The following is a 109,930-nucleotide window of genomic DNA, read 5'->3' on the forward strand; positions in this document are numbered from 1 at the left end:
TCCAGATAGGCCTGCTTGTCGAACGGATGGCTGGCGCCCTGCACCAGTTCCAGTTCGTCGCGCAGGTGGGCGAGCATCTCTTCGCCGATCTTCTCGGCCAGGCCGGGGGCGTCCAGCGACGGGAAGATCGTCGAGTCCTGGCGGGTGAAGTTGCGGCCCGGCTCGTACAGGTGCACCTCGCCGGTGACCAGGTGGACCACGCCCTTCAGGCGCTGGCCCATGCCGATCGGCCAGGTCACCGGGGCGCACTGGATGCCGAGCACGCTTTCCACTTCGTCCAACAGCTCGATCGGGTCCTTGCCCTCGCGGTCGAGCTTGTTGATGAAGGTCATGATCGGCGTGTCGCGCAGGCGGCACACCTCCATCAGCTTGATGGTGCGCTCCTCCACGCCCTTGGCCACGTCGATGACCATCAGCGCCGAGTCCACCGCGGTGAGCACGCGGTAGGTGTCCTCGCCGAAGTCGGCGTGGCCGGGGGTGTCGAGCAGGTTGACGATCTTGCCTTCGTACGGGAACTGCATCACCGACGAGGTGACCGAGATGCCGCGCTCCTTTTCCAGCGCCATCCAGTCGGAAGTGGCGTGGCGCGCGGCCTTGCGCCCCTTGACCGAGCCGGCCATCTGGATCGCGCCTCCGAACAGCAGCAGCTTCTCGGTCAGCGTGGTCTTGCCGGCGTCGGGGTGGGAAATGATGGCGAAGGTGCGGCGGCGCGCGGCTTCGGTGGCGACTTCGGACATGGAAACGCGCCCGGCCGGGCGCTGGAGCGGAAAGGGAAGCCCGGGATTATAGCGGGCTTCCTGGCGCGGCCGGCGCGGGCGCGGAGACGGCAGGCCGCGCGAAGCGCAGCTCGCCCAAGGGGCCGGCCATCCGGAAGGGCACCGACACCAGCCGCATTCCGCGGTTGAGTTGTACGGCAAAATGCAGGTGCGGGCCGGTGCTCAGGCCGGTGTTGCCGGACAGCCCGAGCCGGTCGCCGGCGCGCACGCGCTGGCCGGGCCGGACCCCGGTACCGCCGGGGGCGAGATGCGCGTAGAGGGCCATGCTGCCGTCGGCATGCAGGACGCGGACGAGGTTGGCCTGCGTTCCGAACCGTGCCGGGTCGCGCCCGCCCTCGCGGAAGTCGCCGCGTATCTCCATCACGACACCCTCGCGGGCCGCGAGTACCGGCGTGCCTTCCGGCAGGGCGAAGTCCAGCGCGTGGAAGTTGGCGGGGTCGCGATGGCTGAACGCGCCGCCGAATCCCTGGCCGACATGGACCGGGACGCCGGAGAACGGCAGGCGGTAGACGACGTCGTCCGCGCGGCCTCGCGGCGAGCCGGGAACGGCGTCGATGTCCAGCCGCAGGGGCGGCATCTTGCCGGGAGCCGACGGATAGAGCCGCGCGGCGAGCCGGCGCTCTCCCGCCTCCAGTTCCAACGTCACCGGCAAGGCCGGTACGGCCCTGGGCCCGCCGCCGGCATCGCCCACCAGGCGGACCTGGACGGGCCCGGCCAATGGGTTGCCGATCCAAGCCCGCTGGATGCCGCCTTCGTCCTCGATCTGCAGCCAGCGCGGCGGCGCGGCGGCCGGGGCGGATGCAGCGGGGGCGGGCGTTTCTCGGTGGCGCCAATCCAGCAGGCGCTGGGCCATCGCCAGCGCGGGGATGCACGCGAGCAGGGCGGCGCAGCAGAGGCGGAGGGAGCGCTGGGGCACGGGCGCGGATGGCTGAATGGGGGGCGGATTATCGCGGGCGATCGTAACCGTTGAAATCGTATCGCTTCATCCGAATAAAGCGATTGACATGCTCGGGGGGCGGTGGCATCGTAGCCGCACCATCGAGACCGGCGGAGGGACAGGCCCTTTGATGCCGGGGCAACCAGCGCGGCGCAAGCCGCGTGTTCGGTGCCAAATCCTGCGGGGACCCCGCGTCCGCCGAAAGATGGTTCGAACCTTGCCTTCCGCAGGTCGAACGCGAGCTCCGCGAAGCTCGATGGCCGTTTTCCCCCGGAATCCCGCCATGAGCCTCGCCCAAGCCGTTTCCCGCAACGCCTATGCCTACACGCCCGTCGCCGACGACGAGGGGCGCATCGCCGTGCGCGGCGAGGTGGTGGTGGCGTTGCCGATGCGCCATGCCGGCCTGCGCAATGTCGTGCTGCGCTACGAGCTGGTCGGCGCGGCCGACGCGCCGGTGGTGTTCGTGGCCGGCGGCATCTCGGCGCATCGCCATGTCGCATCGAATGCGCTGTTCCCGGAGAAGGGCTGGGCGGAAGGATTGCTGGACGCCGGGCGTACGCTGGCGCCGGCGCGGTGCCGGGTCCTGGCCTTCGATTTCCTCGGTGCCGACGGGACGCTCGATGCGCCGATCGACACCGCCGACCAGGCCGATGCGATCGCCGCGCTGCTCGACGCGCTCGGTATCGAGCGCTTGCAGGGCTATGTCGGCTATTCCTATGGCGCGCTGGTCGGCCTGCAGTTCGCGATCCGGCATGCGCCGCGGGTTCGGAAGCTGGTCGCGGTCAGCGGCGCGCATCGCGCGCACCCGTACGCGGCGGCCTGGCGCGCGCTGCAGCGCCGCGCGGTCGCGCTGGGCCAGCTGCAATGCGCCGAGAGCCATGGGCTGTCGCTGGCGCGCCAGTTCGCGATGCTCAGCTATCGCACCCCCGAGGAGTTCGGCGAGCGCTTCGACGCGGCGCCGGAAGTGATCAACGGCCGCGTACGCGTGGCCGCCGAGGACTACCTCGACGCGGCCGGCGCGCAGTACGTCGCCCGCACCCAGGTCAACGCCTACCTGCGCCTGTCCGAATCCATCGACCTGCACCGCATCGATCCCGCCGCGGTCGCCGTGCCGACCATCGCGGTCGCGGTCGAGGGCGACCGGCTGGTGCCGCTGTCGGACATGGTCGCCCTGGTCGAAGGCCTGGGCCCGCGCGGCAGCCTGCGCGTGCTGCGTTCGCCCTACGGCCACGACGCCTTCCTGAAGGAAACCGATCGCATCGACGCGATCCTCGCCACCGCCTTTCGCGCTACCGGAGAAACCGCATGAGCTTCCACGACACCGACCTTCCCTGTAGCCCGGCCACCGGCGCGGTGCGCGCCGGCATCGATCGCGATGCCGCCTACGGCGCGGTGACCCCGCCGATCGTGCTGTCGTCGAACTTCTCGTTCGACGGCTTCGGCAACAAGCGCGAGTACGACTACACGCGCAGCGGCAACCCGACCCGCGACCTGCTCGGCGAGGCGCTGGCGCAGCTGGAGGGCGGCGCCGGCGGCGTGGTCACCTCCACCGGCATGGGCGCGATCAACCTGGTGCTCAACGCGCTGCTGCAGCCGGGCGACAAGCTGGTGGTGCCGCACGACGCGTACGGCGGCAGCTGGCGCCTGTTCAACGCGCTGGCCAAGAAGGGCCATTTCGAGCTGATCACCGCCGACCTGACCAACCCGGTGTCGCTGGGCGAGGCGCTGGCGCAGGCGCCGAAGCTGGTGCTGATCGAGACCCCGTCCAACCCGCTGCTGCGCATCACCGACCTGCGCTTCGTCATCGATGCCGCGCACAAGGCCGGCGCGCTCGCGGTGGTGGACAACACCTTCCTGTCGCCGGCGCTGCAGCGGCCGATCGAGTTCGGCGCCGACCTGGTGGTCCACTCCACCACCAAGTACGTCAACGGCCACAGCGACGTGGTCGGCGGCGCGGTGGTCGCGCGCGATGCCGAGCTGCACCAGCAGCTGGTCTGGTGGGCGAACGCGCTGGGCCTGACCGGCTCGCCGTTCGATGCGTTCCTCACCTTGCGCGGCCTGCGCACGCTGGACGCGCGCCTGCGCGTGCACCAGGAGAACGCGCAGGCGGTGGTGGCGCTGCTCGACGGCCACGACGCGGTGTCGAAGGTGTACTACCCCGGCCTGGCCTCGCACCCGGGGCACGCGCTGGCGGCGCGCCAGCAGAAGGGCTTCGGCGCGATGATCTCCTTCGAGCTGGACGGCGGCGAAGCGGCGGTGCGCGCGTTCGTCGATGGCCTGCGCTACTTCACGCTGGCCGAGTCGCTGGGCGGCGTGGAGAGCCTGGTCGCGCACCCGGCCTCGATGACGCATGCGGCGATGACGCCGGAAGCGCGCGCCAAGGCGGGCATTTCCGACGGCTTGCTGCGCCTGTCGGTGGGCATCGAGGCGGCCGAGGACCTGGTGGCCGACCTGCAGGCCGGCTTGGCGCGCGCCGCGGCAGTGCTGGCGGAGTCCAAACGCAAGCTCGCCGACGCATGAGCTCGGTCGTGTGCTTGGCCTCGGCGACGGCGCCGAGGCCCCGATTGGGCTTGCTCGGCACCGGCGTGGTCGGCACGGCCTTCGTGGCCCGCTACGAACGCCTACGCACGCGCGGGCTGGCGCTGCCGCCGCTGCTGTGGCTGGCCAATTCGCGCGCCTTGCAGCATTGCGCGGAGGGCGCCGAGCGCGCGCTGCTGCAGGCCCGCAATGCGCCCGCGCGCAGCGATGCCGGTGGCTTGCCGCCCTGGGCCGAAGGCGAGGCGCTGCGGGCCGGCGACATCGTGGTGGACGCCACCGCCAGCGACGCGGTCGCCGGCTGGCACGTGGACTGGCTCGCGCGCGGCGTGCACGTGGTCACCGCCAACAAGCTCGGCAACGGCGCGGCGCTGGGGCGGGCGCAGGCGATCGCACGGGCACGTGCCGAGTCCGGCGCGCATTACGGCGATGCCGCCACCGTCGGCGCCGGCCTGCCGCTGCTGCGCAGCCTGCGCGCGCTGGTGGCCGGCGGCGACCGCATCCATCGCGTGGAAGGCGTGCTGTCCGGCTCGCTGGCGTGGCTGTTCAACCACTACGACGGCATGCGGCCATTCTCGGGGTTCGTGCGCCAGGCGCGCGAAGCCGGCTATACGGAACCCGACCCGCGCATCGACCTGTCCGGCGAGGACGTGCGCCGCAAACTGCTGATCCTGGCACGCGCGGCGGGCATGCCCTTGCAGTCCGACGATGTGCAGGTGGCCTCGTTGGTGCCGGCGTCGCTGCAGCGGTTGCCGTTGGCCGAGCTGGATGCGGCGCTTGGCCAGTTGGACGAGCCGTTGTCCGGGCGCTTCCGCGAGGCGCATCGCAGTGGCGCGCGGCTGCGTTTCCTCGGCCGGTTCGAGCAAGGACAGGCGAGCGTCGGCCTGCAGGAGTTGCCGGTGGAGCATCCGCTGTGCGGCGGTGGCGGGACCGACAACCGGGTGGCGATCTACAGCGACCGCTACGACGTGCAGCCGTTGGTGGTGCAGGGGCCGGGCGCGGGCGCGGAAGTGACGGCCGCGGCGTTGCTGGACGACGTGCTGCGCATCGCGGTGTGATCGCGGAAAACGCATGCAGTGCGGGGAGGGCGGGCCGTAGCCCGCCCTCCAACCTTCCATCGCGGGCTTACTTCAGTCCTTCGCCCAGGGTGCGCAGCAGCTCGCCCTGGTAGTCGCCGCTGAACTCCCAGAAGAAGGCGCCGCCCAGGCCCTGCACCTTCACGTAGTTCATCTTCTCGGTGACCATCGCCGGGTTGTCGTAGCTCCAGAACGTGTTGCCGTCGTACTTCCAGTGCGCACGCGCCTGCGCATCGATGTAGCTGGTGCCGGCACGACCGCGCAGGACCTTGTAGTCCTCGTTGCCGGCCTCGTAGGTGCCCGGCGCCGCGCTGCCGTTCTGGTACAGGCCGTTGTTGGCGCTGGATACGCCCGTCCAGCCGCGGCCGTAGAAGCCGATGCCGAGGTTGAGCTTGGACGCCGGCACGCCGCGGTCGAGGAACGCCTGGATGGCGTCGTTGCTGTTGTAGTAGCGCTGGTCGCCGGTGGACGGATCGCTGGGCGAGCTGAACAGCGCCGAGTGGTGGTTGGTCTTGGCATCCCAGGTGCCATGGAAGTCATAGGTCATGACGTTGATGTAGTCCACGGACGCGGCATACAGGTTGGGATCGGTCACGCGCACCTTGTCCACGCCGGCGCCGACGGCCACCGTGAGCAGCAGGCCCGGACGCACCTCATCGAGCTGGCGGCGGAACTCGGCCAGCAGTGCGGTGTAGTTCTGGCGCTCTTCTGCGGTGCCGCAGGCCAGGCCGCAGGCAGCGGGGTATTCCCAGTCGATGTCGATGCCGTCGAACACGCCCGCCGCCGCTCCCGTGCCGCCCGCACCGTCGGTCACCGGCAGGTTGCCGCGAATGTAGGCGTCGATGCACGAGGCCACGAACGCCTGGCGGTTCTCCGGGCGCGCCGCGCTGGCGAAGCCGCGCGACCAGGTCCAGCCGCCGAGCGAGATCAGCACCTTCAGCCCGGGGTGCTTGGCCTTGAGCTTCTTGAGCTGGTTCCAGTTGCCGCGCAGCGGCTGGTCCCAGGTGTCGCCCACGCCATCCACGCTCTGTCCGGCCGCGAACGACTTGGTGTAGTCGGCGAACGCATCGCCGCCTTCGCCGGTGGATTCGTTCGAGGGAATCGTCTTGCCGACCTCGCACACGTTGTTGCGCACGTTGCCGAAGGCGTAGTTGATGTGGGTCAGGTAGCCTGCCGCGCCGCTGCTCTCGATGTCCTTCACCTGGTAGTTGCGGCCGTAGATGCCCCATTGGGTGAAGTAGCCGATGACGCGCTTGTTGCCGCCGTTGCCAGTGCCCGCCTGCGTGCGCACGCTGATCTGCGCGCTGTTGGCCGAGACGTTGCCGGCGTTGTCGCGCGCGCGCACGGTGTAGGTGTACGCGGTGTCGGGCTGCAGCGCGGAGTCGGTGTAGGACGGGGTGGTGGGCGAGCCGACCAGCGTGCCGTTGCGGTACACGTCGTAGCCTGCCAGGCCGCTGCCGCCGGCATCGGTGGAGGCGCTCCAGGCCAGAGTGATGCTCGCGCTGGTCTGCGAGGTGGAGGCCAGGCCCGTCGGCACGCTCGGGGCGGTGGTGTCGGTGCTGGTGGCGTTGACGGTGATGGGGACCGCGCCGGACGTGGTGGTGGCGCCGGCGTTGTCGGTGGCCTTGGCGGTGAGCGAATAGCTGCCCGCCGTCGCGCCGCTCCAGGTCACGCTGTAGGGCGCGCTGGTATCGCTGCCGAGCGAAGTGGTGCCGCGGAAGAACTCGACCTTGCTGATCGTGCCGTCGCTGTCGCTCGCGGCGGCGGAGAGCGTGATGGTGGCGCCCGCGCTGTAAGTGGTGCCTGCGGTGGGCGCGGTGAGCGCGACGGTGGGCGGCGTGTTGCCGCCGGTGGTGCCGCAGGTGCCGAGCTCCTGGTACCAGCCGCAACTGGTGCAGTAGGTGGGGGCGACGTTCCAGATCTGCGTCGTGGTCTGGTAGAGCTTGCCCTGGTAGGTCAGCTTCGCGCCGGCCTGGTAGATCGTGGCGGCGTTCCATTCGGATACGCCACTACAGGAAACGGACTGAGCCTGGGCCTGGAAAGCCAGGGCCAGGCCGGTGCAACCGCACAACAGCCAAGCTAAGGCGTGTTTCACGTTCACGATAGATCTCCTGTCCGGTAGATGGATGTCCCTTCCCCGGCGTTGCGCCGGGTTTTCCCCCTGTGGCAACGAACTGCGGTGATCGCGAAGCGGGCCAGGCCATCGCGGCCGGCGGACAGACCTTCTCTTGGTGATGATAACGTTGTCAACAAAGCGTCATCAGCGAGCCGCCAGACTGTGACGGTCTTCCGGTGACAACGTTTACAGCGAGGGCCGGGTGCTGCGCCGCCGCATGGCGGCGACGCAGCGGCACGTGGCGGTCAGTCGGCCAGGGCCTTGAGCAGCGCGGCGTTGAAACGGGCCGGATCCTGCACCTGCGGCGAGTGGCCCAGTTCGGGGAACTCCACCAGCTTCGCGCCGGGGATCGCGGCGGCGGCGCGCTTGCCGAGCGCAGGATAGTCGCCCAGCTTCGCCCTGGCCTCGGGCGGTGCCAGGGCCTTGCCGATGGCCGTGTTGTCCTTCTGGCCGATGAAGAGCGTGGTCGGCACGCGCAGCAACGGCAGTTCGTGGACCACCGGCTGGTTGAGCACCATGTCGGAAGTCAACGCCTGGTTCCAGGCCACGGCCTGCTTGCCGGGGCCCGCGTACATGCCCGCCTGCATGCGCGCCCAGTGCTCGAACTCCGGCTTCCATTCGCCGGCGTAGTAGGTGGCGAGCTGGTACCGCCTGATGCTCTCGTAGTCGGTCTTGAGTTCGCCGGCGTACCAGGCGTCCACGTCCTGCCAGGGCACGCCCGCGGCCTTCCAGTCCTCCAGGCCGATCGGGTTGACCAGCACCAGGTGTTCGGTCGCCTGCGGATACGTCAGCGCGTACCGGATCGCGAGCATGCCGCCCATCGAGTGGCCGGCGATCACGGCGCGGTCGATACCGAGCTTTTCCAGCAGCGCATGGGTGTTGCCGGCGAGCTGGGCGAACGAGAACTGGTAGGCGGCGGGCTTGCTGGATTTGCAGAAGCCGACCTGGTCCGGCGCGATCACGCGGTAGCCGGCCCGGCTGAGCGCGTCGATGGCGTGCTGCCAGGTGGCGGCGCAAAAGTTCTTGCCGTGCAGCAGCACGACGGTGCGGCCGTTCGGCGTGCTCGAAGCGGCGACATCGAGGTAGGCCATCTCCAGTGCCTGCCCCTGCGAGCGGAACGCGTAGGTGTGCACGGGGTACGGGTAGTCGAAGCCTTCCAGCCGGGGGCCGTAGGTTTCGCTGGCGTGGCCGGAAAAGGCCACGGCGAGGGCAAGCGCCGGGATCAGGGATTTCATGGCGGTCGTCGCGACAGGGGATCGCCCGAATGTAAACGATCCGGGCGAACCTGCCGCGACGCCCGTCACTCCCCGGGCGTCGCGCTCAGCATTCGATGACGTTCACCGCCAGCCCGCCGCGGCTGGTTTCCTTGTACTTGTCCTGCATGTCGCGGCCGGTGTCGCGCATGGTCTTGATGACCTTGTCGAGCGAGACCTTGTGCTTGCCGTCGCCGCGCATGGCCATGCGCGCGGCGTTGATCGCCTTGACCGCACCCATCGCGTTGCGCTCGATGCAGGGGATCTGCACCAGCCCGCCGATCGGATCGCAGGTCAGGCCGAGGTTGTGTTCCATGCCGATCTCGGCGGCGTTCTCGACCTGCCCGGGGTTGCCGCCGAGCGCGGCCGCGAGCCCGGCGGCGGCCATCGAGCAGGCCACGCCGACCTCGCCCTGGCAGCCGACCTCGGCGCCGGAGATCGAGGCGTTCTCCTTGTAGAGGATGCCGATCGCCGCGGCGGTGAGCAGGAAGTCGAACACGCGCTGCTCGCTGCTGCCCGGGCAGAACCGGTCGAAGTAGTGCAGCACCGCCGGGATGATGCCCGCCGCGCCGTTGGTCGGGGCGGTGACCACGCGTCCGCCGGCGGCGTTTTCCTCGTTGACGGCGAGGGCGTACAGGTTGACCCAGTCGAGCGTGGTCAGCGGGTCGCGCATCGCCGCCTCCGGCTTGGAGGACAGTTCGCGGTACAGCGCCGGCGCGCGGCGCGCCACGTGCAGCCCGCCCGGCAGCGTGCCTTCCTCGCGGATGCCGCGTGCCACGCAGCTCTGCATCGCTTCCCAGATCTCGCGCAGGCCGGCGCGGATCTCGTCCTCGCCGCGCCAGCTCTTTTCGTTCTCGAACATCAGCTCGGCAATGCTCAGGCCGCTGCGCGCGCACTGCGCCAGCAGTTCGTCGCCGCTGTTGAAAGGGTAGGGCAGCGGCGTGGCGTCGGGCACGATGCGGTCGTCCGCGGCATCGTCGGCGTTGACCACGAAGCCGCCGCCGACCGAGTAGTAGTCGCGCGTGGCGATCACTTCGTCGCCGGCGCCGTAGGCGGTGAAGCGCATGCCGTTGGTGTGGTACGGCAGCTTCTGGCGCTTGTTCATCAGCAGATCGCGCTTCTCTTCGAAGGCGATCTCGTGCTGGCCCATCAGCTTGATGCGCTTTTCGGCGCGGATGCGCTGCAGCGTGGCCGGGATGATGTCCGGGTCGATCAGGTTGGGGCGGTGGCCTTCCAGCCCGAGCAGGATCGCCTTGTCGGTGCCGTGGCCGCGCCCGGTCAGCGCCAGCGAGCCGAACACCTCGGCGCGCACGCGCACCACGTCCCCGAGCCGGCCCGGATCGAGCAGCCAGCGATGGATGAAGCGTTCGGCCGCGCGCATCGGGCCCACGGTATGGGAGGAACTCGGGCCGATGCCGATCTTGAACAGGTCGAAGGTGCTGACTGCCATGCTTGCGGAGGAAAGACGAGAAATCCGGATATTCTACGGGCCCGCCGCCATTGCCATGGCCTGCACCGCAGCATCCGCGCCCTCCCGTCCATGCCGTTGATCCTCTACCAGCGCGACGACTGCCATCTGTGCGACGCCGCCGTCGCCGTGCTGGCGCAGGCACGCGCCGGCGATTTCGCCAGCGTATTCATCGACGACGACGAGGCCCTGGAGGCGCGCTACGGCACGCGCGTGCCAGTGCTCGCGGACGTGAACGGACGCGAACTGGACTGGCCGTTCGACGTCGCGCGGTTGCGCGGTTGGCTCGACGGGAGCGGATGAGGCCGCCCGGCCCGTCGATCAGCGCCCTTCGCCCGGTCGGTCGAGCAACGGCAGGATGTTCGCCTTGGCGAAACGGATGAAGGCCTCGGTCCGTTCGGGATCGGGGGGCACGTCGCCCACGACCAGGCCTCGATAGGCGTCGCGGGCCTCGCGCAGGATCGGCCGGTGCTCGCCGGGCAGGCGTTCCAGCAGCCAATCCGCGGCGCTGTCCTTGGGGGCGATCCGCCCCGTCGAGGCGCTGTACCAGATGCGGGCGAGCGCGAGCATGATGTGCCGTTCCTCGCCTTGCCAGTCCTCGGCGGAATTCCATTGCGCCACGGTATCGGCCAGGGCGCCGGCGAAGTCGCGTGCGGGGACCGGGTCGAACAGCGCCTGCGCCGGCGGGCCGAACAGCGCGAGGCTGTGCTGCCTCGCCTTCGTCAGCAATATCGCCAGGTCGTGGTCGAGCATGGGCGGTTCGAACGTGCCGTCCAGCAGGTCCTGCCGGAGCCATTCGCCGAACTGCAGTTCGCGCCGGGCAGGGTAGCGCCAGGGCACCACCTCGCCATGGGCGACGACGGTCACTTCCAGCGGGCGCCACGACGGATCGCCGGGCGGCGCCGAGACGGCCAGAAGATCGAGCAGGAGCGCCCGGCGGACGGATTCGCCGGGCGCGACGCGGGCGGTGACCAGCAGGTCGATGTCGCTTTGCGGCTTGAGGCCGCCGTCCATCGCCGAGCCGAACAGGTGGATGGCCTGCAGCGTGGTGCCGAGGTGATGTTCGATCGTGGCGCAGGCGCGCGCGGTCTGTTGCGCGATTTCTTCAGGCAGGTGCCGGGGCATTCCGATGCGTGTCTGGAAAGGAATGCCCGATTGTGGCGCATGCGGCGCAAAAAAACGGCGGACCCGACGAGTAGTCCGCCGCGCAACGGCATGTGGAGCCGCATGCCGGTATGGCGATCACTTCGCCTTGAGGATCACCTTGGTGCTGATCGCGGTCTCGTTCGGGATGGTCTTGGTGTCGGCCCAGTCGCCGCCGCCCACACCGAAGTCGAGGCGGTTCACCGTGGCCTTGCCCGAGAGCACCGGCTGCGCGCCGGGCGTCCAGGTGAAGGTCAGCGTCACCGGCTTGGCCACGCCGCGCAGCTCCAGGGTGCCGTCGGCGGCGTACTGGTTGCCGCCTAGCGCGCGGAACTTGTCGGCGCGGTAGTGGGCGGTGGCGAACTTGGCGACGTCGAAGAAGTCCGGGCCCTGCAGGGTCGAGTCGCGGTCGCTGTTGCCGCTCTTGGCGCCGGCGAGCGGGATGGTGACGTCGAGCTTGCTGGCCGCGAGATTGGCCGGGTCGAAGCTCAGCTGGGTGTCGAAGCCGGGAAAGGTGCCGGTGAACACCTCGCCGTCGTACTTGGTGGCGAAGACCAGGATCGACCCCGGTGCCTGCACGTAGTCGGCGGCGATGGCGGGCGCGGTGGCGAGCATCGCGGCCAGCGAGGCGGCCACGGCGGCAGGAGCGGGGAAGCGGAACGACATGGCGGGAGTCCTCATTGCTTGGGGGGGAGCCAACCCTGCGGCAGCATGCGCGCCAAGGTGGCGTCGCGCTGGAACAGGTGGTGGTAGAACGCGGCGCCGGCATGGGCGAGCACCACGGCGATCAGCAGCCAGAAGCCCCATTCGTGCGCGGAGTGCGACAGCGCGCGCAATTGCTCGTCGGGCGGGCTGAGCTTGGGCATCTCGAACAGGCCGAACCAATGGAACGGGCGCAGTCCGCTGGCCGAGTCGTACAGCCAGCCAGACAGCGGGATGGCGAAGATCAGCACGTACAGCAGCACGTGCGTGGCCGCGGCGATGCGTTCCTGCCAGCCGGGCGTGCCGGGCTCGGGCCTGGGCGCGCCGGCGTACAGGCGCCATGCCAGGCGCACGACGGCCAGCGCCAGCACGGTGATGCCCAGCGACTTGTGCGCGGTGTAGACCCAGAAGTACTTCGGCGTCTTGGGCAGGTCGCCCATGGTCAGCCCGACGATGCCCAGCAGCAGGATCAGCAGGGCGATCAGCCAATGCAGGAGCTGGCTCACGCCGCCCCAGCGGTCGGCGGTGTTCTTCAAGGTCATGGCGTGGTTTCCGGCGTTGGCGTGGGGGCGTCGGGGGCTGGGGATCCGTCGTCGGCCTTGCCCTCGCGCACGGCCTCGGCCTCGATGCGCAGTTCCACCGTGTCGCCGATCATCGACTTCCATGCGTCGATGCCGAAGTCGCTGCGTTGCAGCGTGGCGTTCGCGGAAAAGCCGGCGGTGCGGCGGAACGGCGGCAGCGGGTGGCGCTTGAGCGCGTTGAGGGTGACCTCCAGGGTCGCCTCGCGGGTGACCCCGCGCAGGGTCAGCTGGCCGACCACCTTGGCCCGGCCGGGGCCCTGCGGTTCGACCCGGGTGGAGACGAAGTGCGCCTCGGGAAAGCGCTCGCCGTCGAGCAGGCTGCGCGCCAGTACGGACTGGGTCCACTTGGGATCGCCCAGGTCGACCCGGGCGATCGGGACGCGCACGTCCAGGCGCGCGCCGGCCCAGTCGTCCGGGTCGAACACCAGCGTGCCGGTGCTGCCGGAGACCGTGCCCAGCGCCTTGGAGAAGCCGGCATGGTCGATGGCGAACAGGACCCGGGTGTGTACCGGGTCCAGTTCGTAGCGGGCCGGGGCCGCCGCGGCCGCGAAGGCGGCTAGGGCAAGGGCCGGGGCGAGCAGCAGGCGGAGGCGGGAGCGGGTCATGGGCCGGGATTCTAGGCATATCCCGGCCGGGCACGCTCGGCTTGCGCCCGCAACGATCCGTTGCGAGCATCTCGGGTTCGACGGTGAAGGAACGCCCATGCGTGCGCTGAAAATCCTGCTGGCGGTGGCGCTGCTGCTGCACCTGCCCGCGCTGGCGGCGGTGCCGCAGATGCCGCGCTTCCGCCTGATCGACGCGACCTCGGGCCTGCCGTCCAGCTCGATCACCGCGATGGCGCAGGACCGGGCGGGCTACCTGTGGCTGGCGACCGGCGACGGCCTGGCGCGCTACGACGGTACCGGCTTCCAGGTCTGGCGCCACGACCCGGCCGACCCGCGTTCGCTGGCCGGCAATTCGGTGCAGACGCTGTACATCGACGCGCAGGACCGGATCTGGGTGAGCTCGGAGAGCGCGGGCATCAGCGTGCTCGATGCCGCCCGCACCGGTTTCCGCCGGTTCAACCACGCCAACCAACCGCGGATGAGCAACGACGACGTGTTCGTGCTCACCGGCCGGGGCAGCGAGATCTGGTTCGGGAACTACGGCGGCGACGTGCATCGCATCGATGCGGAGGGGCACGTCACCCGCTTCGACCTGGACCGGATGGAGGACCCATTGCCGCGCAGCCACGTGATGGCATTGGCGGTGGATGGCGACGGCCGGCTCTGGGTGGGGACGCCGGAAGGGCTGGCCTGGTTCGACGGGAAGCGCATGCACCGCGAGTACCTGCCGGATCCCGGGGCCGGCGTGTATTCGCTGGCGTGGACCGGCGGCATGCTGTGGGCAGGCAGCTCCAAGGGCATCTACCGGCGCGGCGCGGACGGGCATTGGCGGGCGCCGGCGTGGGCGCCGATGTTCGCCGGCGGCAACCTGCTGTGGTCGGTGGTGGATGCCGGCGACGGCGAGTTCTGGCTGGGCACGGAGAAGGGCTTGTGGCGCACGCGCGGCGAGCAGGCGCCGATACCGGTGTTCGACGGCGAGGCGCCGCTGGTGAGCGGCCGCAACGTGCAGGCGCTGCTGCGCGGCGGCGATGGCGGGCTGTGGGTGCCGATCCACGGCCGCGGCCTGGCCTACCTGCGCGAGGACTGGAAGCGCACCGCGGTCTTCCACCCGCCGCACGACCTGGGCGATGGCATCTATTGCAGCCTGATGCCGGCGGCGCACTCGGGCGGGTTGTGGCAGATCGATCCGCAGGGGCGGCTGCAGCGCTTCGACATCCAGACCGGCGAGGCGACGCTGACCGGCTGGCAGCACGACAAGCTGCGCTCGATGCAGGTGACCGCCGCGCACGAGGACCGGCGCGGCCGCCTGTGGCTGGGCAATCTCGACAGCGGCCTGGCGCGGCTGGACTTGCGCACCGGCGCGTTCCGGGAGTGGCCGCCGAGCGGCCCCGATCCCAGCCCCCAGTACGGCGCGCCGGACTGGGTGGTGGAGGCCGAGGACGGCAGCATCTGGGTGTCCACGCTCGGCGTACTGCAGCACCGCGACGGCGAGACCGGCAAGCTGCTCGACGAGATCCCCGGCGGGCATGGGCCGACCGAGAGCAACGTCGAGCAGCTCGGGCTGGGGCCCGACGGCGGGATCTGGGTGGCCGGCGGCGGTGGCGTGGCGGCATGGCAGCCGCGGACGCGGCGCTTCGAGCCGGTGCCGGGCCTGGAAGGCGCGCGCGTCTACGGCTTCGCCTTCAACGATCCACGGCATGTCTGGCTGCATCGCATGGCCGGATTGGAGCGCTGGCGCCGCGACGGCGCGCGCTGGGTGCGCGAGACCGCGATCGGCCCGGCCCAGGGACTGCCGGCCCTGGAGTCGATGGGCATGCAGCTGGATGCGGCGGGACGGATCTGGCTGGCGACCCAGCGCGGGCTGTGGCGGGTGGATGCCACGCAGGACCGGCCGCACCTGCGCGGCTTCGGCTTGCGCGACGGGCTCACCAGCCAGGAGTTCATCGATGGCTGCCTGCTGATGGCGCAGGACGGCGTGCTGGTTGGCGGCACCGCCGACGGCTACGTGGTGCTGCTGGACACGACGATGCCGGACCCGGCGCCGTTCACGCCGGAAATGATGCTGGAGGGAGCCAGCGTGCTGCGCGAGGGCCGGCGCGTGGACCTGGCCGGCGACGGTTTCGTCCTGCATGCCGACGACCGGCAACTGCAGGTCGGCATGCGCCTGCTCTCGTTCGGCGACCCCACCGCCAACCGCTATCGTTCCTGGCTGCATGGCCTGGACACCGGTTGGGTGGAACAGGGCACGACCGGCATGCGCGAGTTCTCCGCGCTGCCGGCCGGCGACTACACGCTGGACTTGCAGGGCGTGGACGCGGCGGGCAATGCCTCGAAGGTGCGCACCCTGCGCTTCTCGGTGGCGCCGCCATGGTGGCGCAGCGGGTGGGGCATGGCGGCGCTGGCGGCGGTGGTGGCCGTGTCCGCCGTGTTGCTGGCGGCGCTATACCGGCGGCGGGTGCGGGTGCGCAGCGAGCGCCAGCTGGAACAGCACAAGCGCGAGCTGGCCGAGCATGCTTCCGAGGCCAAGAGCCGGTTCCTGGCGACGCTCGGCCACGAGGTGCGCACGCCGATGACCGGGGTGCTCGGCATGGCGGAACTGCTGCTGGCCACGCCGCTGGATGCGCGCCAGCACGGCTACGCGGCTTCGATCCAGTCGGCCGGCAAGCACCTGCTGCGCTTGGTCAACGATGCGCTGGACCTGGCGCGCATCGAGGCCGGCAAGCTGCCGCTGGACGCGCGCAACTTCGACCTGCGGGAAATGCTCGACCAGGTCTGCGCGCTGGTGCGGCCGATGGCCGAGGCCAAGGGCCTGCGCTTCGAGTTCCGCAGCGAGCCGAACCTGCCGCGCGCGCTGCACGGCGACAGCAACCGCGTGCAGCAGATCCTGCTCAACCTGCTGGTCAACGCGATCAAGTTCACCGAGCGCGGCCATGTCTCGCTGCATGCGGCACGGCCGCCGGGCGGCGGCGTCGGCAGCGGCATCTGGTTCGAGATCCGCGATACCGGCCCCGGCATCGGCGTCGAGCAGCGCGAGCGGTTGTTCCGCCGCTTCGAACAGGCCGACGGCGCGCGCACCGCGGCGCGCTACGGGGGCAGCGGCCTGGGCCTGGCGATCTGCCGCGAACTGGCGATCGCGATGGGAGGCCGCATCGATGTCGACAGCGCGCTCGGGCAGGGCACGCGCTTCGAGGTGGAATTGCCGCTGCGCTGGTCGGCGGGCGCGGCCCCGGCCGCGGCAGGGATGGCGCCCCGTTCGCCGGCGCGTTCGTTGCGGCTGTTGCTGGTGGAGGACGACCCGACCGTCGCCGAGGTGATCGGCGGGCTGCTGCGCGCGCGCGGACACGAGGTGATACACGCCGTGCACGGGCTGGCGGCGCTGGCGGAGGTGGCGTCGGGCGCGTTCGACGCCGGTTTCTGCGATCTCGATCTGCCGGGGCTCGATGGCCTGGCGCTGGTTCGGCAGTTGCGCGCGATGGGTCATGCGTTCCCGCTGGTGGCGATCACCGCCCGTTCCGATGCCGATGCCGAGCCCGATGCGTTGGACGCCGGTTTCGACGGTTTCCTGCGCAAGCCGTTGACCGGCGACCTGCTGGAGGAGGCGTTGGCCGGCATACTGGACGGGGCGGGCTCGCCGATGGTGGATCGCTACCGCCATGAGTGAACGGATGCGGCGGCCCGCGAACAGGGACACCAGGAAAACGATCATGCGTGGATGGTTCGACACCACCAGGGGGACGCGCGGCCGATGAAGACCGCCATCGCATGTTGGCTGGCCATGCTGCTTGCGTGGGCGGCCGTCGACGCATCCGCGGCCGGCGTGGAGACCCCGCGCATGCGCCGGCTCGGCGTGGCCGAGGGCTTGCCCTCGCGGATGGTGCTGGCGTTGGCGCAGGATCGCCAGGGCTACATCTGGGTGGCCACCGACGACGGTCTCGCGCGCTACGACGGCCTGCAGTTCCGGACCTGGCGGCACGTGCCGGACGATCCGGCCTCGCTGCCGGCCAACAGCGTGGAGACGCTGCTGGTCGATCCGCTCGATCGCGTCTGGGTCGGCACCAACGGCGGCGGCCTGGGCATGCTGGACGCCGGGCGGGATGCGGTACGGCAGTTTCCGGACGTGGACGCGGCCTGCCGTTCGCAGCCGTGGGCGCTGGCCTATGCCGAACAGGCGCTGTGGGTCGGCACCAGCGAGGCGGGGATATGCCGGCGCGACGAACGGGGCCAGGTCACCGTCTATCGCGCCGACCCCGGCAACCCCGAGGCGCTGCCCAGCGACACCGTCTACAGCATGGCGACCGACGGGCGCGGCCGGCTCTGGATCGGCACCGGCGCCGGATTGGTGCGGATGGAGCGCGGCCGCTTCACCCGCATCGCGGTGCCGCAGTTGGGCGAACGTTCGATCATGAAGGTCAGCGTCGAGGCCGACGGGACGGTGTGGGCCGGCAGCGGCAGCGGCCTGTTCCGGATCTCGGCCGACGACCGGGCGGTGCCGGCGCCGTGGCCCAAGAGTGGCGAGCTGCGTGCCGGTGCGGTCGTGCACGATCGCAACGGCGGTTACTGGATCGGCTCCGCCGACGGCCTGTTCCGCGACGGCGATGGCCAGTTGCGGCTGATGGCGGGCGATCGCGGCAGCGGTTTCCTCACGGGCAACAGCGGAGTGCTGGACATCCTGCAGGACCACGAGGGCGGGGTCTGGTTCGGGTTGATCAACCAGGGACTGGCCTACCTGCCTCCGGGATGGCAGCGCTTCTCCACCTTCCTGGAAGCGGAAGGGCAGTCGCTGGAAAGCCTGTTCATGGTCAACGCGGCGGCGCAGGGCCGCGATTTCCTCGTCGCGACCTCGCAGGGCGTGTATCGCCTGCAGGCCGATGGCGGCATCCGCCGGGTCGTCGGCCTCGACGCGATCGGCAAGGGCACGGTGCGCTCGGTGCTGCCGATGCCGGATGGCCGGTTGTGGCTGGGCCGCCCGGGGCGGCTGACGATCTACGACCCTGCCAGCGGGCGCAGCCAGGACCTGCTCACAGGCTTCGGCGAGGAAGGCTTCAAGCTGGTCGACCTGTTGCGCGCCGCGCCCGACGGCAGCGTGTGGATGTCGGTGTCCGGCGGTGGCGTGCAGCACCGCGCCGCGGATGGCCGGGTACTGGACAGCATCGCCTTCGAGGATGGGCGCGGGCTGCCGGAAGGCCAGGTCGAGCAATTGCGCCACGGGCCGGACGGCCGGCTATGGGTGGCGAGCGCCGAAGCCTTGCGCGCCTGGACGGGCGAGCGCTTCGAGCCGGTGCCGGGCTTGGCCGCGGGCCTGGTCTACGACTTCGTCTTCGTCGCGCCGGATACGCTGTGGGTGGCGCGCGCCGGCGCCATCGAGCGCTACCGATGGGATGGCCGCGCGCTGGAGCGCCAGCAGCGCATCGATGCCGCGCAGGGCATGCCCGCCACCGAGATCGGGGGAATCGTGGCCGGCGCGGACGGCTCGGTATGGGCGACTACGCCGCGCGGCATGGTGCAGTACCTGCCGGGCCAGCCGCGGGTGCGCGTGTTCACCGCCGACGACGGCCTGCCGGATGCCGAGTTCTCGATCCGGCCGCCCGCGGCCAACGCCTACGGGCAAGTGCTGGCATGGACGGCGAGCGGGCTGGTGGAGTTCGAGCCCGCGCGCCGGTTCCCGCCGCTGCCGCCATCGCCGCTGGTGATCGAGTCGATGGACGTGCGCCGCGGCGATGCCGAACATGCCGCGCCGCTGTCCCCGGCCGCGCTGCCGGTGCTGAAGGCCGAGGACCGCGACCTGCGCATCGCCGCGCGATTGCTGTCGTACGTCAATCCCCGGCGCACCCGCTACCGCTACCGGGTGGAAGGCTACGACCAGAACTGGGTGGAACAGGACCACCAGGGCGTGCGCGTGCTGTCGCGATTGCCGGCCGGGCATTACCGGATCGAAGTACAGGCGCGCGGCGTGGAGAACGATTGGACGCCGGCGCAGGCGCTGGACGTGAAGGTGCTGCCGCCGTGGTGGCGCAGCTGGCCGGCGCTGGCCGCCCTGGCCCTGCTGCTGGCCTTGCTGGGCTGGTGGGCGGTGCGCGCGTCGCGGCGGCGCCAGCGTTCGCGCCAGGAGATGGCCTTGTCGAAGCAGCGCCAGGAACTGGCGGAGAAGGCCTCGCTGGCCAAGACCCGCTTCCTGGCCACGCTCGGCCACGAGGTGCGCACACCGATGACCGGCGTGCTCGGCATGAGCGAGCTGTTGCTCGATACCCCGCTGCAACCGCGCCAGCGCGCGCACGTCGAATCGATCCGCCTGGCCGGCCTGCACCTGCTGCGGCTGGTCAACGACGCGCTCGACCTGGCGCGCATCGAGGCCGGCAAGCTGGAGCTGGAGCACAAGCCGTTCGCGTTGCGCCAGGTGCTGGAGGAACTGGCCGATTTCATGGAGCCGATCGCGCAGTCGCGCGGCCTGGCGTTCGAGCGCGCGCTCGACGTACCGGCGGACCTCGTCGTCGAAGGCGACGCCACCCGGCTGCGCCAGGTGCTGATGAACCTGCTCGGCAACGCGATCAAGTTCACCGAGCGCGGCAGCGTCGGGCTGGCAGCGGCGCAGGACGATGCCCGCGGCACGCTGCGCTTCGCGGTCAGCGATACCGGCCCCGGCATCAACGCCGAGCAGCAGGCGCGGATCTTCCAGCGCTTCGAGCAGGGCGAGGGCGCGCGCACCGCGTCGCGCTACGGCGGCAGCGGCCTGGGCCTGGCGATCTGCCAGGAACTGGCCGTGGCGATGCAGGGCAGCATCCACATCGACAGCCAGCTCGGCCGCGGCACCCGCTTCACCGTCGAACTGCCGCTGCCGTGGCGCCTCGATGCGGCGATGCCGGAGTCCGCGCCCGCCGGCGCGGCCGCGTCGGGCGCGCCGCTGCGCGTGCTGCTGGTGGAGGACGACGCCACCGTCGCCGAGGTCATCGTCGGCCTGCTCGCCTCGCGCGGCCATGCCGTGGTGCATGCCGCGCATGGATTGGCGGCGCTGGCCGAAACCGCGCAGGGGAGTTTCGACGTCGGCCTGCTCGACCTCGACCTGCCCGGGCTGGATGGCTTCGCCCTGGCCGCGCAGTTGCGCGCGCTGGGCCATGAGTTCCCGCTGGTCGCCGTCACCGCGCGTTCCGATGCCGACGCCGAGCAGCAGGCGCAGGCGGCGGGATTCGAGGCGTTCGTGCGCAAGCCGGTGACCGCGGAAATGCTGTTGGCCGCGATCGCCGACGCGCACGCGCAGCAGGCGCGGCAGCGTACCCTGGCGGAACTCGACGGGGCGTTGCAGGCGCAGCAACTGGTGGCGGGGAGCTGACCATGGCGTCGATGGAGCAAGCGGGGCCTGCGCGCCGCCCATGCCGGGCGGCACGCGGATGGCTCGGCGCCTGGCTGGCGTGCGTGCTGCTCCTGTCCGTGCCGGGCTGGGCCAGGACGGTGTTGCCCGCCACGCCGCAGCCGCGCCAGCTCACCGTCGCCGACGGACTGCCGTCCAACTCGATCAACGATTTCGCCGAGGACGCGTACGGCTACCTGTGGCTGGCCACGGACGACGGCCTGGCCCGCTACGACGGGCGCAGCTACCGGATCTGGCGCATCGAGGACGGTCTGCGCGACAACCGCATCTGGGCCGTGCACGTCGACGAGCGCAACCGGGTCTGGATCGGCACCGAGAACGCTGGGATGGTGATGCTGGACGCCGCGCGCCAGCGCTTCCATTTCTACGACCATCGCGGCTATCCGCAGATGCTCGGCGGCGCGGTCTGGTGCATCACCTCCACGCCCGACGGCAGCATCTGGTTCGGCACGTCCGCGTCCGGGCTGTACCGATTGCCGCCGGACGGGAAGATGCAGCGCTTCCAGCCGGAGCCGGGCAATCCGCGCAGCCTGCCGGACATGGCGGTCAACTTCCTCGCCAACACCCCGGACGGCACTTTGTGGATCTCCACGTCGAATGCCGTGGCGCGCTGGACCGGGCGCGATTTCGAACGCCTGGCCTTGCCGCCCGGCCGGATCAACAACGGGATCACCACCGAGGCCGACGGCAGCCTGTGGCTGGCCGATTCCTTCGGGCGGATGCTGGTGCGGCGGCCGGACGGCACGCTGGAGGAGCAGCCCTGGGCGCATGCCGGTTCCGGCACCACGGTGCTGAAGATGCTGCTGCGCGATCGCAGCGGCGCCTATTGGCTGGACACGCTCGACGGCCTCGGCCGCGCCGCCGAGGGCCAGTTGCGCAACGTGCCGCTGTACAGCGTCTCCGCGCATGGCCTGGTCAAGCCCAACTGGACCAGCGCCTACCAGGACCGCGAAGGCGGCCTGTGGTTCGCCAGCCCCAATACCGGACTGTGGCACCTGCCTCCGAACTGGCAGCAGTTCGCGGTGCTGGCCAACCGCCGCGAGGATCCGTCCACGCCCGCCAATCCTTACGCGCTGGCGGCGGCGAATTCCGCCGACGGCCGGTTCTGGCTGGTCGGTACCCGCGGCGCGCTGGACCGGCTGGATCCTTCCACCGGCGCGGTGGAGCACCACATCGCGCCGATCGACGGCCTGAAGTGGCCCAGCACCGTCACCGAGGACGGCAACGGCCGGGTATGGATCGGCCTGCGCGGCTCGCTGGTGCGCTACGACCCTCGCGATGGCGCGGTGCGGCGCTGGCACGACGACGACCCCGTCGACCCCGCGCCCATCGAAGCGCCGGACCTGATGCGCCAGGTAGGCGACCGCTTGTGGCTGTACTCGGCCAACGGCGGTTTCCAGGTGCGCGACCTGGAGGGGCGCGTACGGCGCCTGTTGCCGCTGGGCAGCCACGGGTTGTCCCAGGGCATGATCGTCAACGACATGCGCACGGGGCCGGACGGCACGCTGTGGCTGGGGAGTTCGCGCGGGTTGCTGGCGTGGAACGAGGCGCGGGACCGCTTCCTGGCCGTGCCCGGTACGCCCGGCACGCCGGTGTATGCGTTCCGCGTCACCGACAGCGGCATCGCCTGGCTGGCCGGGTTGGGGCGATTGCAGCAATACCTGTGGCAGGACGGCCGGCTGCAGCTGCTGGACAGCATCGGGGCGGCGCAGGAGTTCCCGGTCCTGGTGCCGGGCAGCCTGGTGGTGGACCCCGATGGCGTGGCCTGGCTGTCGAGCGCGCGCGGCCTGATCCGGGTCGATCCCGCCAGCCGGGCGATCCGCGTCTACGGCGTGCACGACGGCCTGCCCAACCAGCAGTTCCGGCCGCATACCCTGTTGCAGTCGGTCAAGGGGCAGATCATGGGAGCCACCCCGGACGGGCTCGTGCTGTTCGATCCCTCGCGGGTCCGGCCTTCCACGCGGCAACCGCCGCTGATGATCGAGCGGGTCGGCCTGCGCCGCGGCGAGAGCGGCCTGGACGTGACCCACATGCGGCCCCTGGTGGTCCAGGACGGCGACCGCGACCTGCACATCGTCGCGCGCATGCTGTCCTTCGCCGATTCCGACTCCATCAGCTACCGCTTCCGCCTCAGCGGCTACGACCCGGACTGGGTCGATGTCGGCTCCGGCGGCGAACGCCTGTTCTCGCGCCTGCCGGCCGGCCACTACACGCTGGAAGTGCAGGCGCGCACCGCCGACAGCGTCTGGTCCAAGGTGCAGACGCTGCGTTTCCAGGTGCTGCCGCCGTGGTGGCGCAGCCCCTGGGGCCTGCTGGCCCTGGCGTTGCTCGCGGCGGCGGGCATCGCGCTGGCGATCATGCTGTACCGGCGCCGCCTGCAACGCCTGCACGCCTTGCAACTGGCGATCCACAAGCAGGAACTGGCCGAACAGGCCTCGCTGGCCAAGACCCGCTTCCTGGCCACGCTCGGCCACGAGGTGCGCACCCCGATGACCGGCGTGCTCGGCATGAGCGAGCTGCTGCTCAATACCGACCTGGACGAGCGGCAGCGCAGCTACATCGACGCGATCCGGCGGGCCGGGGCGCACCTGCTGAGGCTGGTCAACGATGCCCTGGACCTGGCCAGGATCGAATCCGGGCGCCTGGAACTGGACCTGCAGCCCTTCCTGGTGCGGCAACTGGTCGACGAAGTGCAGGGGCTGATGGAACCGCTGGCGCGCGACCGCGGACTGGGCTTCAACGTCGAGGTCGGCCTGAGCGGCGACATCGTCGCCAACGGCGATGCCACCCGCGTAAGGCAGATCCTGCTGAACCTGCTGGGCAATGCGATCAAGTTCACCGAGCGCGGGCTGGTGGTGCTCAAGCTCACCACGCTCGGCTCCCACAAGGGCCTGCGCTTCGAGGTCGCCGACACGGGGCCTGGCATCAATGCCGAGCAACGCGAGCGGTTGTTCCAGCGCTTCGAGCAGGGCGAGAGCGCGCGCGCGAACTCGCGCTACGGCGGCAGCGGCCTGGGGCTGGCGATCTGCCAGGAGCTCGCCGTGGCGATGGGCGGGCACATCGAAGTGGTCAGCCGCCTCGGGGCAGGCACCCGCTTCATCGTCGACCTGCCGCTGCGCTGGGTACCCGCGCCGGTCGCGCGGGACGAAGCGGTGGCGCGCCCGATCGCGCCCATCGCGCCGTTGCGGATCCTGCTGGTGGAGGACGACGACACCGTCGCCGAGGTCATCGCCGGCCTGCTGCGCGCCCAGGGACACGCCATCGTGCACGCGCCGCATGGGCTCGCCGCGTTGACCGAGACCACCGAGCACCACTTCGACGTGGCGTTGCTCGATCTCGACCTGCCGGGCCTGGACGGCTTCGCGCTGGCGCGCCAGCTGCGCCTGTTCGGCCATGCGATGCCGCTGGTCGCGGTGACCGCCCGTTCCGACGAGCGGGCCGAGCCGGCCGCGCGGGAGGCCGGCTTCGATGCCTTCCTGCGCAAGCCGGTCACGGGCGAGATGCTGGCCGAGGCGTTGGCCGGGGTGATGCGCGCGGCGGGGTGAGGCGCGGCGGAGCTTACTCCGCCACTTCTTCCACCGTGTGCGGATGCGGCCGGGTATCGGCCAGCTGCCAGAAGATGAGTGTCGAGGTCAGCGTGATCGCGCCGACGCAGACGAACGTGGCGTGCAGCGCGGCGGTGGCGTCGGCATGCGTGCCCAGGTGGTGGCTGAAGGCCGCCAGCAGGCTGCCTGCCGCGGCGGCGCCGAAGCCCGTCGCCAGCATCATCACCATCGACAGCAGGCTGTTGCCGGGGCTGGCCAGCTGGCGGTCGAGGTCGCGCAACGTGACGGTGTTCATCACGGTGAACTGCAGCGAGTTGACCGCGCCGAACAGCGCCAGTTGCAGCAGGCGCCAGGCGAGGTGCTGGCCCGGCACCACCAGCACGAAGCTGGCCATCATCACGCCGACGAGCACCGTGTTGACCATCAGCACGCGGCGGTAGCCGAACCGGCTGACCAGCCTGACCGCCGCACGCTTGGAGGCCATGCCGGCCAAGGCCACCGGCACCATCATCAGGCCGGCGTTCATCGGGCTCATGCCGAGGCCGACCTGCAGCAGCAACGGGATCAGGAACGGCATCGAGCCGCTGCCGACCCGCGAGAACAGGTTGCCGAGGATGCCGATGCGGTAGCTGGTGACCTTGAACAGCGCCAGCGGGAACAGCGGCGCGGACGAGGTGGCGGCGTGCAGCCAATAGCCGGCCAACGCCGCGAGCCCGCCGATCGCCAGCAGCATCACGAAGGCATGGCGCAGGCCCAGTTCGGAGATGCCGTCCAGCGCCAGCGAGAGCGCGACCATGCCGAACGCCAGCATCAGGTAGCCGGGCAGGTCGAAGCGCTGGCGCTGCTCGCCGTAGTGGTCCGGCATCACCTTCAGCGCGGCGGCGAAACCGATCGCGCCGATCGGCAGGTTGATCAGGAACACCCAGTGCCAGGAGGCGATCTCCACCAGCCATCCGCCCAGCGTGGGGCCGACCAGCGGGCCGATCAGGGCCGGGATCGCGATGAAGCTCATCGCGCGCAGGAAGTCCTCGCGCGGGACCGAGCGCAGCACCGCCAGGCGGCCGACCGGCAGCAGCATCGCGCCGCCGATGCCCTGCAGCACGCGCGAGGCGACCAGTTGCGCCAGCGACTGCGAGAGCGCGCAGAACAGCGAGCCGAGCGTGAACACGATGATGGCGGCGAGGAACGTGCGGCGGGTGCCGAAGCGGTCCGCGATCCAGCCCGAGGCGGGGATGAACATCGCCACCGCCAGCGCGTAGGAGAACACCACCGACTGCATCTGCAGCGGGCTTTCGTGCAGGCTGCGCGCCATCGCCGGGAGGGCGGTGTTGACGATGGTGCCGTCCAGCATCTGCATGAAGATCGCCAGCGATACCAGCCACAACAACGGTTTGATCGCGTTGTAGTCGGGCTGGAGCGGGACTGGCTGGCTCATGGGGCGGATCGCGGCCTGGGAAGAGGCGGATTATCCGGCAGGGGATGTGCAGGCGATGCGTGCGCAGGGGCACGGCAGGCGCGAGCCCGGCGACATCCATCGCTGTTGTGGGAGGGACTTCCGTCCCGACGAGCTTTGCCGGCGTTGCCTGATGGCACGGAGGTTCCTTCTCCCGTTACCGGAGAAGGTGCCCGAAGGGCGGACGAGGGTGCTTTTTGGCCTGGAAGCGAAAACTTTCGTCCTCCCGGACGGGCCACTTCGATCCATCATGCGGCAGCTGCGAAGCGCATCTTCGCTCGGGCACGCGCACCGCAGGAGCGACGCCGCACGGCGTCCGCGTGGAGTTCCCGCGAGCCTTCCTCCCGCCGCCCCCGCGAAGACGGGGACCCAGCGGCTTTCAGGCCGCCCGCGACGGACCGTACCGGACCAGGCCAACCGCGATCAAAGATCCGCAACGAGCGGCCATCGCCCTTCGTGCTCGTGCCGGTTCCGGCCAATCGAAGTATCAGCGCCTGCTCAGTTCGTGCACCGCTTCGACCAGCGCCGCGGCGTGCTCCGGGTCCATGTCCGGCGACATGCCGTGGCCGAGGTTGAACACGTGGCCCTCGCGCGAGCCGCCGTTGCCGGCCGCGTAGCTGTCCAGCACCCGGCCGGCCTCGCGGCGGATCGCCTCGGGCGCGCCGTACAGCACGGCGGGATCGAGGTTGCCCTGCAGCGCGACCTTGCCGCCGGTGCGGCGGGCGGCCTCGCCGATGTCGATCGTCCAGTCCACGCCGATCGCATCGGCGCCGGTGGCGGCCAGCTCCTCGACGTAGCCGCCGGTGCCCTTGCCGAACAGGATCAGCGGCGTGCGCGCCTCGCCTTCGCCGCGCTCGAGCCCGCGCGCGATGCGGGCCAGGTAGGGCAGCGAGAACTCGCGGTACATCGCCGGGCTCAGCACGCCGCCCCAGGTGTCGAACACCTGCAGGACCTGCGCGCCGGCCGCGCGCTGCGCGCCCAGGTAGGCGATCACGGCGTCGGTGACCACGCCCAGCAGCCCGTGGAGCAGCTCCGGCGCGTCGAGCGCCATCGCCTTGATCCTCGCGTAGTCCTTGCTGCCGCCGCCTTCGACCATGTAGCACGCCAGCGTCCACGGGCTCCCGGCGAAGCCGATCAACGGCACGCTGCCGTCCAGCTCGCGGCGGATCAGCCGCACCGCGTCCATCACGTAGCGCAGTTCGGTCTCCATGTCCGGCACCGCCAGCCGGGCGACGGCCTCGGCATCGCGGACCGGGTGGCGGAAGCGCGGGCCTTCGCCTTCGACGAAATACAGTTCCAGCCCCATCGCGTCGGGCACGGTGAGGATGTCGGAGAACAGGATCGCCGCGTCCAGCGGGAAGCGCCGCAGCGGTTGCAGCGTGATCTCGCAGGCGACCTCGGGATTCTTGGCCATGCCGAGGAAGCTGCCGGCCTTGGCCCGGGTGGCGCGGTACTCGGGCAGGTAGCGTCCCGCCTGGCGCATCAGCCAGACCGGGGTGCAGTCCACGGGTTGCCTGCGCAGGGCGCGCAGCAGGCGGTCGTTCTTCAGCATGGAAGGTCCTCAGCGCGGCGCATCGGCGCCACGGGTGAACATGACTTGGAAACCGCGCTTGAGCTGCGCGTCGCGTGCCTTCTCGAAGGCGCGGTGGGCCTCGTCCTGCAGCAGGAACTGCTCGCGCCGCAATTGCGCGCGGCCGCCGATCTGGCCGCTCTCGCGCAGCAGCTCCCAGCCGCCGAACAGGTCCGGTTGCAGGGTCAGCTGGACGTAGCGGGGCGAGTCCTCGCCGACCGGGAGTTGTTGCAGGAATACGCGCATGGCGCGAATTGTAGCCGCTGCGGGTGACGTCCAGCTGACCCCGCGGGCGGCGGCGGGCCTCAGCCGGCGCGCAGCACGTCCAGCACCGCCGCTTCGTCCACGTCCGGCACCACCTCGGCCTTGCCGATGCCGCGCCAGAGCACCAGCCGCAGCCGGCCGGCGAGGTTCTTCTTGTCCAGCCGCATCCGGGCGAGCAGGCGATCCGGCTCCAGCCCGGCCGGGATCGCGGTGGGCAGGCCGTAGCGTTCCAGCAGCGTGCGCAGCGCTTCGGTATCGGCCTCCGGCGCCATGCCCAGCGCCGCCGACAGGCGCGCGGCGAGCACCATGCCGACCGCGACCGCCTCGCCGTGCACCAGGTTGTCGCTGCCGGGGCTGGCGTAGCCTTGCTCGGTCTCGATCGCATGGCCGAAGGTGTGGCCGAGGTTGAGCAGGGCGCGTTCGCCCTTCTCCAGCGGATCGCGCTCGACGATCTCGGCCTTGTGTTCGCAGCTGCGCGCGATCGCCTGCGCCAGCGCGGCGTGGTCGCCGGCCAGCAGCGCCTCGCGTTCGGCATGCAGCCACTGGAAGAACAGCGGGTCGCGGATGCCGCCGTACTTGATCACCTCGGCCAGCCCCGCGCGCAGTTCGCGGGCGGGCAGGGTGTGCAGCGTCGCGGTGTCGGCGATCACCGCGCGCGGCGGATGGAACGCGCCGACCAGGTTCTTGCCCTGCGGGATGTCCACCGCGGTCTTGCCGCCGACCGAGGAGTCGACCATCGCCAGCAGCGTGGTCGGCAGTTGCACGCAGTCGATGCCGCGCATCCAGCAGGCCGCGGCGAAGCCGGCCAGGTCGCCGACCACGCCGCCGCCGAGCGCGAACACGCAGGCGTCGCGGGTCGCGCCCAGCTCGGCCAGCGCGGCGATCGCCGAGCCGAAGGTGGCGAGCGTCTTGGAGGCCTCGCCGGCCGCGATCACCAGTTCGCCGACCAGCAGGTCCGGGCGGGCCTGCAGCAAGGCCTCGCGCACGCGCCAGGCGTACAGCGGCGCGACCGAGGAATCGCTCAGCACCAGCACGTGGCGGCCGCGTACGTGCGCGGCCAGGCGGGCGCCGTCGTCCAGCAGGCCCGGGCCGATGGCAATGGTGTAGGGAGGCGCGCCGCCGACGTCGACGGTGCGTGGGGAGGGGGCGTCGATCATGCAGCGGTACTCGAAATCTGCCATTGCGCGGCCAGCCGCAGCACCAGCTGCGCGGTGGCCTCGCCGGCGGAAAGCCGGTCGGTGTCCAGGACGAGGTCGGCGACCTCGCGGTAGAGCGGTGCGCGCACCTGCGCCAGGTCGCGCAGCACCTGTTCGCGGTCGTCGCGTTGCAGCAGCGGCCGGCTGCGGTCCCGCGCCAGCCGTTCCAGCTGCGTCTCCACGCCGACGCTGAGGTAGACCACGAAGCCGCGCTCGCGGATCCGCCGGCGGTTGTCGGCGTCCAGCACCGCGCCGCCGCCGGTGGACACCAGCTGGCCGTCGCCGGCCAGGATCCGTGCCAGCACGGTGCGCTCGTGTTCGCGGAAACCCGCCTCGCCGGAGTGATCGAAGATCGCCGGGATGCTGGCGCCGGCGTGCTCGACGATGGCCTGGTCGACGTCGACGAACTGCAGGCCGAAGCGCTCGGCCAGCCGTCGGCCGATGCAGCTCTTGCCTGCACCCATCGGGCCGACCATCACGAGATTCGGAGCGGGATTCATCGCGGCATGCTAGCACCCGCGGGCGCCGGCTTCGCCTTTGCTGACGGATGAAACCGTCGCCGGCCGCGCGCGGCGGCGCACGGTTCGCGCAGTGCCTGCCGGCGTCCCGATCCCCGTCGTGTGCGTGCCCGGGGCCTTGCGGCCACAATAGGCGGAAACCGCAAGCCCGCCGTGACCATGACCGATCTACTTGCCGAAGCCGTCTCCACCTTCGCCCAGCTCTACGAGGAAGCCCAGCGCGCCGGCGAACTCGAACCCAACGCGATGACCGTCGCCACGGCCAGCCTCGAGGGGCGGCCGAGCGCGCGCACGGTGCTGCTCAAGGGGTTCGACGAACGCGGCTTCGTGTTCTACACGCACCTGGACAGCCCCAAGGGCCGCGAGATCCAGCTCAACCCGCAGGTCGCGCTGCTGTTCCTGTGGCGCGGCCTGCGCGAGGCCGGCGTGCAGGTGCGGATCGAGGGCGAGGCGCAGCTGGTGTCCGCGGCCGAGGCCGACGCCTACTTCGCCTCGCGTCCGCGCATGAGCCAGATCGGCGCGTGGGCCTCGATGCAGTCGCAGACGCTGGCCTCGCGCGAGGAGTTCGAGGAGCGCCTGGCCAAGGTGGAGGCCAGCTTCGAAGGGCGCGAGGTGCCGCGCCCGGAGGGATGGAGCGGCTTCCGGATCGTGCCCGGCCGCTTCGAGTTCTGGTACGGCGCCCGGTTCCGGCTGCACGAGCGCTGGCGCTACGACCGCGATGCCGGCGGGCGCTGGTCCAAGCGCATGCTGTACCCCTGATACGGGCCAGTCAGCGCGCCCGCGTGCGGCCTGCCAGCGCGCCGGCCAGCAGCGCCAGCGCGAGGGCCAACCCGAAGGCCAGCAGGTAACCGAGCCGGGGGCGCTGGTCCAGCATCATCGCGAACAGCGAGCCGCCCACCGCCAGCATGGTCGCGACCGCGACTGCTTCGCACAGTTGCAATGCGGAGCTGTTGCGGCCTTCCGTGCCCGGCGGCGACAGTTGCAGCACCAGGACCGACAGGCTCGGGTAGACCAGGCCCATGCCCGCGCCCGCCAAGCCCCAGCCGGCCACGGCGACCGCGACGGGCACCGCCGGATGGATCGCCAGCGCGGTCAGGCCGATGCCGGCCGCCAGCGTGGCGGCGCCCAGCGCGATCAAGCGCTGGCGCGGACGGCTGCCGGCGTAATGGCCCTGGTACCAGGAACCGCAGAACCAGCTGAAGGCGCCGACGCTCAGGGCGATGCCCGCCAGCGCCGGCGAGAGGCCGCGCTCGCGCGACAGCAGCAGCGGCACGAACGCCTCGCAGCCGAAGAACGCCGCCGGTGCCAGCCCGCGCAGCAGGACCACGCTGGGCAGGCCGCGCGCCGCGCGCAACGTGCCGGCCGGCAACAGCCGGTACACGCAGGCGAGCAGTACCAGCGCGGCGATCGCCATCGCCGCCAGCGCGCCGCCGCCGCGCGACTGCCCGCCGACGTACATCGCCAACACGCCGACCGCGGCGCCCGTCGCCCAGGGCCACAGCGGCGGCGTCCCGGCGTCCCGGTGCGGCGCCGGCGGCAACTTCGCCAACGGGCGATACAGCAACGCCGCGGCCGGGATCGCGATCGCGGGCACGCCCAGGAAGATCCAGCGCCAGCCCGCATGCTGCACGATCAGCCCGGCCAGCGCGGGGCCGACCAGCGAGGGCAGCACCCAGCCGGCGGAGAACGCGGAGAACACCCGCGGCTGCAGTTCCGGCGGATACAGGCGCCCGACCAGCACGTACAGCGCGACCGACATCGCGCCGGCCCCCAGCCCCTGCAATACCCGGCCCGCGATCAGCCATGGCATCGAAGGCGCCAGGCCGGCCAGCAGCAAGCCGCACAGGAACGTGGCCAGGCCGCTCCACAACGGCCGCGCCGGGCCATGGCGGTCGCCGCTGCGGCCGGCCAGGGTCATGCCGACCACGCTGGCCGCGAGCATGCCGCCGAACGCCATCGCATACAGGCGCAGTCCGTCCAGTTCGCGCGCCACGGTCGGCATCGCGGTCGCCACCGCCAGCGCTTCGAAGGCGCCGAGCGAAACCAGCGCGACCATGCCCGACGTCGCGGCCCGGTACGGCGCGGCCATGACCGAATCCGCAGCCGGGCCGGGGCATGCCTGGGGGAGGGGAGTGGAACTCATGCGGCAACGTCTCCTGAACGCTTGCACCCGGGGGACGGGGCGCGCAGCATCCAACCTCAACCAAGGTCGAGGTCAAGCGATGGCGGAGATGAGCGTGGGCGAAGTGGCGCACCGCAGCGGCGTGGCGGTGTCCGCGCTGCACTTTTACGAACGCAAGGGGTTGATCCACAGCCTGCGCACCAGCGGCAACCAGCGCCGCTACGCCCGCGACGTGCTGCGCCGGCTGGCGGTGATACGCGTCGCGCAGCGCGTCGGCATCCCGCTGGAAGCGGTCGCCAAGGCCTTCGCGGTGCTGCCGCGGCAGCGTCCGCCGACCCGCGCGGACTGGGCGCGGATGTCGGCGCTGTGGCGCAACGAACTGGACGAGCGCATCGCCAGGCTGCAGCAGTTGCGCGACCAGCTGACCGACTGCATCGGCTGCGGTTGCCTGTCGCTGCAGCGTTGCCGGCTGGCCAACCCGGGCGATGCGCTGGGCGAGCAGGGCGACGGGCCGCGGCGTTGGGGCGGCGGCTGAAGCGCGGGGCCGCGTGGATCGGCGCTCGCGGCTGCGGGAGGAATTTTCTTTGTGGGAGGGACTTCAGTCCCGACGGGGCTTTTGTGCAGGTCCCTCTGGCACCCGCACCTCCATGTGCGTGGATTCAACACGGGCCTCCGTCGGGACTGAAGTCCCTCCCACAAGGAGCCAAGCGGGATGGTGGGAGGTCCGGGAAGTCGGAGGCCGTGGGGAATCAGCGGTTCAGTCGTTCGCCGCCGACAACTCGCGGCCGCGCGTCGTGGCCGCGGCGATGGCCTTGGCGGTCAGCGCTTCGAAGCCGCCCGCCTGGAAGGTCTCGATCGCCGCCTGGGTGGTGCCGTTGGGCGAGGTGACGCGCCGGCGCAGTTCCGCCGGCGCCTCGCCGGCCTCGGTCAGCATGCGCGCGGCGCCGAGCACGGTCTGCAGCACCAGGGTGCGCGCGGCCTCGGCGGGCAGGCCTTGCTGGAGCGCCGCCGCTTCCATCGCCTCGGCGAGCAGGAACACATAGGCCGGGCCGCTGCCGGACACGGCGGTGACGGCGTCCATGCGGGCCTCGTCCTCGATCCACACCGTCGCCCCCGCACTGGCCAGCAGGCGCTCGGCCTGTTCGCGCTGCGCCGCGCTGACGCGGGCATTGGCGTGGAGCCCGGTGACGCCGGCACCGAGCAGCGCGGGCGTGTTGGGCATCGCCCGGACCACCGCCTGGCCGCCTCCGAGCCAGCGGTCGAGCTGGGTGCCGGTGATGCCGGCGGCGATCGATACCACCAGCGGTTGGTTCCGCGCCGCGTCCGCCAGGCCGGCGCATACGCTGCGCATCACCTGCGGCTTGACCGCCATGACCCAGGTGTCCGCGCCGGTGATCGCCGCGTCCGCCGAGGCGAACGTACGCACGCCGAACTCGCGCGCCAAGGCGTCGCGCAGCGCTTCCATGGGCTCGGCGACCTGGATGCGCCCGCCCGGCACGCCTTGCCGTACCAGGCCGGCGATCAGGCTGCGCGCCATGTTGCCGCCGCCGATGAAGGCGATGGCGGGGCCGGGACTCGGGACGGGGGGCTGGGGACTGGAATGGGTCATGGCGATCTGCGCTGGCGAAGAGGGACGAAAGTGGCAGGGCGGGTCAGGCGGGGCTTGCCGGGACGCGGCTTCCGAACAGCGCCGTGCCGACCCGCACCATCGTCGCACCTTCGGCGATGGCCTCGGCGAAATCGCCGCTCATGCCCATCGACAAGGTGTCGGCCTGCGGGTGCCGGGCCGCGGTCGCATCGAACAGGGCACGCATGCGACGGAAGGCGTCGCGGCGGCGCTCGACCTGCGGATACGGCGCCGGGATCGCCATCAGCCCGCGCAGCGCCAGGCGCGGCTCGGCGGCGATCGCCGCGGCCAGCGCGGGCACCTGCTCGGGCGTGCAGCCGTGCTTGCTGGTCTCGTCGTCGATGTTCACCTGGATCAGCACGTTCAGCGGCGCGCGTTCGGCGGGACGGTATTTCGCCAGTGCGGCGACCAGTTTCGGCCGGTCCACGGTCTGCACCCAGTCGAACAGGCGGGCGGCCTGTTCGGCCTTGTTGGACTGCAGGTGCCCGATCAGGTGCCATTCCAGCCCCAGCGCTTGCAGCTGCGCGATCTTGGCCGCCGCTTCCTGCACGTAGTTCTCGCCGAACGCGCGCTGGCCCTGCGCCGCGAGCGCGGCCACCGCCGCGGCCGGTTGGGTCTTGGACACCGCCAGCAGCGCGGCGGCCGGCCGGCCTGCGGCGCGGGCCGCGGCGTCCATGTCCGAAAGGATCTGTCGTAGCGATGAAACCGGCACGTCGGCGCCTTCCAGCGATAAGCGGGAACGCTATACTGCCGGCCGGGGAAAAATCCTTCCAGTCGCAGCCCAGGGGAAAAGCAGCGTATGGATATCGCTGAACTATTGGCGTTTTCCGTCAAGAACAAGGCGTCGGACCTGCACCTGTCCGCAGGCTTGCCGCCGATGATCCGCGTCGACGGAGATGTGCGCCGCATCAACATTCCCGCGCTCGACCACAAGCAGGTCCATGCGCTGGTGTACGACATCATGTCGGACAAGCAGCGCCGCGACTACGAGGAGTTCCTCGAGGTCGACTTCTCGTTCGAGATCCCGTCGCTGGCGCGTTTCCGCGTCAACGCCTTCAACCAGAACCGCGGCGCCGGCGCGGTGTTCCGCACCATTCCCTCCGAGGTGCTGACCCTGGAGGACCTGGGCTGCCCGCCGATCTTCCGCCAGCTGATCGAGCAGCCGCAGGGCCTGATCCTGGTGACCGGGCCGACCGGCTCGGGCAAGTCGACCACGCTGGCGGCGATGATCGACTACATCAACAAGAACGAGTACGGCCACATCCTCACCGTCGAGGACCCGATCGAATTCGTCCACACCTCGCAGAAGTGCCTGATCAACCAGCGCGAGGTGCACCGCGACACCCACGGCTTCAACGAGGCGCTGCGCTCGGCGCTGCGCGAGGACCCGGACATCATCCTGGTCGGCGAGTTGCGCGACCTGGAGACCATCCGCCTGGCGCTGACCGCCGCGGAGACCGGCCACCTGGTGTTCGGTACCTTGCACACCAGTTCGGCGGCCAAGACCATCGACCGCATCATCGACGTGTTCCCGGCCGGCGAGAAGCCGATGGTGCGCTCGATGCTGTCCGAATCGCTGCGCGCGGTGATCTCGCAGGCGCTGCTGAAGAAGGTCGGCGGCGGCCGCACCGCGGCGTGGGAGATCATGGTCGGCACCCCGGCCATCCGCAACCTGATCCGCGAGGACAAGGTCGCGCAGATGTACTCGGCGATCCAGACCGGCCAGCAGTACGGCATGCAGACCCTCGACCAGCACCTGCAGGACCTGGTCAAGCGCAGCCTGATCACCCGCAACCAGGCCCGCGAGTACGCCAAGGACAAGCGCTTGTTCGAGTAGGGCAGTGATTGGTGATCCGTGATTTGTGATTAGTCAAAAGCCGGGGTTCTGAGTGGTGATTGGTGGGCGAAAACGGGGGATTCCCGCTTTTCCGAATCACGAATCACGAATCACGAATCACGGCTCCTCCCAGGAGCCACCCATGAGCACCATCGACTTCACCTCGTTCCTCAAGCTGATGGCGCACCAGAAGGCGTCGGACCTGTTCATCACCGCGGGCATGCCGCCGTCGATCAAGGTGCACGGCAAGATCAGCCCGATCACGCAGACGCCGCTGACCGCGCAGCAGAGCCGCGACCTGGTGCTGAACGTGATGACGCCCTCGCAGCGCGAGGAGTTCGAGAAGACCCACGAGTGCAACTTCGCCATCGGCGTGGCCGGCGTCGGCCGCTTCCGCGTGTCGTGCTTCTACCAGCGCAACCAGGTCGGCATGGTGCTGCGCCGGATCGAGACGCGCATCCCCAGCGTGGACGAGCTGAACCTGCCGCCGGTGATCAAGACGCTGGCGATGACCAAGCGCGGCATCATCATCTTCGTGGGCGCCACCGGTACCGGCAAATCGACCTCGCTGGCGGCGATGATCGGCTACCGCAACCAGAACTCGACCGGCCACATCATCACCATCGAGGACCCGATCGAGTTCGTGCACAAGCACGAAGGCTGCATCATCACCCAGCGCGAGGTCGGCATCGACACCGACAGCTGGGAGAACGCGCTCAAGAACACCCTGCGCCAGGCCCCGGACGTGATCATGATCGGCGAGGTGCGCACCCGCGAGGGCATGGACCATGCCATCGCCTTCGCCGAGACCGGCCACCTGGTGCTGTGCACGCTGCACGCCAACAACGCCAACCAGGCGATGGACCGCATCATCAACTTCTTCCCGGAAGACCGCCGCCAGCAGCTGCTGATGGACCTCTCGCTCAACCTCAAGGGCGTGGTCGCGCAACAGCTGGTGCCGACCCCGGATGGCAAGGGCCGGCGCGTCGCCCTGGAGATCCTGCTCGGCACGCCGCTGGTGCAGGACTACATCCGCGACGGCGAGATCCACAAGCTCAAGGAAGTGATGAAGGAATCCACCAACCTCGGCATGAAGACCTTCGACCAGAGCCTGTTCGAGCTGTACCAGGCCGGCGAGATCAGCTACGAGGACGCCCTGCGCTACGCCGACTCGCAAAACGAGGTGCGCCTGCGCATCAAGCTCTCCCAGGGCGGCGACGCCAAGACCCTGGCGCAGGGGTTGGATGGGGTGGAGATCGCCGAAGTGCGCTGAGCCTTGCGCGGCCGGGCCCCCGCAAGGCCGCAGGGCGGCCTTGCGTCCGGGCGTTCATGGAGCGGAACCGGTTTCGGATGTAACCGATGCCCGGGATGATGTCTAATATCGTCCCCCACCGCAGTACCCCCTCCCGTGAGCCTCCCCGATTCCGACCTGCGTCCGGAGCAGGAACCGTTGCCCGACGACGGCGCCGTCGTCACCGCCGGCCCGTTGACGCCGCCGCCCGATTCGGCCGGCACGCCGGCCGACGACCGCGCGTTCCATCACTCGGTCGCCGAGGACGTGCAGGGCATGCTGCTGGCGACGCTGGTGGCCTCGCTCGGGCTGGCGGTGTTCGCCAAGGGCGGGATCATGATCGGCGGCATGGCCGGGGTGGCGTTCCTGCTGCACTACGCGCTGGACTGGAACTTCGGCCTGGTGTTCGTGCTGGTGAACCTGCCGTTCTACTGGCTGTCGGTGCGGCGCATGGGCTGGGAGTTCACGCTCAAGACCTTCGCGGCGGTGGGGGCATGCGGTCTGCTGACCGATCTGCTGCCGCGCTGGGCCGGCTATTCGCACATGGCGCCACTGTACTCGGCGCTGGTCGGCGGGTCGCTGGTCGGGCTGGGCATCCTGTTCTTCATCCGCCATCGCGCCAGCCTGGGCGGCGTGGGCATCCTGGCGGTATATCTGCAGCGCGAGCGCGGCTGGAGCGCGGGCAAGGTGCAGATGGCCTTCGACGCGGTGCTGATCTGCGCGGCGTTCTTCGTGCTGACGCCGCAGAAGGTGCTGTATTCGGCGGTGGGTGCGTTGATGCTGAGCCTGGTGTTGATGTTCAACCATCGGCCGCACCGCTACATGGGCGTGTGATGCGCCAGGCCGCCGTCATGGGCGGGCCGGGCAGGTGCTGCTGAACCCGAGCGCCAGCATCAGGCTGCGCGCGTCGAACGGGGCATGCACCTTGGCATCGTTGTCGAGATAGCAGTAGACGTCGCGGCCGGCGCGCTTGCGGGCGGGAGCGCCGGCCCGCTGCGCGTCGTCCGGTTCGCCGCCGGCGGCCCAGGCGGCGATGCGCCGCGCCCAATGCTCGATCGCCTGCTCGCCGTAGCCGCTGGTGTACAGCTCAGTGTCGCCGTGCAGGCGCACGTAGACGAAGTCGCTGGTCACGTCCTCCAGGCAGGGGAACTTGCGTGCGGTGTCGGCCACCACCAGTGCCACGCCATGCTTGCGCAGCAATGCCATGCAGGCGGGATCGGCGAAGCTGGGGTGGCGGACTTCCAGCGCATGGCGCAGGCGCCGGTTGCGGTCGATCGCCAGGGCGCTGCGGCCGTGCATCAGGGAGCGGTCGCGGCGGCGGGCCAGCGACAGGGCCGCCTCGGTGTCGCGCGGCAGCGAGGCCAGGAATCCATCGAGCAGGTCCGCGTTGAAGCGCAGCGAGGGCGGCAGCTGCCACAGCAGCGGCCCGAGCTTGGCGCCGAGGCGGAGCACGCCGGAAGCGAAGAAGTTGGCCATCGCCTGGTCGCAGTCGCGCAGGCGCTTCATGTGGGTGATCAGGCGCGGGGCCTTGACCGCGAACACGAACGCCTCCGGCGTGGCTTCGTGCCAGGCCCGGTAGCTCTTCGGGGTCTGCAGGGAATAGAACGAGCCATTGAGCTCGATGCTGGGGAAGCAGCGCGAGGCGTATTCCAGCTCGCGACGCTGGGGCAGGTCGGGAGGGTAGAACACGCCACGCCAACGGGCATAGCGCCAACCGGAGATGCCGATGCGGATGCTCATGCGGGCAGCGTCGCGGCCGCGCCGTAAGCCATGCGTCAGCGCGACGTGCACGCAGCGTGCAGTCCGGCGGCGCCGCCGTTCAACCTTCTCCGCGCACGCGCATCCAGGGCGGATCGAGGCGCGCGATGCGCGCATGCGCCGGGCAGTCGGCGCGGTGCGCGCCGGGCAGGTAGCCCAGGCTCATCAGGAACTCGCCGGTGATCTCGCCGCCGGTGAAGCGGAAGGTCTTCTTGAACAGCTTCACCCACTCGGGCTTGGACAGCGGGTGGTGCGCGTCCAGCCAGGCGGCGAAGCCGCCGTGCGTCGCGCGCAGGCGCCGGATCACGCCGGCGTTGTGGATCGCCGCCAGCACCTTGAGCCGGTTGCGGATGATCCCCGGGTCGGCGAGCAGGCGGGCGACGTCGTCCTCGCCGAAGCCGGCCACCGCGTCCACGTCGAAGCCGGCGTAGGCTGCGCGGAAGCCCTGGCGCTTGCGCAGGATCGTCTCCCAGCTCAGCCCGGCCTGGTTGATCTCCAGCACCAGCCGCTCGAACAGCTCGCTCTCCGCGCGCTGGGGAAAGCCGTATTCGTGGTCGTGGTAATGGCCGTGGACCGGATGCCCGGGCGCGATCGTGCAGTAGCCGCTCATCCGGGCATTGTAGGGGGCGCCGGCGCCCGGATGGGCCCGGCGATGGCCCGCATCCGGCGGCAGGCCCGTAGAATAGGCCCATGTCCGAGGCCCCCACCCACCTGACCCACCAGCTGCTGATCGCGCTGCCGACGCTGTCCGATCCGCATTTCGCGCGCAGCGTGGCATTGATCTGCCAGCACGACGACAACGGCGCGATGGGGGTCGTGGTCAACCGGCCCTCCGAGTACACCCTCGGCGAGGTGCTCGCCCAGATGGGCATCGGCACCGCCGACGAGGTGTTGCGCGAGCGGGCGGTGCTGGCGGGCGGCCCGGTGCATCCGGAACGGGGGTTCGTGATCCACGACGACGCCCGCGACTGGGATTCGAGCATCGAGGTGGGCGAGGGGCTGTACCTGACCACCTCGCGCGACATCCTCGAGGCCATGGCCGAGGGCCGTGGCCCGCGCAACGCCATCGTCGCGCTCGGCTGCGCCGGCTGGGGCGCGGGGCAGCTGGAATTCGAGATCGCCGAGAACAGTTGGCTGACCGCGCCGTCCGATCCGCAGCTGCTGTTCGACCTGCCGCTGGAAGACCGCTGGCGCGCCGCGGCCGGCCGCATCGGCGTGGACCTGTTCCGGATGACGGACTACAGCGGGCATGCCTAGCGCGGGCTCGCCGTCCCCGATCCGTCCCGACGCCACGGTGTTCGGTTTCGACGTCGGCGCCAAACGCATCGGCGTGGCGATCGGCAGCGCACTCGGCGCCGGCGCGCGCGCGCTGGCGGTGATCGAGGTGCGCGGCGACACGGCCGACTGGGCCGCGCTCGACCGGTTGCACAAGGACTGGCGCCCGTCCGGCCTGGTGGTCGGCGACCCGCTCACCCTCGAAGGCGAGGACCAGCCGGCGCGCCGGCGCGCGCACGCCTTCGGCCGCCAGTTGCGCGCGCGCTACGGGCTGCCGGTGGTGCTGGTCGACGAACGTTCCAGTTCGGTCGAGGCGGCGCGCCGCTTCGCCCACGAACGCGCCGAGGGCCGCAAGCGCCGCCGCGACGCCGAGGCGCTGGACGCGATGGCCGCCGCGGTCATCGTGGAGCGCTGGCTGTCCGCGCCCGACCAAGCCCTTCCCCTTCCCTGATCCCCGCCTCAACGCAATGACCACCATGCAACTCGATTCGGACGGACGCCTGCGCCACCTGCTGACCCTGGAAGGGCTGCCCCGCACCACCTTGCTGCAACTGCTCGACCGCGCCGGCCAGATCCGCGACGCCGCGGTCGGCCGGGTCGGCAAGCGCAACGTGCTCGCCGGCAGCGCGGTCTGCACGCTGTTCTTCGAGCCGTCCACCCGCACCCGCAGCTCGTTCCAGCTGGCCGCGCAGCGGCTGGGCGCGGACGTGCTGAACTTCGACGCCTCGACCTCGTCCGCCCGCAAGGGCGAGACCGACCGCGACACGATGAAGAACCTGGAAGCGATGGGCGTGCGCGGGTTCGTGGTGCGCCACCCCGGGGACGGCGCGGTGGAGCGCCTGGCCGAGGCGGCGGGCGAGGGCACCGCCCTGGTCAACGCCGGCGACGGCCGCAGTGCGCATCCCACCCAGGGCCTGCTCGACATGCTCACCCTGCGCCAGGCCAAGGGCGCGGATTTCTCCAGGCTGAAGCTGGTGATCGTCGGCGACGTGAAGCATTCGCGCGTGGCGCGTTCGGACCTGCATGCGCTGCGCACGCTCGGCGCCGGCGAGATCCGCGTGTGCGGGCCGAAGTCGCTGCTGCCGGACGACGGCACGCTGCACGGGTGCGTGGTCGGCGACGATTTCGACGCGATGCTGGAGGGCGCCGACGCGCTGCTGATGCTGCGCCTGCAGCGCGAGCGCATGGAAGAGGGCCTGGTGCCGTCGCTGGAGCAGTACCACGCCGAGTACGGCCTGACCGCCGAGCGCCTCAAGCGCGCCGCGCCCGACGCGGTGGTGCTGCATCCGGGGCCGATCAACCGCGGCGTGGAGATCACCGACGAGGTGGCCGACGGCCCGCAATCGTGCGTGCTGCGCCAGGTCGCCAACGGCGTGGCGGTGCGCATGGCGGTGCTGGAGACGTTGCTGGGCTGAGGCCGGCAACGCCGATGGCCTTCTGCCCGGGCGCGGGAGAAGGCCCAGGCTGCGGCGCCTGGCCGCGACCGCTGCCCGCATGGGCGCTGCGAGGCACGCCTCGGCGCGTACGAGCGTGCCCGCCTCCGCGGGAGGGCTGTTGCCAGGGGCCATCGATTCGCCGAACCTGCGCGGGTTCCCGCCGCGTGGGTTCCCTATGCGCAGTCTCGATTTCAGCTCGTGGAGCGCAATCCTCAGCACCTTGTTCGGCCTGGTGCTGGTGTCGCTGGTGGCCGTTGGGATCCGCATGCTGGTCATGCAGACCGTGCAGCGCCGGCGCGAGCGCGAGAACCGGCAGATCAACGAGCGGCTCAAGACGCTGATCGCCGCCTACAAGACGCTGGGAGGCTCCTTCACGGGGGAACTGGAAGTCGATCCCTCCCACCTGCGCGACCGGCGCCGTCGCAGCGGGACGGCACAGGCGAACGAAGCGGCGGCGCCGGCCGCGACGGTGTCGGAGCGGCGCCGGCGCATCCGCGACGCGGTCGAGGCGGCGCTATCCGACGTGATCCTGCTCGGCACGGAGGAACAGGTGGCGCTGGCGGCGCAGGCCGCGCGCGACATGGTGGCCGGGCGCCCGGTACGCACGCGCGAGCTGGTGGTCTCGCTGCGGCAGTTCATCCGGCAGGCGCTGGACCTGGAGCCGATCCCGCCGTCGCTGGAAATCCCCGAGCAGGGGCCGCTGCGCACCGCCGGAAGCGGCGGCAGGGGCGGGGGCGGCGAGGCGGGTGGCAAGGGCGGAGCGGGAGGCGGTGGAGCAGGAGGCGCCGCCGGCGGTGCCGGACTCGGCATGGGTGCCGGGCTGGGCCTGGGCCGGCTCGGCGACGACGTCCGCCCGGACGAACGCTGAGGCGCGTTGCCGGGCCGCGCGACAGCGTGGGGCGACCTGGTACCAATGGCAGGGCCGGCACCGGCGCGCGCTGGCTAAGATCGGGATCCTCCCCATTGCGCACGGTGGTGCCCATGATCCGACTGCTGTCCGGCGGCCTGGCCGCGGCGATCCTGTCGTCCTTTCCCGCGCCGGCGCCCGCCGCGGATGCGCCGGCGGCCGGCACCGGGGGCTTCGATCCGCGCGCGCTGTTCGCGCCGTTGCAATTGCCGGATGCGCCGAACGCCTACCGCAGCGGCAGCGGCGTGCCGGGACCGATGTTCTGGCAGAACCGCGCCGACTACGACCTGCACGCGACGATCGACCCGGGCACGCGCACGCTGAGCGGCCAGGAGACGATCACCTACACCAACAACGGCCCGGACACGCTCGACGTGCTGTGGCTGCAGCTCGACCAGAACATCTACCGCGCCGATGCGCGCGCCCGCGACGTACGCGCGCCCCGGCCCGGCCGGCCGCAGCCGGCGGGCAACACGACCGAGGGCTACCGCATCGCGCGCGTGGAGGTCGACGTCGCCGGCAAGCGCCAGCCGGTGGCGTTCCTGGTCGAAGACACCCGGATGCGGGTCGAACTGCCGCAGCCGCTGGCCGGCCACGGGAAGTCGCTGAAGCTGCACATCGACTACGCCTATACCGTACCCGGGACCTGGGGCGGCCGCACCGCGGTGACGCCGACCAGGAACGGCGAGATCTTCGAGATCGCGCAGTGGTACCCGCGCATGGCGGTCTACGACGACCTGCGCGGCTGGGACACGCAGCCGTACCTGGGCTCGGAGTTCTACCTGGAGTACGGCAGCTTCGACTACGCCGTCGCCGTGCCGTGGGATTGGCTCGTGGTCGGTTCCGGCGAACTGGTCAACCCGCAGCAGGTGCTGACGAAGACCCAGCAGCAGCGCCTGGCCCAGGCGCGCGCCAGCGAGTCGACGGTGATGATCCGCACGCCGGAGGAAGTCGCCGATCCGGCCAGCCGCCCCACCCGCGGCGGCACCCAGACCTGGCGGTTCCACATGGACCACACCCGCGACGTGGCCTTCGCCGCCTCGCCCGCGTTCGTCTGGGACGCCGCGCGCATCGACCTGCCCGGCGGCGGATCGTCGCTGGCGATGTCGGCGTACCCGGTCGAGGGCGCCGCCAACTGGAAGCGCTCCACCGAATACGTGAAGGGCGCGATCGAGCACTTCTCGCAGTGGTACCCCTACCCGTGGCCGGCCGCGGTCAACCTGGGCGGGCATGGCGCCGGCATGGAGTACCCCGGCATCGTGTTCGACGGCTACGACGACACCGGCAAGGGCCTGTTCTGGATCACCGCCCACGAACTGGGGCACGGCTGGTTCCCGATGATCGTGGGATCCAACGAGCGCCGGCACGCGTTCATGGACGAGGGCTTCAACACCTTCATCGACGTCTACGCCTCCGATGCGTTCAACCGGGGCGAGTACGCGCCCAAGCGGGATTCGGAGTACGCGCCGAAGGGCGGCAACCCGGCCGAGGAGATCCTGCCGTTGCTGGCCGACGCCGGTGCGCCGACGCTGATGGACCTGGCCGACGCCACCAGCGAGAAGTACCGGCATCCGCTGACCTACTTCAAGGGCGCGCTGGGGCTGGTGCTGCTGCGCGAGCAGATCCTCGGGCCGGAACGCTTCGACCCGGCGTTCCGCAAGTACATCGCGACCTGGGCCTACAAGCACCCGACGCCGTCGGATTTCTTCCGCTTCATGCAGAGCGAGGCGGGCGAGGACCTGTCGTGGTGGTGGCGCGGCTGGTACTTCAACAACTGGCAGCTGGACATGGGCGTGGCCAAGGCCGAGTACGTCGAGCACGATCCCGCCAAGGGCGTGCTGGTCACGCTGGCGAGCCGCCAGAAGCTGGTGATGCCGGCGACGCTGCGCATCGACCTGGCCGACGGCTCCCACCTCGACCGGCGCGTGCCGGTGGAAGCCTGGCTGCAACAGGCCGCGCCGACGGTGCGGGTGCCGACCACCCAGAAGATCGTGCATGTCACGCTGGATCCGGACGCCAAGCTGCCGGACGCCGACCGCGGCAACAACCGGCTCGACATCGTCGGCTGATCCCGGACGCGTCGTGCACCGCGCGCGACGCGTCCTGGCCGGGCGGGATCAGGCGGATTTGCGCAGCGGCGTGTTCCCGAGCTTCTCGATCCGGCCGCCCGAGCGCTGGAACGCATCGAGCTGGCTCTGGATTTCCTCGTGGGCCGCTCGCTTGTCCTCGCGCGGCTTGGAATAGATCTGGGTGGGCGGAACGGCCTTGGTGCTGCGCAGTGTCGTCATCGATACCTCGTGCGGTTGCGGAAGCAGAGTGACATCGGCGGTATTGCAGGACCGTGAAGGTCCATGCCGGGCGGCGAGCCGGCGCCGGGCCTGCCGCTCCGCCACTTTCCTCCCAGGCGCGCCCGGTTGGCAATAGCCCGCGCCGCCGCGGTCGCAGGACGTTGCAGGCGGGCGCGGCAGGCGCAGAATGTCCTGTGTCGCTCCGGCCCTGGACTTTCCCGATGAACCTGCACACCTGGTGGTTGTTCTTCGCGACGGTGTTCGTGCTGTCCGGCACGCCGGGGCCGAACATGCTGCACGTGATGACGCGCAGCGTGAGCTTCGGCGTGCGCCGGAGCGTGCTGGCGATGAGCGGCTGCCTGGCGGCGGTGCTGCTGGTGCTGATCGCCTCGGCGACCGGGCTCGGCGCGATATTGCAGGCTTCGCCGCAGGTCTTCGAGGTGCTGCGCTATCTCGGCGCGGCGTACCTGGTCTGGCTGGGCATCAAGGCCTGGCGCAGCGAGGAGGCGCCACTGGACGTGGGGCAGCCGGACGCCCGCGCATCGGCCTCGAACCTGCAACTGTTCCGCGGCGGCCTGCTGATCGGGCTGAGCAATCCCAAGCTGCTGCTGTTCGCCGCCGCGTTCTTCCCGCAGTTCGTCGACCAGGCGCGACCGCAATGGCCGCAGTTCGCCCTGCTGGTGGCGACCTTCGCCGCCTGCGAGCTGTTCTGGTACGCGGTCTACGGCCTGGGCGGCGGCTCGTTGCGGCGCCATCTGGCCAGGCCGGCGCTGCGGCGCTGGTTCGACCGCCTGGCCGCATCGATCTTCGTCGGCTTCGGCGTGCTGCTGTTGCGCTTCCGCCCGCAATGACCTGACGCGTCGCGTCCACCTGTGACGGGGTCCGGTAAATCGACACGTGCGCATGTCGGAATGCAACGTTTCATCGCTATGCTCTCCGCGCCTTCGCGATCAATGGGGATTGGACGCGAGGGCATGACAGGGAACGGCACGCACGGCGGAGCCGCCGCTTGCATCGATCGCCCCCGCTCGGCAGGGAAGGGCCCGTGCCCTCTGTCTTGAAGCGGAGCCGGCCACATTGGGGGTGGCCGCGGGCGACTGCGGCAGGCGGGGAAGCCAGGTCGGGCGCATGGGCGCCCGCGTCGTGCCGGCGCCAATCGGCCCAACGGGGCGGCAGCGTTGCGAATCGTGCCGGACGTGGTGATCCGGCGGGCGCAGCGCTGCCGCCCTGGCGGGAATCCGCGCGCACCTCCCGCTCCGCGGGGGCGTAGCCGGAGGCGGCGGGCGAGCGAGTGGTGCAGTGCAGCATTTGCGCGGATAATGGCGCTTTCCCGCTCTCCCAAGGACGACGCCATGGCCGCCCCCCACGCCATTCCCGTCGCCGCCCCGTCGGCCCCCGCGCTGTCGCGGCGCGACTACTTCCTGATCCTGTTCGCCCTGTCGATGGGCGGTTTCGCCATCGGCACCAGCGAGTTCGCCTCGATGGGCCTGATGCCCGACATGGTGCGCGGCCTGTCGATCAGCGAGCAGCAGGTCGGCCACCTGATCAGCGCCTACGCACTGGGCGTGGTGGTCGGCGCGCCATTGCTGGCGATCATCGGCGCGCGCCTGCGGCGGCGCCCGTTGCTGCTGGCGCTGATGGGCTTCTACGCGCTGGGCAACCTGGCCAGCGCGGTGGCGCCGAACTACCACGCGATGCTGCTGTTCCGCTTCGTGGCCGGCTTGCCGCACGGCGCGTACTTCGGCGTGGCGGCCCTGGTGGCGGCCTCGATCAGCCGGCCCGAGCAGCGCGGCGTGGCGGTCGGGCGGGTGATGCTCGGCTTGACCCTGGCCATGCTCGCCGGCAATCCGCTGGCGACCTGGCTGGGGCAATTGCTGGACTGGCGCTATGCGTTCGGCCTGGTCGCGCTGATCGCGGTGCTGACGGTGGTGCTGGTGGCGCGGTTCCTGCCGGTGGATCCCAACGAGGCGCCGCAGCAGCCCTTGCGCGAACTGAAGGCGTTCAACCGGGCCCCGGTATGGCTGGCGATGCTGCTGGGCTCGATCGGGTTCGCCGGCATGTTCAGCGTCTTCAGCTACCTCGCCCCGACCATGACCCAGGTGACCGGCGTGTCCGAGCGCTGGATCCCGTTCGGCATGGCGGCGTTCGGCCTGGGCGGCGTGATCGGCGGGCAGGTGGGTGGCTGGATGTTCGACCGGTTCCAGTTCCGCGCCATCGCGATCGTCCTGGCCTGGTCGGTCCTGGTGCTGCTTGCGTTCCCGCTGTTGGCGCACTCGCCGTGGACGGTCTTCCTCGGCGCCCTGCTGGTCGGGTCGATGGTGGCCGTGGGGCCGGCCCTGCAGACCCACCTGATGGACGTGGCGGGCGAGGCGCAGACGCTGGCGGCGGCTTCCAACCACTCCGCCTTCAACATCGCCAACGCGCTCGGCCCGTGGCTGGGCGGCATGGCCATCGGCGCGGGCTTCGGCTGGACCTCGACCGGCTACGTCGGCGCGGCCACCGCGCTGGCCGGCCTGGCGGTGTGGTGGATCGCCGCGCGCCAGGGCGCGGAACGGCCCGTCGGCGCAGCCGCGCACGACTGCGCCTGAGTGCCCGCGCGGACGAGGCAGCGGCCGGCGCGAACGGGTATCTTGTGGCGTTTCCGCCCGGACCCCGTCCACGATGCCGAACCCGCCCGTCACCGAAGCCGCCTCGCCGTCGCAATCGCTGGACCACGCGCTCAAGCCTCGCCAACTGATCATGATGGGCCTGGGCAGCGCGATCGGCGCCGGCCTGTTCCTCGGGTCCGGCGTCGGCGTGCATGCGGCCGGCCCGGCGGTGCTGGTCTCCTACCTGGTCGCCGGTGCGCTGGTGATCATCGTGATGAACGCGCTCGGCGAAATGGCGGCTGCCAAGCCGGTCAGCGGCGCCTTCTCGGTCTATGCCGCCGATGCGCTGGGCGCGACCGCCGGCGCGACGGTGGGCTGGCTGTGGTGGGTGCAGCTGGTGATCGTGATCGCGGCCGAGGCGGTCGGCGCCGCCGGCCTGCTGGCGACGATCTGGCCGGGCCTGCCGGTGCCGGCGGCGGCATTGACCTTCATGGCGGCGTTCACCGCGATCAACCTGCTGGGCGTGCGCAACTTCGGCGAGTTCGAGTTCTGGTTCGCGATCCTCAAGATCGCGGCGATCCTCGGCTTCATCCTGATCGGCATCGCGCTGCTCCTCGGGTGGCTGCCCGACGTGCCGTCGCCCGGGTTGTCCAACTTCACCGACAACGGCGGCTTCGCGCCGAAGGGGCTGGCCGGGATCGGCGCGGCGTTGCTGGTGGTGGTGTTCGCCTTCGGCGGCACCGAGATCGTGGCGGTGGCCGCGGCCGAGACCGACGATCCATCGCGCAGCCTGGCGCGCGCGATCCGCACCGTGGCCTGGCGCATCCTGGTGTTCTACATCGGCTCGCTGAGCGTGATCATCGCGGTGGTGCCGTGGACCAGCGTCGAGCTGGCCTCGCCGTTCGCGGCGGTGCTGCAGGCCGCCAGGATCCCGGGGGCGGCCACGGCGATCACGCTGATCGCGGTGATCGCGCTGCTCTCGGCGCTCAACGCCAACCTCTACGGCGCCTCGCGCATGATCTTCTCGCTGGCGCGCCGGCAGGAGGCTCCCGGCGTGCTGGGCCAAGCCAACCGGCGCGGCGTGCCGGTGCCAGCGGTGCTGGCGAGCGTGCTGTTCGGCTTCGTCGCCGCGGTGCTGGAGCTGGTGTATCCCAACAAGGTGCTGAACGTGCTGCTCAACATCGTCGGCGCCACCTGCCTGCTGGTATGGACGATCTCGCTGCTGTCGCAACTGGTGCTGCGCGCGCGCGCCGATCGCGCCGGCACGCCGTTGCCGTTCCGGATGCGCGGCTATCCGGTGCTGACGCTGGTCGGGCTGGCGGTGCTGGCGTTGATCTTCGTGCTGCTGGTCAGCACGCCGGACACGCGCATGCAGTTCGTCTCGATGGCGGCGTTGGCCGCGGCGATCGCGGTGGTCAGCGAGGTGGCCCGGCGGTTGCGGGGCAGGGCGGGCTGAGGTGGCGATGCTTAATCGCAGAGGCAGGCGGGCAGTATCCCTTGCGCGGGGAACTGCAGTCCCGGCAGGCATTCCCGATCCAGTTTGAATGATGGTGGTTCCCTTCTCCCGCAAGCGGGAGAAGGGGCCCGAAGGGCGGATGAGGGTGTCCTTGCTTTTGCTTCGAGCGCAAAGGCCCCGGCATTGGCGAAGGGCGAAGTTCCGCCCGCCGGGGCGAAGCGGTGCTCGCCTTCTTCCGGCGGGCCCTGGCACGTCGCCCTTCAAGGCCCGGCGCTACTGGTGGATACGGATGCGCCCGGATTTCACGGCAGGTGCTGGCTGAACATCCACTCCCACATCGCCGGGCTCGCATAGGTGGCGTCCCAGACGTTGTGGTTGCCGTTGGGGTACTCGGTGTAGCGGATGCGTGCGCCGGCCTTGTGCGCGGCTTCGTAGATCAGGCGGTCGTCGTCGGGCTTGACCACGTCGTCGCGCGCGCCATGGAACATCCAGGTCGGCACGTGCTTGAGGCGCGCCACCAGGGCGCCGTAGGGATCGCGCTCGTCGGAGACCGCGCTGACGAAGATCGGCTCGTCGTCGTCGTCCGGCGAGGTCAGCGCACCGCAGATCGGCACCAGCGCGGCGAAGCGGTGCGGATGCCGCAGCGCGATCTCCCAGGTGCCGTAGCCGCCCATCGACATGCCGGTGAGATAGGTGCGCTTGGGATCGGCAGCGAACTCCTGGCTGGCCGCGTCCAGCGTCGCCATCGCCATGCGCGCGTTGTGGTGGGTCCAGGCCTCGTCGTCGGGCGCCTGCGGGAACACCACCAGCGCCGGGAAGCTGTCCGCATGCCGGCGCAGGTACGGGCCCAGGCCGGAGGTGGTCTGGTCGTGGCCGTCGTCGCCGCGTTCGCCCGAGCCATGCAGGAACAGCACGACCGGCCACGGCCGCGGCATCGAGGCCGCGGGCACGAACACCTCGTAGCGGAAAACGCGGCCCTCCACCTCCAGTTGCCGGTGGACGAAATGGCCGTGCGCGGGGTCCGGATCGTCATCGGGCATGGAGGTGCAACCGGCGAGTGAACACAGCAGGACGGCGAGCAACAGGACCAGGCGAGGCGGCATGCGGGCACTCCGGGGGGAGAATGCGACCGCGCCGAGTATGGAGGGGATGGCGGGCCCGCCGATACGCGGCCAGGCGAGGGCGTTCAGCCCCGCGCCATCCGGGGCCGCGGGAAGCCTTCCCGGGAGCGGCGCGCTAGCGCAGCAGGATCAGCGTGGCCAGGCCGAGGAAGCTCAGGAAGCCCATCACGTCGGTCAACGTGGTCAGGATCACGCCGCCGGCCAGCGCCGGGTCGAAGCCCAGCCGCTTGAGCGTGACCGGCACCAGCACGCCGCCCAGCGCCGCGGTGCACAGGTTGATCGTCAGGGCCGAGCCGATCACCACCGACAGCATCGGTTGCCGGAACCAGGCCAGCACGATCAGGCCCAGGCCGACGCCCAGGCAGACGCCGTTGATCAGGGCGACGGTCAGTTCCTTCTTGAGCAGCGTCATCACGTTGGACGCGCCGATCTGGCCCAGCGCCAGGCCGCGCACCATCAGCGCCAGCACCTGGGTGCCGGCGTTGCCGCCCATGCCGGCCACGATCGGCATCAAGGCCGCCAGCGCCACCAACTGGGCGATGGTGCCCTCGAACCGGCTGACCACGCTGGAGGCGATGAACGCCGTGCCCAGGTTGATCCCCAGCCACAGCAGGCGGCGGCGGAACGCGCGCCGCGCCGGGCTGAACATGTCCTCGTCCTCGTCCAGGCCGGCCGCGCTCATCGCCTGGTGCTCGGCCTGCTCGCGGATGATGTCGACCACGTCGTCGATGGTGATGCGGCCGAGCAGGATGTTGTTGTCGTCCACCACCGGGGCGGAGATCCAGTCGTGGTCGGAGAACTGGCGGGCCACTTCCTGCGCGCCTTCGCCGACGTCGATCGCGGGCTGCTCGTCGTCGATCAGCCGGTTGACCGGCGTGCCGTCCTCGTGGGTGACCAGCGAGGCCAGGGAGATCCGGCCCAGGTACTGGTGGCGGCGGCTGACCACGTACAGGTGGTCGGTGTGCTCCGGCAGCTCGCCGCGCAGGCGCAGGTAGCGCAGCACCACGTCGACGTTGACGTCGGCGCGCACGGTGACCACGTCCGGGTTCATCAGGCGGCCGGCGGTGTCTTCCGGATAGGACAGGACCTGCTCGAGCCGCTCGCGGTTCTCGCGGTCCATCGACTTGAGGACTTCGTCGATGACGGTGTCCGGCAGGTCCTCGACCAGGTTGGCGAGGTCGTCGATGTCCAGGTCCTCGACCGCCGCGACGATCTCGTCCGGGTCCATCTCGGCGATCAGGCTCTCGCGCACTTCCTCGCCGACGTGCAGCAGCACCTCGCCGTCGTCCTCGGCGTCGACCAGTCCCCAGACCACCTCGCGCTTGCCCGGGGGCAGCGATTCGAGCAGGTTGCCGATTTCCGCCGGCGAGAGGGTGTTGACCAGCCGCCGCACCGGCCCCAGGCGTCCGCTGTCGAGCGCATCGGACAGCAGGCGCAGCTGGCGCGCGGTCTCAGAGCCTGTCTTCATGCGCTATGTGGTCCGCGCTGGGGCCGTGCGCCCGGGATGCAAGTAAGAGGGGGGAAATGTATGTCGATACCCGCCCGATCGATGAGGCGGCGGCGCGGGCGCACGGCCCCAGCCCTTCGGGTTGCGCCGCGATGGCGCATGAAGACAGGCTCTTGGCGGACGGCTTCGGCCATGCGCAGCTCCCCTGGGGTGGCGGGCGGTACCGCTCCGGGAGGATGCGGCAGTGCAGGTGGTCAACGCGTCATTATCGCTTGAGGTAGCCGGCGCCGCCCAGACGGGGAGGCGCAAAAAAACCAGGCTTTCTCCGCGGCCGCGTCACCGTGCGGTCATGCCGGCGTGGCAGGCGTGGTACGGAAGTCGCTGGGTCCCCGCCTGCGCGGGGACGGCGACGGAAAGTTTCCCGGGACGCCGATCGCTCCTGGAGATCGCACGGCGTTTCCAGTGTCGTCCCGCGCAGGTGGGGACCCGGCGACTTCCAGCGGGAACGCCGGCGGTTCACGCCTGCCCGGCGGCGCCCGCGCTCTCCAGCCACTTCTCGATGTCCTTGCGGTCGCGGGCGCGCAGCAGCTTCGGCGCGAGCGCGAGCAGCTTGCCGAGGTGGCGGCCGCGGATCGCCCGGCGCACTTCCAGCAGCGTGGCGGGATGCAGGCTGAACTCGCGCAGCCCCAGCGCCAGCAGCATCGGCACCAGGTGCGGGTCGCCCGCGATCTCGCCGCACACCGCCACGGGGGTGTCGTGCGCCTGCGCGGTGGCGATCACCTGCGCCAGCAGCCGCACCAGGGCCGGATGCAGCGGCGAGTACAGCTCGCCGAGTCCCTCGTGGTTGCGATCGACCGCCATCAGGTACTGCACCAGGTCGTTGGTGCCGATCGACAGGAAGTCGACCTTGTCGATGAAGGTCTCCAGGGCCAGCGCCGCGGACGGCACTTCGATCATCGCGCCCAGCGGCACGTGCTCGGCGATCTCGTGGCCTTCCTCGCGCAGCTGCGCGGCCAGGCGCTTGATCTTGCGGCGCAGCTGCACGATCTCCTCGCGCGCGCTGACCATCGGGATCAGCATCCGCACCGGGCCATAGCCGGATGCGCGCAGGATCGCGCGCAGCTGGGTCCTGGCCACGGCCGGGCGCGCCAGCATCAGGCGCACGCCGCGCAGGCCGAGCGCCGGGTTCTCCTCGTCGCCGAGCACCAGCCCGGTGCGGTCGGCCTTGTCGGCGCCCAGGTCGAGGGTGCGGATCGTCACCGGCCGGCCACTCATGCCGAGCACGGCGTCGCGGTAGCGCTCGAACTGCTCCTGCTCGTCCGGCAGCTCGTCGCGCTGCAGGAACAGGAACTCGGTGCGGTACAGCCCCAGGCCGCCCGCGCCCAGCGCGTGCGCGCGCGCGACGTCCTCGGCGGATTCGGCGTTGGCCAGCAGGGTGATGTCGACCTCGTCGCGGGTGCGGGTCGGCTTGGAGCGCAGCCGGCCCAGCTCGCGCTGCTCCTTGGCCAGCTCGCGCAGGCGCTCGCGATAGTCGCGCAGGTCGGCCGGCGTGGGATCGACGATGACCTGGCCGCTGCCGCCGTCGACGATCAGCACGTCGCCGTCGTTGACCTTCTGCAGCGCGTCGGCGGCGCCGACCACCAGCGGCAGGTGCAGGCTGCGGGCCAGGATCGCGCTGTGCGAAAGCGCGCTGCCGGCGCTGGTGACGATGCCGACCACGCCCTGCGATTGCAGCTGCGCCAGCTCGGAGGGCGCGACGTTGTCGCTGACCAGGATCTCGCCGGCCACGCCTTTCACGTCCGGCCGGCGCTTCTGCAGGAACGCATGGATGCGGCCGATGACGTGGTCCAGGTCGTCCATGCGGCTCTTGAGGTAGGCGTCCTCCATGCCCTCGAACACCGCCGCGAGCCGGTCGCGCTGCAGGCGCAGCGCATAGTCGGCGCTGTAGCGGCCGGTACGGATCAGTTCGTCCAGCCCGAACAGCAACTCCGGGTCGTCCAGCAGCAATGCGTGCAGGTCGAGGAATTCGCCGACCTCGCGCACCAGCGCGCCGTGCAGGCGCTCGCGCAGCTGGTGCATCTCGTCGCGGGCCAGGTCGACCGCGCGATGCAGCCGTTCCAGCTCGCTCTCCACGCGGTTGGCGGGGATGCGTTGCTCGGTGACTTCCAGCGCATGCGGCAGGCGCACGCGCGCGCGTCCCAGCGCGGTGCCGCGCGAGGCGCCGTGGCCGCGCAGGCGCTGGCTCATGTCCGTTCCCCTGGAGCGGACGGGTGGCAGGGATCGGCCGGGGCGGGACCGCTGCCGTCCACGCTCAGCTGTCCTCGTCGAAGCGGCGTTCGAACAGGGCGACCAGCGCGTCCATGGCCTGCGCCTCGTCGTCGCCGTCCACGCGCACCGTCACCGGCGTGCCCTGGCCGGCGGCCAGCAGCATCACGCCCATGATGCTCTTGGCGTTGACCTCGCGTCCCTTGGCCGCCAGCGTGGCGCTGCAGCGGTACGACGACAGGGTCTGCACCAGCTTGGCGGTGGCCCTGGCGTGCAGCCCGAGGCGGTTGGATACGATGAGTTCGCGTTCAAGCATCGTCGATGATCGCTCCGTTGCGGGTGCCTGCCGCCGCGGTGGCGGGCAGGTCCTGCAGTTCTTGTTCGGGGTAGTTCATGACCCGCAACAGCATCGGCAGGCTCAGCGCGGACACGCGCCGGACCGGCGTGCCCAGCTGCGCCACGCGCCGGGCGAGATTGCTGGGGCTGGCGCCGTACAGGTCGGTCATGACCAGCACGCCTTCGCCCGTGTCGACCCGCCGCAACGCCGCCGACGCCTGCGGCAGCAGGGCATCGAGGTCGGCGTCGAACGGGACTTCGAAGGCTTCGGTCTTCAACGGCAGTTGCCGCAGCAACCCCGTGGCGACGCTCAACAGCGCGCTGCCGATGCCGGGGTGGGTGATGAGGAGGATGCCACAGGCCATGGCGGAACGTTAACAGGTCGGCGTGACCGGACGATAGCGTCTTGCCGGGATTGCCGGCGGGATGCACCGGCCCACGCCGGCCGCTCTTGAGATCGGTTCCGGCGCCCCGATGGGGGCAGGGTCAGTCGAGCTCGCGATGGAAAGTGGCCACCTCGGGCCAGCCCTGCTCGCGGGCATGGCGGGCCAGGCGCTCGGCCAGGTACACCGAGCGGTGCTTGCCGCCGGTGCAGCCGAAGGCGATGGTCACGTAGCTGCGGGTGTCGTTGCGCAGGCGCGGCAGCCAGGTGTCGAGCAGGCCGGTGATCTGCTCGACGTAGCGCACCACTTCCGGCTGCCGTTCCAGGTAGTCGCGCACGCCGGCGTCGCGGCCGGTGAGCGGGCGCAGGTCCGGCTCCCAGTGCGGGTTCGGCAGTACGCGGGCATCGAACACGAAATCGGCCTCGGCCGGCACGCCGCGCTTGTAGGCGAACGATTCGAACAGCAGCGAAAGGCGGTTGTCGTCGTGGCTGAGCGCGAACTCGGTGACCACGCGCCGGCGCAGCTGGTGCACGTTGAGCGTTGAAGTGTCGACGATCGCGTCGGCCTGCTCGCGCAGCGGCGCGGTCAGCACGCGCTCGCGCGCGATCGCCTCCGGCAGCGACAGGCCCAGGTGGCTGAGCGGGTGCCGGCGGCGGGTATCGGCGTAGCGCTTGAGCAGCGCCTCGTCGCTGGCCTCGAAGAACAGCAGGCGCGCGCCGATGCCGTACTGCTGCGCGCGTTCGCGCCATTGCGCCAGCTGCGAGAGATCGCTGCGGCTGCGCACGTCGATGCCGACCGCGAGGCGCTGCTCGCCGACGGGCTGGTCGGCCAGGCGGCTGCGCACGAAGTCCGGCAGCAGCTCCACCGGCAGGTTGTCCGAGCAGTAGTAGTCCAGGTCCTCGAAGGTCTTCAGCGCCACCGACTTGCCCGAGCCGGACAGGCCGCTGACGATGACCAGGGTATGGCCGGCCTGGCTCATGGGTGGCGCCGCTCCAGCAGGTTGCTGTGGCGGGCGATGAACATCGCGGCCGGATCGATGCCCTTGGTGCGCAGGATGTGCAGGCGCGTGGCGGCCTCGGTCAATACCGCCAGGTTGCGGCCGGGCATCACCGGCAGGGTGATCAGCGGCACGTCCAGGTCCAGCACGTGGCGGGTGCCGGAATCGCCGGTCAGGCGCTCGTAGCCGTGCGGGGTGGGTTCGGTCATCGGCTTGGTCAGGTGCACGATCAGGCGCAGGTACTTGTTCTTCTTCACCGCGGTGTCGCCGAACATGTCGCGCACGTTCAGCACGCCCAGGCCGCGCACCTCCAGCAGGTCCTGCAACAGTTCCGGGCAGGTGCCGTCGAGCACGTCCGGGGCGATCTGGGTGAATTCTGGCGCATCGTCGGCGACAAGCCGATGACCGCGGCTGAGCAGTTCCAGCGCCAGCTCGCTCTTGCCGGAGCCGGCCTCGCCGGTGATCAGCACGCCGATCGAGTAGATCTCCATGAACACGCCGTGCAGCGTGACCCGCGGCGCGAGCGTGCGCGCCAGGTGGTAGGAGAGGTGGTTGAGCAGCTCGTGGCCGCGCTTGGGCGAGACCCACAGCGGGATGTTGGCCTCGTCGGCGGCCGCGCGCAGGTCCTCCGGGCAGGCCTGGTTCTTGCTGATCACCAGCGCCAGCGGCTGGTATTGGACGATCTTCTCGATCGTCTCCCAGCGTTGGCGCGAGTCGAGCGAATCCAGCCAGGTCAGCTCCTCCGTGCCGAGGATCTGCACCTTGTTGGGGTAGATCGCGTTGAGGTAGCCGGCCAGCGAGGGCCGGCGCGAGTTGGTGCCGCCGGCCTCGATCTCGCGATGCTCGCCCTTGTGCCCGGCGATCCAGCGCAAGCCCAGTTTCTCGCGCTGCTGGTCGAACAGCTCGCGCGCGGAAATGCTGGTGTTCATGCGGCGCCGGCCCGGAGGGCCGCGCGCGGGCGCGCGCGATGCTGCATCGTCACTCGGTCTCTCATCGACATGGGTTCTCTCTCGTTCTTGCTTGCCTGGCCCGCGCCGAGGCGCGGCGGGACCGCCCCGCCGGCGTCAACAGACCCCGGGAGTATGCGTGGAAAGCAGGTGCAGCAGCGCCGTTTCGTCCGGCGCCCGGCGCAGCGCGTCGCGGAAGGCCGGGTCCGAGAAGTGCTCGGCCAGCTCGGACAGCAGCATCAGGTGTTCGTGGGTGTAGTGGCCGGGGACGGCCATGGCGAACAGCAGGTCGACCGGCTCGGCGGCGCCGAAATCGATCGGGCGCTGCAGGCGGATCAGGGCGCCGCGGGGTTCGCTCAGCCCGGGGCAGCGCCCGTGCGGGATGGCGATGCCGTGGCCGATGGCGGTGCTGCAGAGCGCCTCGCGCTCGCGCAGGCTGGCCAGCAGTTCGTCGCTACCGGCCTGGCGGCAGGCCAGCAGGCCGGCCGCCAGGCCCAATACGCTTTCGCGGTCGGCGGCCGGCGACACCACGGTGCGCACGGCCGCCATCAGCTGGGTCAGGAGCATGCTTGGATCAGGCGGGACAGTCAGGCCTGATTGTCGCGCACCTCGCGGGCATGGTGGTCCTGTTTCTTTTCCTTGTGCTTGAGGATCAGGCGATCGAGCTTGTCGGCAAGCAGGTCGATGGCGGCGTACATGGTCGGCGCGCTGGCGTCGGCATGCAGGGTGCGCCCCGGGAGGTTGACGGTGGCGATCACGTGGTGGTCGGGCTTCTTCAGCGCCAGTTGGGTGCGGACTTCGCAGTGCTGGTCGAAATGACGCTGCAGGCGCTGCAGCTTGGTCTCCACGTATTCGCGCAGGGCGGGAGTGACTTCGACTTGCTGGCCATACGTCTCGATACGCATCGGATACCTCCATTGGTTCGGTGGGCCAATGAACTTCCCGCCCCGACGAGGAGTCAGGCGATGCGTACGCGCTCGTGGGAGGCGGAAATGTTCATGGCCTCACGATACTTCGCCACGGTGCGGCGCGCCACTGGCACGCCGGAGGTCTTGAGCAGCTCAGCCAGCTTGGCGTCAGACAGGGGCTTGCGCGGGTTCTCCGCCTCGATCAGGCGCCGGATCATCGCCTGAATGGCCGTGCTGGAGGCCTCCCCGCCGCTGTCGGTATCGATGCCGGAGGCAAAGAAGGCGCGCAGCGGGATCGTCCCGCGCGGGGTGCGCACGTACTTGCGGGCGATGGCGCGGGAGACGGTCGATTCGTGCAGCCCCAGTTCGCCGGCGATTTCGCGCAGGGTCAGCGGTCGCAGCGCCTGTTCACCGAATTCCAGGAACCCGGCCTGCTCCTTGAGCAGGCAGCGCACCACCTTGAGCAGGGTCTCCCCGCGCGCTTCCAGGCCCTTGAGCAGCCAGCGCGCCTCCTGCAGTTGGGTGCGCAGGTAGCCGGCGTCGGCCTCGCCGCAGCGGCGGATCAACTGCTCGTAGCCGCGGTGGATGGTGATCTTCGGCTGCGAGCGGCCGGCCAGCGCCGCGCGCCAGACGCCTCGCTGGCGCCAGATCACGCAGTCCGGCGTCACGTACGTGTCCGGCGCCAGCTCGCCGACCTGCTTGCCGGGGCGCGGATCGAGCGAGCGCACCAGTTGCACGGCCTGTTCGACCTCGTCGGGCGGGCGCTTCAGCTCATGGGCCAGGCCTGCGACGCCGGCGCGCGGCAACCGGTCGAGCGGCCCGGCCACGATCTGCAGCGCCAGCTCGCGCCCGGGCGTGCCGGCCGGGAGGACCTCCAGTTGCAGCGCCAGGCATTCGCCGAGCGAGCGCGCCGCCACGCCGAGCGGGTCGAAGCGCTGGATCTGGTGCAGGACGGCGAGGATCTCGTCCTCGTCGGCGTGGAATTCGCCGGCGAGCGTCTCGGCGATCGCGGCGATCGGCTCGCGCAGGTAGCCGTCGTCGTCCAGCGCGTCGATCAGCGCGGCGCCGATGCGGCGGTCGCGGGCCGACAGGTGCGACAGGTGCAGTTGCCAGAGCAGGTGGTCGGCCAGCGTTTCCGGGTCGGCGACCCGTTCGGCCGGGTTGGCCTGATCGTCGTCGTCATGGGAGCCGGGGGCGGCGGTCCAGGCGGTTTCGTCGGGGCTCCAGTCGCCGTCCTGGTCCTCGTCCCGGGAAGGGGGGGCGGCATCGGCGTCGCGGCCGTCCTCCGCGGCGTTCCCGTCCAGCGAGAGCTGGGCGTCCTCCACCCATTCCAGCAGCGGGTTGGTCTCCACCGCCTCGGCGATCTCCAGTTCCAGCTCGGCGGCGGACATCTGCAGCAGACGGATGGCCTGACGCAGCTGCGGCGTCATGACCAGCTGTTGCCCCATCGATGTCTGCAGCCTTGCCTTCATGTCGGTCCCGTGGGGGGAAGCGCCGGGCCGCGGCCGCAGGTCAGAGCCGGAAGGTCTCTCCCAGGTAGACGCGGCGCACGTCCGGATTGGCGAGGATGTCGTCCGGGGCCCCCTGCGCGAGGACGACGCCCTCGGCGAGGATATACGCGCGGTCGCAGATTCCCAAGGTTTCGCGCACGTTGTGGTCGGTGATCAGCACGCCGATGCCGCGCTCCTTGAGGTGGGTGACGATGCGCTGGATCTCGCCGACGGAGATCGGGTCGACGCCGGCGAAGGGCTCGTCCAGCAGCATCAGGCGCGGCTTGGCGGCCAGGGCCCGGGCGATCTCGACGCGCCGGCGCTCGCCGCCGGACAGGCTGGCGCCGAGCTGCTCGGCGACGTGGCTGACCTGCAGTTCGTCCAGCAGCGAGGCCAGTTCCTTCTCGCGGCCGGCGGCGTCCAGGTCCTCGCGCAGCTCCAGCACCAGGCGGATGTTGTCGGCCACGCTGAGCTTGCGGAACACCGACGGTTCCTGGGGCAGGTAGCCGACGCCGAGCTTGGCGCGGCGGTACATGGGCTCGGCGGTGATGTCCTGGCCGTCCAGTTCGATGCGCCCGGAGTCGGCCTCGACCAGCCCGACGATCATGTAGAAGCAGGTGGTCTTGCCGGCGCCGTTGGGACCGAGCAGGCCGACCACCTCGCCGGCCTCCAGCGACAGGCCGAACTCGCGCACCACCTCGCGCTGCTTGTAGCGCTTGCGCAGGCCGCTGGCGACCAGCATCACTTCTTCTCCTGCGTGGGCGCCGCCGGCGTGGCGGTCTTGTTCTTGGGCTGGATCACGGTGCGCACGCGCGAGCCGTCGCCGCCGCTCTGCATGTCGCCGGTCTTGGTGTTGTAGACCATGCGCTGGCCGGCGTTGGTGCCCTTGGCCGATTCGACGCGGTAGTTGCCCGTGAGGATCACGACGTCCTGGTTGACCTGGTACTCGATGTTGTCGGCGCGGCCGTTCATCCAGGTGCCGTCGTCCAGCTGCTGCTTCAGCGTGGCCTGCCTGCCGGTGAGCACCACCTTGTCGACCTGGCCGTCCTTCTGGAAGACGTCGGCGGTATCGGCGTGGATTTCCAGGGTGCCCTGGAGGATCACCACGTCGCCGCTGTAGCGCACCTTGGCGTTGTCGCCGAGCATGCTGCCGCTCTGGGTGGCGGCGTCGATGGTCATCGGTTCGTTGCGGTCGCTGGTCTTGGCGACGGCGAGCATGGGCAGCGCCAGGGCGAGCAGCGCCAGCGCCACTGACTTACTTGGCAGCATTCGGTTCATATCGGGTCTTGACCTGTGAAAGGAGCTGGTACTGCCGGGTCTTGAGGTCGGCCTCGAAGCCGACGCCACGCTGGATGATACCCGGCCGGGTCATGGTGACCGGCTCGGCGGTCTTGGCGAGGTTCCGCTTCGGGAACACGTCCAGGCTCTCGGTGCGCAGCGTGGTCGGCGGGACGTTGCCGGTGGTCGGGCTGTCGCCCATGACGTCCTCGCGCAGGCGCAGCTCGTCGCCGCTGGGGCTGAGCCAGCCGGTCTTGGCGCGCAGGGTCCATTCCTGGTCGTTGTTGTCCGGGATCAGGAACAGCGGCGTGGTGATGTGCGAGATCTCGTCGGCGCGGTCCCGGTGCATCTCCGGGGCGCGCAGGACCAGCGCCACCTTGCCGGTGTCCTTGTCGAGCGCGGTCATCTCGAAGTCGCGCAGCACGTAGTCCGCGCCGTTGTCGTCCGCGTCGCCGGCCAGTGCGCGGTCGCGCTGGCGCCAGGCCGACCAGCCGCTGAGGATCGCCGCCGCCAGCAACACCCAGCCGAGCACGCCGCGCCAGCTCATGCGGAGAACCTCGCGATCACCGCGTCCACCTTGTCCTGGGCCGCCAGCAGCACGTCGCAGACCTCGCGCGCGGCGCCTTCGCCGCCGCGCGCCTGGGTATGCCAGCGCACCCGCTCGGCGATCCAGGGGTGCGCGTTGGCCGGGGCGACCGGCAGGCCCACCGCCAGCAGCGCGGGCAGGTCGGGCAGGTCGTCGCCCATGAACAGCGTGTCGCCGATCGCCACGCCGTGGGCCTCGCACAGGGCTTCCACCGCCAGGCGCTTGTTCTTCACGCCGATCTGCACGTGCAGGCCGAGGTCCTGGCCGCGCTTCTCCGCCGACAGGCTGGAGCGCGCCGTGATCAGCGCGACGTGGATGCCGGCCGCCTCCAGCTGCTTGAGGCCCTGGCCGTCGAGCACGTTGAAGGCCTTGCTCTCGTTGCCGGCATGGTCGTAGTACAGGCGCCCGTCGGTCAGGGTGCCGTCCACGTCGAAGCACGCCAGGCGGATCCGCGCGGCGCGGGCGGCGAGCTCTTGGGGCAGGCGGTGCAGCGGCGAGTAGGGCATCGGGATGGGGACTTGGCTATCCGTGTCGTTCATGGGGGCGCAGGGGCGGTTACACCACCTTGGCGCGCAACAGGTCGTGAATGTTCAGCGCGCCGACGGCGCGGCGGCGCTCGTCGACCACGATCAGGCCGTTGATCTTGTGCGCCTCCATCAGCCGCGCCGCCTCGGCCGCCAGCTGGTCGGCGCCGATCGTGCGGGGATTGCGCGTCATCACCTCGGCGATGCGGGTATTGCGCACGTCGATGTCGCTGTCGAGGGCGCGGCGCAGGTCGCCGTCGGTGAACAGGCCGAGCAGGGTGCCGTCGGCATCGACGATGGCGGTCATGCCCAGGCGCTTGCGGCTCATTTCCATCAGCGCCTCGCTGACGGTGGCGTCCTCGCGCACGCTCGGCAGGTCTTCGCCGCCGTGCATGATGTCGGTGATGTGCAGCAGCAGGCGGCGCCCCAGGCTGCCGGCCGGGTGCGAGCGGGCGAAGTCGTCGGCGGTGAAGCCGCGCGCGTCCAGCAGCGCCACCGCCAGGGCGTCGCCCATCGCCAGCGAGGCGGTGGTGCTGGAGGTGGGGGCGAGGTCGAGCGGGCAGGCCTCGACCGGGATGCTCACGTCCAGGTGGACGTCGGCCGCCTGCGCCAGGGTCGAGCCCGGCCGGCCGGTCATCGCGACGATCGGGTTGCCCTGCCGCTTGAGCACCGGCAGCAGCATGCGGATCTCGTCGGACTCGCCGGAATAGGACAGCGCCAGGACCACGTCGGCCTCGGTGATCATGCCCAGGTCGCCGTGGCCGGCCTCGCCGGGGTGCACGAAGAAGGCCGGGGTGCCGGTCGAGGCCAGGGTCGCGGCGATCTTGCGGGCGACATGCCCGGACTTGCCCATGCCGGTGGCGACCACGCGGCCGCGGCTGCCGAGGATCAGGCGGCAGGCGGCCGCGAAGTCCTCGCCGATGCGCTCGCCCACCGTCGCCAGCGCGCCGCGCTCGATCTCCATCACGCGCCGGCCGCTGGCGACCAGGTCGGCGTCGCGGACGGCATCGAGGGACAGGGGCGACACGGCCATGCGGGACCCGGACGGAGAGTAGAATGGCCGATCATTTTATTAGGAAAGCCCGTTGGACGCCGAAACCATCCGTAAACTCATCGAGACCGGCCTGCCGCAGTCCCGCGCCGAGGTGCACGGCGAGGACGGCGTGCACTTCGAAGCGACCGTGGTCTGCGAGGCCTTCCGCGGCAAGCTGCCGCTGGCGCGGCACCGCATGGTGTACGCCACGCTCGGCGACCTGATGGGCGGCGCGATCCACGCGTTGCAGCTGAAGACCGTCACGCCCGACGAAGCCGCCTGATCCGCTCCCCCAAGAATCCCCGCAGGAGCGGCGCCGGCCCGGCAGGGCCCCACGGGGCAGGCCGCCGCCACTCCTGCGAAAAGCCACATTCCCGGACATTTCGCACATACATGGCCAAGATCGTAGTGACCGGCGGCACGCCGCTGCACGGTGAAGTCAACATTTCCGGCGCCAAGAACGCGGTGCTGCCCATCCTCTGCGCGACCTTGCTGGCGGACGCGCCGGTGGAGGTCACCAACGTACCGCACCTGCACGACGTGATCACCACGGTCAAGCTGCTGAGCGAGCTGGGCGCCGAGGTCGGGCTCGACGAGGGCACGCTCGCCAAGGGCAGTTCGATCGTCGTCGACCCGCGCACCGTCAACCAGCACGTGGCGCCCTACGAACTGGTCAAGACCATGCGCGCCTCGGTGCTGGTGCTGGGGCCGCTGCTGGCGCGGCACGGCGCGGCGGAAGTGTCGCTGCCGGGCGGCTGCGCGATCGGCTCGCGGCCGGTCGACCAGCACATCAAGGGGCTGCAGGCGCTGGGCGCCGAGATCGTGGTCGAGAACGGCTACATCAAGGCCACCAGCAACGGCCGGCTCAAGGGCGGCCGCTACGTGTTCGACGTGGTCAGCGTCACCGGCACCGAGAACGTGCTGATGGCCGCGACCCTGGCCGAGGGCACCACGGTGCTGGAGAACGCGGCGATGGAGCCGGAGGTGGTGGACCTGGCGCAATGCCTGGTCACGCTCGGCGCGAAGATCGAAGGCGCCGGCACTTCCCGGATCGTGATCGAGGGCGTGGAGCGGTTGAGCGGCGGACGCCACGCGGTGCTGCCCGATCGCATCGAGACCGGCACCTTCCTGGTCGCTGCGGCGATGACCGGCGGCCGCGTCACGGTGCGCCGCGCCCGGCCGCATACGCTCGACGCGGTGCTGGACAAGCTCAAGGAGGCCGGCGCTGAGCTGGACTGCACCGAGGACACCATCACCCTCGACATGAAGGGGCGGCGGCCGCGCGCGGTGAGCCTGACCACCGCGCCGTACCCGGCGTTTCCGACCGACATGCAGGCGCAGTTCATGGCGCTCAACTGCGTGGCCGAGGGCGTCGGCGTGATCAACGAGACGATCTTCGAGAACCGCTTCATGCACGTCAACGAACTCATGCGCCTGGGCGCGAACATCCAGATCGAGGGGCATACCGCGATCGTGCAGGGCGCCGAGCAACTGAGCGGCGCGCCGGTGATGGCCACCGACCTGCGCGCCTCGGCGTCGCTGATCCTGGCCGGCCTGGTCGCCCAGGGCGAGACCACCATCGACCGCATCTACCACCTGGACCGTGGTTACGAGAACATCGAGGAGAAGCTGGGGGCGCTCGGAGCGACCATCCGGCGCATCGCATGATCCTGCGCGGCAAGTTCACCGCGCGCCGCAAGGCGCTGGCGGGCGTGATGCTGGTGGTCCTGGCCTGGCTCGGATACGCCTGGTACGCCGGCATGGCGATCACGCAGGGCGTCGAGCTGCGCGACATGGACTGGAACGGCGACGGCACCGCCAGCCGCAGCGAGATCGCGCAGGCGTTCTACGCGGTGGCGGTGAAGAAGACGGTGGACGGCAACCGCCACTGCAGCACGTTCTACTGGCGCGGCAGCGGCCAGCAGATCCGCGTGGACTGCCGCACCGTGTTCAAGCAGGAATCGGCGGGCGACGCCAAGTAACCGGTTTGGCGGGCACCGCGGGAGCGATCGGCGTCGCTCCGGCGGTGTCTTCGCCTCAGCGCACCGACTGGATGGTCAGGTCGAGCGAATCCTGGCCCTTGTCCCGCTGCAGCAGCCGCGCCGGTACCGGCAGGCTGGGCACGATCCAGGCGATCAGCTCCTTGTCGCCATCGGTGCGCGAGACCTTGGTGGCCTGCTGCGACTTGCCGTTGACGGTGATGTTTTCCTTGCCCACGACCTTGTAGGTCATCGGCTTGACGCGGCCCTCGTCGACCATGCGGTAGCTGAGCGACTTGCCGGCCGCCAGGTCGCGCGCGATCGCCAGGTTGATCAGCAGCGCGTCCATGTCGCCCGGCTGCAGCGCCACCGGGCCGCGGCGGTCCGGCTTGATGTCGCCGCTCCAGGTGGCCTGGCGGCTGTTCCAGTCGTAGCTGGCCTGCACGTTGCGCTTCTTCACCAGCAGCGAGGACGAGTCGTTGCTGCTCAGCGGGCGCAGCTGGCCGTTCTGCTCGTCGAACACGGTGCTCTGGCTGAGGTTGGCGAGCTGGTTCTGGATCGTCAGCGTGTAGCGCCACTGGTTGTTGCCGGCCGCGGCCAGGGTCATCGTGCCGTTGGCCTGCATGCCCATGTAGTTGGCCTTGTAGTCGGCCTGGAAAGGCTGGATCGCCAGCGCCGGCAGGCTCGCCAGCGCGAGGCCGGCGGCGGCGATCAGGGAAAGGGAACGCTTGAGGCTGTTCATCGGCTCAGACTCCTTGGTATTCGATCAGGCGCAGGTCGATCTGGTCCTCGCCCTTGTCGCGTTGCAGGATGCGCACCGGCGTGGGTACGCCGTTGGCGATCCAGAGGATGGTTTCGTTGTCGCCGCTGTTGATGCGCTGGACGCGCAGCGCGTCGTAGCTGAGGTCGCCGACCTGGACGCTCTCGGTCGCCTCCGCGGCGCGGTAGTCGTACTGCCTTACCCGGCCCAGGTCGACGTAACGGTAGCTCATGGCCTGGCCGGGGCGCGCATCGCGCATCAGCGACAGGTTCAGCAGCAGGGCGCTCTGGTCGCCGGGCTTGAGCGCGATCGGCTGGCGGCGTTCCTTCTTCAGGTCGCCTTCCCATTGCACCGTGCCGTTCTTCCAGTCGTAGACGCCGGTGACCTGCTTGCCGAAGAACAGCGCCTTCCTGACCGTGCTCTGGGTCAGCGGCACGTAGACGCTGCCGTCGTTGCGGAACACCGTGCTCTGCTCGAGGTTCAGCCCCAGCACGCTGGCGAAGCCCTTGCGCCCGCGCACCGCCATGTCCACGCGCCACTGGTCGCCGCCCGTGTGGGTGACCTGCATGGTGGCGTCGCCGGCTTCCTTGCCCTTGTAGAAGGCCTGGTAGGTGGCGACGAAGGGCTCCAGCGCCGGCGGCGTCCATTCCTGCGCGGGCACGGCGGGGACCTCGGCGGCGGCCGGGGGGGCAGGCGGCTCCTGCGCGTTGCCCGTCGCCATCGGCAACAGCAGGGAAGCGAGCAGCAGCGTGGAGCGGAAGGCGGGCATGGAGGGATACGCGGGAAGGTCAGGCATCAGCATGCCTGAAGAAGGGTCACGGGGATGTGTCCGTATTCAGCGCGAGAGATGGCCCGCCGAATCTAGGCGCAACGGCGTAAACAGGTCCTGACCGTCCAGGCGCAGGGTTCCCTCGCGTTCATTCAGGCGGCCGCCGGCCAGCAGGGCCAGGCTGGCGACCAGCAAGGGGTGCTCGCGTTCCAGCACCCGGGCGGCCAGGGTGGCCACGTCGTCGCCCGGCAGCACCGGCACCACCGCCTGCGCGATCACCGGGCCGGCATCCAGTTCCGGCACCACCACGTGCACGCTGGCGCCATGCTCGGCGTCGCCGGCCTCCAGGGCGCGCAGGTGGGTGTGCAGGCCGCGGTGCCGCGGCAGCAGGGAGGGATGGATGTTGATCATGCGGCCGGCGAAGCGGCGCACCAGCGCCTCGCCGAGGATGCGCATGTAGCCGGCGCAGACGATCCAGTCCGGGCGGCTGGCCGCGATCGCGTCGCCGAGCGCCGCGTCGAAGGCCTCCCGGCCGGGGAAGTCCTTGGGCCGGGCCGACCAGCGCAGCGGCTCGGGTACCTTGCCCAGCGCCGCGGCGTCCGGGCGGTCGGAGAACACGCCGACGACCTCCGCTTCCAGCCGGCCGGCCTCGATGGCGTCGAGGATGGCCTGCAGGTTGCTGCCACGGCCGGAAGCCAGTACCGCGATGCGCATGCTCATGCCGCCGATTCCCTTGCCCTGGTGCCGCGGCGACTCAGGGCGCGGGCGCGTCGAACAGGGCCTTCACCTGCGGGCGCAGCAGCACCACCAGGGTGAACACGCCGAGCACCGTGCCGAGCGGCATGAGGGCGCAGGAGAGCCCGGCCACGACCAGGCACAGCAGGTGCCGCCGCCGTCGCGCGATGCAGCGCCCGGCATAGGCCATCGATGCCGCCAGCGCCATCCCGCCGAGGATGAACAGGGCCGCGAAGCCCACGAAGAACCAGCCGAACAGCCGTGGATCCATGGGCGGGGCGTCCGCGCCCTGGGGCTCCATGGGCATCCGCCCGGTGACGATCGCCAGGCCCATGAACAGGTGGATCAGCGGGAACAGCGAGAACAGGGCGGTGAGGCCGGCGAGCACGTAATGGAAGATCGAGAGCAGCCGGAGCTGCTGCACGTCCTCGGGTGTGGCCGGCAACTGCGGTGGCGTGGCGGCTTCCATGCGAGGCCTGCACGCTCAGCCGATGCGCACGCGTTCGCCGGCGCCCGCGGCCACCACCTGGCCGATCCGCCAGTGCGCCAGGCCCTGACCGTCCAGCGCCTGTTCCAGCGCGGCCGCCTGCGCCGGCTCGGCCACCAGCACGAAGCCGATGCCGCAATTGAAGGTGCGCCACATCTCGGCGTCTTCCACCGCGCCCTCGCGCTGCAGCCATTGGAACACCGGCGGCAGCGGCCAGCTGCGCGCATCGATGTCCAGGCCGAGGCCTTCGGGGATCACGCGGATGATGTTCTCGGTCAATCCGCCGCCGGTGACATGGGCCATGGCGTGGATGGCTTCGCCGTGGGACGCCAGCAACGCCAGCACCGGCTTCACGTACAGCGCGGTGGGCGCCATCAGCGCGTCGATCAGCTTCACGCCGCCCACGTCCAGGTCGGCCGGGGAGCCGGCGCGCTCGTAGATGCGGCGGACCAGCGAATAGCCGTTCGAGTGCGGGCCGGAGGAGGCGATGCCGATCAGCACGTCGCCCTCGCGGACCTTGCCGCCGTCCAGCAGACGCGATTTCTCCACCGCCGCCACGCAGAAGCCGGCCAGGTCGTACTCGCCCGGCGGATACATGTCGGGCATCTCGGCGGTCTCGCCGCCGATCAGCGCGCAGCCGGACAGTTCGCAACCGCGGGCGATGCCGCCGACCACCGCGGCCGCGGTGTCCACGTCCAGCTTGCCGGTGGCGAAGTAGTCCAGGAAGAACAGCGGCTCGGCGCCCTGGACCAGCACGTCGTTGACGCACATCGCGACCAGGTCGATGCCGATCGTGTCGTGGCGGTTCAGCTGCTGGGCCAGCTTCAGCTTGGTGCCGACGCCATCGGTGCCGGACACCAGCACCGGCTCCTTGTACTTGCCGGACAGGTCGAACAGCGCGCCGAAGCCGCCCAGCCCGCCCATCACCTCCGGCCGGAAGCTGCGCTTGACCAGCGGCTTGATGCGTTCCACCAAGGCGTTGCCGGCATCGATGTCGACGCCTGCGTCGCGGTAGGTCAAGGGCGTGGGGGCGGAAGGGGATGGGCTGGTCACGGGCGGCGGCTCGGCGGAAAGGGCGCGATTTTAGCAGCCACGTTGGCGCCAGGCCCGCATTCGGGCAACAATTCCCCCGGAATACGTCGAGCTAGAGCGTGTTATGCCCTTCTTCATGAGATGCGTCGGTCGGCTCCGCGCCGTTGACGGCCCGTCCCCCGGGACCCTGCCGGGAATGCTGCGGTCCCGCGTCGCGCGCCTGGCCTCGAAGCGCCCCGGCGAGCGTCGCGTCCATCCGAAGGGCCGCGGCACGCTCCGCATGTCCATGCGCGCCGGCGCGCTCGCGCTTCTCGCCGCGGCGCTGGCGATGCCGGCGGCGCCGGTCCTGGCCCAGGCCGACCTGCGTACCGAGGGCGACGTGGCCAAGGCGCAGGGCGCCTACGAGGCGGAAGTGCCGGTCAACAGCCAGGCCGAGTCCGACCGGGCCGGCGGGCTGGCGCGCGCGCTGGGCGCGGTGCTGGCCAAGCTGTCCGGCGACCGCAACGTCATGGCCCGGCCGGGCGTGCCGCAGGCGTTGCGCAACGCCGGCAACTACGTCGACAGCTACGACTACCGGCAGGACCAGGGCACCTCCCCGACCGGCGCGCCGACCTTCAAGACCATGCTGGTGGCGCGCTTCCGGCAGGACGACGTGGACGGCCTGGTGGCCGCGCTCGGCCTGCCGGTTTGGCCGCAGCCGCGGCCCAAGCCGGTGCTGTGGCTGGCGATCGACGACGGTTCCGGGCCGCGCCTGGTCGGGTTGCAGCAGTCCAATGCCGCGCGCAGCGTGCTCGACCGGGCGGTGGAGCGCGGCTTCCGGCTCGGCCTGCCGGGCGGCGGCGCGGCCGAGCAGGCCCTGGTCGGCGCGATCTGGCGCCAGGACACCGCGGCGGTGGCGCGCGCCTCGGCCCGCTACAGCCCGCCGATGCAACTGATCGGCAAGTTGTACCGGTCCGGCGGCGGCTGGGCCGCGGATTGGGTGTTCGTGGACGACGGCAAGGTGCTTTCGACCTGGTCCACCAGCGATGGCGATGCGCGCCGGGCGATGGCCGGCGGTGCCGACGGCGCCGCCGATGCGCTGGTCAAGCGCTACGCCAAGCGCGTGGAGACCGGCACGCCCGGCGTCTACCGCGCGGTGTTCACCGGCATCCGCAGCGCCGACGACTACCTGCGCCTGTCGGCCGCCCTGCAGGGCGTGTCGGTGGTGCGCGGCATCCGCCCGGTCCGCGCTTCCGGCGACCGGCTCGAGGCGGACCTCGAGCTGTTGACCGGCATTTCCGGCCTCAACCGCATGCTCGGCGACGACAGCCCGGTGGTGCCGGTGTCGGTGCCGACCGAAGGCCCGGTCATCCTGGACGGCGAGCGCGCCGAGTACCGTCTGAAATGAACCTGTCGCCCGAAGCCGAAATCGCCCTGTTCCTGCGCCGCCTGAAGTGGACGGCGCTGGCGGTGGGCGTGTGCTGGGTGATCTGGCTGCTGGCCCCGGTGCTGACCCCGTTCGCGCTGGCGCTGCTGCTGGGATGGCTCGGCGATCCCCTGGTCGACCGCATCGAGCGCACCGGGCTGTCGCGCAACACCTCGGTCGTGCTGGTGTTCGCCTCGATGCTGCTGCTGGTCGCGCTCGCGTTGATGATCCTGGTGCCGATGATCGAGCGCCAGATCGTCACGCTGATCAACGCGCTGCCGCAGATGCGCGATTGGGTGATCGGCACCGCGGTGCCGTGGATCGAGCAGAAGACCGGGCTGGAGCTGATGACGTGGCTCGACCCGGAGCGCCTGATCGACTGGATCCGCTCGCACTGGCAGCAGGCCGGCGGCGTCGCCAAGACCTTCTTCGGCTACCTGTCGCGCTCGGGCTTCGCGATGGTCGCCTGGGTGCTCAACATCGTGCTGCTGCCGATCCTGACGTTCTACTTCCTGCGCGACTGGGACAAGCTGGTCGAGCGCGTCGCGGCGATCATCCCGCGCAACTACATCGGCACCGTCGGCCGCCTCGCGCAGGAGTCCAACGAGGTGCTCGGCGCCTTCATTCGCGGCCAGTTCCTGGTCATGGTGGCGCTGGGCGTGATCTACGCGGCCGGGCTGTCGATCAGCGGCCTCAACCTGGGCCTGCTGATCGGCCTGATCGCGGGCCTGATCAGCTTCATCCCCTACCTGGGCGCGACCACCGGCGTGGTGCTGGCGGTGCTGGCCGCGCTGGTGCAGGCGCACGGCTTCGACCTGCGGCTGATGGTCGGGCTGGCGGCGACCTTCACGGTCGGGCAGCTGCTGGAGAGCTACGTGCTGACCCCGCGCATCGTCGGCGACAAGATCGGCCTGCACCCGGTCGCGGTGATCTTCGCGGTGATGGCCGGCGGCCAGCTGTTCGGCTTCCTCGGCATGCTGCTGGCGCTGCCTGTGGCGGCGGTGGCCAATGTGCTGCTGCGCTACGCCCATGAGCGCTACAAGCAGAGCGACCTGTACGCCGGCGAGCGGCCGACGATCCTGCTCGACAGCTACGTCGACAAGAACGCGGTCGTCGAAGTGCCTAAGGACGGCGATCCGACGTGAGCGTGCCGCAGTTGCCGCTGGCCCTGCGCTATCCGCCGGACCAGCGTTTCGAGAGCTTCGTCGCCGCGCCCGAGGGGCTGGTCGAGCACCTGCAGGCGATGGCCGCCGGCGCGGTGCGCGACTGGCTGTACCTTGCCGGCCCCGCGGGCAGCGGCAAGACCCACCTGGCGCTGTCGCTGTGTGCCGCTGCCGAGCAGGCCGGGCGCGCGGCCGCCTACCTGCCGTTGCTGGCGGCGGCGGGGCGCCTGCGCGAGGCGCTGGAGGCGCTGGAAGGTCGCGACGTGATCGCGCTCGACGGCCTGGAACATGTCGCCGGCACGCGCCAGGGCGAGCGGGCGCACGGCATCGCCGGCAACCGCGACGACGAGGTGGCGCTGTTCGATTTCCACAACCGCGCGCGTGCCGCGGGAGTGACGCTGCTGTATACCGCGCAGGCCATGCCCGATGCCTTGGCGCTGGCCCTGCCGGACCTGCGCTCGCGGCTGTCGCAATGCACGCGGATCACCTTGCCGGCGCTGGACGACAGCGGCCGTGCGGCGGTGCTGCGCGACCGCGCGCAACGCCGCGGGCTGGTGCTGGAAGAAGCGGCGATCGACTGGCTGCTGGTGCATGGCGAGCGCGAACCGGCGGCGCTGGTGCGGCTGCTGGACCGGCTCGACCGCGAATCGCTGGCGGCCAAGCGGCGCGTCACCGTGCCGTTCCTGCGCCGGGTCCTGGGCGAGGCCAGGAACCCGTAGCGGTCGCAAGATGGATGCAAGCCTTTCCCTTCCCCGGGAGAAGCTGCCCCGCAGGGACGGATGGGGGTACGGGCGAAGCCCCCGCGCCGGGAAATGACGGCTATGGCACTGGAGAGCGCCGTGCGTTCAGTTGCCGATCCAACTGCGCCAGCCGCTCCGGCGTGCCCACGTCGGTCCACTGCCCGCAATGGCGCTCGCCGGTCACGCGGCCTGCCTGCATCGCCGCGCGCAGCAACGGCGCCAGCTTGAAGCGCGGCGGCGTCGCGTCGGCGCCCGGCGCCGCGCCGATCGCGTCGCGCCAGCGATCGAGCAGGCCCGGGCGGTACACGCCGATCCCGGCGAACGTCAGCGCGGGATGGCCCGCCTCGCGATCGCATACCCGGCCGTCGTCCAGCAGGCGGAAATCGCCGGCCGGATGGTGGTCGGGATTGTCGACCAGCACCAGGTGCGCGTCGCCGTGCGGGGCCCGAGGCAGCCGCGCCAGGTCGAAATCGCTCCAGACATCGCCGTTGATCGCGATGAACGGCGCGTCGCCCAGCAGCGGCAACGCATGCAGCATGCCGCCGCCGGTCTCCAGCGGCACCGGTCCTTCGAACGAGTAATGCAGGCGCAAGCCGAAGCGGCTGCCGTCGCCGAGCATCTCCGGGAACCGTTCCGCCAGCCACGAGGTATTGACCACGACCTCGCGCACGCCGAGCGCGGCGAGCCGGTACAGGTGCCAGGCGATCAGCGGTTCGCCGCCGGCCGCCAGCAGCGGCTTCGGGGTGCGGTCGGTGAGCGGCCGCATGCGTTCGCCGAGGCCGGCAGCGAAGATCAGCGCCTTCATGCGCCCGCCTGCGCTTCGCGCGCGGCCAGCGCGGGACGGATGCGGCTGTCGAGCAGGTGCCGCAGCGGCTGCAACGGCGGATGGCGCGGCAACACTTCGTCCAGGTAGGCGATGAAGCGCGGCACGTTGCGCAGGTACCAGTCCTTGCCGTCGCGGTAGTTCAGGCGCGAGAAGATGCCCAGGTTCTTCAGGTGGCGCTGTACGCCCATCCAGTCGGCGTCGCGCAGGAAGCGCTCGCGGCTGGCGGGCACCGGGATGCCGGCTTCGAGCGCGCGCGCGTGATACCGCGCCAGCCAAGCGTCGACGCGCGCCAGCGGCCAGCTCACCGAGGTGTCCTTGAACAGGCTCACCGGGTCGTAGGCGACCGGGCCGAGCACGCAATCCTGGAAGTCCAGCACCGCCGGCCCGTCCGCGGCCGGCATCAGGTTGCGCGGCATGAAATCGCGATGCGCCAGCACGCGCGGCTGGGCGAGCGCATTGTCCATCAGGCGGCGCTGCACGAGCTGGAGCTGTTCGGCCTCGCCGCAATCCAGCGCGATGCCCAGGTGGCGGCCCAGGAACCATTCCTCGAACAAGCCTGCGTCGCGCTGCAGCAGGGCCTCGCCGAACTCGCCGATGCCCTCCGGTGGCGCGATCTTCTGCAGCTTGAGCAATTGCCCGACCGCCGCGTCGAACAGGTCGTCGGCGTTCGATGCATCCAGTACCTGCGCCAGCGTCGGCCCGCCCAGGTCCTCCAGCAGCAGGAATCCCTGCTCAACGTCCTCGGCCAGCACCTGCGGCACGCGCACGCCGGCGCCGCCGAGCAGCCGCTGCATGCGCAGCCATGGGCGCACGTCCTCCAGGCCGGGCGGCGAGTCCATCACGATCCGCGACGGGCCTTTCCCCTCGCTGCGCCAATAGCTGCGGAAGCCGGCATCGATCGAGGCGCGTTGCAGGCTGGCCTGCGCATCGCCGAGGGCCTGGCGCGCCCAATGCAGGCGCTGCCGTTCGCGTGGGGAATCGCTGTCGGTAACTGGGGTCATCGCGTGCGAAGAACGGGGCGGCACCGGGGCGCCGCCGCGGGAAAGCGGGGAGGAGGAAGGGGTCAGGACTTGCCGCTGAACAGCCGCAGCAGCGCCAGGATGGCCACGGCCCCGAGCAGTGCGGCGAGGAAGCCGGCCGGCTCGCCGGCGGCGTACCAGCCCATGTAGCGGCCGAACCAGCCCGCGAGCACCGCGCCGCCGATGCCGAGCACGATCGTCAGCAGGCAGCCCATGCGGTTGTTGCCCGGCATGAAGAAGCGGGCGAGCAGGCCGACCACGAAGCCGACCAGGATGATGTAGAGCCAGCTGTCGCTGCCGAACAATCCGCTCATGGGACACTCCGGTGGGGAACCGCGCGCAGACTAGCAGGCCGGGGCGTGCGTTGGGGCGGGACCCGCGAAGCCCGCCCCCGCATCGAACGCCGTCGTGGGGGGAGCTTCAGCCCTGCAGGGCTTCACCGGGCAAGGCCGGGACCCGGTTTGGAAACTCGGAGGAGCGACACGCCTGCTTCGGGTCGGATGTCGTTGTGGGAGGGGCTTCAGCCCGACGGGCTTGACCGGCCATCTGTCGGGACTGAAGTCCCTCCCACAAAAAAAGCGAGAAACTGCAAGAACGCATCGGATCGCTTGACAGCCGACCCCAGGCGAAGGCGCCTTTCCCGAATCCCGAATCCCGAATCCCGAATCCCGAATCCCGAATCCCGAATCCCGAATCCCGAATCCCAGGTCCCAGGTCCCAGGTCCCAGGTCCCAGGTCCTAGGTCCTAGGTCCTAGGCCCGGATCAGCAACAACCGTGCCCGCCGTGCCGGCTGCCGCTGTCGGCCGCCACCGGCGAGCCGCTGGTTTCGCCGCGCAGGCTGGCCGCGTGGTGCTCGGCGATCACCTTGGCCACGCAGGCGGTGACGCGCTTGCCCATCGGGATGTGCAGGAACTCGTTGGGGCCGTGCGCGTTGGAGTGCGGGCCGAGCACGCCGGTGATCATGAACTGCGCGCCCGGGAACTTCTCGCCGAGCATGCCCATGAACGGGATCGAGCCGCCTTCGCCCATGTACATGGCCGGCTTGCCGAAGAAGGTCTGGCTGGCCTCGTCGATGGCCTTTTCCAGCCACGGCGCCATCGCCGGCGCGTTCCAGCCGCTGGATGCCTTTTCCAGCTCCAGCGTGACCTGCGCGCCGTTGGGCGGATCGCGCAGCAGCGCTTCCTTCAGCCGCTCGCCGCAGCGCTTGCCATCGGCGGTCGGCGGCAGGCGCAGCGACAGCTTCACGGCGGTATGCGGGCGCAGCACGTTGCCGGCCGACTCCAGCGGCGGCATGCCGCCGATGCCGGTGACCGACAGCGCCGGGCGCCAGGTGCGGTTGAGCACCAGCTCGGTCAGGTCCTCGTTCATCGGCTCGAGGCCCTTCACCAGCGGGAACTTGTCGAAGATCGCGGTATCGACCACCTCGGCGGCGCGCTTGGCCTGCGCCAGGCGCTCCTGCGGCACCTCGACGTGCAGGTCCTCGAGCAGGATGCGGCCGGTCTTCTCGTCCTCGATCCGCGACAGCAGCTGGCGCAGCAGGCGGAAGCTGGACGGCACCACGCCGGAGGCATCGCCGGAGTGCACGCCTTCCTCCAGCACCTTCACGGTCAGGTTGCCGCCGGTCAGGCCGCGCAGGGAGGTGGTGCACCACAGTTGGTCGTAGTTGGCGCAGCCCGAGTCCAGGCACACCACCAGCGACGGCTTGCCGATGCGGTCGGCCAGGTGGTCGACGTACGCCGGCAGGTCGTAGGAGCCGGATTCCTCGCAGGCCTCGATCAGGATCACGCAGCGCGCATGCGGCAGGCCCTGTTCCTGCAGCGCCATGATCGAGGTCAGCGAACCGAAGATCGCGTAGCCGTCGTCGGCGCCGCCGCGGCCGTACAGCTTGTCGCCCCGCAGCACCGGCTTCCACGGACCCAGCTCCTCGTCCCAGCCGGTCATCTCCGGCTGCTTGTCGAGGTGGCCGTAGAGCAGCACGGTGTCCTCGCCGGTCTCCGGGCCGCTGGCCGGGATTTCAAGGAAGATCAACGGGGTGCGGCCTTCCAGGCGGACCACCTCGACCTGCAGGCCGGCGATCTTCTGCGCCCGGGCCCAGTTCTCCATCAGGGCGACCGCCTGGTCCATGTAGCCGTTTGCGACCCAATTGGCGTCGAACATCGGCGACTTGTTGGGGATGCGGATGTAATCGACCAACTGCGGAACGATGTCCTTGTCCCATTTCTCGCTGACGTACTGGTCGATCTTGCGGCTGTCCATCGGGTGCTCCGGGAATACGTGACTAAGAGCGCCCATTCTACGCCTGCCGCCGTTTGTAGGAATTTTCCTACAGCACTGCGCGCGGTTTACCGGCTGTGCGTGCGGGGGGCCGACGATACGCTTGTCTCATGTGGCGCGGGACACTGTTCCAGCCGGCAGGAATGCCGGCCAGGACCCTTCCCAAGCCACAAGGAGCGTTGCCATGAAGTCTTTAGCCGTAGTCCTGCAGTCCTTGTTCCTGGCGTTGCTGCTGTCCTCCGCGGCCCATGCGGTCGAAAGGATCAACATCAACACGGCGAGTGCCGCCGACCTGGACAGGGTGCTGGTGAACGTCGGGCCCGCCAAGGCGCAGGCCATCGTCGAACACCGCCGGGCCAACGGTCCCTTCAAAAGCGCCGAGGAGCTGGCGCTGGTCAAGGGAATCGGACTCAAGACGGTCGAAAGGAACAGAGACCTGATCGAAGTGGGGGCAGGGAATACCCCCGCTGCGAAGGCTGCCAAGGCGGCGGCTGCACAGCCGGTGCAAAGACGCTGAGGGGAATGGAAATCCGCAATACGGTCCGACGCAGGATGCGTGGCCGCTACCTATCTGGACAGGAAGTCTAGGGGAAGGCTGGAAGCCGAGATGGATGTGTATCGCCCGGTGTTGCACATTGACGTGCAGCCGGGCGATTTTCGTTGTGGGACTGGAACCCGGGATTGGGGATTGGGGATCTGCCGATGCCGCCTTCGAGGCGCCCGGTCTCGCGCGGCCCGGCAGGCGCAGGCACAATGCCGGGATGTCACTCCTGCATGCACCGTCCCGGGTGATCGCCGCGGCCGATTACCGGCGCGAACGCTGGCGCAACGGCCTGGGCTGGACCCGCGAAATCCTGCGCCTGCCCGGCGACGGCGACTGGTCGTTGCGGCTGTCCATCGCCGAGATCGAGCGCGATGCGGCGTTCTCCGCGTTTCCCGGGGTCGAGCGCGAGCTGGTGCTGTTGCAGGGCAACGGCGTGCGGCTGCGTTTCGAGGACGGGCGGGTGGAGACGTTGTTGCCGCCCTACCAACGCGCGCGGTTTCCCGGCGAAGCGATCGTCGCCGGCGAATTGATCGACGGCGTCACGCACGATTTCAACGTGATGTGGCGGCGCGATGCGCTGCAAGTGGACGTGCTGCACCGCCCGTTGGCCGGGCGGATGGTGTTCTTCACCGAGCCCGGGGTCGCCTGGGCGATCCACCTGCTGGCGGGACAGGCGCGCTTCGATGCGGGCAGCGGCCTGGGCGGGATAGCGGCTGGCGATACCGCCTGGCTGGGCGCCGGAACACGCGAGGGGCACGGGGTCGACGGCGCCGGCGAATTGCTGGCGGTCCGGATCCGTCCGGCCTGAGGGCCTGGCTCAATACACGTCGCGCCGGTAGCGGCCTTGAAGCGAGAGTTGCTCGCGCGCCTCCGGGCCGAGGACCTCGTCCAGTACCCGTTCCACCTCCGGCGCCATGCCGCGCAGGCTGCCGCAGACGTGGATCGCGGCGCCGTCGGCGACCCACTCGCGCAGGGTTGCGGCGGCTTCGCGCAGGCGATGCTGCACGTAGCGGGCCGGGCCGGCGCCGTCGCGGGAGAACGCCGTGTCGAGGCGTTCCAGCCAGCCATCGCGCTGCCAGGCGCGCAGGTCCTCGCCGAAATGCAGGTCGAAGGCCGCATTGCGTTCCCCGAACAGCAGCCAGTTGCGCCGCGCCCCGGCGGCGATGCGTTCGGCCAGGTGCGCGCGCAAGCCGGCGATCCCGGTGCCGTTGCCGACCAGGATCATCGGCACCTGCGGCCCGGGGCCGTGGAAATTCGGATTGCTGCGGATGCGCAGGGCGATTTCGTCGCCAAGGCGGGCATGGCGGCACAGCCAGCCGCTGCCGAGGCCGGGTTGGCCCCGGGCGTCGGTCTGCAGGCGCAACAGCAGCTCCAGGCGGCCTTCCGGGGGGATCGAGGCGATCGAATACTCGCGGTGCGGCAGCGGCTGCAGCCCGCGCACCAGCGTCGCCGGATCGGCGGGGCCGGCCAGGTCCGGCAGGCGCGATTCGCTCAGCCAGTCGCGCAAGGGCCGGCCGTCCACCCGTTGCGTGCCGTCCAGTGCGTGCGTCCGCAGCCAGGCATCCACGCGGGTGGCCGCCTGGCGCGGACCGATCTCGGCGATGTCGCCGGCCTGCCAGTGCGGCAGCGGCCCCCGGGCCGGCGCGAGCGCGATGCGATAGACCTCGCCGCCGGCACTGCCGGCGTTGAGCAGGTTCCGTTGCAGCAGGCGCCATGGCGCATAGCGTGGCTTCTCCCAGTCCGGCAAGGTCGACGGCCGGTCGCCGAGCTGCGCCAGCAGCGATTGCCATTGGCGCAGCGCTTCCGGCGCGGCGCGGTCCACGTCGATCCGCTCGAACAGCGCATGCGCGCCCTGGTGCCGCAACCATCGCTCGAGCCGGCGGCCGAACGCGCAGTAGTCGGCGTAGTCGCGGTCGCCGAGCGCCAGCACGGCGTAGCGCAACGACGGCAGCTGCAGGGAGCGCTGCATCACGTCGCGCAGGAACGGTTGCGCGTGGTCGGGCGCGTCGCCTTCGCCGGTGGTGCTGGCGATGAACAGTATGCGGGCGCCGGAAGCGAGCCGGGAAGCGTCGAGCCGTTCCAGCGGCAGGGCGACGGCCGGCTGGCCCACGTTCGCGAGGGTTTCCACGCTGCGCTCCGCCAGTTCGCGCGCGAACCCGGTCTGGCTCGCCCAGGCGACCAGCAGTCCGGCGCCGTCGGCCGGCCCGGTCGCGAGGCTGCGCGAGCGCGATGCGACCCAGGCGCTGCCGGCGGCGTAGGCGAGCACGGCGATGCCGGCCAGCCACCAGCGCCCGGGCAGCGGCGGGGCGCTCCACCAGTCGCCTTCGTGCAGGCGCAGCAGGCCCAGGGCGATCGACGCCAGCAATGCGCCGACCGCCAGGTTGCCAGCGACGGCACGCCGCGATGCGCCGTTCATGCGTGGGTTTCCAGCAGCCGCTCGAAGGCTTGGCTCATGCGTTCTTCCACGCCGGCGTGGGTGCGGGCAAGAAAGCGCACCGCCAGCCCGCGTGCGTCGGCCAGGGCGATGCCGGGGCCCGGGCCGAGCACGGTGAAGGCGGTCGCCCAGGCATCGGCTTGCGTCGCGTCGCCGGCGATCACGGTCACGGCCGCGGCGGCCCGTTCGACGGGCCGGCCCAGGCGCGGATCGAAGGTGTGCGAATAACGCCGGCCGTCCGCATCGAAGCGGTGCCAGCGATCGCCCGAGGTGGCTATCGCGAGGTCGTCCAGCGCCAGCACGCGCGGCGGCAGGCCGGAGGCGTCGTCCTCCTCCGGCGCCGATTCCACCAGCACGCGCCACGGCTGGCCATCGGGCTTGCGACCGTAGCCATGCAGTTCGCCCCCCACTTCCACCAGCGCGCTGGCGATGGCCTGTTCCTTCAGGTGCCGATGCACCGCATCCACGCCGTAGCCCTTGGCGATGCCGGACAGGTCGAGTTCGAGCCCGCCGGGCTGCAGCAGCTCGTGCCCATCGTCGCGCCATTGCAGCCGCGTCCAGCCCACGCGCGCGCGCATGGCGTCGATCGCGTCCTGCGCAGGCACGCGCCGGGCCCCGGCATGCGCGCCGAATCCCCACAGCGAGACCAGCGGCCCGACGCTGGGATCGAATGCGCCGCCGCTGGCGCGGGCGACGTCGAGCGCCACCTGCATCACCGCGCGGAAGCCGCCGGGCAACCGGTGCCAGCTGCCGGCCGGCGCGCGGTTGTAGCGGCTGATGCCCGACTCCGGCTCCCAGGTGCTCATCTGCGCCACCACGGTGTCCAGCACGCGCTGGATCCCGGCGTGGATCGGGTGCAGGTCGCGGTGGCGCGGCACGACCAGCTTCACGCTCCAGGTCGTGCCCATGGTCTGGCCGCCGAGCGTGGCGATGTCGAGGGAGGCGTGGGACATCCGGGGACTCGTGCGGGTGCCGTCGTTCCCGCCTTCGCGGCAACGAGGAGCGCCCGGCGGTGGATCACTGCGGCAGCACTTCCAGCGTGGCGACGTAGCTCAACCGGCGCTGCCTGGCCTGGGGTACCGTGGTCTTGCCGTCTTCCGTGGCGGTCTCCAGCCAGTACATGCCGGCTTCCGGCCAGGTCACCGAGAACGCGCCCTGGGCATCGGTCTTCACCTTGATCTCGTCCTGCGCATTGCGATAGCGCGTCCCGCCGCGGACGATCTCGACATCGAGGCCCGCGGCCGGCTTGCCGTCGATCTGCAGCTTGAACTGCGCCGGTTCGCCGGCGAACAGGTCGTTGGGATGGGTGACCGGGACCAACTCGATGCCCTTGCCGCCGGGCTCAAGCGCGGTCTCGTTCGGCGCGCCGTTGGTCACGAACGTCTCCACGCGGCCGAGCGACTGCGACACCTGCAGGTCCTGCGCGTTCTTCGGCACCTCGGTGGCGAAGCGCGCTGCGTCGCCGCGCCAGCGCTTGGGCTTGCCGTCTTCCTTCCAACTGGCGAACAGGCCGTCGTTGACCACCGCCAGGCGATAGGTGCCGGCCTGCTTGAGCTGCAGGTCGAACACGCTGCGGTAGCGGCCGGTGGCGGCGTTCTCCGGCTGCAGGCGGCTGCCGTCCGGCGCGGTGATCGCCAGGTTGTCCAGGCGCAGCGGCACGTGGTTGAAGTAGAACAGGTCGTTGGAGACGGCGCCGTCCACGGTGATCCAGGGCTGTTCGCCGGCGATCACGGTCTGCGACGGCAGCAGCCAGGCCTTGTGGGCGAGCGCGGAGAACGGCAGCGCGGCGAGCGCGGCGGTCAGGACGAGGGAACGCTTCATCGGAACTCCTGTGGCGATCGTCGATCGAGGGAAGGGATCACGGCTTGGCGGCCAGGGTCACGCTGCCCAGCTCGCTGCTGCCCTGGGCCTTGCCGCTCTGCGGGCTCCTGGCCGGCCAGCTGAAGGGGATCTTCAACAGCTCGCGGCCACCGACTTCGCGCGCGGCCTCGACCACCAGCGTGTATTCGCCCGCGGCCAGGCCCTTCAGCTGCGGCTGCTGGTCGGTGAAGGAGAGCGCGTGCTTGCCGGCGGGCCGGGTCGGGCCGGTCACCCCGTCGACCGGCACCTGCAGCGTGCGCCCGCTCTTGCGCCACCACTGGCGCAGGTCGGGCAGCCACTTGGTGCCGTGGCCCTCGGCGGTGTCCCTGGATTGGTACCAGACGGCGAGGTTGGCGGCGACCTTCTGGTCGGCCCCTTCGATCCAGATCGCCACGTAGGGACGGTGGTACTCGGCGACGTTGAGCTTGGGGATCTCGACGTTGATGTCGAGCGTGGCCGCGTAGGCCGGCACGGCCAGCAGGCCGCTCAAGGCGATGGTGAGGGTGGCGGTGACGCGCATGGAAGTCTCCGGGCGTGGATTAGTGGATCAGGAGCAGGGCGATCAGCAGCGGGACGAGCAGGCCCAGCCCGACCAGCGGCCAGGTCATGCGGCGCTGGCGGGCGTGCATCTGCAGCAGGAACAGGCCGGTGACGCAGAACACCAGGCACGCGACCGCGAACAGGTCGATGAACCAGCTCCAGGCGGGGCCGGCATTGCGTCCCTTGTGCAGGTCGTTGAAGTACGAGATCCAGCCGCGGTCGGTGGCTTCGTACTCGACCGCGCCGCTGGCGCGATCGATGCTGAGCCAGGCGTCCGCGCCGGGGGCCGGCATCGAGAGGTAGATCTCGTCGCCGGACCATTCCGCCTGGCGCCGGCCGAGCGATACGGACAGCTCGCGGTCCAGCCAGGCCACCACCTCGCGCGGCAGCGGCGCGTGGCCGTCCTCGGGACCGTCCAGCGCACGCAGCAGCGGCGCCGGCAGCGTGGCCTGGCGGTTCGTCACCGTCGGCTTCGCCTCGATGCGCGCGGCATGGTTCAAGGTCAGGCCCGTCGCGGCGAACACGAGCATCCCGGCCAGGCAGATCGCGGAGCTGATCCAGTGCCACTGGTGCAGCGTCCGCAGCCAGAAACCGCGACGTTGGCGCGCCGTGGCGTGATCGGTGGCGGACGGAGTAGGCAACGGACGCTGTCGGGAGGGGCCGAGGAGGAAGTTATTCTACAGAAATGAGAATTGATCTCAATTATGGAATTCGAGTCTGCGCTCGTGCCAGGCCTGGAACGCGCCCGGCAGCGAGCCGTGCTCGTGTGGGAGCGGCTTTAGCCGCGATGGGGCTTTTCCCGGGCAAGCCCGATCGCGGCTAAAGCCACTGCCACAAACAGCGAGAAGGAAACCCGAGCTCTTCGACGCACGACGGGCACGCAGATTGATGGCGTCCGGTCAGGTCTCCGACCACTCGCGCAGCAGGTTGTGGTAGACGTTGGTGAGCTTGAGCAGCGCGCCGCGGTCCGCGCCCGATGCGGTCAGCGCCTGGATCGCGGTGTCCAGTTCGAACAGGCGTTGCCGCCTGGCGCTGTCGCGCACCAGGCTCTGCACCCAGAAGAACGAGGCCAGCCGCGCGCCGCGGGTCACCGGGGTGACGCGGTGCAGGCTGCTGGAGGGGTAGAGGATGAGGTCGCCCGCGGGCAGTTTGACCTCGTGCTCCCCGTAGGTGTCGCTGATGACCAGTTCGCCGCCGTCGTATTCCTCCGGCCCGCACAGGAACAACGTGCAGGAGAGATCGGTACGCAGCGTCATGGCCGGCTGCGTCGCGCTGGCCGCCAGCGTCATCACCGCGCCATCGACGTGGAAGCCGTATTCGCCGCCACCCTCGTACCGGTTGAAGCGCGGTGGGATCGTGCGCAGCGGCAAGGCCGCCGCGAAATAGAGCGGGCTGCGGGCGAGCGCCCTCAGCACCGCCTGTCCCAGTTCGTGCTTGAGCGGCGACGCGTCGGGCAGTTGCAGGTTGCGCTTGACCTGGGCGCCCTGCGCGCCGACGGTCTCGCGACCGTCGGTCCAGTCGGCGCCGTCGAGCGCCTGGCGGAAGCGCGCCACTTCGTCGGCGGTCAGGATGCCGGGGATGTGCAGCAACATGGCGTGCTCCGGGAAAAGGTCTCCGTTCTTATCATGACGCGAACGGTGCCACCGCGGTGCGGGAGGGCTCCAGCCGCCGGGACTGAAGCCCCTTCCGCAAGTACCTTCCGCAGCGGAGGGTGGCCGGGGAAGGTGCCGCCTGCGCGGATCAGAACTTCAGGTTGGCCGTGAGCAGCGCCGAGCGCGGCGCGCCGGGCGTGTAGCGGAATCCGCTCTTGTTGATGCCGGCCACGTAGTCCTTGTCGAACACGTTGTTGACGTTCAGGCGCAGCTCGAAGTGGTCGTTGACCGGGTAGGTCACCACCGCGTCCCAGACCGCGTACGACTTGACGAAGGCCGGCGTGCCGATCGCGCCGTCGGTGCCGCGCTTCATCTCGCCGGAGTAGCGCACGCCGCCGCCGATGGTCAGCTTGAACGGCAGCGTGTAGGTGGTCCAGGCGGTGAAGGCGCTGTCCGGCGTGTAGGCCAGGTCCAGGCTGCCGTCCTGCGACACCTTGGCGCCTTCCTTGACCTGCGCGTCCATCCGGGTATAGCCGGTGGAGAGCGCCCAGTTCTCGGTGAGCTTGCCCACGGCGGAGAGTTCCACGCCCTTCACCCGCTTCTCGCCGGTCTGGTAGTACAGCCCGTCGCTGCCCTGGCTGATCTCGTTGGTGACGTCGGTCTGGAACAGCGCCAGGGTCACGAACAGGTTGTCGTCCAGGAAGTTCCACTTGGTGCCTACCTCGGCGGTCTTGGCCTTCTGCGGGTCGAAGCGGGGGTTGTTGGCGTTGTTGGCCGACGCGCTCAGTTCCAGCGAGCTGCCGCCCGGCGGCTGCTGGGAAATGGCGTAGTTGGCGTACAGGCTGATGTTCTCCGCGGCCTTGTAGACCGCGCCGAGCTTCCAGTTGAACAGCGTGTCGGAAACGTCGGCATCCACGCCCACCTGGGTGGCGCACGGCACCGCGTTGGTGGTGGCGGAGGTGCAGGTCAGGCTCTTGAAGTCGGTCTTGTAGCGGTCCAGGCGCACGCCGGCGGTGACCAGGAAGCTGTCGCCGAACTTCAGCGTGTCGAAGGCGTAGGCAGAGAACGTGGTGGTCGTGCCCTTGCTGTGCGCGCCGTTGCGCGCGCTGGCCAGCGGCGTGGTGTTCCAGTCGGGGGCGTACAGGTCGACCGGGTTGGCGGCGAGCCAGGCGGCGCGGTCGACGATGTTGCGCCCCCAGCTCTGCAGTTCCTCGCGGGTGGCCTCCACGCCGGTGCTGAGGTTGTGCCTGATCGCGCCGGTGGCGAAGTCCACGCGCAGGTTCAACTGGTCGGTGAGGATCGTGTACCGCTGGTCCTTGAAGGTGGGCAGGCTGCGCGCCACCGTCCAGGTCGACGGGTCCGCGGGGTCGGGCGTGCGCAGGTTGGCCGCGTTCGGCATGAACGCGAACAGCAGGTAGTCCTGCTCGTTGCGGCCCCAGCGCGCGGTGTTGGTCAGCTTGACCGCGTCGGAGAAGTCGTGCTCGAAGCGGAACGTGGCCATCTTCGAGGTGACGTCGTCGTGGTCGTAGCGGGTGCCGTAGAAGTTCTCGCCGTCCACGCGCGCCGCATTCGTCAACCACGGACGGGTCGCGTCGGGCGAGGAATAGCCGGGCAGGCCGATGGTCGGCACGCCGCCGTCCGGCACGTTGTCCTGCTTCACGTACAGCAGGTCGATGAAGTAGCGGGTGCTGGTATCCAGGCCGAACGCGAGCGACGGCGCGATGCCCCAGCGCTTGTTCTGGACGTGGTCGCGGCCGATCGCGTCGCTGTCCTGGCCCATCACGTTCACGCGCAAGGCGCTGGTGGCGCCGAGCGCCTGGTTCCAATCGCCGGTGACGCGACGCTGGTTGTCGGTGCCGCCGGTGAGGGATGCGCTCAGCGCATCGGCCAGGAACGGTTGCTTGGTGACCAGGTTGATCGCGCCGGTCGGCGCGCTGCGGCCGTTGTCGGTGCCGGCGGGGCCTTTCTCGACCTCGATCTGCTCGATGTTGAAGACGTCGCGCGAGATCGAGCCGAGATCGCGGATGCCATCGACGAAGATGCTGCTCGAACTGTCGAAGCCGCGCATGTAGATCGCGTCGCCGGTGGTGGTGTTGCCGTTCTCGCCGACGTAGAACGTACCGACGCCGGGACTGTTGCGCAGCGCCTCGGTGAGGGTGGTGGCGCCCTGCTCGTTGAACAGGTCCTTGCTGATCACGTTGAGGGTCTGGGGCGTATCGATCAGCGCCTGGGTGAACTTCGGCGAGGCCGGCGCCTCGACCAGGTAGCGCTTGGCCCGGTCGCCCTGGACGTCGACCTTGTCCAGCGTGGTGGGCGGGGCCGCGGCGGCATCGGCGGCGAAGGCGGGGGAGGCCAGGCCCAGGCTGCCGAGCAGGGCTGCGGCGGTGAGGCTCTGGGCGGATGCCTGGGAGAAGGAGTGCTTGCGGCTCTTGATCTTGGAGGTCATCGTGACGGAGGTGCAGGGCTGGATGCTCGCCGGCGGCGCGCGTTCTCCGGTCCCGTGGGCCGGGGAGCGCGCGTTCGAGCCGGGGTGGTTGGCCAGACGGGCTGGCTGCCTCTGGCCGCGTTTCATGCGGTCATCGCGGCATATTTCCTCGCAAATGCGAATTGTTTGCAATATGTTTCGCATCCGGGCGAATCGTGCCGGCGCGCGGGAAACGCGGAAAACCCCGCCGAGGGCGGGGTTCTTCTGGTGAAAATCGCCTATCTTTCAGCGACTTGCATGGATTCCGCCGACTAGCGGTCGTCCCGCGTCCAGACGCCGCCGTGCTCGAGCTTCACCGGGAACTTGGCCACGGGCGTATAGGCGGGCGCGCACAGCGCGCGGCCGTCGCGGACGTCGAAGCGGGCGCCGTGCAGCAGGCACTCGATGGTGCCGGCCGAGGCGTCGTACTCGCCGGCCGAGAGCTCGTAGTCCTCGTGGCTGCAGCGGTCCTCCAGCGCATAGAAGTCGCCGTCGAGGTTGAAGACCAGGATCGGCGCATCGGTCACCTCGTCCCAGACCGTCTTCATCTCGCCCGGCAACAGCTCGCCGGTGGCGCAGACGAAGGTCCAGTTCTCCTTGGCGTCGCTCACGCTCCTGCCCCCAGCGGCTTCTCCAGCACCTCGAAGCGCAGGTCGTCGCGGAGCGGCACGCCGAAGCGCTCGTCGCCGTAAGGGAAGGGCTTGGTCACGCCGGTACGGCGATAGCCGCGGCGCTCGTAGAAGGCGATCAGTTCGGAGCGGATGTCGATCACGGTCATCCGCATCACGGACCGGCCCCATTGGTCGGCGACGATACGCTCGGCTTCCTCCATCAGCCGCTTGCCTATCCCGCCGCCCTGCAGCGTGGGACTGACCGAGAACATGCCGAAGTAGCCGGCGCCGTCCTCGTCGGCGATATGCGCGCAGGCGACCAGCTGGCCGTCCTGTTCGACCAGCAGCACCAGGCTGCGGTCGCGCAGGATGTCGGCGCGCAGGACCTCCGGGTCGATGCGCTGGCCGTCGAGGAAATCGGCTTCGGTGGTCCAGCCCGTGCGGCTGGCGTCGCCCCGGTAGGCGGAGGTCACCAGGGCGACGATCGCGTCGACGTCGGCCACGGTGGCGGTGCGGAAGGTCAGTGTCTGCATCCGCGCATCTTAACGGCAGCCCCCGCTTTGTAGGAGCGGGGAGCCTGCGGCGGCATGGAGCCTCGCCCCTGCGGGCCGCGGGGGATGGCTCAGCCCAGCAGCCCGCGGACCTTGGACAAGGCCGCCATGAAGCGCTCGATTTCCTCGTGGGTGTTGTAGAACGCCAGCGAGGCCCGGCAAGTCGCCGCGACGCCGTAGAACTGCAGCAGCGGATGCGCGCAGTGCTGGCCGGAACGGACCGCCACGCCTTCCAGGTCGAGCAGGGTCGCCAGGTCGTGCGCATGCGCGCCTTCGACCAGGAACGACACCACCGCGGTCTTCTCCGGCGCGGTGCCGAAGATGCGCAATCCTTCGACCTTGCGCAGTTCCTCGGTGAAATGCGCCAGCAGCTCGGCCTCGCGGGCCTCGATGTGCTCCCGCCCGATGTTCTCCAGGTAGTCCACCGCCGCGCCCAGGCCGACGAAGCCGGCGATGTTGGGCGTGCCGGCCTCGAACTTGTGCGGCGGGTCGTTGAACACGGTGCCTTCGAAGCTGACTTCCTTGATCATCTCGCCGCCGCCGAGGAACGGTGGCATCGCCAGCAGGTGTTCGCGGCGCGCCCACAGCACGCCGGTGCCGGTCGGCCCGCACATCTTGTGGCCGGTGATGGCGTAGAAGTCGCAGCCGATCGCCTGCACGTCGATCGGCCGGTGCGGCGCGGCCTGCGAGCCGTCGACCACGGTGACGATGCCGCGCTTGCGCGCTTCGCGGCAGATCTCGCGCACCGGGTTGACCGTGCCCAGCACGTTGGAGACGTGGGTCACCGCCAGCAGCTTCACCTCCGGCGTCATCGCCCGGCGCAGCGCGTCCAGGTCGAGCGCGCCGTCGGGGGTGATCTCGGCGACGCGGAGGGTGGCGCCGGTGCGTTCGGCGACCAGCTGCCACGGCACGATGTTGGCGTGGTGCTCCATCCGCGAGACCAGGATCACGTCGCCGGCCTTCAGGCGCGGCAGCGCCCACGAATAGGCGACCAGGTTGATCGCGAAGGTGGTGCCGCTGCACAGCACCAGTTCGTCGGGGCGCGCGTTGAGGAAGCGCGCGAGCTTGCCGCGCGCGCCCTCGTAGGCCTCGGTGGCCTCGGTGCCGAGCGTATGCACGGCGCGGCTGACGTTGGCGTTCTGGCGGCGGTAGAACTCGTCCGTCGCCGCGATCACCTGCATCGGCTTCTGGCCGGTGTTGGCGTTGTCGAAGTACACCAGCGGCTTGCCGTGGACCTGCCGCATCAACAGCGGGAAGTCGGCGCGCACGCGCTCCCAGTCGGGCCGGTCGTGGCCGCTGGCGGCGGCCTGGGGCGTGGCGGCGTTCATGCGACCCCCGCCGAGCTGAGCGCCTGGTCCAGGCGGGTGGCCAGGATCCCGGCGATCGGGCCCTCCAGCGCCGCCAGCGGCTCGTGGCAGAACGCCGCGCTCAGCAACTGCTGGGCGCGTTCCCTGGGAATGCCGCGCGAGCGCAGGTAGAACAGCGCCTGCGGGTCGAGCTGGCCGACCGTGGCGCCGTGCGCGGCCTGGACCTCGTCGGCGTCGATCACCAGCACCGGCTGGGTATCGATCTCGGCGTTGGCCGACAGCAGCAGGTTCTTGTTCGACAGGCGCGCGTCGGTGCCGTCGGCGCCTTCGCGGATGTGGATGCCGCCATGGAACACCACGCGGCTGCGGTTGGCGGCCACGCCGCGCCACAGCAGCTCGGCGCTGGTGTCGCGGGCGATGTGCTCGATGCCCAGGCGGGTGTCGATGTGGCGCTTGCCGTTGCCGAGCAGCACGCCGTTGGCGACCAGGCGCGCGCGGTCGCCTTCCAGGCGGACGTTGAGTTCGTGGCGGGTGAGGCCGGCGCCGAGTTCCAGGTCGACGCGGCGGTAGTCGGCATCGCGCGCCAATACCGCGTCGGTGCGCAGCAGCGACGTCAGCCCCGCCGCCTCGGACTGGATGCGGGCATGGTCGAGGCGGGCGCCCTGTGCCAGGTGCACGTGCGCGAGCACGTTGCCCAGGTGCGCCGCTTCGCCGTCGTGCAGATGGTGCTCGACCAGCGCCAGCGAAGCGCCGCGGCGCAGCTCGATCAGGTGGCGCAGGTGCCAGGCGTGGTCGGTCGCATGCGCGTCCGGCGCGGTGCCGACGAACACCAGGTGCAGCGGCGCCGCGACCGCCACGCCCTCGTCCACGCGCAACAGCACGCCTTCGTCGGCGAGGGCGGCATTCAGGCGCGCGAACACCTCATCGCTGCGCTCGAAGCGACGGCCGAGGAAGCGCAACGCCTCGCCGCCCTCGGCCAGGGCGCTCGACAGCGGGCGCAGTTCCACGCCGTCCGGCAGGCCGCCCAGGTCCGACAGCGCCGGGGCGTGGCGGCCGTTGACGAACACCAGGCGCGGCGCGGGGATGTCCGCGAGCAGCGCGGCATCGACCGCGGCGGGTGCGGCCGGCGCCGGCGCGAAGCTGCGCCGCTCCAGCGCACGCAGCGAGGTGTACTTCCAGGCCTCGCTGCGCGGGCCGGGCAGGCCATCGCGCAGCGCTTCCTCGAGCGCCTGGCGACGCGAGGCGTCGTCGTTCGAGTCCCCGCGCACGGAGGTGCGGGCTTTCGCGAAGGACTCGCGCATCGACTCCAGCAGCGCGCTCATCAGACCGCCTCCGGCGCCACGCGGTCCTTCAGCCAGGCGTAGCCGTGCTTCTCCAGCTCCAGCGCCAGTTCCGGCCCGCCGGTCTGCACGATGCGGCCCTCGGCCAGCACGTGCACCACGTCCGGCTTGATGTAGTCGAGCAGGCGCTGGTAATGGGTGATCACCAGGAACGAGCGGTCGGCGGCGCGCAGCGCGTTGACGCCGTCGGCCACGGTCTTGAGCGCGTCGATGTCCAGGCCCGAGTCGGTCTCGTCGAGGATCGCCAGCTTCGGTTCCAGCACCGCCAGCTGGAAGATCTCGTTGCGCTTCTTCTCGCCGCCGGAGAAACCTTCGTTGACGCCGCGATGCAGCAGCTCGTCCTTCAGGTGCAGCACGGCCAGCTTCTGCCGGACCAGCTTGAGGAACTGCATCGAGTCCAGTTCGTCCTCGCCGCGCGCCTTGCGCTGCGCGTTGAGCGCGGCGCGCAGGAAGTAGGTGTTGTTCACGCCCGGGATCTCGACCGGGTACTGGAAGGCCAGGAACAGGCCGGCGGCGGCGCGCTCCTCCGGCTCCAGTTCCAGCAGCGCCTTGTCGTCGAACTCGACGCTGCCTTCGGTGACCTCGTAGCCGTCGCGACCGGCCAGCACGTTGCCGAGCGTGGACTTGCCCGCGCCGTTGGGTCCCATGATGGCGTGCACTTCGCCGGGCTTCACTTCGAGCGAGAGGCCCTTGAGGATTTCCTTGCCGGCGACGTTGGCGTGGAGGTTCTGGATCTTGAGCATGGGATTCGGGATTCGTGATTCGTGATTCGTGATTGGTTAAAGGCAAGGCGCAAAGCGGATTCGGTCTGGAGTGGTGACTCGCTTTTGCGAATCACCAATCACCAATCACGAATCACGGCGGTCGGCGTCAGCCGACCGAGCCTTCCAAAGATACTTCCAGCAGCTTCTTGGCCTCGACCGCGAACTCCATCGGCAGCTCGCGGAAGACCTGCTTGCAGAAGCCGTCGACGATCATCGACACCGCGTCCTCCTCGCTGATGCCGCGCGCGCGGCAGTAGAACAGCTGGTCGTCGCTGATCTTGGAGGTGGTGGCCTCGTGCTCGACGGTCGCGCCCGGGTTCTTCACCTCGATGTAGGGGAAGGTATGGGCGCCACACTGCTTGCCGATCAGCAGCGAGTCGCACTGGGTGTAGTTGCGCGCGCCTTCGGCGTTGCGGTCGACCTTGACCAGCCCGCGGTAGGTGTTCTGGCCGCGGCCGGCGCTGATGCCCTTGCTGACGATCTTGCTCTTGGTGCGCTTGCCGACGTGGATCATCTTGGTGCCGGTGTCGGCCTGCTGGCGGTGGTGGGTGAGCGCCACCGAGTGGAACTCGCCGACCGAGTCGTCGCCGAGCAGCACGCACGAGGGATATTTCCAGGTGATCGCCGAGCCGGTCTCGACCTGGGTCCAGGTCACCTTGCTGCGCGCGCCGCGGCATTCGGCGCGCTTGGTCACGAAGTTGTAAATGCCGCCGCGGCCTTCCTCGTCGCCCGGGTACCAGTTCTGCACCGTGCTGTACTTGATCTCGGCGTCTTCCAGCGCGACCAGCTCGACCACCGCGGCGTGCAGCTGGTTCTCGTCGCGCATCGGCGCGGTGCAGCCTTCCAGGTAGGAGACGTAGGCCTTGTCCTCGCACACGATCAGGGTGCGCTCGAACTGGCCGGTATGGCCGGCGTTGATGCGGAAGTAGGTGCTCAGCTCCATCGGGCAGCGCACGCCCGCCGGGATGAACACGAAGCTGCCGTCGGAGAACACCGCCGAATTCAGCGCGGCGAAGTAGTTGTCGCCGACCGGCACCACGCTGCCGAGGTACTTCCTCACCAGCTCGGGATGTTCCTTGATGGCCTCGGACATCGAGCAGAAGACGATGCCCTTCTCGGCCAGTTCCTTGCGGAAGGTGGTGCCGACCGACACCGAGTCGAACACCGCGTCCACCGCCACGCCGGCCAGCTTGGCGCGCTCGTGCAGCGGCACGCCGAGCTTGTCGTAGGTGTCGAGCAGCTCCTGGGGCACCTCGTCCAGGGACTTGTACTTCGGTCCCTTGGGCGCGGAGTAATAGCTGAGCGCCTGGAAATCGATCGGCGCGATGTTGAGCTTGGCCCAGTGCGGCATCGGCATCTTGAGCCAGTGGCGATAGGCTTCCAGGCGCCACTCGGTCATCCATTCCGGCTCGTCCTTCTTGGCGGACAGGGCGCGGATGATGTCCTCGTTCAGCCCGGGCGGGAGCGAATCGGACTCGATGTCGGTGACGAAGCCGGCGTCGTAGCGTCGGCCCAGCCGTTCGAGGATCTCGGCGTTCTGGGGAGGTGCAACTTCGGTGGCCATGATGGGCTGCCTACGGGTCAGGTGGTCGCGACGGTGACGGCGATGCGGCGCCGGTCGTCGCCGGTGGGGGAAAGGGGATGGAGCATCTGGGCCAGGGTCACGCCGCGCAGGGCGTCGGCGACCACGTCGTTGATCAGGCGCCAGTTCGAGCGGACGCCGCACTGGTGGGCAATGCCGCACTGGCCGTGGTCCTGGCTGCATTCGGTGATCGCCAGCGGGCCTTCCATCGCCTCGACGATCTCGATCAGGGTGATCTCGCCGGCCGCGCGCGCGAGCCGGTAGCCGCCACGCACGCCGCGCAGGCCTTCGACCAGGCCGGCCTGGGCCAGCGGCTTGAGCAACTTGCTGACCGTGGGCGGCTCCAGGCCGGCGTGTTCGGCCAGTTCGTTCGCACTGAGCACCTCGCCGGGACGCGCGGCGAGCACGGTCAGGACGACGGTGGCGTAATCGGTGAGCTTGGTGACGCGCAACATCGGCGGGGTAAAGCGGGCAATTCGAAACTGGACCGAAATTGTACTCTTTAATCCCGGGCGGGCCAAGTCGCAGGTTCAGCCCCGGCTCGGGAACCGGTCGAGGCCGCCGCGGCGGCACGGATTTGTCGTGCGCTGGCGTGCAGGCCACAATGGGCGGCCCCCTCAATGGAAGCCTTCATGTCGCGCAAGATCGCCGCCCGCAAGTCCCGCATCCATGGAAACGGCGTGTTTGCCGTCAAGGCGCTCAAGAAGGGCGAGCGCATTATCGAGTACAAGGGCCGCCGGCGCACCCACGAGGAGGTCGACAACGACGACAGCGGCGACGTGGAGAGCGGCCACACCTTCCTGTTCACGCTGAGCGACGAGTACGTGATCGACGCCAACTACGAGGGCAACGACGCGCGCTGGATCAACCACAGCTGCGACCCGAACTGCGAGGCGGTGATCGAGGAGGACGAGGACGACTCGCGCAACAGCCGGGTGTTCATCGAGGCGATCCGCGACATCGAGCCGGGCGAGGAGCTGACCTACAACTACGGCATCACCCTGGCCGAGCGCCATACGCCGCGCCTGAAGAAGATCTGGGCCTGCCGCTGCGGCGCGAGGAATTGCACCGGCACGATGCTGCAGCCCAAGCGCTGAGCCTGGAAGGCGATGGTTCGGGCGGCTCGGCCGCCCTTCGCGTTCCTGACGTTTTCCCCACATCGGTTCACGGGCGGGCAACGCGCTCCTGCCTAGCGTCGTTGCGGGTATCCAACATCAGGAGGACGACGATGGCACACCGGCTTTCGGGCAAACGCATCGCGGTGCTGGCGACCCATGGCTTCGAGCAGTCGGAACTGCAGGAGCCCAAGCGCCTGCTGGAACAATGGGGAGCCGAAGTGGAAGTGATTTCCCCTGCCCAGGAATCCAGCATCCGCGGCTGGAAGAAGAAGGACTGGGGCGACGACGTCGCCGTGGACACGCCGTTGGCGGACGCCGATCCGGCCGATTACGACGCGATCGTGCTGCCGGGAGGCGTGATCAATCCGGATGCGCTGCGAACCGACCGCAACGCGATCACGTTCATCAGGGCCTTCGCCGACGCCGGCAAGCCGGTCGCGGCGATCTGCCATGGCCCCTGGCTGCTGGCGGAAAGCCAGCTGGTGCAAGGGCGCGAGGTGACTTCATGGCCGTCGGTGAAGACCGATCTGGTCAATGCCGGCGGCCGCTGGAAGGATGCGGAAGTGGTGGTGGACGGCAACCTGATCACCAGCCGCAAGCCGGACGACGTCCCGGCGTTCGCGGACGCGGTCGCCACGGCCCTGGCCGCCTGAGCGTCAGGGCCGCGTCACTGCTGCTGCAGGGCGCCGGCCGGCAGCAGCTGCGACACGTCCTGGTTGAATTCGACCACGAGCCGGCCGTCCCGCACGGAAGCCGATTCCACCTGCAGCGTGCCCATCAGGCTGGCGATGGACGGCTCGATCCGGTAGATCGGCTGCTTGCGCGCATAGTCGACCAGCCAGGCGTTGAGCAGTTCGCGGGTACCGGCGTCGAGGCGGGCGCCGGCATGCACCGGCTGGAAGTCCTCGATCGCGGGCTGGTCCAGGAAGAATCCCTGGCGCGCGTTGTCGTAGCGCAGCCCGCTGCTCAGCGAGACGTGCCCGACCGGCGAGGGCGCGCCGCCGGCGGTGGCGACGGCCAGGTCGAAGCCCAGGTTCAGGCGGTTGCCGGGCGGCAGCCGCAGCTGGGGATCGCTGACCGTCAACGCGAGCAGGCCGCCCAGGGCGTCGTGCGTCTGCGGGAAATGGCCCGACAGGTACTGCTGCACGTCGCCGGCCTGCACGCTGACCTGCCGGCCCTCGATCTGCGGAGCGGCGAACGCGCTGCCGGCGCAAAGGACGAGGCCGCAGGCGATGCCGAACAAGGACGGGCGGAATTTCATGGCGCGCGATTTCCCTGGAATGTGACGCCACAATAGCGGCGGACGGTGAACGGGCGGTTAGAGCGTGTTATGAACTTTGATCCGGCTCGGCTATCGTAAGCGGATGAAGCCGCCACGCCCGTATCCGACCGACGTCACCGATGAAGAGTGGGCGTTCGCCGCGCCCTACCTGACGCTGATGGACCCGCAAGCACGGCAGCGCAAGTACGAGCTGCGCTTGATGTTCAACGCGTTGCGCTGGATGGCCCGGGCCGGCGCGCCCTGGCGCTTGATTCCCCATGAGTTTCCGCCGTGGGAAGCGGTCTACCAGCAGACCCAGCGCTGGCTGCAGGCGGGCTGCTTCGAGGCCATGGTCAACGACCTGCGTTCGGTCTTGCGGGTGGCGCAAGGCAAGCAAGGGCAGCCCAGCGCCGTGATCCTGGATGGCCGCACGCTGCAGTCCACGTGCGAGAGCGGTCCGCGGGCCGGCTACGATGGCTACAAGCGCAAGAAGGGCAGCAAGGTGCACATGGCGGTGGACACGCTCGGCCACCTGCTGGCGGTGCAGGTCACGCCGGCCAACGCGCAGGAGCGGGCCCAAGTGCGATCGCTGGCGCAGGAAGTCCAGCATGTCACCGGCGAAACGGTGAAGCTCGCCTTCGTCGATCAGGGTTACACCGGCAAAGACCCGGCCGAAGCCGCGCAGGAGGAAGGCATCGAACTGCACGTGGTGAAGCTGCCGGAGGCCAAGAAGGGCTTTGTGCTGCTGCCACGCCGCTGGATCGTGGAACGCAGCTTCGGCTGGATCAACCGCTTCCGCCGCTTGGCCCGTGACTACGAACGCCTGCCTGAAACCCTCGCAGGACTCCACTTCGTCGTCTTCACCATCCTCATGCTCAGTAATGCCGCTTCGATACTTCAAAGTTCATAACACGCTCTAGCGGCGCGGGCGTTGCGCCTGCGTGCGCGGCAAGGCGCACCGGCAAGGGGAATCGATATCCGGACGAGCCAACGGCGCGGATGGGGACCCTCCGGCGAATCCGGCGGGCGCGGCTGTTCTTCCTCGCTAGTCGAGGACCGGCTGTATCGATGCGGAGGTGATTTCCCAGCCCTGGCCGTCGACGCGCATGCGCATGCGATACCAGCCGCCGAAGCGCCGGCGCCCTTCCGCGGTGGCCGCGGTGATGCGGATCGGCACTTCCAGCGCCCGTGGAGGATCCTCGCGATCGAGGGGCTGGGCCGCGCCGGTCTCCATGCGCAGGCTCTGCAGTCCCTGCAGCGTGCGCAGCACCGTGTCGTCGGGGCGCGGCGCGGGCTTGCCGCCGGACCAGAATGCGTCGGCGTCCGGTTTCGAGTTGAGCAGGACGGTCAGGTAGGCGCGGAGCGTCGAGGACGCCTCGGTGGCTGCGCGCGAGAAGCGCTGCCGCGAAGCGGTATCTTGTCCCAGGGAGGAGGGGGCGTCGGCCGGTGTCGCCGGCGTGTCCGCATCGCGTGCGGCGGCGGGGATGGCCGGGGGCGTTTCCGCCGCGGCTTCCGGATCGCGATGGCAACTGCAGCCGGCGACCAGCACGGGCAGGGCGGACATCAGGAGCCATCGGCGCATCGCACACCTCCGCGGGACAGGCCGCGGAGTGTAGCGCCAGGCTCAATGGCGGCGTTCGTTCCCGATGCGGTCGAGCAACGCCTGCAGGTCGGGCTGGAGCTCGGCGAGCGCGCCTTGCCCGTCGGTATGCGACTGCGCCAGTTCCCCCAGCAGCAGGGTGCCGACCGCCAGGGCCGCGCAGTCGTCGCCGCTGAAGCGGCGCTGGGCCTGCAGCGCTTCGAGCCGCCGCATCCAGTTCTCGTTCGAGCGTCGTTCGAATTCGATCGTGCAACGGCCGGTGCACGGCCGGCCATCGCTCTCGATGGGCGTGACGGTGATGCGGTAGCGTTGCGTGGACATGGCGGGGGAGGGCGGTGGGCTCGGGAGCCAAGATAGGCCCGCGCCTGCCGGACCGCGAGGGCGGTGACCATGACGGAGTGTTCCAGCGTGCCGAATGGATCAGCGCGTTCCGCCGGTCGGGCCGGATGCGGATGCCGGGCCGCCAAAAACAAACGGGACGGCAAGGCCGTCCCGTTCGGGCGATGCTCGGAAGCAGCCGTTATCAGGCGGCGGCGTCCTTGAGCTTCTTCAGCGGACGCACCTTCACCTTCACCGAGGCGGGCTTGGCGGCGAACCACTGCTCTTCCTTGGTGAACGGGTTGATGCCCTTGCGCTTCGGCTTGGCCGGCACGTTGACGGCGGTGATCTTCAGCAGGCCCGGCAGGGTGAACGAACCGGCGCCCTTCTTGCTGATCGAAGCGTGCACCGCGCCTTCCAGCGCGGCCAGCACGGCGCGTACGTCCTTGGCGGCGACGGCGGTGGCTTCGGCGATGTGCGCGACCAGACCCGACTTGCTCAGGGCTTCCTTGATCGGCTTCGGAGCGGCCGGCTTGGCGGCTGCCTTGGTGGCGACTTTCTTCACTGCCTTCTTCGGGGCAGCCTTCTTAGCGGTCTTTGCCATGATTTCCTGTTCCGTGAACGGTTGGTTGTTGGGTCTCGCCGACCCCGTCGGCAAGCGAAATGTAGGACAAGTGCAGCGCCTCGCCAATAGGGGAATGCACAGAAAACCTCATGAAAAAGCCGCTCGCCCGGCCTCGGACCCGGGCATGAGCGTCCGGGAAGGCGGCAAACGCGGGCCTCAGTCCTCCTCGCGGACGGGCTGGTGGCTGGCGACGAGCCGTTGCTGCACGGCCGCAGGAACCGGCTCGTAGTGGCTGAAATCCAGGGAAAAACGCCCTTGTCCGGCGGTGAGCGACTTCAGCTCGGCCGCGTATCCGTCCAGCTCCGAGAGCGGCACCTGGGCGTGCACGACGATCTCGCCATGCTGGCTGTCGGTCCCTTGGATCCGCGCGCGCTTGGCGGCCAGGCTGCCGGTGATGTCGCCGGCCTGGGCCTCCGGTGCGCTGATTTCCATCTCCACGATCGGTTCGAGCACCTGCGGGACTGCACGCGATACCGCGTCCAGGAACGCCTTCCTGCCGGCCGCGACGAAGGCGACCTCCTTGCTGTCCACCGGATGGTGCTTGCCGTCGTACACGGTCACCCGCAGGTCCTGCAGCGGGAAGCCGGCCAGGGCGCCATTGGCCACCGCCTGGCGCACGCCCTTCTCGACCGCGGGCATGAACTGGCCCGGGATGGTGCCGCCCTTGACCTCGTCGACGAACTCGATCCCGGCGCCGCGCGGCAAGGGGGCCACTTTCAGGAACACTTCGCCGAACTGGCCGGCCCCGCCGGTCTGCTTCTTGTGGCGATGGTGGCCTTCGGAGGGCGCGGAGATCGTCTCGCGATAGGCGATGCGCGGCGTGCGCGTGACGACGTCCACGCCGTAACGCAGGGCCAGGCGTTCCAGCATGATCCGCAGGTGCAGGTCGGACAGGCCGCGGACCAGGGTCTCGTGCGTTTCGGATTGCTGTTCGACCACGAAGGCCGGGTCTTCCTGGGCCAGGCGCTCCAGCGCGAGCGCGAGCTTCTGTTCCTGGCCGCGGCTGGCCGGCGAGATCGCCAGCGAGAACATCGCCTGGGGGAAGCGGATCGGCGCCAGGTGCAGGTGGTCCTGCTCGTGCCGGTCGTGCAGGACCGCGTCGAAGTGGATTTCCTCCACCTTCGCGAGCGCGGCGATGTCGCCTGCCACGACCTTGTCCACCGGCAGGTGGTCCTTGCCCTGCAGCCGGAACAGGTGCGAGGCGCGCACCGGCTTGCGGGCGTCGTCGACCAGCAGCGGCATGTCGCGGACCAGGGTGCCCTGGTACAGGCGGAACACGCCGATCTTGCCGACGAACGGGTCGTTGACGATGCGGAAGACGTCGGCCACCACCGGCGCGTCCGGATCGGCGGCGACCGCCACCGGCACGCCGCCGGCGCTGAACGCGGGCGGATTGCCCTCGTGCGGGGCGGGCAGCAGGTCGCGCGCGATGCCGATCAATTCGGCGACGCCGGTGCCGCTGCGCGCGGAGACGAAACAGACCGGCACCAGGTGGCCTTCGCGCAGGCACTGCTCGAACGCTTCGTGCAGTTCGTCAGGCCGCAGGCCGGCCTCGCCGTCCTCCAGGTAGTGCTCCATCACGCTCTCGCGGATCTCCACGACCTGGTCGAGGATGCGCTGGTGCCACTCGGCGATCCCGCCCAGGTCGCTGCCGCCGTCGTGCCCGGAGAAGCAGTCGACCACGCGCCTGCCGCGCTCGGCGGGCAGGTTCACCGGCAGCACCTCGCTGCCGAACTCGCCGCGCAACCCGTCCAGCAGTGCGGCGCAGTCGGCGCCGTCCTGGTCGATCTTGTTGACCACGATCATCCGGCACAGGCCCCGCTCGCGCGCCCGTTCCATCAGTCGGCGCGTGCCGTGCTGGATGCCGCGCGCGGCGTCGACGACGATCAGCGCGGTCTCCACCACCGCCAGCGCCGGCAGGCTGGCGCCGCGGAAATCCGGGTAGCCGGGGGTGTCGACGAGGTTCAGGTGCAGCCCTTCGCGGTCGATGCTGGCGATCGCGCTGTCGATCGAGTGGCCGCGCTGCCGTTCCAGCGGGTCGTGGTCGGACACGGTGGTGCCGCGCTCGACGCTGCCTGCCGCCTGGAGGGCGCCGCCGGCATGCAGCAGGGCTTCGAACAGGGTGGTCTTGCCGGCGCCGGGGTGGCCTGCGAGGGCCACGTTGCGGATGTCTCGGGTGGCGTAGGACATGAGGCCTTTCCTCCGGGAAGGAATGCGGCGTCATGGCTGTCCGGTGCGAGCGGGCAGTCGCTCGATGGGCGGTCATGGCGGTTCCCGGGCACTGTAGCGCCGCCGGGGACGAGTGGCGCGTTGCGACGCACAAGGGCGTAACGGTTGGCCGGTTATGGTGGCGGGCCATCCACACCACGGGAGCATTGCCATGGGTATTTCGCGTCACGCCACCGCGCACTGGGAAGGCGATCTGAAGAGCGGCAAGGGCCTGCTCAACACGCCGCAGAGCGGCCTGCTGGACAACACGCGCTACGGTTTCAACAGCCGCTTCGGCGACGAGAAGGGCACCAATCCGGAAGAGCTGATCGCGGCCGCGCACGCCGGTTGCTTCACGATGGCGCTGTCGGCGCAGCTCAGCGAGGCGGGCTTTCCGCCGAAGTCGCTGGACACGCGCGCCGAGGTGGACCTGTCGCTGGAAGGCGGTCCGCAGCTTTCGCAGATCCGCCTCAAGCTGAAGGCGGTGGTGCCGGGCATCGACCAGGTCAAGTTCGACGAGCTGGCCGACAAGGCGAAGAAGAACTGCCCGGTGTCCAAGGCGCTGAGCGCGGTGCCGATCAGCCTGGAAACCGAGTTCTCGAACTAGGGCGCGCGGAGGGCCTCGGGGCGGTCGTGCGCGGCCGTCCCGGGCAGGCTGTTGGCCGGCTGAACGGAAAGGCCGGCAGGGGGCGGATTCAGGGCCGTTTCACCGGCCCACGCAGAGCATCGCGCTCGTGATCCTTCTCCATTCCTCCGACGGACGAGCGCAAATGAAGACCTTGATGCTGGGTGTGTTGACCACGGGACTGCTGGTCGCGGGCAGCGCCTCCGCCCAGCGTTACGACGGCCGCTACGACGGGGGCGTCTACGACTACGCCCGGGTGGTGCGGGTCGACCCGATCATCGTGTCCGACTACGCCGAGCGCAGCGAGCCGCGCTGCTACGAGCGCCCGGCCGATGGCTACGTCGATCGCGGCGGCGGTTATTACGACGGCTATGGCGGCGGCTACGCGAGCCCGGGCAATCCGTCCGGGCGCTCGCTGGCCACGGTGGTCGGCGGCGTCGCCGGCGCGGTGCTGGGCAGCCGGGTCGGCGGCGGCAGCGGCCGCCTGGTCGGTACCGCGATCGGCACGATGGTGGGCGGCGTGGCCGGGCGCTCGATCTACGACGCCAATCATCCCGGCTACGCGCAAGGCAGCGTCCGGGTCTGCGATCCGGTGACCTACCGCGACGAGCGCGAGCGCGTGGACGGCTACGACGTGACCTACGAGTACGCCGGCCGGACCTACCACACGCGCAGCGACTACAACCCGGGCGATCGCATCCGGGTGCGGGTGGACGTGGTGCCGCAGTGATGCGGCGCCGGGCCGCGCCTTTGCCTCAAGGCCAGTCGATCTCGCCGCGGATGACGGTCTGCACCTCGCCGCCGGACCAGACGTCGCCGGCCTCGTCGATGCTCAGTTCCAGCCGCGCATCGAAACCGACTTCGCGGCCCTGGCTGACGGCATAGCGGCGATCGCCGCGAGGCAGGGCGCCCTGGCTGTCCAGCCAGGCCGCCAGGACCGCGTTGGCCGCCCCCGAGGCGGCGTCCTCGAAGCGCCGGCCGTTGCCGACGAAGGCGCGCACCGCGAGATCGACGTCCCCGCCGCGCGTACGGGCATAGGCGAACACGCCCATGCTGCCGGTGGATTCGGCCAGCGCGGCGATCGCGTCCCAGTCCGGCGACTGCATGCGCAACGCGGTCTCGTCGGACAGTTCGACCACCCACCAGCGGCGCCCGCCGTCCATCAACGCCGGCGGCAGCGAACCGAGCGACCAGCCGGCCAGGGCGGCGGCCAGGCGCGGATCGCCGGCGCGGGCGATCTCGGCGACGCGCGCGCGCGGCGTGCGGATCGAGAGGCGGCGGCGTCCATCGCGTTGCTCCACGCGCAACGGCAGTTTGCCGGCGATGCCGTCCTGCACGAGGATCGTTCCCAGGGCGCCGCCGTCGTGCGGTCGCGCCAGCCCGGCCTCGAGCACGGCATGGGCAGTGCCGACGCTCGGATGGCCGGCGAACGGCACTTCCTTCTGCGGGGCGAACATGCGGAGTCGATAACTGGTACCGGGATCCACCGGCGGCAGCACGAAGGTGGTTTCCGGCAACTTGGTCCAGCGGGCGATGGCCTGCATCGCCGCATCGTCCAGGCCTTCGGCGTCGAGCACAACGGCCAACGGATTGCCGCCGCCGGCGCGGGTGGAAAACACGTCCACTTGCAGGAATCGGCGTGTGGTCATCGGACTGCGCGCTGCGTGGGAAAGGGCGCGCAGCTTACCAATCGAGGCGGCCGTCGATCACCGGCTGCACGTGGCCGCCGATCCAGACCTCGCCAGCGGCATCGACCTCGATCCCGACCCGGCCGTCGCGGCCGAGTTCGCGGCCCTGGCTGGCGACGTAGCGGCCGCCAGGGCCCGGTAGCCGCCCTTGCTGCGCGAGATGGGCGGCGATCAGCGCGTTGGCGCTGCCGGTCACCGGGTCCTCGCGGATGCCCACGCCCGGCGCGAAGGCGCGCACGGCGAGCTGGTAGTCGGCGGCATCCGTGGCGAAGGCGAACGCCGCGAGCTTGCCCTTGCCGGGCAGGGCGGCGATCGCGTCGATCTCCGGTTCGAGGGTGCGCAGGGCGGTTTCGTCGGCCAGTTCCAGCAGCCACCAGTCCGGCCCGTTGTTCCATAGCTGCGGCGCGCGGCCCGCGGCGGCCGCGGCGAGCCGGGGCGGCAGCGACGGCGGCGCGAGCCCGCGTTGCTGCGCGCGCGGGCTGCGCACCCACGCGCGGCGCCCCGCCCCAGTGTCCTCGATCCGCACCGGCAGCAGGCCGGCCGCGCATTGCTGGACCAGCATGCCCCCGCGCGGCCTGGCCAGGCCGAGTTCGACCGCGGCCCAGGCCGCGCCGACGCTGGGATGGCCGGCGAACGGCAGTTCGCCCTTGGGGGTGAAGATGCGGATGCGGTAGTCCGCGCCGGGCGCGTCCGGCGGCAGGAAGAAGATCGTCTCCGACAGGTTCAGCCACGCCGCCAGCTGCTGCATCCGCGCCTCGGCCAGGACGGTTGCATCGGTGACCACGCCGAGCGGGTTGCCCCGGCCGGGCGCGGAGGCGAATACGTCGAGTTGCAGGTAGCGGCAGGCGGCCATCGGCGTCGGGTTGGCAGTAGAATCGGGGGTTACGCCCGGAGGTCCGGGCGCTTTCCCCCACATCCTAAAACGTCCAACTCAATGTCAGCTTCCTCTGCTTCCGCCGATCGCTGGATCGTCCTCAAGTTTGGCGGCACCTCGGTGTCGCGTCGTCATCGCTGGGACACGATCGGGAAGCTGGCGAAAAAACGCGCGGAGGACACCGGTTCGCGCGTGCTGGTGGTGGTCTCGGCGCTGTCGGGCGTCACCAACGAGCTGACCGCGATCGCCGACGGGGCCGCCGACAGCGCGCAGCGCGTGGCCGCGCTGGAGCAGCGCCATCGCGAGTTCCTGGCGGAGCTCGAACTGGACGCCGATGCGGTGCTGGGCGAGCGCCTGGCTGCGTTGCGCGGCCTGCTGGACGATCCGCGCGCGGCCGGCCGCACCCTGGACTGGCAGGCCGAGGTGCTCGGCCAGGGCGAGCTGCTGTCCTCGACGCTGGGCGCGGCCTACCTGCGCGCGAGCGGCCTGGACATGGGCTGGATGGACGCGCGCGACTGGCTCGACGCGCTGCCGCCGCAGCCCAACCAGAGCGAATGGTCCAAGCGCCTGTCGGTGTCCTGCCAGTGGCAGGCCAATGCCAGCTGGCGCGCCCGCTTCGACCAGCAGCCGACGCGCCTGCTGATCACCCAGGGCTTCATCTCGCGCCACCAGGACGGCGGCACCGCGATCCTGGGCCGCGGCGGCTCGGATACCTCGGCGGCGTACTTCGGCGCGCTGCTCGGCGCCTCGCGCGTGGAGATATGGACCGACGTGCCGGGCATGTTCAGCGCCAATCCGAAGGAAGTGCCGGACGCGCGCCTGCTGACCCGGCTGGACTACTACGAGGCGCAGGAAATCGCCACCACCGGCGCCAAGGTGCTGCACCCGCGCTCGATCAAGCCGTGCCGCGACTCAGGCGTGCCGATGGCGATCCTCGATACCGAGCGCCCGGAGATGCCGGGCACCAGCATCGACGGCGAGGCCGAGCCGGTGCCGGGCGTGAAGGCGATCAGCCGCCGCAACGGCATCGTGCTGGTGTCGATGGAAGGCATCGGCATGTGGCAGCAGGTCGGCTTCCTGGCCGACGTGTTCGCGCTGTTCAAGAAGCACGGCCTGTCGGTGGACCTGATCGGTTCGGCCGAGACCAACGTGACCGTCTCGCTCGACCCGAGCGAGAACCTGGTCAGCACCGACGTGCTGTCGGCGCTGTCGGCCGACCTGTCGAAGATCTGCAAGGTCAAGATCATCGTGCCGTGCGCGGCGATCACCCTGGTCGGGCGCGGCATGCGCTCGTTGCTGCACAAGCTCTCGGACGTGTGGGCCACGTTCGGCAAGGAGCGCGTGCACATGATCAGCCAGTCGTCCAACGACCTGAACCTGACCTTCGTGATCGACGAGGCCGATGCCGACGGGCTGCTGCCGGTCCTGCACGCCGAGCTGATCGACAGCGGGGCGATGCCGGTCTACGAAGGCCAGGTGTTCGGCCCGCGCTGGCGCGAGATCATCGGTGCGGTGCGCCCGCGCCCGACGCCGTGGTGGAAGGGCCGGCGCGAGCGCCTGCTGGCGCTGGCCGCCGAGGGCACGCCGCGCTACGCCTACCACCTGCCGACGGTGCGCGAGCGCGCGCGCCAGCTGGCCGCGATCGGCGCGGTCGACCGTCGCTACTACGCGATCAAGGCCAACTCGCATCCGGCGATCCTGAAGGCGCTGGCGGAGGAGGGCTTCGGCCTGGAGTGCGTCTCGCTCGGCGAGTTGCGGCGCGTGTTCCAGGCGTTGCCGGAGCTGGCGCCCGAGCGCGTGCTGTTCACCCCGAGCTTCGCGCCGATCGCCGAGTACCGGGCCGCGTTCGAACTGAGCGTGACCGTCACCGTCGACAACGTCGAGGCGCTCAAGCGCTGGCCGGAGGTGTTCCGCGGCCGCAGCCTGTGGCTGCGCATCGACCTGGGCCACGGCGACGGCCACCACGAGAAGGTGACCACCGGCGGCAAGGCGTCCAAGTTCGGCATCGCGGCCGCCCGCGTCGACGAGTTCGTCGATGCCGCGCGCGCGCTGGATGCCAGCATCGTCGGCCTGCACGCGCACCTGGGCAGCGGCGTGGAGACCAAGGCGCACTGGCGGCAGATGTACGACGAACTGGCCGGCTTCGCGCGCCGCATCGGCAGCGTGCAGGTGCTGGACATCGGCGGCGGCCTGCCGATCCCGTACAGCGAGGACGACGAACCGTTCGACCTGGACGACTGGGCGGCCGGGCTGGCCGAGGTCAAGGCGGTGCATCCGGCGTTCGCGCTGGCGATCGAGCCGGGCCGCTTCCTGGTCGCCGAGGCCGGCGTGCTGCTGGCGCAGGCCACGCAGGTGATCGAGAAGGACGGCGTGCACCGGGTCGGCGTGGATGCCGGCATGAACACGTTGATCCGTCCTGCGCTGTACGACGCCTGGCACGACATCGTGAACCTGTCGCGGCTGGAGGAAGCGCGCGGGGCCGATTTCGACGTGGTCGGGCCGATCTGCGAGTCCAGCGACGTGTTCGGCCACCGGGTCAAGCTGCCGGCGGCGACCGCGCCGGGCGACGCGATGCTGATCGCCGACGCAGGCGCCTACGGCTACACCATGGCCAGCACCTACAACCTGCGCGACCTGCCGTGCGAGGACGTGCTCGATGATTGATCGACACGCCCCGACCGCGTGCCTGCTACGACCGGTGCGGCGAAAACCGTCGGATCTGGAGCGCGCTATGGACCTTGGGGTGAGATGCGCGGGCCGGCTGCGTGCCGCTGGCGACCCATCCTCCGGGAAGCGGCCCGGGGCGCGCCGATACTGCGTTGCGCGCTTTGCCCGGGCGACCGGCCTGGGCCGCGACGCAGGCCTTGCCTCGACGCGCCCAACGCCGCTTCGCACGCATTCCAAAGGCCGTAACACGTTCTAACCCCGGAATATCCATGACCGCTGCTTTCGACAAACACCAGATCACGACCTTCCGCTTCGTCCGCTGCGGTTTCGACGCGGCCACCGGTGTGGCCTCGCTGGTGTACGCCTTCGACCAGGGGCCGGAACTGGTCGAGACCATCACCGTGCCGGGCGCGCCGTTCGCGCTGGAAGGCGCGCGCGCCGAGGCGGTGCGGCAGGCGCTGCGGCTGCTGCACCTGTTCGCAGGCGTGAGCTATTACAAGGCCGCGGTACCGGCGAAGGTGTCGATCGACGACTATGCGATCGATGCGGAGACGGCCGCGCTGGTGGAGAACCTGTACCTGCACGGCCTGGGCGAGTTCGCCTACCGCAACGGCCTGGACCTGCACGGCCGCTTCAAGCTGCCGGTCGAAGCGCCGGCGGCGGCGCCGGCCCCGGCGGCGGGCCTGCGCGAGCACGCGCTGGTCGCCATCGGCGGCGGCAAGGATTCGCTGGTCAGCATCGAGGCGCTGCGTACCGCCGGCGTTGCCCAGACCGTCACCTGGATCGGCGGTTCGCAACTGATCCGCGCCTGCGCCGAGCGCACCGGGCTGCCGACGCTCAACATCGGCCGCACGCTGGCGCCGGAGCTGTTCGAGCTCAACCGCCAGGGTGCCTGGAACGGCCATATCCCGGTGACCGCGATCAACTCGATGATCATGGTGTTCGCCGCGCTGCTGCTGGGCGTGGACCAGGTGGTGTTCTCCAACGAGCGCTCGGCCAGCTACGGCAGCCTGATCCCCGGCACCGGCGAGGTCAACCACCAGTGGTCGAAGGGCTGGGCGTTCGAGCAGGCGTTCGGCGAGCACGTCGAGCGCCACGTCGCCGCCGACCTGCACTACTACTCGCTGCTGCGGCCGCTCTCCGAGCTGGCGGTGGCGCGGCAGTTCGCCAAGAACGACCACTACGACGCGCATTTCTCCAGCTGCAACCGAAACTTCCACATCATGGGCGAACGCCCGGTGCACCGCTGGTGCGGGGTCTGCCCGAAGTGCCATTTCGTGTTCCTGGCGCTGGCGCCGTTCATGCCCAAGACGCGATTGGTGCGGATCTTCGGCCGCAACCTGCTCGACGATGCGACCCAGGCCGCCGGCTACGACGCATTGCTGGAGTTCCACGACCACAAGCCGTTCGAGTGCGTGGGCGAGGGCCGCGAGTCGCGCGCCGCGATGGCGACGCTGGCCGCGCGCGCGGAGTGGCAGGAGGACGCGCTGGTGAAGCGCTTCGTCCGCGAGATCCGGCCGCAGCTGCAGGCCGCGGAGCTGGAGATCGAACCGCTGCTGGCGATCGAGGACGAACATCGCATCCCCGCCGTGCTGTGGGAGCGCGTGCGTGCGAATTTCGCAGCTTGAGGGGCGCCGCGTCGCGCTGTGGGGCTGGGGCCGCGAAGGGCGCGCGGCGTATCGCGCGTTCCGGGGCGCGCACGCCGCCGCGCCGCTGACCCTGTTCTGTGGCGAGGCCGAGGTCGCCGAGGCGCAGGCGCTCGGCGATCCGCTGCTGGACATCGAGACCGAGGCCAGCGCCGGGCGCCTGGCGGCCTTCGAAGTGGTGATCAAGTCGCCGGGCATCAGTCCGTACAAGCCCGAGGCGCAGGCCGCTGCGGCGCAGGGCACGCAGTTCGTCGGCGGTACCGCGCTGTGGTTCGCCGAGCACGCCCAGCCGGGCGGCCAGGTGCCGGGGGCGGTGTGCGTCACCGGGACCAAGGGCAAGAGCACCACGACCGCGCTGCTGGCGCACCTGCTGCGCGCGGGCGGCCATCGCACCGCGCTGGCCGGCAACATAGGCCTGCCCTTGCTGGAGTTGCTGGCGCCGGAACCGCCGCCGCGGTACTGGGCGATCGAGCTGTCGAGCTACCAGACCCTCGATGTCGCGCGCAGCGGCGCGCGCCCGGAACTGGCCTTGGTGCTGAACCTGTTCCCCGAGCACCTGGACTGGCATGGCAGCGAGGAGCGCTACGTCGCCGACAAGCTGGCGCTGGTCACCGCGGCGCATCCGCGCATCGCCCTGCTCAATGCCGCCGATCCGCGCCTGGCGCGGCTGGAACTGCCGCACAGCGAGGTGTGCTGGTTCAACCGGCCCGATGGCTGGCACATGCGCGAGGACGTGGTGTATCGCGGCGAAGAATCGGTATTCGACACCGCCAGCGTGCCGTTGCCGGGCCGGCACAACCGCGGCAACCTGTGCGCGGTGCTCGCGGCCATCGAGGCGCTCGGCCTGGATGCCGCCGCGCTGGCGCCGGCCGCCTTGACCTTCCGCCCGCTGCCAAACCGGCTGCAGACCGTCGGCGCGAGCGACGGCATCACCTGGGTCAACGACTCGATCAGTACCACGCCGCACGCCACGCTGGCGGCGCTCGCCTGTTTCACGGCGCGCCGCGTCGCGGTGCTGGTCGGCGGCCACGACCGCGGCCTGGACTGGCACGACTTCGCCGAACACATGCGCCAGGCGCCGCCGCTGGAGATCGTGACGATGGGCGCCAACGGCCCGCGCATCCACGACCTGTTGGCGCCGATCGCGCCTGGCCGCTTCGGGCTGCATGCCGCCGCCGATCTGCCGCAGGCGGTGGCGTTGGCGCGCCAGGCGCTGGGCGGGCAGGGCGGCGTGGTACTGCTGTCGCCGGGCGCACCGAGCTTCGGCGCCTACCGCGATTACGTCGCACGCGGCCGCCATTTCGCCGAACTGGCCGGATTCGATCCGGACCAGATCAGCGCGATTCCCGGATTGGGCGTGGCCTGACCCGGGAATGGCCGCGCCGGGACGCCTCGTCCCGGCGGCAGGGAGTGGCGAAAATTTCGCCTTGCGCTGCCGGGGCCATGCGGCACAAGGCCTGCCGGCGCTTATCCACAATGTTTTCCGCGGCTCGTCCACACCGGTTGTGGAAAACGGCTCCGAGGGCTGGCGAAAATTTCGCCATGTCGCCGCGCCCCCCCGCGCCGCAAGGCCCGTGCGAGGTTGTCCACAGGCTTCTCCCGGCCTGATCCACACCGGCTGTGCACAAGCCCGCGGATCGACGCGCCGGGCTGGACTACACTCGCCGCAGTTCCCGGCAGAGGCGGACCGATGAGCAAGCGCAAGACGTGGTGGCAGGCGATGGGCGTGGTGGCGATGGCGGCGCTGTCGCAATCGGCCATGGCGGCGATGCAGGCGCGACCGGTGGAATGGACGGTCGGCAAGGACACGTTCTCCGGCGTGCTCGTCTACGACGATGCCGAGCACGACGAGCGGCCGGGCCTGGTGATGGTGCCGAACTGGATGGGCGTGACCGATACGGCGGTGGAGACGGCCAAGAAGCTGGCCGGCGACGACTACGTGGTCCTGGTCGCCGACGTCTACGGCAAGGGTCGCCGCCCCGCCGACGCGGGCGAGGCCGGCAAGCTGGCCGGCGGACTCAAGCAGGATACGGCGACGCTGCGCACCCGCGCGCTCAAGGCGGTGGAGGCATTGAAGGCGCAGGCCGGCAAGGCGCCGCTGGATGCCTCGCGGATCGGCGCGGTCGGTTTCTGCTTCGGCGGCAGTACCGTGCTGGAACTGGTGCGCGCGGGGACGCCGCTGGCCGGGGCGGTCAGCCTGCATGGCGGCCTGTCCACGCCGACGCCCGCGGCGGCCGGCGTCGCCAGGACCCCCGTGCTGGTGCTCAACGGTGCGGCCGACAAGAGCGTCGGCGCGCAGGACATCGCGGCGTTCGAGCAGGAGATGGACCGGGCCGGCGCCGACTGGCAGTTCGTCGACTTCAGCGGCGCGGTGCACTGCTTCGCCGAAGCCGAGGCCGGCAACGATCCGGCCAGCAACTGCCGCTACGACGCGCGCGCGGCCAAGCGCGCCTATCGCATGCTTCACGATTTCTTCGAGGAACGCTTCGGCGACTGACGGAAGGTTCCGCTCCTGGCGGGCGGTGCACTTGTGGGAGCGACTTCAGTCCCGACGCGCGGCATCGACCAGCGTCGGGACTGAAGTCCCTTCCCACTAAAGAGACGTGTCGCGATTGCCCCGCTTCTATCCGCAACGGCGGATCAATGCGTGCGCGACACCGCGTAGCGGGCCAGGCCGCGCAGGGCGGCGACGGCCTCGTTCTCCGGCAAGCCGTCGAGGGCGCGCTCGGCGGCCAGCGCGTAGTCGAACGCGCGCTGGCGGCTGTAATCGAGCCCGCCGGTGGCCCGGATCGCCGCCAGCACCTCGGGCATCGCCGAAGCCTCGCCCTGCTCGACGATCTCGCGCAGGCGCTGCCGCGTGGCCTCGTCCGAATGCGCCATCGCATGGATCAGCGGCAAGGTGGCCTTGCCTTCGGCCAGGTCGTCGCCGAGGTTCTTGCCCAGCGCTTCGGCGTCGGCGGCGTAATCGAGCACGTCGTCGGCGATCTGGAAGGCGTATCCGAGCTGCATGCCGTAGTCGTACAGCTTGTCCTGCACCGCCTCGCCGGCGCCGGAGGCCAGTGCGCCCAGGCGCGTACCGGCGGCGAACAGCACCGCGGTCTTGCGCTCGATCACCCGCAGGTATGCGGCTTCGTCGGTATCCGGGTTGTGCACGTGCAGCAGTTGCAGTACCTCGCCCTCGGCGATGCGGTTGGTGGTGTCGGCGAGCAGGCGCATCACCGCCATGCTGTCCAGTTCCACCATCAGCTGGAAGCTGCGCGAGTACAGGAAGTCGCCGACCAGCACGCTCGGCGCATTGCCCCAGAGCGCATTGGCGGTGCTGCGGCCGCGCCGCAGGTCGGATTCGTCGACCACGTCGTCGTGCAGCAGCGTCGAGGTATGGATGAACTCGATGATCGCCGCGAGCTGGTGGTGGTCGGCGCCGGCGCGGCCGACCGCGTGGCCGGCCAGCATCACCAGCATCGGCCGCAGGCGCTTGCCGCCGGCGGAGATGATGTGGTCGGCGATCTGGTTGATCAGCACCACGTCCGAAGCCAGCCGGCGGCGGATCAGCGCATCGACCGCGGCCATGTCGGGAGCGGCGAGGGCCTGGATCCGGGGCAGGTCCAGGGCGGGACGGAGGTCTTCGGCGATGCTCATGCGGTGCGATGGGATGGCGTGCCCGGAATTATAAGTGCCGGGGTCCGCCAGCGGGCCTGCCGGCGTGCGATGGATCATTCCGCCGCGTTCCCGCCGGCATCGCAGAACGCACAGAAACCGGCCACGAACGATGCCAGCCGCTGCTGCATCGCCGGATCCTTCAGCGCGCCCCGCTCGTCGAACGCGCGGTCGGCGTGCGACAGCATCAGGCGCCCGCCGAACCACGGCCGCGTGCCCAGGGTGCGCAGCACCTGCAGCCAGGCGGTCTGGCTCAGCAGGGTGCCGAACGGCCCGGGCGAAGCGCCGACGAGCGCGACCGGCGTGCCGCCGAACACGCGCGCGATGTCCTGCGACGGCCGCGACATCCAGTCGATGGCGTTCTTGAACACGCCCGGGATGCCGTTGTTGTACTCCGGGGTGACCAGCAGCAGGCCGTCGGCCTGCGCGACCGCGTCCTTGAGCCGGGCCACGGCCTCGGGGATGCCCGAGGCGGCCTCCACGTCGCCGTCGTACAGCGGCACCTCGCGGATCGAATGGATGTCGATGCGGCTGCCCGCGGGGGCGACGGCCGCCGCCTGCCGCAGCAGGGCGGCATTGAAGGAGTCGCGGCGCAGGCTGCCGGCCAGACCGACGATGCGGGCCATGGGAGTCTTCCAGCGGAGGGGAGGCCACAAGCCTAGCAGGTAGGGCGAACGCCCCGTGGAGCTTGTCCTACCCGGCGGCGGGGACTGCGCCTACCTGCGGACGGGAGGGACACGCCGGGAAGGGCGGTCCGGCGGGATGGTACTATCGTGCCCCATCCAGCCTCACCCCGCCGCCGGCGCCCGTGCCGGCCGGCACAGACGGAAGAATTCAATGGCCCGCGGCATCAACAAAGTCATCCTGGTCGGCAACCTCGGCAACGATCCGGACACCAAGTACACCCAGAGCGGCATGGCCGTGACCCGCATCAGCCTGGCGACCACGAGCGTCCGCAAGGACCGCGACGGCAACAACCAGGAACGCACCGAGTGGCACCGCGTGGTGTTCTTCGGCAAGCTCGGCGAGATCGCCGGCGAATACCTGCGCAAGGGCAGCCAGGTGTACGTGGAAGGCGAACTCCGTTACGACAAGTACACCGGCCAGGACGGCGTGGAGAAGTACAGCACCGACATCGTCGCCAACGAGATGCAGATGCTCGGTGGCCGTGGCGAGGGTGGCGGTGGCGGTGGCGGGTACGGCGGGGATCGCCCGCAGCGCCAGGCGCCGCAGCGTCAGGAATACGCGCCGCGCCGCCAGCAGGCCGCGCCGCAGCCGTCCGCCGCGCCGCCGATGGACGATTTCGCCGACGACGACATCCCGTTCTGAGCGATCTCGCGCCAGGCTGCTGCGCGCGCGAAGGGAAAGGCCCGCTCTTGCGGGCCTTTCTGTTTCTGGGAGGGGCGGATGGCCTGGCCGGCAGGGCGACCGGCACGGACTGCCGTCACTTGCAGGGATGCGCGGCGCCGAGGGCTTGCACGACCGCGACCGAGGCCGGCTCGTCCAGGCGGGCAGGGGGCAGCTTGGCGAGGTAGGCATAGGTGACGGAGGCCAGTTCGCTGATCGCCAGCCGGGGTGGCGGGCACCACGCCTTGCCCGCGGTGATGTCGGCAACGCCATAGACGTAGGCCATGGCCCTGCCGGTCGAGAGTTCGCGCTGTCTTGCCGGGTCAGGGGTCGGGGCCGCCAGTGCGCCTTCGTCGATGCCGGCCAGGAGTTCCTTGGCTCGCAAGGTCCGATAAGGCTGGCCCGACGCTCCCGCCGGGGCCGGCTGCGGTTGCGCCGATAGCGTGGTGGCGAAGAGCGAGGTGGCCAGCAGTGCGGCGGAAAACAGGCGAGGCAGGCGCATGGCGAGGGCTTCCG

At 70.4% G+C, this 109,930-nt stretch carries 106 protein-coding genes and 1 riboswitch (1 of these 107 only partly in view); of the genes, 38 read left to right on the forward strand and 68 right to left on the reverse strand.

Annotation, left to right across the window (positions count from 1 at the left end):
• Nucleotides 1–737 carry the 5' end (the start) of a peptide chain release factor 3 gene (locus M3M27_RS06280; RefSeq protein WP_140719095.1) on the reverse strand. Its footprint begins 868 nt before the window's first position, so only the first 737 of its 1,605 coding nucleotides appear in the window; it begins with the start codon at nucleotides 735–737; its stop codon lies off the left edge, out of view.
• Between the two features lie 46 nt (nucleotides 738–783).
• Entirely contained in the window at nucleotides 784–1,629 is an 846-nt protein-coding gene (locus tag M3M27_RS06285) for a M23 family metallopeptidase (RefSeq protein ID WP_434027966.1), read from the reverse strand.
• Nucleotides 1,630–1,808: 179 nt separating this feature from the next.
• Nucleotides 1,809–1,925, forward strand: a riboswitch (SAM riboswitch).
• 71 nt (nucleotides 1,926–1,996) lie between these two features.
• On the opposite strand from M3M27_RS06285, the gene metX reads away from it, so the two are divergent.
• The 3 genes from metX to M3M27_RS06300 are packed head-to-tail and all read left to right on the forward strand — an operon-like array spanning nucleotide 1,997 to nucleotide 5,306.
• A complete protein-coding gene (gene metX, locus M3M27_RS06290) occupies nucleotides 1,997–3,022 on the forward strand; it encodes a homoserine O-succinyltransferase MetX (RefSeq protein WP_140719094.1) in 1,026 nt (341 codons plus the stop codon).
• Nucleotides 3,019–4,233, forward strand: a complete 1,215-nt coding sequence (locus M3M27_RS06295; RefSeq protein WP_434027501.1) for an O-succinylhomoserine (thiol)-lyase — start codon at nucleotides 3,019–3,021, stop codon at nucleotides 4,231–4,233. The genes metX and M3M27_RS06295 overlap by 4 nt, the downstream gene beginning before the upstream one ends.
• A complete protein-coding gene (locus tag M3M27_RS06300; protein ID WP_434027502.1) occupies nucleotides 4,230–5,306 on the forward strand; it encodes a homoserine dehydrogenase in 1,077 nt (358 codons plus the stop codon). The genes M3M27_RS06295 and M3M27_RS06300 overlap by 4 nt, the downstream gene beginning before the upstream one ends.
• A 67-nt stretch (nucleotides 5,307–5,373) precedes the next feature.
• Here M3M27_RS06300 and M3M27_RS06305 read toward each other — a convergent pair whose 3' ends face one another.
• The 3 genes from M3M27_RS06305 to M3M27_RS06315 form a co-directional block, all read right to left on the reverse strand.
• Nucleotides 5,374–7,425 carry a glycosyl hydrolase family 18 protein gene (locus tag M3M27_RS06305; protein WP_434027503.1) on the reverse strand — a complete coding sequence of 684 codons (2,052 nt, stop codon included), beginning with the start codon at nucleotides 7,423–7,425 and terminating at the stop codon, nucleotides 5,374–5,376.
• 260 nt (nucleotides 7,426–7,685) lie between these two features.
• Nucleotides 7,686–8,675 carry an alpha/beta fold hydrolase gene (locus M3M27_RS06310; RefSeq protein ID WP_434027504.1) on the reverse strand — a complete coding sequence of 330 codons (990 nt, stop codon included), beginning with the start codon at nucleotides 8,673–8,675 and terminating at the stop codon, nucleotides 7,686–7,688.
• A gap of 85 nt (nucleotides 8,676–8,760) precedes the next feature.
• Nucleotides 8,761–10,143: an L-serine ammonia-lyase gene (locus tag M3M27_RS06315; RefSeq protein WP_140719090.1), complete on the reverse strand. Its 1,383-nt coding sequence runs from the start codon at nucleotides 10,141–10,143 to the stop codon at nucleotides 8,761–8,763.
• Between the two features lie 90 nt (nucleotides 10,144–10,233).
• On the opposite strand from M3M27_RS06315, the gene M3M27_RS06320 reads away from it, so the two are divergent.
• Complete coding sequence (locus M3M27_RS06320) at nucleotides 10,234–10,464, forward strand: glutaredoxin family protein (protein ID WP_434027505.1); 231 nt, start codon at nucleotides 10,234–10,236, stop codon at nucleotides 10,462–10,464.
• A gap of 18 nt (nucleotides 10,465–10,482) precedes the next feature.
• On the opposite strand, the gene M3M27_RS06325 is transcribed toward M3M27_RS06320, so the two are convergent.
• The 4 genes from M3M27_RS06325 to M3M27_RS06340 form a co-directional block, all read right to left on the reverse strand.
• Complete coding sequence (locus tag M3M27_RS06325; protein WP_434027506.1) at nucleotides 10,483–11,286, reverse strand: AadA family aminoglycoside 3''-O-nucleotidyltransferase; 804 nt, start codon at nucleotides 11,284–11,286, stop codon at nucleotides 10,483–10,485.
• Between the two features lie 117 nt (nucleotides 11,287–11,403).
• On the reverse strand, nucleotides 11,404–11,970 hold the full coding sequence (locus M3M27_RS06330; protein WP_434027507.1) for a YceI family protein: 567 nt from the start codon (nucleotides 11,968–11,970) through the stop codon (nucleotides 11,404–11,406).
• 11 nt (nucleotides 11,971–11,981) lie between these two features.
• On the reverse strand, nucleotides 11,982–12,548 hold the full coding sequence (locus M3M27_RS06335; RefSeq protein WP_140719086.1) for a cytochrome b: 567 nt from the start codon (nucleotides 12,546–12,548) through the stop codon (nucleotides 11,982–11,984).
• Nucleotides 12,545–13,192, reverse strand: a complete 648-nt coding sequence (locus M3M27_RS06340) for a YceI family protein (RefSeq protein WP_434027508.1) — start codon at nucleotides 13,190–13,192, stop codon at nucleotides 12,545–12,547. The genes M3M27_RS06335 and M3M27_RS06340 overlap by 4 nt, the downstream gene beginning before the upstream one ends.
• A 97-nt stretch (nucleotides 13,193–13,289) precedes the next feature.
• On the opposite strand from M3M27_RS06340, the gene M3M27_RS06345 reads away from it, so the two are divergent.
• The 3 genes from M3M27_RS06345 (at nucleotide 13,290) to M3M27_RS06355 (ending at nucleotide 24,100) form a co-directional block, all read left to right on the forward strand.
• Nucleotides 13,290–16,853, forward strand: coding sequence for a hybrid sensor histidine kinase/response regulator (locus tag M3M27_RS06345; RefSeq protein WP_434027509.1), 3,564 nt, complete (start codon nucleotides 13,290–13,292; stop codon nucleotides 16,851–16,853).
• A gap of 84 nt (nucleotides 16,854–16,937) precedes the next feature.
• A complete protein-coding gene (locus tag M3M27_RS06350) occupies nucleotides 16,938–20,516 on the forward strand; it encodes an ATP-binding protein (protein WP_434027510.1) in 3,579 nt (1,192 codons plus the stop codon).
• Nucleotides 20,517–20,527: 11 nt separating this feature from the next.
• Nucleotides 20,528–24,100, forward strand: a complete 3,573-nt coding sequence (locus M3M27_RS06355; protein ID WP_434027967.1) for a two-component regulator propeller domain-containing protein — start codon at nucleotides 20,528–20,530, stop codon at nucleotides 24,098–24,100.
• A 13-nt stretch (nucleotides 24,101–24,113) separates the two neighbouring features.
• Here M3M27_RS06355 and mdtD read toward each other — a convergent pair whose 3' ends face one another.
• The 5 genes from mdtD to M3M27_RS06380 all read right to left on the reverse strand — a co-directional run bounded on the left by mdtD (nucleotide 24,114) and on the right by M3M27_RS06380 (nucleotide 29,083).
• Nucleotides 24,114–25,535: a multidrug transporter subunit MdtD gene (mdtD, locus tag M3M27_RS06360; protein ID WP_140719082.1), complete on the reverse strand. Its 1,422-nt coding sequence runs from the start codon at nucleotides 25,533–25,535 to the stop codon at nucleotides 24,114–24,116.
• Between the two features lie 505 nt (nucleotides 25,536–26,040).
• Nucleotides 26,041–27,105: a uroporphyrinogen decarboxylase gene (gene hemE / locus M3M27_RS06365; protein ID WP_140719081.1), complete on the reverse strand. Its 1,065-nt coding sequence runs from the start codon at nucleotides 27,103–27,105 to the stop codon at nucleotides 26,041–26,043.
• Nucleotides 27,106–27,114: 9 nt separating this feature from the next.
• Complete coding sequence (locus M3M27_RS06370; RefSeq protein WP_140719080.1) at nucleotides 27,115–27,369, reverse strand: WGR domain-containing protein; 255 nt, start codon at nucleotides 27,367–27,369, stop codon at nucleotides 27,115–27,117.
• A gap of 59 nt (nucleotides 27,370–27,428) precedes the next feature.
• Nucleotides 27,429–28,568 carry a 3-dehydroquinate synthase gene (gene aroB / locus M3M27_RS06375; protein WP_434027511.1) on the reverse strand — a complete coding sequence of 380 codons (1,140 nt, stop codon included), beginning with the start codon at nucleotides 28,566–28,568 and terminating at the stop codon, nucleotides 27,429–27,431.
• On the reverse strand, nucleotides 28,541–29,083 hold the full coding sequence (locus M3M27_RS06380; RefSeq protein WP_140719078.1) for a shikimate kinase: 543 nt from the start codon (nucleotides 29,081–29,083) through the stop codon (nucleotides 28,541–28,543). Before M3M27_RS06380 ends, aroB begins: the two co-directional genes overlap by 28 nt.
• Nucleotides 29,084–29,260: 177 nt before the next feature.
• On the opposite strand from M3M27_RS06380, the gene pdxH reads away from it, so the two are divergent.
• The gene (gene pdxH, locus M3M27_RS06385) at nucleotides 29,261–29,860 is read left to right on the forward strand and encodes a pyridoxamine 5'-phosphate oxidase (protein WP_434027512.1); all 600 of its coding nucleotides are present in this window, start codon (nucleotides 29,261–29,263) and stop codon (nucleotides 29,858–29,860) included.
• Between the two features lie 10 nt (nucleotides 29,861–29,870).
• Here pdxH and M3M27_RS06390 read toward each other — a convergent pair whose 3' ends face one another.
• Nucleotides 29,871–31,244, reverse strand: a complete 1,374-nt coding sequence (locus tag M3M27_RS06390; protein ID WP_434027513.1) for an MFS transporter — start codon at nucleotides 31,242–31,244, stop codon at nucleotides 29,871–29,873.
• 79 nt (nucleotides 31,245–31,323) lie between these two features.
• Between M3M27_RS06390 and soxR the strand changes: the two genes are divergently transcribed.
• A complete protein-coding gene (gene soxR, locus M3M27_RS06395; RefSeq protein WP_140719075.1) occupies nucleotides 31,324–31,758 on the forward strand; it encodes a redox-sensitive transcriptional activator SoxR in 435 nt (144 codons plus the stop codon).
• A 222-nt stretch (nucleotides 31,759–31,980) separates the two neighbouring features.
• Here soxR and proC read toward each other — a convergent pair whose 3' ends face one another.
• Nucleotides 31,981–32,832, reverse strand: a complete 852-nt coding sequence (gene proC, locus M3M27_RS06400; RefSeq protein WP_434027514.1) for a pyrroline-5-carboxylate reductase — start codon at nucleotides 32,830–32,832, stop codon at nucleotides 31,981–31,983.
• A gap of 43 nt (nucleotides 32,833–32,875) precedes the next feature.
• Nucleotides 32,876–33,526 carry a YggS family pyridoxal phosphate-dependent enzyme gene (locus tag M3M27_RS06405; RefSeq protein WP_434027515.1) on the reverse strand — a complete coding sequence of 217 codons (651 nt, stop codon included), beginning with the start codon at nucleotides 33,524–33,526 and terminating at the stop codon, nucleotides 32,876–32,878.
• Between the two features lie 123 nt (nucleotides 33,527–33,649).
• Between M3M27_RS06405 and M3M27_RS06410 the strand changes: the two genes are divergently transcribed.
• From M3M27_RS06410 to M3M27_RS06420, 3 genes are all read left to right on the forward strand, one after another.
• The gene (locus M3M27_RS06410) at nucleotides 33,650–34,687 is read left to right on the forward strand and encodes a type IV pilus twitching motility protein PilT (RefSeq protein ID WP_140719072.1); all 1,038 of its coding nucleotides are present in this window, start codon (nucleotides 33,650–33,652) and stop codon (nucleotides 34,685–34,687) included.
• 142 nt (nucleotides 34,688–34,829) lie between these two features.
• Complete coding sequence (locus M3M27_RS06415; protein WP_140719071.1) at nucleotides 34,830–35,960, forward strand: PilT/PilU family type 4a pilus ATPase; 1,131 nt, start codon at nucleotides 34,830–34,832, stop codon at nucleotides 35,958–35,960.
• A 177-nt stretch (nucleotides 35,961–36,137) separates the two neighbouring features.
• Nucleotides 36,138–36,812 (forward strand): YitT family protein, encoded by a 675-nt coding sequence (locus M3M27_RS06420; protein WP_434027968.1) that lies wholly within the window; start codon nucleotides 36,138–36,140, stop codon nucleotides 36,810–36,812.
• A gap of 15 nt (nucleotides 36,813–36,827) precedes the next feature.
• On the opposite strand, the gene M3M27_RS06425 is transcribed toward M3M27_RS06420, so the two are convergent.
• Nucleotides 36,828–37,718, reverse strand: coding sequence for a DUF72 domain-containing protein (locus tag M3M27_RS06425; RefSeq protein WP_434027516.1), 891 nt, complete (start codon nucleotides 37,716–37,718; stop codon nucleotides 36,828–36,830).
• Nucleotides 37,719–37,797: 79 nt separating this feature from the next.
• Nucleotides 37,798–38,346, reverse strand: a complete 549-nt coding sequence (locus M3M27_RS06430; RefSeq protein ID WP_434027517.1) for a DNA-3-methyladenine glycosylase I — start codon at nucleotides 38,344–38,346, stop codon at nucleotides 37,798–37,800.
• 80 nt (nucleotides 38,347–38,426) lie between these two features.
• On the opposite strand from M3M27_RS06430, the gene M3M27_RS06435 reads away from it, so the two are divergent.
• From M3M27_RS06435 to M3M27_RS06455, 5 genes are all read left to right on the forward strand, one after another.
• The gene (locus tag M3M27_RS06435; RefSeq protein WP_140719068.1) at nucleotides 38,427–38,993 is read left to right on the forward strand and encodes a YqgE/AlgH family protein; all 567 of its coding nucleotides are present in this window, start codon (nucleotides 38,427–38,429) and stop codon (nucleotides 38,991–38,993) included.
• On the forward strand, nucleotides 38,986–39,462 hold the full coding sequence (gene ruvX / locus M3M27_RS06440) for a Holliday junction resolvase RuvX (protein ID WP_434027518.1): 477 nt from the start codon (nucleotides 38,986–38,988) through the stop codon (nucleotides 39,460–39,462). The genes M3M27_RS06435 and ruvX overlap by 8 nt, the downstream gene beginning before the upstream one ends.
• A 16-nt stretch (nucleotides 39,463–39,478) precedes the next feature.
• Complete coding sequence (locus M3M27_RS06445) at nucleotides 39,479–40,426, forward strand: aspartate carbamoyltransferase catalytic subunit (RefSeq protein WP_434027519.1); 948 nt, start codon at nucleotides 39,479–39,481, stop codon at nucleotides 40,424–40,426.
• Between the two features lie 196 nt (nucleotides 40,427–40,622).
• Nucleotides 40,623–41,315, forward strand: coding sequence for a hypothetical protein (locus M3M27_RS06450; RefSeq protein WP_434027520.1), 693 nt, complete (start codon nucleotides 40,623–40,625; stop codon nucleotides 41,313–41,315).
• A 113-nt stretch (nucleotides 41,316–41,428) separates the two neighbouring features.
• Nucleotides 41,429–43,423, forward strand: a complete 1,995-nt coding sequence (locus M3M27_RS06455; RefSeq protein ID WP_434027521.1) for a M1 family metallopeptidase — start codon at nucleotides 41,429–41,431, stop codon at nucleotides 43,421–43,423.
• 48 nt (nucleotides 43,424–43,471) lie between these two features.
• Here the strand turns inward: M3M27_RS06455 and M3M27_RS06460 are convergent, their stop codons facing one another.
• On the reverse strand, nucleotides 43,472–43,642 hold the full coding sequence (locus M3M27_RS06460) for a hypothetical protein (RefSeq protein ID WP_177497525.1): 171 nt from the start codon (nucleotides 43,640–43,642) through the stop codon (nucleotides 43,472–43,474).
• 221 nt (nucleotides 43,643–43,863) lie between these two features.
• Between M3M27_RS06460 and M3M27_RS06465 the strand changes: the two genes are divergently transcribed.
• From M3M27_RS06465 to M3M27_RS06475, 3 genes are all read left to right on the forward strand, one after another.
• Nucleotides 43,864–44,493 carry a LysE family translocator gene (locus M3M27_RS06465; RefSeq protein WP_140719063.1) on the forward strand — a complete coding sequence of 210 codons (630 nt, stop codon included), beginning with the start codon at nucleotides 43,864–43,866 and terminating at the stop codon, nucleotides 44,491–44,493.
• A gap of 501 nt (nucleotides 44,494–44,994) precedes the next feature.
• Nucleotides 44,995–46,230: an MFS transporter gene (locus M3M27_RS06470; RefSeq protein WP_140719062.1), complete on the forward strand. Its 1,236-nt coding sequence runs from the start codon at nucleotides 44,995–44,997 to the stop codon at nucleotides 46,228–46,230.
• Between the two features lie 73 nt (nucleotides 46,231–46,303).
• The gene (locus tag M3M27_RS06475; RefSeq protein WP_434027522.1) at nucleotides 46,304–47,686 is read left to right on the forward strand and encodes an amino acid permease; all 1,383 of its coding nucleotides are present in this window, start codon (nucleotides 46,304–46,306) and stop codon (nucleotides 47,684–47,686) included.
• A 302-nt stretch (nucleotides 47,687–47,988) separates the two neighbouring features.
• On the opposite strand, the gene M3M27_RS06480 is transcribed toward M3M27_RS06475, so the two are convergent.
• The 15 genes from M3M27_RS06480 to M3M27_RS06550 form a co-directional block, all read right to left on the reverse strand.
• Nucleotides 47,989–48,789 carry a prolyl oligopeptidase family serine peptidase gene (locus M3M27_RS06480; protein ID WP_434027523.1) on the reverse strand — a complete coding sequence of 267 codons (801 nt, stop codon included), beginning with the start codon at nucleotides 48,787–48,789 and terminating at the stop codon, nucleotides 47,989–47,991.
• A 133-nt stretch (nucleotides 48,790–48,922) separates the two neighbouring features.
• Nucleotides 48,923–50,275 carry a magnesium transporter gene (gene mgtE, locus M3M27_RS06485; RefSeq protein ID WP_140719059.1) on the reverse strand — a complete coding sequence of 451 codons (1,353 nt, stop codon included), beginning with the start codon at nucleotides 50,273–50,275 and terminating at the stop codon, nucleotides 48,923–48,925.
• 495 nt (nucleotides 50,276–50,770) lie between these two features.
• Complete coding sequence (ptsP, locus tag M3M27_RS06490; RefSeq protein WP_434027524.1) at nucleotides 50,771–52,501, reverse strand: phosphoenolpyruvate--protein phosphotransferase; 1,731 nt, start codon at nucleotides 52,499–52,501, stop codon at nucleotides 50,771–50,773.
• Between the two features lie 64 nt (nucleotides 52,502–52,565).
• Complete coding sequence (locus M3M27_RS06495) at nucleotides 52,566–52,835, reverse strand: HPr family phosphocarrier protein (RefSeq protein ID WP_140719057.1); 270 nt, start codon at nucleotides 52,833–52,835, stop codon at nucleotides 52,566–52,568.
• Nucleotides 52,828–53,220, reverse strand: coding sequence for a PTS sugar transporter subunit IIA (locus M3M27_RS06500; RefSeq protein WP_140719056.1), 393 nt, complete (start codon nucleotides 53,218–53,220; stop codon nucleotides 52,828–52,830). The genes M3M27_RS06495 and M3M27_RS06500 overlap by 8 nt, the downstream gene beginning before the upstream one ends.
• Before the next feature lie 121 nt (nucleotides 53,221–53,341).
• The gene (gene rapZ, locus M3M27_RS06505; RefSeq protein ID WP_434027525.1) at nucleotides 53,342–54,217 is read right to left on the reverse strand and encodes an RNase adapter RapZ; all 876 of its coding nucleotides are present in this window, start codon (nucleotides 54,215–54,217) and stop codon (nucleotides 53,342–53,344) included.
• On the reverse strand, nucleotides 54,214–55,164 hold the full coding sequence (hprK, locus tag M3M27_RS06510; protein ID WP_140719054.1) for an HPr(Ser) kinase/phosphatase: 951 nt from the start codon (nucleotides 55,162–55,164) through the stop codon (nucleotides 54,214–54,216). The genes rapZ and hprK overlap by 4 nt, the downstream gene beginning before the upstream one ends.
• A gap of 135 nt (nucleotides 55,165–55,299) precedes the next feature.
• A complete protein-coding gene (locus M3M27_RS06515; RefSeq protein ID WP_140719053.1) occupies nucleotides 55,300–55,749 on the reverse strand; it encodes a PTS sugar transporter subunit IIA in 450 nt (149 codons plus the stop codon).
• A gap of 20 nt (nucleotides 55,750–55,769) precedes the next feature.
• Nucleotides 55,770–56,087: a ribosome hibernation-promoting factor, HPF/YfiA family gene (hpf, locus tag M3M27_RS06520; RefSeq protein WP_140719052.1), complete on the reverse strand. Its 318-nt coding sequence runs from the start codon at nucleotides 56,085–56,087 to the stop codon at nucleotides 55,770–55,772.
• A gap of 53 nt (nucleotides 56,088–56,140) precedes the next feature.
• Complete coding sequence (locus M3M27_RS06525) at nucleotides 56,141–57,520, reverse strand: RNA polymerase factor sigma-54 (protein ID WP_434027969.1); 1,380 nt, start codon at nucleotides 57,518–57,520, stop codon at nucleotides 56,141–56,143.
• Nucleotides 57,521–57,602: 82 nt separating this feature from the next.
• Entirely contained in the window at nucleotides 57,603–58,322 is a 720-nt protein-coding gene (lptB, locus tag M3M27_RS06530; protein ID WP_140719050.1) for an LPS export ABC transporter ATP-binding protein, read from the reverse strand.
• Complete coding sequence (gene lptA, locus M3M27_RS06535) at nucleotides 58,322–58,858, reverse strand: lipopolysaccharide transport periplasmic protein LptA (protein ID WP_140719049.1); 537 nt, start codon at nucleotides 58,856–58,858, stop codon at nucleotides 58,322–58,324. Before lptA ends, lptB begins: the two co-directional genes overlap by 1 nt.
• Entirely contained in the window at nucleotides 58,836–59,405 is a 570-nt protein-coding gene (lptC, locus tag M3M27_RS06540; protein WP_434027526.1) for an LPS export ABC transporter periplasmic protein LptC, read from the reverse strand. The genes lptA and lptC overlap by 23 nt, the downstream gene beginning before the upstream one ends.
• Nucleotides 59,402–59,950, reverse strand: coding sequence for a KdsC family phosphatase (locus M3M27_RS06545; RefSeq protein ID WP_140719936.1), 549 nt, complete (start codon nucleotides 59,948–59,950; stop codon nucleotides 59,402–59,404). Before M3M27_RS06545 ends, lptC begins: the two co-directional genes overlap by 4 nt.
• A 49-nt stretch (nucleotides 59,951–59,999) precedes the next feature.
• Nucleotides 60,000–61,001, reverse strand: a complete 1,002-nt coding sequence (locus M3M27_RS06550) for a KpsF/GutQ family sugar-phosphate isomerase (protein ID WP_140719047.1) — start codon at nucleotides 60,999–61,001, stop codon at nucleotides 60,000–60,002.
• 52 nt (nucleotides 61,002–61,053) lie between these two features.
• Between M3M27_RS06550 and M3M27_RS06555 the strand changes: the two genes are divergently transcribed.
• From M3M27_RS06555 to M3M27_RS06565, 3 genes are all read left to right on the forward strand, one after another.
• On the forward strand, nucleotides 61,054–61,284 hold the full coding sequence (locus tag M3M27_RS06555; protein ID WP_140719046.1) for a BolA family protein: 231 nt from the start codon (nucleotides 61,054–61,056) through the stop codon (nucleotides 61,282–61,284).
• 110 nt (nucleotides 61,285–61,394) lie between these two features.
• The gene (murA, locus tag M3M27_RS06560) at nucleotides 61,395–62,669 is read left to right on the forward strand and encodes a UDP-N-acetylglucosamine 1-carboxyvinyltransferase (RefSeq protein ID WP_140719045.1); all 1,275 of its coding nucleotides are present in this window, start codon (nucleotides 61,395–61,397) and stop codon (nucleotides 62,667–62,669) included.
• Nucleotides 62,666–62,983: an EF-hand domain-containing protein gene (locus M3M27_RS06565; protein ID WP_140719044.1), complete on the forward strand. Its 318-nt coding sequence runs from the start codon at nucleotides 62,666–62,668 to the stop codon at nucleotides 62,981–62,983. The genes murA and M3M27_RS06565 overlap by 4 nt, the downstream gene beginning before the upstream one ends.
• Nucleotides 62,984–63,038: 55 nt before the next feature.
• On the opposite strand, the gene M3M27_RS06570 is transcribed toward M3M27_RS06565, so the two are convergent.
• From M3M27_RS06570 to purM, 5 genes are all read right to left on the reverse strand, one after another.
• The gene (locus M3M27_RS06570; protein ID WP_140719043.1) at nucleotides 63,039–63,722 is read right to left on the reverse strand and encodes a DUF3108 domain-containing protein; all 684 of its coding nucleotides are present in this window, start codon (nucleotides 63,720–63,722) and stop codon (nucleotides 63,039–63,041) included.
• 4 nt (nucleotides 63,723–63,726) lie between these two features.
• Entirely contained in the window at nucleotides 63,727–64,509 is a 783-nt protein-coding gene (locus tag M3M27_RS06575; protein WP_434027970.1) for a DUF3108 domain-containing protein, read from the reverse strand.
• A gap of 66 nt (nucleotides 64,510–64,575) precedes the next feature.
• Nucleotides 64,576–65,229: a phosphoribosylglycinamide formyltransferase gene (purN, locus tag M3M27_RS06580; RefSeq protein ID WP_434027527.1), complete on the reverse strand. Its 654-nt coding sequence runs from the start codon at nucleotides 65,227–65,229 to the stop codon at nucleotides 64,576–64,578.
• A 34-nt stretch (nucleotides 65,230–65,263) separates the two neighbouring features.
• The gene (locus tag M3M27_RS06585; RefSeq protein ID WP_434027528.1) at nucleotides 65,264–65,713 is read right to left on the reverse strand and encodes a hypothetical protein; all 450 of its coding nucleotides are present in this window, start codon (nucleotides 65,711–65,713) and stop codon (nucleotides 65,264–65,266) included.
• A gap of 15 nt (nucleotides 65,714–65,728) precedes the next feature.
• Nucleotides 65,729–66,751 carry a phosphoribosylformylglycinamidine cyclo-ligase gene (gene purM, locus M3M27_RS06590; RefSeq protein WP_434027971.1) on the reverse strand — a complete coding sequence of 341 codons (1,023 nt, stop codon included), beginning with the start codon at nucleotides 66,749–66,751 and terminating at the stop codon, nucleotides 65,729–65,731.
• A gap of 292 nt (nucleotides 66,752–67,043) precedes the next feature.
• Here purM and M3M27_RS06595 point away from each other — a divergent pair, with 292 nt between their 5' ends.
• Genes M3M27_RS06595 through hda form a run of 3 tightly spaced genes read left to right on the forward strand, consistent with a single transcriptional unit; the run spans nucleotide 67,044 to nucleotide 70,050 of the window.
• Nucleotides 67,044–68,150: a DUF2066 domain-containing protein gene (locus M3M27_RS06595; RefSeq protein ID WP_434027972.1), complete on the forward strand. Its 1,107-nt coding sequence runs from the start codon at nucleotides 67,044–67,046 to the stop codon at nucleotides 68,148–68,150.
• On the forward strand, nucleotides 68,147–69,313 hold the full coding sequence (locus M3M27_RS06600) for an AI-2E family transporter (protein ID WP_140719039.1): 1,167 nt from the start codon (nucleotides 68,147–68,149) through the stop codon (nucleotides 69,311–69,313). The genes M3M27_RS06595 and M3M27_RS06600 overlap by 4 nt, the downstream gene beginning before the upstream one ends.
• Nucleotides 69,310–70,050 carry a DnaA regulatory inactivator Hda gene (hda, locus tag M3M27_RS06605; RefSeq protein WP_434027529.1) on the forward strand — a complete coding sequence of 247 codons (741 nt, stop codon included), beginning with the start codon at nucleotides 69,310–69,312 and terminating at the stop codon, nucleotides 70,048–70,050. The genes M3M27_RS06600 and hda overlap by 4 nt, the downstream gene beginning before the upstream one ends.
• A gap of 100 nt (nucleotides 70,051–70,150) precedes the next feature.
• On the opposite strand, the gene murU is transcribed toward hda, so the two are convergent.
• The 4 genes from murU to M3M27_RS06625 all read right to left on the reverse strand — a co-directional run bounded on the left by murU (nucleotide 70,151) and on the right by M3M27_RS06625 (nucleotide 74,173).
• The gene (gene murU / locus M3M27_RS06610) at nucleotides 70,151–70,876 is read right to left on the reverse strand and encodes an N-acetylmuramate alpha-1-phosphate uridylyltransferase MurU (protein ID WP_434027530.1); all 726 of its coding nucleotides are present in this window, start codon (nucleotides 70,874–70,876) and stop codon (nucleotides 70,151–70,153) included.
• A complete protein-coding gene (locus M3M27_RS06615; protein WP_434027531.1) occupies nucleotides 70,873–71,898 on the reverse strand; it encodes an aminoglycoside phosphotransferase family protein in 1,026 nt (341 codons plus the stop codon). Before M3M27_RS06615 ends, murU begins: the two co-directional genes overlap by 4 nt.
• A gap of 62 nt (nucleotides 71,899–71,960) precedes the next feature.
• Nucleotides 71,961–72,230, reverse strand: a complete 270-nt coding sequence (locus M3M27_RS06620) for a GlsB/YeaQ/YmgE family stress response membrane protein (RefSeq protein WP_140719035.1) — start codon at nucleotides 72,228–72,230, stop codon at nucleotides 71,961–71,963.
• Nucleotides 72,231–72,679: 449 nt separating this feature from the next.
• The gene (locus tag M3M27_RS06625) at nucleotides 72,680–74,173 is read right to left on the reverse strand and encodes a M20 family metallopeptidase (RefSeq protein WP_434027533.1); all 1,494 of its coding nucleotides are present in this window, start codon (nucleotides 74,171–74,173) and stop codon (nucleotides 72,680–72,682) included.
• 202 nt (nucleotides 74,174–74,375) lie between these two features.
• On the opposite strand from M3M27_RS06625, the gene M3M27_RS06630 reads away from it, so the two are divergent.
• Complete coding sequence (locus M3M27_RS06630; protein WP_140719033.1) at nucleotides 74,376–74,708, forward strand: ComEA family DNA-binding protein; 333 nt, start codon at nucleotides 74,376–74,378, stop codon at nucleotides 74,706–74,708.
• A 244-nt stretch (nucleotides 74,709–74,952) separates the two neighbouring features.
• Nucleotides 74,953–75,543: a HutD/Ves family protein gene (locus M3M27_RS06635; RefSeq protein ID WP_434027534.1), complete on the forward strand. Its 591-nt coding sequence runs from the start codon at nucleotides 74,953–74,955 to the stop codon at nucleotides 75,541–75,543.
• A 9-nt stretch (nucleotides 75,544–75,552) separates the two neighbouring features.
• On the opposite strand, the gene M3M27_RS06640 is transcribed toward M3M27_RS06635, so the two are convergent.
• From M3M27_RS06640 to M3M27_RS06705, 14 genes are all read right to left on the reverse strand, one after another.
• Entirely contained in the window at nucleotides 75,553–77,151 is a 1,599-nt protein-coding gene (locus M3M27_RS06640; RefSeq protein ID WP_434027535.1) for a sulfite reductase subunit alpha, read from the reverse strand.
• Nucleotides 77,148–78,122 (reverse strand): FAD:protein FMN transferase, encoded by a 975-nt coding sequence (locus tag M3M27_RS06645; RefSeq protein ID WP_434027536.1) that lies wholly within the window; start codon nucleotides 78,120–78,122, stop codon nucleotides 77,148–77,150. Before M3M27_RS06645 ends, M3M27_RS06640 begins: the two co-directional genes overlap by 4 nt.
• A 64-nt stretch (nucleotides 78,123–78,186) precedes the next feature.
• Nucleotides 78,187–78,990: a DUF4198 domain-containing protein gene (locus M3M27_RS06650; RefSeq protein ID WP_140719029.1), complete on the reverse strand. Its 804-nt coding sequence runs from the start codon at nucleotides 78,988–78,990 to the stop codon at nucleotides 78,187–78,189.
• Between the two features lie 37 nt (nucleotides 78,991–79,027).
• Entirely contained in the window at nucleotides 79,028–79,549 is a 522-nt protein-coding gene (locus M3M27_RS06655; RefSeq protein WP_434027537.1) for a DUF2271 domain-containing protein, read from the reverse strand.
• Between the two features lie 19 nt (nucleotides 79,550–79,568).
• The gene (locus M3M27_RS06660) at nucleotides 79,569–80,210 is read right to left on the reverse strand and encodes a PepSY-associated TM helix domain-containing protein (protein WP_434027538.1); all 642 of its coding nucleotides are present in this window, start codon (nucleotides 80,208–80,210) and stop codon (nucleotides 79,569–79,571) included.
• 258 nt (nucleotides 80,211–80,468) lie between these two features.
• Nucleotides 80,469–81,161, reverse strand: coding sequence for a Fe2+-dependent dioxygenase (locus M3M27_RS06665; protein ID WP_140719026.1), 693 nt, complete (start codon nucleotides 81,159–81,161; stop codon nucleotides 80,469–80,471).
• Nucleotides 81,162–81,309: 148 nt separating this feature from the next.
• Nucleotides 81,310–83,607 (reverse strand): catecholate siderophore receptor Fiu, encoded by a 2,298-nt coding sequence (locus M3M27_RS06670; protein WP_434027539.1) that lies wholly within the window; start codon nucleotides 83,605–83,607, stop codon nucleotides 81,310–81,312.
• Nucleotides 83,608–83,897: 290 nt separating this feature from the next.
• On the reverse strand, nucleotides 83,898–84,173 hold the full coding sequence (locus tag M3M27_RS06675; protein ID WP_140719930.1) for a Rieske 2Fe-2S domain-containing protein: 276 nt from the start codon (nucleotides 84,171–84,173) through the stop codon (nucleotides 83,898–83,900).
• Nucleotides 84,174–84,232: 59 nt separating this feature from the next.
• Nucleotides 84,233–84,769, reverse strand: coding sequence for a GNAT family N-acetyltransferase (locus M3M27_RS06680; RefSeq protein ID WP_140719024.1), 537 nt, complete (start codon nucleotides 84,767–84,769; stop codon nucleotides 84,233–84,235).
• An 89-nt stretch (nucleotides 84,770–84,858) separates the two neighbouring features.
• Complete coding sequence (locus M3M27_RS06685) at nucleotides 84,859–86,115, reverse strand: cysteine desulfurase (RefSeq protein WP_140719023.1); 1,257 nt, start codon at nucleotides 86,113–86,115, stop codon at nucleotides 84,859–84,861.
• Complete coding sequence (sufD, locus tag M3M27_RS06690; RefSeq protein WP_434027540.1) at nucleotides 86,112–87,416, reverse strand: Fe-S cluster assembly protein SufD; 1,305 nt, start codon at nucleotides 87,414–87,416, stop codon at nucleotides 86,112–86,114. The genes M3M27_RS06685 and sufD overlap by 4 nt, the downstream gene beginning before the upstream one ends.
• Nucleotides 87,416–88,177, reverse strand: coding sequence for a Fe-S cluster assembly ATPase SufC (gene sufC / locus M3M27_RS06695; RefSeq protein WP_434027541.1), 762 nt, complete (start codon nucleotides 88,175–88,177; stop codon nucleotides 87,416–87,418). Before sufC ends, sufD begins: the two co-directional genes overlap by 1 nt.
• A gap of 127 nt (nucleotides 88,178–88,304) precedes the next feature.
• A complete protein-coding gene (sufB, locus tag M3M27_RS06700; RefSeq protein ID WP_140719020.1) occupies nucleotides 88,305–89,762 on the reverse strand; it encodes a Fe-S cluster assembly protein SufB in 1,458 nt (485 codons plus the stop codon).
• A gap of 17 nt (nucleotides 89,763–89,779) precedes the next feature.
• Nucleotides 89,780–90,235 (reverse strand): SUF system Fe-S cluster assembly regulator, encoded by a 456-nt coding sequence (locus M3M27_RS06705; protein WP_140719019.1) that lies wholly within the window; start codon nucleotides 90,233–90,235, stop codon nucleotides 89,780–89,782.
• A 177-nt stretch (nucleotides 90,236–90,412) separates the two neighbouring features.
• On the opposite strand from M3M27_RS06705, the gene M3M27_RS06710 reads away from it, so the two are divergent.
• Together M3M27_RS06710 and M3M27_RS06715 are read left to right on the forward strand one after the other, a co-directional pair.
• Nucleotides 90,413–90,877: an SET domain-containing protein gene (locus M3M27_RS06710; RefSeq protein ID WP_140719018.1), complete on the forward strand. Its 465-nt coding sequence runs from the start codon at nucleotides 90,413–90,415 to the stop codon at nucleotides 90,875–90,877.
• A gap of 131 nt (nucleotides 90,878–91,008) precedes the next feature.
• A complete protein-coding gene (locus M3M27_RS06715) occupies nucleotides 91,009–91,551 on the forward strand; it encodes a type 1 glutamine amidotransferase domain-containing protein (protein ID WP_140719017.1) in 543 nt (180 codons plus the stop codon).
• 14 nt (nucleotides 91,552–91,565) lie between these two features.
• Here M3M27_RS06715 and M3M27_RS06720 read toward each other — a convergent pair whose 3' ends face one another.
• A complete protein-coding gene (locus tag M3M27_RS06720) occupies nucleotides 91,566–92,159 on the reverse strand; it encodes a DUF1439 domain-containing protein (RefSeq protein ID WP_140719016.1) in 594 nt (197 codons plus the stop codon).
• 103 nt (nucleotides 92,160–92,262) lie between these two features.
• Between M3M27_RS06720 and M3M27_RS06725 the strand changes: the two genes are divergently transcribed.
• Nucleotides 92,263–93,069, forward strand: coding sequence for an IS5 family transposase (locus tag M3M27_RS06725; protein ID WP_434026526.1), 807 nt, complete (start codon nucleotides 92,263–92,265; stop codon nucleotides 93,067–93,069).
• Between the two features lie 135 nt (nucleotides 93,070–93,204).
• On the opposite strand, the gene M3M27_RS06730 is transcribed toward M3M27_RS06725, so the two are convergent.
• The 4 genes from M3M27_RS06730 to fusA form a co-directional block, all read right to left on the reverse strand.
• A complete protein-coding gene (locus M3M27_RS06730; RefSeq protein ID WP_434027542.1) occupies nucleotides 93,205–93,723 on the reverse strand; it encodes a hypothetical protein in 519 nt (172 codons plus the stop codon).
• 60 nt (nucleotides 93,724–93,783) lie between these two features.
• A complete protein-coding gene (locus M3M27_RS06735) occupies nucleotides 93,784–94,080 on the reverse strand; it encodes a DUF3861 family protein (protein WP_434027543.1) in 297 nt (98 codons plus the stop codon).
• 202 nt (nucleotides 94,081–94,282) lie between these two features.
• Nucleotides 94,283–94,681, reverse strand: a complete 399-nt coding sequence (locus M3M27_RS06740) for an HU family DNA-binding protein (protein WP_140719013.1) — start codon at nucleotides 94,679–94,681, stop codon at nucleotides 94,283–94,285.
• 177 nt (nucleotides 94,682–94,858) lie between these two features.
• Nucleotides 94,859–96,892 (reverse strand): elongation factor G, encoded by a 2,034-nt coding sequence (gene fusA / locus M3M27_RS06745; protein WP_434027544.1) that lies wholly within the window; start codon nucleotides 96,890–96,892, stop codon nucleotides 94,859–94,861.
• A gap of 190 nt (nucleotides 96,893–97,082) precedes the next feature.
• Between fusA and M3M27_RS06750 the strand changes: the two genes are divergently transcribed.
• Nucleotides 97,083–97,517, forward strand: coding sequence for an OsmC family protein (locus M3M27_RS06750; protein ID WP_140719011.1), 435 nt, complete (start codon nucleotides 97,083–97,085; stop codon nucleotides 97,515–97,517).
• A 163-nt stretch (nucleotides 97,518–97,680) separates the two neighbouring features.
• A complete protein-coding gene (locus M3M27_RS06755) occupies nucleotides 97,681–98,265 on the forward strand; it encodes a glycine zipper 2TM domain-containing protein (RefSeq protein WP_140719010.1) in 585 nt (194 codons plus the stop codon).
• Nucleotides 98,266–98,290: 25 nt separating this feature from the next.
• Here the strand turns inward: M3M27_RS06755 and M3M27_RS06760 are convergent, their stop codons facing one another.
• Nucleotides 98,291–99,184: a PhzF family phenazine biosynthesis protein gene (locus M3M27_RS06760; RefSeq protein WP_434027545.1), complete on the reverse strand. Its 894-nt coding sequence runs from the start codon at nucleotides 99,182–99,184 to the stop codon at nucleotides 98,291–98,293.
• A 34-nt stretch (nucleotides 99,185–99,218) separates the two neighbouring features.
• Complete coding sequence (locus M3M27_RS06765) at nucleotides 99,219–100,076, reverse strand: PhzF family phenazine biosynthesis protein (protein WP_434027546.1); 858 nt, start codon at nucleotides 100,074–100,076, stop codon at nucleotides 99,219–99,221.
• Nucleotides 100,077–100,157: 81 nt separating this feature from the next.
• Between M3M27_RS06765 and M3M27_RS06770 the strand changes: the two genes are divergently transcribed.
• From M3M27_RS06770 to M3M27_RS06785, 4 genes are all read left to right on the forward strand, one after another.
• Nucleotides 100,158–102,761, forward strand: a complete 2,604-nt coding sequence (locus M3M27_RS06770; protein WP_434027547.1) for a bifunctional aspartate kinase/diaminopimelate decarboxylase — start codon at nucleotides 100,158–100,160, stop codon at nucleotides 102,759–102,761.
• Between the two features lie 272 nt (nucleotides 102,762–103,033).
• A complete protein-coding gene (gene murL, locus M3M27_RS06775) occupies nucleotides 103,034–104,392 on the forward strand; it encodes a UDP-N-acetyl-alpha-D-muramoyl-L-alanyl-L-glutamate epimerase (RefSeq protein ID WP_140719006.1) in 1,359 nt (452 codons plus the stop codon).
• Nucleotides 104,373–105,776, forward strand: a complete 1,404-nt coding sequence (murD, locus tag M3M27_RS06780; RefSeq protein WP_434027548.1) for a UDP-N-acetylmuramoyl-L-alanine--D-glutamate ligase — start codon at nucleotides 104,373–104,375, stop codon at nucleotides 105,774–105,776. The genes murL and murD overlap by 20 nt, the downstream gene beginning before the upstream one ends.
• 324 nt (nucleotides 105,777–106,100) lie before the next feature.
• Nucleotides 106,101–106,907 carry a dienelactone hydrolase family protein gene (locus tag M3M27_RS06785; RefSeq protein WP_434027549.1) on the forward strand — a complete coding sequence of 269 codons (807 nt, stop codon included), beginning with the start codon at nucleotides 106,101–106,103 and terminating at the stop codon, nucleotides 106,905–106,907.
• Nucleotides 106,908–107,050: 143 nt separating this feature from the next.
• Here the strand turns inward: M3M27_RS06785 and M3M27_RS06790 are convergent, their stop codons facing one another.
• Together M3M27_RS06790 and M3M27_RS06795 are read right to left on the reverse strand one after the other, a co-directional pair.
• Nucleotides 107,051–108,049, reverse strand: a complete 999-nt coding sequence (locus M3M27_RS06790) for a polyprenyl synthetase family protein (RefSeq protein WP_434027550.1) — start codon at nucleotides 108,047–108,049, stop codon at nucleotides 107,051–107,053.
• A 74-nt stretch (nucleotides 108,050–108,123) separates the two neighbouring features.
• The gene (locus tag M3M27_RS06795) at nucleotides 108,124–108,693 is read right to left on the reverse strand and encodes an NADPH-dependent FMN reductase (RefSeq protein WP_434027551.1); all 570 of its coding nucleotides are present in this window, start codon (nucleotides 108,691–108,693) and stop codon (nucleotides 108,124–108,126) included.
• Nucleotides 108,694–108,904: 211 nt separating this feature from the next.
• Between M3M27_RS06795 and M3M27_RS06800 the strand changes: the two genes are divergently transcribed.
• Nucleotides 108,905–109,396, forward strand: a complete 492-nt coding sequence (locus M3M27_RS06800; RefSeq protein ID WP_140719001.1) for a single-stranded DNA-binding protein — start codon at nucleotides 108,905–108,907, stop codon at nucleotides 109,394–109,396.
• A gap of 115 nt (nucleotides 109,397–109,511) precedes the next feature.
• Here M3M27_RS06800 and M3M27_RS06805 read toward each other — a convergent pair whose 3' ends face one another.
• Nucleotides 109,512–109,916 (reverse strand): Rap1a/Tai family immunity protein, encoded by a 405-nt coding sequence (locus M3M27_RS06805; RefSeq protein ID WP_434027552.1) that lies wholly within the window; start codon nucleotides 109,914–109,916, stop codon nucleotides 109,512–109,514.
• Nucleotides 109,917–109,930: the final 14 nt, after the last annotated feature.

Origin of the sequence: Xanthomonas boreopolis (assembly GCF_046529185.1) — a bacterium.
Lineage (GTDB): Bacteria > Pseudomonadota > Gammaproteobacteria > Xanthomonadales > Xanthomonadaceae > Pseudomonas_S > Pseudomonas_S boreopolis.

Coding starts and splice junctions, on each gene's coding strand:
- M3M27_RS06285 (WP_434027966.1), bottom strand. CDS start 1,629: ATGGCCCAGCGCCTGCTGGATTGGCGCCACCGAGAAACGCCCGCCCCC.
- M3M27_RS06720 (WP_140719016.1), bottom strand. CDS start 92,159: ATGAAATTCCGCCCGTCCTTGTTCGGCATCGCCTGCGGCCTCGTCCTT.
- M3M27_RS06350 (WP_434027510.1), top strand. CDS start 16,938: ATGAAGACCGCCATCGCATGTTGGCTGGCCATGCTGCTTGCGTGGGCG.
- M3M27_RS06650 (WP_140719029.1), bottom strand. CDS start 78,990: ATGAAGCGTTCCCTCGTCCTGACCGCCGCGCTCGCCGCGCTGCCGTTC.
- mdtD (WP_140719082.1), bottom strand. CDS start 25,535: ATGAGCCAGCCAGTCCCGCTCCAGCCCGACTACAACGCGATCAAACCG.
- M3M27_RS06515 (WP_140719053.1), bottom strand. CDS start 55,749: ATGCTCCTGACCCAGCTGATGGCGGCCGTGCGCACCGTGGTGTCGCCG.
- M3M27_RS06455 (WP_434027521.1), top strand. CDS start 41,429: ATGATCCGACTGCTGTCCGGCGGCCTGGCCGCGGCGATCCTGTCGTCC.
- M3M27_RS06390 (WP_434027513.1), bottom strand. CDS start 31,244: ATGAGTTCCACTCCCCTCCCCCAGGCATGCCCCGGCCCGGCTGCGGAT.
- M3M27_RS06710 (WP_140719018.1), top strand. CDS start 90,413: ATGTCGCGCAAGATCGCCGCCCGCAAGTCCCGCATCCATGGAAACGGC.
- M3M27_RS06470 (WP_140719062.1), top strand. CDS start 44,995: ATGGCCGCCCCCCACGCCATTCCCGTCGCCGCCCCGTCGGCCCCCGCG.
- M3M27_RS06405 (WP_434027515.1), bottom strand. CDS start 33,526: ATGGACGCCGCGGCCCGCGCCGCAGGCCGGCCGGCCGCCGCGCTGCTG.
- hprK (WP_140719054.1), bottom strand. CDS start 55,164: ATGAACACCAGCATTTCCGCGCGCGAGCTGTTCGACCAGCAGCGCGAG.
- M3M27_RS06545 (WP_140719936.1), bottom strand. CDS start 59,950: ATGCCCTACTCGCCGCTGCACCGCCTGCCCCAAGAGCTCGCCGCCCGC.
- proC (WP_434027514.1), bottom strand. CDS start 32,832: ATGACCCATTCCAGTCCCCAGCCCCCCGTCCCGAGTCCCGGCCCCGCC.
- M3M27_RS06670 (WP_434027539.1), bottom strand. CDS start 83,607: ATGACCTCCAAGATCAAGAGCCGCAAGCACTCCTTCTCCCAGGCATCC.
- ruvX (WP_434027518.1), top strand. CDS start 38,986: ATGCCTAGCGCGGGCTCGCCGTCCCCGATCCGTCCCGACGCCACGGTG.
- M3M27_RS06735 (WP_434027543.1), bottom strand. CDS start 94,080: ATGTCCACGCAACGCTACCGCATCACCGTCACGCCCATCGAGAGCGAT.
- M3M27_RS06630 (WP_140719033.1), top strand. CDS start 74,376: ATGAAGTCTTTAGCCGTAGTCCTGCAGTCCTTGTTCCTGGCGTTGCTG.
- M3M27_RS06345 (WP_434027509.1), top strand. CDS start 13,290: ATGCGTGCGCTGAAAATCCTGCTGGCGGTGGCGCTGCTGCTGCACCTG.
- M3M27_RS06795 (WP_434027551.1), bottom strand. CDS start 108,693: ATGGCCCGCATCGTCGGTCTGGCCGGCAGCCTGCGCCGCGACTCCTTC.
- M3M27_RS06525 (WP_434027969.1), bottom strand. CDS start 57,520: ATGACGCCGCAGCTGCGTCAGGCCATCCGTCTGCTGCAGATGTCCGCC.
- lptC (WP_434027526.1), bottom strand. CDS start 59,405: ATGAGCTGGCGCGGCGTGCTCGGCTGGGTGTTGCTGGCGGCGGCGATC.
- ptsP (WP_434027524.1), bottom strand. CDS start 52,501: ATGAGCCAGCGCCTGCGCGGCCACGGCGCCTCGCGCGGCACCGCGCTG.
- M3M27_RS06475 (WP_434027522.1), top strand. CDS start 46,304: ATGCCGAACCCGCCCGTCACCGAAGCCGCCTCGCCGTCGCAATCGCTG.
- M3M27_RS06370 (WP_140719080.1), bottom strand. CDS start 27,369: ATGCGCGTATTCCTGCAACAACTCCCGGTCGGCGAGGACTCGCCCCGC.
- sufC (WP_434027541.1), bottom strand. CDS start 88,177: ATGCTCAAGATCCAGAACCTCCACGCCAACGTCGCCGGCAAGGAAATC.
- M3M27_RS06705 (WP_140719019.1), bottom strand. CDS start 90,235: ATGTTGCGCGTCACCAAGCTCACCGATTACGCCACCGTCGTCCTGACC.
- M3M27_RS06685 (WP_140719023.1), bottom strand. CDS start 86,115: ATGAACGCCGCCACGCCCCAGGCCGCCGCCAGCGGCCACGACCGGCCC.
- M3M27_RS06625 (WP_434027533.1), bottom strand. CDS start 74,173: ATGGACAGCCGCAAGATCGACCAGTACGTCAGCGAGAAATGGGACAAG.
- M3M27_RS06595 (WP_434027972.1), top strand. CDS start 67,044: ATGTCCATGCGCGCCGGCGCGCTCGCGCTTCTCGCCGCGGCGCTGGCG.
- M3M27_RS06805 (WP_434027552.1), bottom strand. CDS start 109,916: ATGCGCCTGCCTCGCCTGTTTTCCGCCGCACTGCTGGCCACCTCGCTC.
- M3M27_RS06570 (WP_140719043.1), bottom strand. CDS start 63,722: ATGAACAGCCTCAAGCGTTCCCTTTCCCTGATCGCCGCCGCCGGCCTC.
- M3M27_RS06565 (WP_140719044.1), top strand. CDS start 62,666: ATGATCCTGCGCGGCAAGTTCACCGCGCGCCGCAAGGCGCTGGCGGGC.
- lptB (WP_140719050.1), bottom strand. CDS start 58,322: ATGCTGGTCGCCAGCGGCCTGCGCAAGCGCTACAAGCAGCGCGAGGTG.
- M3M27_RS06415 (WP_140719071.1), top strand. CDS start 34,830: ATGAGCACCATCGACTTCACCTCGTTCCTCAAGCTGATGGCGCACCAG.
- M3M27_RS06550 (WP_140719047.1), bottom strand. CDS start 61,001: ATGGCCGTGTCGCCCCTGTCCCTCGATGCCGTCCGCGACGCCGACCTG.
- M3M27_RS06645 (WP_434027536.1), bottom strand. CDS start 78,122: ATGTCCCACGCCTCCCTCGACATCGCCACGCTCGGCGGCCAGACCATG.
- M3M27_RS06740 (WP_140719013.1), bottom strand. CDS start 94,681: ATGGCAAAGACCGCTAAGAAGGCTGCCCCGAAGAAGGCAGTGAAGAAA.
- M3M27_RS06755 (WP_140719010.1), top strand. CDS start 97,681: ATGAAGACCTTGATGCTGGGTGTGTTGACCACGGGACTGCTGGTCGCG.
- M3M27_RS06320 (WP_434027505.1), top strand. CDS start 10,234: ATGCCGTTGATCCTCTACCAGCGCGACGACTGCCATCTGTGCGACGCC.
- M3M27_RS06640 (WP_434027535.1), bottom strand. CDS start 77,151: ATGAACGGCGCATCGCGGCGTGCCGTCGCTGGCAACCTGGCGGTCGGC.
- rapZ (WP_434027525.1), bottom strand. CDS start 54,217: ATGAGCCAGGCCGGCCATACCCTGGTCATCGTCAGCGGCCTGTCCGGC.
- pdxH (WP_434027512.1), top strand. CDS start 29,261: ATGACCGATCTACTTGCCGAAGCCGTCTCCACCTTCGCCCAGCTCTAC.
- M3M27_RS06325 (WP_434027506.1), bottom strand. CDS start 11,286: ATGCCCCGGCACCTGCCTGAAGAAATCGCGCAACAGACCGCGCGCGCC.
- sufB (WP_140719020.1), bottom strand. CDS start 89,762: ATGGCCACCGAAGTTGCACCTCCCCAGAACGCCGAGATCCTCGAACGG.
- M3M27_RS06655 (WP_434027537.1), bottom strand. CDS start 79,549: ATGCGCGTCACCGCCACCCTCACCATCGCCTTGAGCGGCCTGCTGGCC.
- M3M27_RS06295 (WP_434027501.1), top strand. CDS start 3,019: ATGAGCTTCCACGACACCGACCTTCCCTGTAGCCCGGCCACCGGCGCG.
- mgtE (WP_140719059.1), bottom strand. CDS start 50,275: ATGAAGACAGGCTCTGAGACCGCGCGCCAGCTGCGCCTGCTGTCCGAT.
- M3M27_RS06770 (WP_434027547.1), top strand. CDS start 100,158: ATGTCAGCTTCCTCTGCTTCCGCCGATCGCTGGATCGTCCTCAAGTTT.
- M3M27_RS06715 (WP_140719017.1), top strand. CDS start 91,009: ATGGCACACCGGCTTTCGGGCAAACGCATCGCGGTGCTGGCGACCCAT.
- M3M27_RS06500 (WP_140719056.1), bottom strand. CDS start 53,220: ATGGCCTGTGGCATCCTCCTCATCACCCACCCCGGCATCGGCAGCGCG.
- M3M27_RS06460 (WP_177497525.1), bottom strand. CDS start 43,642: ATGACGACACTGCGCAGCACCAAGGCCGTTCCGCCCACCCAGATCTAT.
- M3M27_RS06725 (WP_434026526.1), top strand. CDS start 92,263: ATGAAGCCGCCACGCCCGTATCCGACCGACGTCACCGATGAAGAGTGG.
- M3M27_RS06765 (WP_434027546.1), bottom strand. CDS start 100,076: ATGGCCGCCTGCCGCTACCTGCAACTCGACGTATTCGCCTCCGCGCCC.
- M3M27_RS06675 (WP_140719930.1), bottom strand. CDS start 84,173: ATGAAGACGGTCTGGGACGAGGTGACCGATGCGCCGATCCTGGTCTTC.
- M3M27_RS06435 (WP_140719068.1), top strand. CDS start 38,427: ATGTCCGAGGCCCCCACCCACCTGACCCACCAGCTGCTGATCGCGCTG.
- M3M27_RS06410 (WP_140719072.1), top strand. CDS start 33,650: ATGGATATCGCTGAACTATTGGCGTTTTCCGTCAAGAACAAGGCGTCG.
- M3M27_RS06355 (WP_434027967.1), top strand. CDS start 20,528: ATGGAGCAAGCGGGGCCTGCGCGCCGCCCATGCCGGGCGGCACGCGGA.
- M3M27_RS06340 (WP_434027508.1), bottom strand. CDS start 13,192: ATGACCCGCTCCCGCCTCCGCCTGCTGCTCGCCCCGGCCCTTGCCCTA.
- M3M27_RS06790 (WP_434027550.1), bottom strand. CDS start 108,049: ATGAGCATCGCCGAAGACCTCCGTCCCGCCCTGGACCTGCCCCGGATC.
- M3M27_RS06600 (WP_140719039.1), top strand. CDS start 68,147: ATGAACCTGTCGCCCGAAGCCGAAATCGCCCTGTTCCTGCGCCGCCTG.
- M3M27_RS06760 (WP_434027545.1), bottom strand. CDS start 99,184: ATGACCACACGCCGATTCCTGCAAGTGGACGTGTTTTCCACCCGCGCC.
- M3M27_RS06785 (WP_434027549.1), top strand. CDS start 106,101: ATGAGCAAGCGCAAGACGTGGTGGCAGGCGATGGGCGTGGTGGCGATG.
- sufD (WP_434027540.1), bottom strand. CDS start 87,416: ATGAGCGCGCTGCTGGAGTCGATGCGCGAGTCCTTCGCGAAAGCCCGC.
- metX (WP_140719094.1), top strand. CDS start 1,997: ATGAGCCTCGCCCAAGCCGTTTCCCGCAACGCCTATGCCTACACGCCC.
- M3M27_RS06615 (WP_434027531.1), bottom strand. CDS start 71,898: ATGACCCCAGTTACCGACAGCGATTCCCCACGCGAACGGCAGCGCCTG.
- M3M27_RS06800 (WP_140719001.1), top strand. CDS start 108,905: ATGGCCCGCGGCATCAACAAAGTCATCCTGGTCGGCAACCTCGGCAAC.
- M3M27_RS06680 (WP_140719024.1), bottom strand. CDS start 84,769: ATGCAGACACTGACCTTCCGCACCGCCACCGTGGCCGACGTCGACGCG.
- M3M27_RS06335 (WP_140719086.1), bottom strand. CDS start 12,548: ATGACCTTGAAGAACACCGCCGACCGCTGGGGCGGCGTGAGCCAGCTC.
- M3M27_RS06330 (WP_434027507.1), bottom strand. CDS start 11,970: ATGTCGTTCCGCTTCCCCGCTCCTGCCGCCGTGGCCGCCTCGCTGGCC.
- M3M27_RS06425 (WP_434027516.1), bottom strand. CDS start 37,718: ATGAGCATCCGCATCGGCATCTCCGGTTGGCGCTATGCCCGTTGGCGT.
- fusA (WP_434027544.1), bottom strand. CDS start 96,892: ATGTCCTACGCCACCCGAGACATCCGCAACGTGGCCCTCGCAGGCCAC.
- M3M27_RS06585 (WP_434027528.1), bottom strand. CDS start 65,713: ATGGAAGCCGCCACGCCACCGCAGTTGCCGGCCACACCCGAGGACGTG.
- murA (WP_140719045.1), top strand. CDS start 61,395: ATGGCCAAGATCGTAGTGACCGGCGGCACGCCGCTGCACGGTGAAGTC.
- M3M27_RS06480 (WP_434027523.1), bottom strand. CDS start 48,789: ATGCCGCCTCGCCTGGTCCTGTTGCTCGCCGTCCTGCTGTGTTCACTC.
- hpf (WP_140719052.1), bottom strand. CDS start 56,087: ATGCGTATCGAGACGTATGGCCAGCAAGTCGAAGTCACTCCCGCCCTG.
- M3M27_RS06315 (WP_140719090.1), bottom strand. CDS start 10,143: ATGGCAGTCAGCACCTTCGACCTGTTCAAGATCGGCATCGGCCCGAGT.
- M3M27_RS06450 (WP_434027520.1), top strand. CDS start 40,623: ATGCGCAGTCTCGATTTCAGCTCGTGGAGCGCAATCCTCAGCACCTTG.
- murU (WP_434027530.1), bottom strand. CDS start 70,876: ATGAAGGCGCTGATCTTCGCTGCCGGCCTCGGCGAACGCATGCGGCCG.
- murL (WP_140719006.1), top strand. CDS start 103,034: ATGACCGCTGCTTTCGACAAACACCAGATCACGACCTTCCGCTTCGTC.
- M3M27_RS06730 (WP_434027542.1), bottom strand. CDS start 93,723: ATGTCCGCCCTGCCCGTGCTGGTCGCCGGCTGCAGTTGCCATCGCGAT.
- M3M27_RS06300 (WP_434027502.1), top strand. CDS start 4,230: ATGAGCTCGGTCGTGTGCTTGGCCTCGGCGACGGCGCCGAGGCCCCGA.
- M3M27_RS06575 (WP_434027970.1), bottom strand. CDS start 64,509: ATGCCCGCCTTCCGCTCCACGCTGCTGCTCGCTTCCCTGCTGTTGCCG.
- lptA (WP_140719049.1), bottom strand. CDS start 58,858: ATGAACCGAATGCTGCCAAGTAAGTCAGTGGCGCTGGCGCTGCTCGCC.
- M3M27_RS06445 (WP_434027519.1), top strand. CDS start 39,479: ATGACCACCATGCAACTCGATTCGGACGGACGCCTGCGCCACCTGCTG.
- purN (WP_434027527.1), bottom strand. CDS start 65,229: ATGAGCATGCGCATCGCGGTACTGGCTTCCGGCCGTGGCAGCAACCTG.
- M3M27_RS06495 (WP_140719057.1), bottom strand. CDS start 52,835: ATGCTTGAACGCGAACTCATCGTATCCAACCGCCTCGGGCTGCACGCC.
- M3M27_RS06310 (WP_434027504.1), bottom strand. CDS start 8,675: ATGAAATCCCTGATCCCGGCGCTTGCCCTCGCCGTGGCCTTTTCCGGC.
- hemE (WP_140719081.1), bottom strand. CDS start 27,105: ATGCTGAAGAACGACCGCCTGCTGCGCGCCCTGCGCAGGCAACCCGTG.
- M3M27_RS06430 (WP_434027517.1), bottom strand. CDS start 38,346: ATGAGCGGCTACTGCACGATCGCGCCCGGGCATCCGGTCCACGGCCAT.
- M3M27_RS06665 (WP_140719026.1), bottom strand. CDS start 81,161: ATGTTGCTGCACATCCCCGGCATCCTGACCGCCGACGAAGTGGCGCGC.
- soxR (WP_140719075.1), top strand. CDS start 31,324: ATGGCGGAGATGAGCGTGGGCGAAGTGGCGCACCGCAGCGGCGTGGCG.
- aroB (WP_434027511.1), bottom strand. CDS start 28,568: ATGGCAGATTTCGAGTACCGCTGCATGATCGACGCCCCCTCCCCACGC.
- M3M27_RS06465 (WP_140719063.1), top strand. CDS start 43,864: ATGAACCTGCACACCTGGTGGTTGTTCTTCGCGACGGTGTTCGTGCTG.
- M3M27_RS06380 (WP_140719078.1), bottom strand. CDS start 29,083: ATGAATCCCGCTCCGAATCTCGTGATGGTCGGCCCGATGGGTGCAGGC.
- M3M27_RS06620 (WP_140719035.1), bottom strand. CDS start 72,230: ATGAGCGGATTGTTCGGCAGCGACAGCTGGCTCTACATCATCCTGGTC.
- M3M27_RS06750 (WP_140719011.1), top strand. CDS start 97,083: ATGGGTATTTCGCGTCACGCCACCGCGCACTGGGAAGGCGATCTGAAG.
- M3M27_RS06635 (WP_434027534.1), top strand. CDS start 74,953: ATGTCACTCCTGCATGCACCGTCCCGGGTGATCGCCGCGGCCGATTAC.